At 65.1% G+C, this 112903-nt stretch carries 109 protein-coding genes, 7 tRNA genes, 3 pseudogenes and 1 riboswitch (2 of these 120 cut by a window edge); of the genes and pseudogenes, 76 read left to right on the top strand and 43 right to left on the bottom strand.

Annotation, left to right across the window (positions count from 1 at the left end):
- Window positions 1–1813: the 3' portion of a DNA gyrase/topoisomerase IV subunit B gene (locus M1E01_RS11995; RefSeq protein ID WP_457971818.1), read on the top strand. It extends 293 nt beyond the left edge of the window; only the last 1813 of its 2106 coding nucleotides appear in the window; the start codon falls outside the window, past its left edge; its stop codon occupies window positions 1811–1813.
- 55 nt (window positions 1814–1868) lie between these two features.
- On the opposite strand, the gene M1E01_RS11990 is transcribed toward M1E01_RS11995, so the two are convergent.
- Both M1E01_RS11990 and M1E01_RS11985 read right to left on the bottom strand, forming a co-directional pair.
- Window positions 1869–2855, bottom strand: a complete 987-nt coding sequence (locus tag M1E01_RS11990) for a M56 family metallopeptidase (RefSeq protein WP_457971817.1) — start codon at window positions 2853–2855, stop codon at window positions 1869–1871.
- A 6-nt stretch (window positions 2856–2861) separates the two neighbouring features.
- The gene (locus tag M1E01_RS11985; protein WP_457971816.1) at window positions 2862–3248 is read right to left on the bottom strand and encodes a BlaI/MecI/CopY family transcriptional regulator; all 387 of its coding nucleotides are present in this window, start codon (window positions 3246–3248) and stop codon (window positions 2862–2864) included.
- A 274-nt stretch (window positions 3249–3522) separates the two neighbouring features.
- Between M1E01_RS11985 and M1E01_RS11980 the strand changes: the two genes are divergently transcribed.
- Genes M1E01_RS11980 through M1E01_RS11965 form a run of 4 tightly spaced genes read left to right on the top strand, consistent with a single transcriptional unit; the run spans window position 3523 to window position 10777 of the window.
- A complete protein-coding gene (locus M1E01_RS11980; RefSeq protein ID WP_457974950.1) occupies window positions 3523–5124 on the top strand; it encodes a cytochrome ubiquinol oxidase subunit I in 1602 nt (533 codons plus the stop codon).
- 18 nt (window positions 5125–5142) lie between these two features.
- Entirely contained in the window at window positions 5143–6192 is a 1050-nt protein-coding gene (gene cydB, locus M1E01_RS11975) for a cytochrome d ubiquinol oxidase subunit II (protein ID WP_457971815.1), read from the top strand.
- Between the two features lie 7 nt (window positions 6193–6199).
- Window positions 6200–9745: a thiol reductant ABC exporter subunit CydD gene (gene cydD / locus M1E01_RS11970; RefSeq protein WP_457971814.1), complete on the top strand. Its 3546-nt coding sequence runs from the start codon at window positions 6200–6202 to the stop codon at window positions 9743–9745.
- A gap of 9 nt (window positions 9746–9754) precedes the next feature.
- Window positions 9755–10777 (top strand): GNAT family N-acetyltransferase, encoded by a 1023-nt coding sequence (locus tag M1E01_RS11965; RefSeq protein ID WP_457971813.1) that lies wholly within the window; start codon window positions 9755–9757, stop codon window positions 10775–10777.
- Window positions 10778–10797: 20 nt separating this feature from the next.
- Here M1E01_RS11965 and M1E01_RS11960 read toward each other — a convergent pair whose 3' ends face one another.
- Window positions 10798–11316 (bottom strand): DinB family protein, encoded by a 519-nt coding sequence (locus M1E01_RS11960; RefSeq protein WP_457971812.1) that lies wholly within the window; start codon window positions 11314–11316, stop codon window positions 10798–10800.
- 9 nt (window positions 11317–11325) lie between these two features.
- Window positions 11326–13851, bottom strand: coding sequence for a DNA gyrase/topoisomerase IV subunit A (locus tag M1E01_RS11955; RefSeq protein WP_457971811.1), 2526 nt, complete (start codon window positions 13849–13851; stop codon window positions 11326–11328).
- Between the two features lie 57 nt (window positions 13852–13908).
- On the opposite strand from M1E01_RS11955, the gene M1E01_RS11950 reads away from it, so the two are divergent.
- Genes M1E01_RS11950 through M1E01_RS11935 form a run of 4 tightly spaced genes read left to right on the top strand, consistent with a single transcriptional unit; the run spans window position 13909 to window position 19476 of the window.
- Window positions 13909–16599, top strand: coding sequence for a bifunctional acetate--CoA ligase family protein/GNAT family N-acetyltransferase (locus tag M1E01_RS11950; RefSeq protein ID WP_457971810.1), 2691 nt, complete (start codon window positions 13909–13911; stop codon window positions 16597–16599).
- Between the two features lie 43 nt (window positions 16600–16642).
- Window positions 16643–17386: a DUF5998 family protein gene (locus tag M1E01_RS11945; RefSeq protein WP_457971809.1), complete on the top strand. Its 744-nt coding sequence runs from the start codon at window positions 16643–16645 to the stop codon at window positions 17384–17386.
- 1 nt (window position 17387) lies between these two features.
- Window positions 17388–18680, top strand: a complete 1293-nt coding sequence (locus M1E01_RS11940; RefSeq protein WP_457971808.1) for an alkaline phosphatase family protein — start codon at window positions 17388–17390, stop codon at window positions 18678–18680.
- Window positions 18673–19476 (top strand): thymidine kinase, encoded by an 804-nt coding sequence (locus tag M1E01_RS11935; RefSeq protein WP_457971807.1) that lies wholly within the window; start codon window positions 18673–18675, stop codon window positions 19474–19476. The genes M1E01_RS11940 and M1E01_RS11935 overlap by 8 nt, the downstream gene beginning before the upstream one ends.
- Here M1E01_RS11935 and sepH read toward each other — a convergent pair whose 3' ends face one another.
- Complete coding sequence (gene sepH / locus M1E01_RS11930; protein ID WP_457971806.1) at window positions 19477–20973, bottom strand: septation protein SepH; 1497 nt, start codon at window positions 20971–20973, stop codon at window positions 19477–19479.
- A gap of 321 nt (window positions 20974–21294) precedes the next feature.
- Between sepH and M1E01_RS11925 the strand changes: the two genes are divergently transcribed.
- Entirely contained in the window at window positions 21295–21594 is a 300-nt protein-coding gene (locus M1E01_RS11925; protein WP_457971805.1) for a DUF4193 domain-containing protein, read from the top strand.
- An 18-nt stretch (window positions 21595–21612) separates the two neighbouring features.
- On the opposite strand, the gene M1E01_RS11920 is transcribed toward M1E01_RS11925, so the two are convergent.
- Window positions 21613–22104 carry a DUF3093 domain-containing protein gene (locus M1E01_RS11920; RefSeq protein WP_457971804.1) on the bottom strand — a complete coding sequence of 164 codons (492 nt, stop codon included), beginning with the start codon at window positions 22102–22104 and terminating at the stop codon, window positions 21613–21615.
- A gap of 120 nt (window positions 22105–22224) precedes the next feature.
- Here M1E01_RS11920 and dut point away from each other — a divergent pair, with 120 nt between their 5' ends.
- The 4 genes from dut (at window position 22225) to M1E01_RS11900 (ending at window position 24687) form a co-directional block, all read left to right on the top strand.
- A complete protein-coding gene (gene dut, locus M1E01_RS11915) occupies window positions 22225–22725 on the top strand; it encodes a dUTP diphosphatase (RefSeq protein WP_457971803.1) in 501 nt (166 codons plus the stop codon).
- 129 nt (window positions 22726–22854) lie between these two features.
- A complete protein-coding gene (locus tag M1E01_RS11910; RefSeq protein WP_457971802.1) occupies window positions 22855–23586 on the top strand; it encodes a DUF3710 domain-containing protein in 732 nt (243 codons plus the stop codon).
- The gene (locus M1E01_RS11905) at window positions 23579–23896 is read left to right on the top strand and encodes a hypothetical protein (RefSeq protein ID WP_457971801.1); all 318 of its coding nucleotides are present in this window, start codon (window positions 23579–23581) and stop codon (window positions 23894–23896) included. Before M1E01_RS11910 ends, M1E01_RS11905 begins: the two co-directional genes overlap by 8 nt.
- Window positions 23893–24687: a DUF3159 domain-containing protein gene (locus tag M1E01_RS11900; RefSeq protein ID WP_457971800.1), complete on the top strand. Its 795-nt coding sequence runs from the start codon at window positions 23893–23895 to the stop codon at window positions 24685–24687. Before M1E01_RS11905 ends, M1E01_RS11900 begins: the two co-directional genes overlap by 4 nt.
- On the opposite strand, the gene M1E01_RS11895 is transcribed toward M1E01_RS11900, so the two are convergent.
- Window positions 24654–25499: a potassium channel family protein gene (locus tag M1E01_RS11895; protein ID WP_457971799.1), complete on the bottom strand. Its 846-nt coding sequence runs from the start codon at window positions 25497–25499 to the stop codon at window positions 24654–24656. The genes M1E01_RS11900 and M1E01_RS11895 overlap by 34 nt on opposite strands.
- Window positions 25500–26171, bottom strand: a complete 672-nt coding sequence (locus M1E01_RS11890) for a potassium channel family protein (protein ID WP_457971798.1) — start codon at window positions 26169–26171, stop codon at window positions 25500–25502.
- A 92-nt stretch (window positions 26172–26263) separates the two neighbouring features.
- Between M1E01_RS11890 and M1E01_RS11885 the strand changes: the two genes are divergently transcribed.
- From M1E01_RS11885 to M1E01_RS11835, 11 genes are all read left to right on the top strand, one after another.
- The gene (locus M1E01_RS11885; protein ID WP_457971797.1) at window positions 26264–28240 is read left to right on the top strand and encodes an APC family permease; all 1977 of its coding nucleotides are present in this window, start codon (window positions 26264–26266) and stop codon (window positions 28238–28240) included.
- A complete protein-coding gene (locus tag M1E01_RS11880; protein WP_457971796.1) occupies window positions 28237–29604 on the top strand; it encodes a class I SAM-dependent RNA methyltransferase in 1368 nt (455 codons plus the stop codon). The genes M1E01_RS11885 and M1E01_RS11880 overlap by 4 nt, the downstream gene beginning before the upstream one ends.
- A 151-nt stretch (window positions 29605–29755) precedes the next feature.
- Window positions 29756–32581: an aconitate hydratase gene (locus tag M1E01_RS11875; protein ID WP_457971795.1), complete on the top strand. Its 2826-nt coding sequence runs from the start codon at window positions 29756–29758 to the stop codon at window positions 32579–32581.
- A 156-nt stretch (window positions 32582–32737) separates the two neighbouring features.
- Complete coding sequence (gene dxs, locus M1E01_RS11870) at window positions 32738–34711, top strand: 1-deoxy-D-xylulose-5-phosphate synthase (protein ID WP_457974949.1); 1974 nt, start codon at window positions 32738–32740, stop codon at window positions 34709–34711.
- A gap of 55 nt (window positions 34712–34766) precedes the next feature.
- Window positions 34767–35327 carry a hypothetical protein gene (locus M1E01_RS11865; protein ID WP_457971794.1) on the top strand — a complete coding sequence of 187 codons (561 nt, stop codon included), beginning with the start codon at window positions 34767–34769 and terminating at the stop codon, window positions 35325–35327.
- An 81-nt stretch (window positions 35328–35408) separates the two neighbouring features.
- Window positions 35409–35627 (top strand): helix-hairpin-helix domain-containing protein, encoded by a 219-nt coding sequence (locus M1E01_RS11860; RefSeq protein ID WP_457971793.1) that lies wholly within the window; start codon window positions 35409–35411, stop codon window positions 35625–35627.
- 87 nt (window positions 35628–35714) lie between these two features.
- Window positions 35715–36692 (top strand): aldo/keto reductase, encoded by a 978-nt coding sequence (locus tag M1E01_RS11855; protein ID WP_457971792.1) that lies wholly within the window; start codon window positions 35715–35717, stop codon window positions 36690–36692.
- Window positions 36692–37813: a nucleoside hydrolase gene (locus tag M1E01_RS11850; RefSeq protein WP_457971791.1), complete on the top strand. Its 1122-nt coding sequence runs from the start codon at window positions 36692–36694 to the stop codon at window positions 37811–37813. The genes M1E01_RS11855 and M1E01_RS11850 overlap by 1 nt, the downstream gene beginning before the upstream one ends.
- Window positions 37814–37903: 90 nt before the next feature.
- Window positions 37904–38443 carry a TetR/AcrR family transcriptional regulator gene (locus M1E01_RS11845; RefSeq protein ID WP_457971790.1) on the top strand — a complete coding sequence of 180 codons (540 nt, stop codon included), beginning with the start codon at window positions 37904–37906 and terminating at the stop codon, window positions 38441–38443.
- The gene (locus M1E01_RS11840; RefSeq protein ID WP_457971789.1) at window positions 38437–38784 is read left to right on the top strand and encodes a DMT family transporter; all 348 of its coding nucleotides are present in this window, start codon (window positions 38437–38439) and stop codon (window positions 38782–38784) included. The genes M1E01_RS11845 and M1E01_RS11840 overlap by 7 nt, the downstream gene beginning before the upstream one ends.
- Complete coding sequence (locus tag M1E01_RS11835; protein ID WP_457971788.1) at window positions 38781–39113, top strand: DMT family transporter; 333 nt, start codon at window positions 38781–38783, stop codon at window positions 39111–39113. Before M1E01_RS11840 ends, M1E01_RS11835 begins: the two co-directional genes overlap by 4 nt.
- Here M1E01_RS11835 and M1E01_RS11830 read toward each other — a convergent pair.
- The gene (locus M1E01_RS11830; RefSeq protein WP_457971786.1) at window positions 39099–39371 is read right to left on the bottom strand and encodes a cupin domain-containing protein; all 273 of its coding nucleotides are present in this window, start codon (window positions 39369–39371) and stop codon (window positions 39099–39101) included. The two genes, M1E01_RS11835 and M1E01_RS11830, sit on opposite strands and share 15 nt — an antisense overlap.
- Window positions 39372–39607: 236 nt before the next feature.
- Between M1E01_RS11830 and M1E01_RS11825 the strand changes: the two genes are divergently transcribed.
- Genes M1E01_RS11825 through M1E01_RS11815 form a run of 3 tightly spaced genes read left to right on the top strand, consistent with a single transcriptional unit; the run spans window position 39608 to window position 42793 of the window.
- Window positions 39608–40444 (top strand): ECF transporter S component, encoded by an 837-nt coding sequence (locus M1E01_RS11825; RefSeq protein ID WP_457971785.1) that lies wholly within the window; start codon window positions 39608–39610, stop codon window positions 40442–40444.
- A 25-nt stretch (window positions 40445–40469) separates the two neighbouring features.
- The gene (locus tag M1E01_RS11820) at window positions 40470–41228 is read left to right on the top strand and encodes an energy-coupling factor transporter transmembrane component T family protein (protein WP_457971784.1); all 759 of its coding nucleotides are present in this window, start codon (window positions 40470–40472) and stop codon (window positions 41226–41228) included.
- Window positions 41225–42793, top strand: coding sequence for an ABC transporter ATP-binding protein (locus M1E01_RS11815; protein WP_457971783.1), 1569 nt, complete (start codon window positions 41225–41227; stop codon window positions 42791–42793). The genes M1E01_RS11820 and M1E01_RS11815 overlap by 4 nt, the downstream gene beginning before the upstream one ends.
- 12 nt (window positions 42794–42805) lie before the next feature.
- On the opposite strand, the gene M1E01_RS11810 is transcribed toward M1E01_RS11815, so the two are convergent.
- Window positions 42806–43807, bottom strand: a complete 1002-nt coding sequence (locus M1E01_RS11810; protein ID WP_457971782.1) for a LacI family DNA-binding transcriptional regulator — start codon at window positions 43805–43807, stop codon at window positions 42806–42808.
- A gap of 122 nt (window positions 43808–43929) precedes the next feature.
- On the opposite strand from M1E01_RS11810, the gene M1E01_RS11805 reads away from it, so the two are divergent.
- From M1E01_RS11805 to M1E01_RS11795, 3 genes and pseudogenes are all read left to right on the top strand, one after another.
- Entirely contained in the window at window positions 43930–45072 is a 1143-nt protein-coding gene (locus M1E01_RS11805; protein ID WP_457971781.1) for a Gfo/Idh/MocA family oxidoreductase, read from the top strand.
- A complete protein-coding gene (locus M1E01_RS11800; protein ID WP_457971780.1) occupies window positions 45069–45860 on the top strand; it encodes a TIM barrel protein in 792 nt (263 codons plus the stop codon). Before M1E01_RS11805 ends, M1E01_RS11800 begins: the two co-directional genes overlap by 4 nt.
- 72 nt (window positions 45861–45932) lie before the next feature.
- Window positions 45933–46254: pseudogene (locus M1E01_RS11795) on the top strand (HNH endonuclease); the annotation flags it as partial.
- Window positions 46255–46331: 77 nt separating this feature from the next.
- Here the strand turns inward: M1E01_RS11795 and M1E01_RS11790 are convergent.
- The 8 genes from M1E01_RS11790 to M1E01_RS11755 all read right to left on the bottom strand — a co-directional run bounded on the left by M1E01_RS11790 (window position 46332) and on the right by M1E01_RS11755 (window position 55272).
- On the bottom strand, window positions 46332–48485 hold the full coding sequence (locus M1E01_RS11790; protein ID WP_457971779.1) for a 3-hydroxyacyl-CoA dehydrogenase NAD-binding domain-containing protein: 2154 nt from the start codon (window positions 48483–48485) through the stop codon (window positions 46332–46334).
- Between the two features lie 182 nt (window positions 48486–48667).
- Complete coding sequence (locus M1E01_RS11785; protein WP_457971778.1) at window positions 48668–49990, bottom strand: HRDC domain-containing protein; 1323 nt, start codon at window positions 49988–49990, stop codon at window positions 48668–48670.
- Between the two features lie 57 nt (window positions 49991–50047).
- On the bottom strand, window positions 50048–50704 hold the full coding sequence (locus M1E01_RS11780; RefSeq protein WP_457974948.1) for a DUF3000 domain-containing protein: 657 nt from the start codon (window positions 50702–50704) through the stop codon (window positions 50048–50050).
- A gap of 67 nt (window positions 50705–50771) precedes the next feature.
- Window positions 50772–51890, bottom strand: a complete 1119-nt coding sequence (locus M1E01_RS11775) for a threonine aldolase family protein (RefSeq protein WP_457974947.1) — start codon at window positions 51888–51890, stop codon at window positions 50772–50774.
- Window positions 51891–51941: 51 nt separating this feature from the next.
- Window positions 51942–52661 (bottom strand): SDR family oxidoreductase, encoded by a 720-nt coding sequence (locus M1E01_RS11770; RefSeq protein ID WP_457971777.1) that lies wholly within the window; start codon window positions 52659–52661, stop codon window positions 51942–51944.
- Window positions 52658–54064: a DUF6421 family protein gene (locus M1E01_RS11765; protein ID WP_457971776.1), complete on the bottom strand. Its 1407-nt coding sequence runs from the start codon at window positions 54062–54064 to the stop codon at window positions 52658–52660. Before M1E01_RS11765 ends, M1E01_RS11770 begins: the two co-directional genes overlap by 4 nt.
- Before the next feature lie 240 nt (window positions 54065–54304).
- On the bottom strand, window positions 54305–54766 hold the full coding sequence (gene msrB / locus M1E01_RS11760; protein ID WP_457971775.1) for a peptide-methionine (R)-S-oxide reductase MsrB: 462 nt from the start codon (window positions 54764–54766) through the stop codon (window positions 54305–54307).
- A gap of 14 nt (window positions 54767–54780) precedes the next feature.
- A complete protein-coding gene (locus M1E01_RS11755; RefSeq protein ID WP_457971774.1) occupies window positions 54781–55272 on the bottom strand; it encodes a hypothetical protein in 492 nt (163 codons plus the stop codon).
- Window positions 55273–55358: 86 nt separating this feature from the next.
- On the opposite strand from M1E01_RS11755, the gene M1E01_RS11750 reads away from it, so the two are divergent.
- Window positions 55359–56633, top strand: coding sequence for an alpha/beta hydrolase family protein (locus tag M1E01_RS11750; protein WP_457971773.1), 1275 nt, complete (start codon window positions 55359–55361; stop codon window positions 56631–56633).
- Here the strand turns inward: M1E01_RS11750 and ybaK are convergent.
- The 3 genes from ybaK to M1E01_RS11735 form a co-directional block, all read right to left on the bottom strand.
- Window positions 56587–57111, bottom strand: coding sequence for a Cys-tRNA(Pro) deacylase (gene ybaK / locus M1E01_RS11745; RefSeq protein WP_457971772.1), 525 nt, complete (start codon window positions 57109–57111; stop codon window positions 56587–56589). The genes M1E01_RS11750 and ybaK overlap by 47 nt on opposite strands.
- A gap of 21 nt (window positions 57112–57132) precedes the next feature.
- Complete coding sequence (locus M1E01_RS11740) at window positions 57133–57591, bottom strand: SufE family protein (protein WP_457971771.1); 459 nt, start codon at window positions 57589–57591, stop codon at window positions 57133–57135.
- A gap of 67 nt (window positions 57592–57658) precedes the next feature.
- Complete coding sequence (locus M1E01_RS11735; protein WP_457971770.1) at window positions 57659–58585, bottom strand: sulfurtransferase; 927 nt, start codon at window positions 58583–58585, stop codon at window positions 57659–57661.
- Window positions 58586–58803: 218 nt separating this feature from the next.
- Here M1E01_RS11735 and zapE point away from each other — a divergent pair, with 218 nt between their 5' ends.
- Window positions 58804–59841 (top strand): cell division protein ZapE, encoded by a 1038-nt coding sequence (gene zapE, locus M1E01_RS11730; protein ID WP_457971769.1) that lies wholly within the window; start codon window positions 58804–58806, stop codon window positions 59839–59841.
- A 147-nt stretch (window positions 59842–59988) separates the two neighbouring features.
- Here zapE and M1E01_RS11725 read toward each other — a convergent pair whose 3' ends face one another.
- The 6 genes from M1E01_RS11725 to M1E01_RS11700 form a co-directional block, all read right to left on the bottom strand.
- Entirely contained in the window at window positions 59989–60228 is a 240-nt protein-coding gene (locus M1E01_RS11725; protein WP_457971768.1) for an antitoxin, read from the bottom strand.
- Window positions 60229–60395: 167 nt separating this feature from the next.
- Window positions 60396–60470, bottom strand: a tRNA-Val gene (locus M1E01_RS11720).
- A gap of 49 nt (window positions 60471–60519) precedes the next feature.
- Window positions 60520–60592, bottom strand: a tRNA-Gly gene (locus M1E01_RS11715).
- A 55-nt stretch (window positions 60593–60647) separates the two neighbouring features.
- Window positions 60648–60722 (bottom strand) — tRNA-Val (locus M1E01_RS11710).
- A gap of 37 nt (window positions 60723–60759) precedes the next feature.
- Window positions 60760–60830: transfer RNA gene (locus tag M1E01_RS11705), tRNA-Cys, on the bottom strand.
- Between the two features lie 47 nt (window positions 60831–60877).
- Window positions 60878–60950: transfer RNA gene (locus tag M1E01_RS11700), tRNA-Gly, on the bottom strand.
- A 317-nt stretch (window positions 60951–61267) separates the two neighbouring features.
- On the opposite strand from M1E01_RS11700, the gene M1E01_RS11695 reads away from it, so the two are divergent.
- The 14 genes from M1E01_RS11695 (at window position 61268) to hisF (ending at window position 72575) form a co-directional block, all read left to right on the top strand.
- Window positions 61268–61339: transfer RNA gene (locus M1E01_RS11695), tRNA-Val, on the top strand.
- 103 nt (window positions 61340–61442) lie between these two features.
- Window positions 61443–62288 carry a cytochrome gene (locus tag M1E01_RS11690; protein ID WP_457971767.1) on the top strand — a complete coding sequence of 282 codons (846 nt, stop codon included), beginning with the start codon at window positions 61443–61445 and terminating at the stop codon, window positions 62286–62288.
- A 58-nt stretch (window positions 62289–62346) separates the two neighbouring features.
- Complete coding sequence (gene def, locus M1E01_RS11685; protein ID WP_457971766.1) at window positions 62347–62979, top strand: peptide deformylase; 633 nt, start codon at window positions 62347–62349, stop codon at window positions 62977–62979.
- On the top strand, window positions 62976–63896 hold the full coding sequence (gene fmt, locus M1E01_RS11680; protein WP_457971765.1) for a methionyl-tRNA formyltransferase: 921 nt from the start codon (window positions 62976–62978) through the stop codon (window positions 63894–63896). Before def ends, fmt begins: the two co-directional genes overlap by 4 nt.
- The gene (locus M1E01_RS11675) at window positions 63893–65464 is read left to right on the top strand and encodes an RsmB/NOP family class I SAM-dependent RNA methyltransferase (RefSeq protein ID WP_457971764.1); all 1572 of its coding nucleotides are present in this window, start codon (window positions 63893–63895) and stop codon (window positions 65462–65464) included. Before fmt ends, M1E01_RS11675 begins: the two co-directional genes overlap by 4 nt.
- 115 nt (window positions 65465–65579) lie before the next feature.
- Window positions 65580–66236 carry a ribulose-phosphate 3-epimerase gene (rpe, locus tag M1E01_RS11670; RefSeq protein WP_457971763.1) on the top strand — a complete coding sequence of 219 codons (657 nt, stop codon included), beginning with the start codon at window positions 65580–65582 and terminating at the stop codon, window positions 66234–66236.
- A 115-nt stretch (window positions 66237–66351) separates the two neighbouring features.
- Window positions 66352–66502, top strand: a riboswitch (FMN riboswitch).
- 136 nt (window positions 66503–66638) lie between these two features.
- Window positions 66639–67817, top strand: a complete 1179-nt coding sequence (gene ribD / locus M1E01_RS11665) for a bifunctional diaminohydroxyphosphoribosylaminopyrimidine deaminase/5-amino-6-(5-phosphoribosylamino)uracil reductase RibD (RefSeq protein ID WP_457971762.1) — start codon at window positions 66639–66641, stop codon at window positions 67815–67817.
- Complete coding sequence (locus M1E01_RS11660; RefSeq protein WP_457971761.1) at window positions 67817–68455, top strand: riboflavin synthase; 639 nt, start codon at window positions 67817–67819, stop codon at window positions 68453–68455. The genes ribD and M1E01_RS11660 overlap by 1 nt, the downstream gene beginning before the upstream one ends.
- Window positions 68456–68481: 26 nt before the next feature.
- The gene (gene ribB / locus M1E01_RS11655) at window positions 68482–69156 is read left to right on the top strand and encodes a 3,4-dihydroxy-2-butanone-4-phosphate synthase (RefSeq protein ID WP_457974946.1); all 675 of its coding nucleotides are present in this window, start codon (window positions 68482–68484) and stop codon (window positions 69154–69156) included.
- Window positions 69157–69158: 2 nt separating this feature from the next.
- A complete protein-coding gene (gene ribA / locus M1E01_RS11650; protein WP_457971760.1) occupies window positions 69159–69860 on the top strand; it encodes a GTP cyclohydrolase II in 702 nt (233 codons plus the stop codon).
- A 20-nt stretch (window positions 69861–69880) separates the two neighbouring features.
- Window positions 69881–70363: a 6,7-dimethyl-8-ribityllumazine synthase gene (gene ribH, locus M1E01_RS11645; protein WP_457971759.1), complete on the top strand. Its 483-nt coding sequence runs from the start codon at window positions 69881–69883 to the stop codon at window positions 70361–70363.
- A 157-nt stretch (window positions 70364–70520) separates the two neighbouring features.
- Window positions 70521–70784 (top strand): phosphoribosyl-ATP diphosphatase, encoded by a 264-nt coding sequence (locus M1E01_RS11640; protein ID WP_457971758.1) that lies wholly within the window; start codon window positions 70521–70523, stop codon window positions 70782–70784.
- Between the two features lie 61 nt (window positions 70785–70845).
- Window positions 70846–71706, top strand: coding sequence for an ATP phosphoribosyltransferase (gene hisG, locus M1E01_RS11635; protein ID WP_457971757.1), 861 nt, complete (start codon window positions 70846–70848; stop codon window positions 71704–71706).
- 92 nt (window positions 71707–71798) lie between these two features.
- The gene (gene hisF, locus M1E01_RS11630) at window positions 71799–72575 is read left to right on the top strand and encodes an imidazole glycerol phosphate synthase subunit HisF (RefSeq protein ID WP_457971756.1); all 777 of its coding nucleotides are present in this window, start codon (window positions 71799–71801) and stop codon (window positions 72573–72575) included.
- A 7-nt stretch (window positions 72576–72582) separates the two neighbouring features.
- Here the strand turns inward: hisF and M1E01_RS11625 are convergent, their stop codons facing one another.
- Window positions 72583–73227, bottom strand: a complete 645-nt coding sequence (locus M1E01_RS11625) for a TIGR03085 family metal-binding protein (protein WP_457974945.1) — start codon at window positions 73225–73227, stop codon at window positions 72583–72585.
- A 257-nt stretch (window positions 73228–73484) separates the two neighbouring features.
- Between M1E01_RS11625 and M1E01_RS11620 the strand changes: the two genes are divergently transcribed.
- From M1E01_RS11620 to pyk, 12 genes are all read left to right on the top strand, one after another.
- Window positions 73485–74222, top strand: a complete 738-nt coding sequence (locus tag M1E01_RS11620) for a hypothetical protein (protein ID WP_457971755.1) — start codon at window positions 73485–73487, stop codon at window positions 74220–74222.
- Window positions 74223–74383: 161 nt separating this feature from the next.
- A complete protein-coding gene (hisI, locus tag M1E01_RS11615; RefSeq protein ID WP_457971754.1) occupies window positions 74384–74866 on the top strand; it encodes a phosphoribosyl-AMP cyclohydrolase in 483 nt (160 codons plus the stop codon).
- A gap of 42 nt (window positions 74867–74908) precedes the next feature.
- Window positions 74909–76516 carry an anthranilate synthase component I gene (locus tag M1E01_RS11610; RefSeq protein WP_457971753.1) on the top strand — a complete coding sequence of 536 codons (1608 nt, stop codon included), beginning with the start codon at window positions 74909–74911 and terminating at the stop codon, window positions 76514–76516.
- Window positions 76516–77193: a Trp biosynthesis-associated membrane protein gene (locus tag M1E01_RS11605; protein WP_457971752.1), complete on the top strand. Its 678-nt coding sequence runs from the start codon at window positions 76516–76518 to the stop codon at window positions 77191–77193. The genes M1E01_RS11610 and M1E01_RS11605 overlap by 1 nt, the downstream gene beginning before the upstream one ends.
- 157 nt (window positions 77194–77350) lie before the next feature.
- Window positions 77351–77635 (top strand): HGxxPAAW family protein, encoded by a 285-nt coding sequence (locus M1E01_RS11600; protein WP_457971751.1) that lies wholly within the window; start codon window positions 77351–77353, stop codon window positions 77633–77635.
- A gap of 2 nt (window positions 77636–77637) precedes the next feature.
- Entirely contained in the window at window positions 77638–78456 is an 819-nt protein-coding gene (gene trpC, locus M1E01_RS11595; protein ID WP_457971750.1) for an indole-3-glycerol phosphate synthase TrpC, read from the top strand.
- Between the two features lie 113 nt (window positions 78457–78569).
- Complete coding sequence (gene trpB, locus M1E01_RS11590; RefSeq protein ID WP_457974944.1) at window positions 78570–79898, top strand: tryptophan synthase subunit beta; 1329 nt, start codon at window positions 78570–78572, stop codon at window positions 79896–79898.
- An 11-nt stretch (window positions 79899–79909) separates the two neighbouring features.
- Window positions 79910–80698: a tryptophan synthase subunit alpha gene (trpA, locus tag M1E01_RS11585; RefSeq protein ID WP_457974943.1), complete on the top strand. Its 789-nt coding sequence runs from the start codon at window positions 79910–79912 to the stop codon at window positions 80696–80698.
- Between the two features lie 9 nt (window positions 80699–80707).
- Entirely contained in the window at window positions 80708–81967 is a 1260-nt protein-coding gene (gene lgt / locus M1E01_RS11580) for a prolipoprotein diacylglyceryl transferase (RefSeq protein WP_457971749.1), read from the top strand.
- Window positions 81968–82234: 267 nt separating this feature from the next.
- Window positions 82235–86851 (top strand): glutamate synthase large subunit, encoded by a 4617-nt coding sequence (gene gltB, locus M1E01_RS11575; protein ID WP_457971748.1) that lies wholly within the window; start codon window positions 82235–82237, stop codon window positions 86849–86851.
- Window positions 86844–88301: a glutamate synthase subunit beta gene (locus M1E01_RS11570; protein ID WP_457971747.1), complete on the top strand. Its 1458-nt coding sequence runs from the start codon at window positions 86844–86846 to the stop codon at window positions 88299–88301. The genes gltB and M1E01_RS11570 overlap by 8 nt, the downstream gene beginning before the upstream one ends.
- A gap of 70 nt (window positions 88302–88371) precedes the next feature.
- Entirely contained in the window at window positions 88372–89874 is a 1503-nt protein-coding gene (gene pyk, locus M1E01_RS11565) for a pyruvate kinase (protein WP_309124580.1), read from the top strand.
- 134 nt (window positions 89875–90008) lie between these two features.
- Here the strand turns inward: pyk and M1E01_RS11560 are convergent, their stop codons facing one another.
- Window positions 90009–90614: an ANTAR domain-containing response regulator gene (locus tag M1E01_RS11560; protein WP_309124581.1), complete on the bottom strand. Its 606-nt coding sequence runs from the start codon at window positions 90612–90614 to the stop codon at window positions 90009–90011.
- 207 nt (window positions 90615–90821) lie between these two features.
- On the opposite strand from M1E01_RS11560, the gene M1E01_RS11555 reads away from it, so the two are divergent.
- The 5 genes from M1E01_RS11555 to M1E01_RS11535 all read left to right on the top strand — a co-directional run bounded on the left by M1E01_RS11555 (window position 90822) and on the right by M1E01_RS11535 (window position 93417).
- A tRNA-Leu gene (locus tag M1E01_RS11555) sits at window positions 90822–90903 on the top strand.
- Between the two features lie 135 nt (window positions 90904–91038).
- On the top strand, window positions 91039–92055 hold the full coding sequence (locus tag M1E01_RS11550; protein WP_457974942.1) for a tyrosine-type recombinase/integrase: 1017 nt from the start codon (window positions 91039–91041) through the stop codon (window positions 92053–92055).
- Between the two features lie 199 nt (window positions 92056–92254).
- Window positions 92255–92527, top strand: coding sequence for a hypothetical protein (locus tag M1E01_RS11545; RefSeq protein ID WP_457971746.1), 273 nt, complete (start codon window positions 92255–92257; stop codon window positions 92525–92527).
- A 274-nt stretch (window positions 92528–92801) separates the two neighbouring features.
- Entirely contained in the window at window positions 92802–92990 is a 189-nt protein-coding gene (locus M1E01_RS11540; protein WP_457971745.1) for a hypothetical protein, read from the top strand.
- Complete coding sequence (locus M1E01_RS11535; RefSeq protein ID WP_457971744.1) at window positions 92944–93417, top strand: HNH endonuclease family protein; 474 nt, start codon at window positions 92944–92946, stop codon at window positions 93415–93417. Before M1E01_RS11540 ends, M1E01_RS11535 begins: the two co-directional genes overlap by 47 nt.
- 145 nt (window positions 93418–93562) lie before the next feature.
- Here the strand turns inward: M1E01_RS11535 and M1E01_RS11530 are convergent, their stop codons facing one another.
- Window positions 93563–94306: an SDR family NAD(P)-dependent oxidoreductase gene (locus M1E01_RS11530; protein ID WP_457971743.1), complete on the bottom strand. Its 744-nt coding sequence runs from the start codon at window positions 94304–94306 to the stop codon at window positions 93563–93565.
- A 432-nt stretch (window positions 94307–94738) separates the two neighbouring features.
- On the opposite strand from M1E01_RS11530, the gene M1E01_RS11525 reads away from it, so the two are divergent.
- The 9 genes and pseudogenes from M1E01_RS11525 to M1E01_RS11485 all read left to right on the top strand — a co-directional run bounded on the left by M1E01_RS11525 (window position 94739) and on the right by M1E01_RS11485 (window position 98490).
- Window positions 94739–95044 carry a hypothetical protein gene (locus M1E01_RS11525; protein ID WP_457971742.1) on the top strand — a complete coding sequence of 102 codons (306 nt, stop codon included), beginning with the start codon at window positions 94739–94741 and terminating at the stop codon, window positions 95042–95044.
- 94 nt (window positions 95045–95138) lie between these two features.
- Complete coding sequence (locus M1E01_RS11520; protein ID WP_457971741.1) at window positions 95139–95495, top strand: amino acid synthesis family protein; 357 nt, start codon at window positions 95139–95141, stop codon at window positions 95493–95495.
- Between the two features lie 94 nt (window positions 95496–95589).
- Window positions 95590–95706 (top strand): annotated as a pseudogene (locus tag M1E01_RS11515) (amino acid synthesis family protein); the annotation flags it as partial.
- A 37-nt stretch (window positions 95707–95743) separates the two neighbouring features.
- Window positions 95744–96139, top strand: coding sequence for an amino acid synthesis family protein (locus M1E01_RS11510; RefSeq protein ID WP_457971740.1), 396 nt, complete (start codon window positions 95744–95746; stop codon window positions 96137–96139).
- A 56-nt stretch (window positions 96140–96195) separates the two neighbouring features.
- The gene (locus M1E01_RS11505) at window positions 96196–96474 is read left to right on the top strand and encodes an alpha/beta fold hydrolase (RefSeq protein ID WP_457971739.1); all 279 of its coding nucleotides are present in this window, start codon (window positions 96196–96198) and stop codon (window positions 96472–96474) included.
- Between the two features lie 14 nt (window positions 96475–96488).
- Window positions 96489–96965 (top strand): LLM class flavin-dependent oxidoreductase, encoded by a 477-nt coding sequence (locus tag M1E01_RS11500; protein ID WP_457971738.1) that lies wholly within the window; start codon window positions 96489–96491, stop codon window positions 96963–96965.
- Window positions 96966–97248: 283 nt separating this feature from the next.
- Window positions 97249–97701, top strand: a pseudogene (locus tag M1E01_RS11495) (hypothetical protein); the annotation flags it as partial.
- Window positions 97702–97827: 126 nt separating this feature from the next.
- The gene (locus M1E01_RS11490; protein WP_457974941.1) at window positions 97828–98040 is read left to right on the top strand and encodes a DUF4913 domain-containing protein; all 213 of its coding nucleotides are present in this window, start codon (window positions 97828–97830) and stop codon (window positions 98038–98040) included.
- Between the two features lie 201 nt (window positions 98041–98241).
- A complete protein-coding gene (locus M1E01_RS11485; RefSeq protein WP_457971737.1) occupies window positions 98242–98490 on the top strand; it encodes a hypothetical protein in 249 nt (82 codons plus the stop codon).
- Between the two features lie 109 nt (window positions 98491–98599).
- Here M1E01_RS11485 and M1E01_RS11480 read toward each other — a convergent pair whose 3' ends face one another.
- The 5 genes from M1E01_RS11480 to M1E01_RS11460 all read right to left on the bottom strand — a co-directional run bounded on the left by M1E01_RS11480 (window position 98600) and on the right by M1E01_RS11460 (window position 102476).
- Complete coding sequence (locus M1E01_RS11480; protein WP_457971736.1) at window positions 98600–98920, bottom strand: histone-like nucleoid-structuring protein Lsr2; 321 nt, start codon at window positions 98918–98920, stop codon at window positions 98600–98602.
- Between the two features lie 150 nt (window positions 98921–99070).
- Window positions 99071–99538 (bottom strand): GNAT family N-acetyltransferase, encoded by a 468-nt coding sequence (locus tag M1E01_RS11475; protein WP_457971735.1) that lies wholly within the window; start codon window positions 99536–99538, stop codon window positions 99071–99073.
- Window positions 99539–100382: 844 nt separating this feature from the next.
- On the bottom strand, window positions 100383–101309 hold the full coding sequence (locus M1E01_RS11470) for a hypothetical protein (RefSeq protein WP_457971734.1): 927 nt from the start codon (window positions 101307–101309) through the stop codon (window positions 100383–100385).
- Window positions 101310–101338: 29 nt separating this feature from the next.
- Window positions 101339–101656 (bottom strand): YegP family protein, encoded by a 318-nt coding sequence (locus tag M1E01_RS11465; RefSeq protein WP_457971733.1) that lies wholly within the window; start codon window positions 101654–101656, stop codon window positions 101339–101341.
- Window positions 101657–101918: 262 nt separating this feature from the next.
- Window positions 101919–102476 (bottom strand): universal stress protein, encoded by a 558-nt coding sequence (locus M1E01_RS11460; RefSeq protein WP_457971732.1) that lies wholly within the window; start codon window positions 102474–102476, stop codon window positions 101919–101921.
- Between the two features lie 672 nt (window positions 102477–103148).
- Here M1E01_RS11460 and M1E01_RS11455 point away from each other — a divergent pair.
- The 3 genes from M1E01_RS11455 (at window position 103149) to M1E01_RS11445 (ending at window position 104262) form a co-directional block, all read left to right on the top strand.
- Window positions 103149–103415: a type II toxin-antitoxin system Phd/YefM family antitoxin gene (locus M1E01_RS11455; RefSeq protein ID WP_457971731.1), complete on the top strand. Its 267-nt coding sequence runs from the start codon at window positions 103149–103151 to the stop codon at window positions 103413–103415.
- A complete protein-coding gene (locus M1E01_RS11450) occupies window positions 103412–103672 on the top strand; it encodes a type II toxin-antitoxin system RelE family toxin (RefSeq protein ID WP_241710900.1) in 261 nt (86 codons plus the stop codon). The genes M1E01_RS11455 and M1E01_RS11450 overlap by 4 nt, the downstream gene beginning before the upstream one ends.
- Before the next feature lie 440 nt (window positions 103673–104112).
- Complete coding sequence (locus tag M1E01_RS11445; RefSeq protein ID WP_457971730.1) at window positions 104113–104262, top strand: hypothetical protein; 150 nt, start codon at window positions 104113–104115, stop codon at window positions 104260–104262.
- 235 nt (window positions 104263–104497) lie between these two features.
- Here M1E01_RS11445 and M1E01_RS11440 read toward each other — a convergent pair whose 3' ends face one another.
- The 8 genes from M1E01_RS11440 to catA all read right to left on the bottom strand — a co-directional run.
- Entirely contained in the window at window positions 104498–104923 is a 426-nt protein-coding gene (locus M1E01_RS11440) for an Hsp20/alpha crystallin family protein (RefSeq protein ID WP_457971729.1), read from the bottom strand.
- Between the two features lie 1378 nt (window positions 104924–106301).
- A complete protein-coding gene (locus M1E01_RS11435) occupies window positions 106302–107213 on the bottom strand; it encodes a dioxygenase family protein (protein ID WP_457971728.1) in 912 nt (303 codons plus the stop codon).
- 46 nt (window positions 107214–107259) lie between these two features.
- A complete protein-coding gene (locus M1E01_RS11430; RefSeq protein WP_457971727.1) occupies window positions 107260–108336 on the bottom strand; it encodes a maleylacetate reductase in 1077 nt (358 codons plus the stop codon).
- Between the two features lie 16 nt (window positions 108337–108352).
- Window positions 108353–108574 (bottom strand): hypothetical protein, encoded by a 222-nt coding sequence (locus M1E01_RS11425; RefSeq protein WP_457971726.1) that lies wholly within the window; start codon window positions 108572–108574, stop codon window positions 108353–108355.
- Window positions 108575–108605: 31 nt separating this feature from the next.
- Complete coding sequence (locus M1E01_RS11420) at window positions 108606–109796, bottom strand: MBL fold metallo-hydrolase (RefSeq protein ID WP_457971725.1); 1191 nt, start codon at window positions 109794–109796, stop codon at window positions 108606–108608.
- Between the two features lie 434 nt (window positions 109797–110230).
- Window positions 110231–111829, bottom strand: coding sequence for a 4-hydroxyphenylacetate 3-hydroxylase family protein (locus M1E01_RS11415; protein WP_457971724.1), 1599 nt, complete (start codon window positions 111827–111829; stop codon window positions 110231–110233).
- Between the two features lie 29 nt (window positions 111830–111858).
- Entirely contained in the window at window positions 111859–112437 is a 579-nt protein-coding gene (locus tag M1E01_RS11410) for a flavin reductase family protein (protein WP_457971723.1), read from the bottom strand.
- Window positions 112434–112903: the 3' portion of a catechol 1,2-dioxygenase gene (catA, locus tag M1E01_RS11405; RefSeq protein WP_457971722.1), read on the bottom strand. 388 nt of this gene lie beyond the right edge of the window; the window shows 470 of its 858 coding nt (coding positions 389–858); its start codon lies off the right edge, out of view; its stop codon occupies window positions 112434–112436. The genes M1E01_RS11410 and catA overlap by 4 nt, the downstream gene beginning before the upstream one ends.

Below are 112903 nucleotides of genomic sequence, written 5' to 3'. Positions count from 1 at the left end.
GCTGCACGCCGGAGGCAAGTTCGGCGGGGGCTCCTACACCGCGTCCGGTGGCTTGCACGGGGTGGGCGCCTCGGTGGTCAACGCTCTCTCCGCCCGGCTCGACGTCGAAGTGGACCGCGGCGGCAAGACATACAAGATGTCCTTCCGCAGGGGCGAGCCCGGCCGCTTCAAGGACGGCACGCGCCCTGACCCTGCCGCCCCCTTTGAGCCGTTCGTGGACAACTCCGTGCTGGACATTGTCGGCAAGGCCAAGCGGGGGGTGACAGGCACGCGGATCCGTTACTGGGCGGACCGCCAGATCTTCACGCCTGACGCCAAGTTCTCCTATGAGGAACTGGCCGCCCGCGCCCGCCAGACGTCGTTCCTGGTCCCGGGCCTGAAGCTGACCGTCTGTGACGAACGGAAACATCCCGGAACGCCCGGCGAGAACGGGCCCCACGAGGAGGTTTTTCACCACGACGGCGGCATTTCCGAATTCGTGGAGTTCCTCGCCATCGATTCCGGGGTCACGGACGTCTGGCGGCTCCATGGTGCTGGGAAGTTCAAGGAAACTGTTCCGGTGCTGGACGAAAAGGGCCACAGCGCACTGGCCGAAGTCGAGCGTGACTGCGAAGTGGACGTTGCGCTTCGCTGGGGCATCGGCTACGACACCACCGTCCGCAGCTTCGTCAACATCATTTCCACACCCAAGGGCGGCACTCACCAGGCCGGCTTTGAGCAAGCTCTCGTCAAAACCTTCCGTAAAGCTGTGGAGGCCAACGCCAGGAAGCTCAAGGCCGGCAACGACAAGATCGAAAAGGATGACATCTTCGCGGGCCTGACCGCCGTGCTCACGGTCCGTCTCGCCGAGCCGCAATTCGAGGGGCAGACAAAGGAAATTCTCGGGACGTCGGCGGTGAAGGCCATCGTGGCACGGATCGTGGAGAAGGAGATCACGGCCAAGCTCAACTCCTCCAACCGCAATGACAAGGCGCAGTCCGCGCTGCTGCTGGAAAAAATCGTCAGCGAGATGAAATCCCGCATCTCCGCCCGTGTGCACAAGGAGACGCAGCGCCGAAAGTCGGCACTGGAGTCCTCCTCAATGCCGACCAAACTGGCAGACTGCCGGACGGATGACGTGGCCCGGTCCGAGCTGTTCATTGTCGAGGGCGATTCCGCCCTCGGCACCGCCAAGCTGGCCCGGTCGTCGGACTTCCAGGCGCTGCTGCCCATTCGCGGGAAGATCCTGAACGTGCAGAAGGCTTCCGTGGGCGACATGCTGTCCAATACTGAATGTGCTGCGCTGATCCAGGTGGTGGGGGCCGGGTCGGGGCGCAGCTTCGCGATCGAGGCCGCCCGCTACGGGAAGGTGATCCTCATGACGGACGCCGACGTCGATGGCGCGCACATCCGAACGCTGCTGCTCACTCTGTTCTTCCGCTACATGCGGCCCATGGTCGAGCAGGGCAGGGTTTTCGCGGCTGTGCCGCCACTGCACCGGGTGGAAGTCATCAATCCCGGCCAGAAGGCCAACGAGATGATTTACACCTACTCGGAGGCGGAGCTGCACGCGCTGCTGGCCCGCCTCGCCAAGGAAGGCAAGCGCTACAAGGAACCCATTCAGCGCTACAAGGGCCTGGGGGAGATGGACGCCGAGCAGCTGGCCGAGACCACCATGGACCCCCGGCACCGCATGCTGCGCAAAGTCAACATCGAGAACGCCCAGCACGCGGAAGCCACCTTTGACCTGCTCATGGGTTCGGACGTCGCGCCCCGCAAAGACTTCATCGTTGCGGGGGCAGCCAGCCTCGACCGCGACCGCATCGACGCCTGACAGCCGGCACCGCCTTGCCTGCAGTGCCAGGAAGCCCTAACGCTGGGCAGTACAGCTAGCCCAGCAGCCCCGGCACAATGAGCAGGGCCGTGGGCATGGCCAGTAGCAGCACACAGACGGCGAGCACGCTGGCCCGGAGGGCTGCGGGCAGCGGAGGGCGCGGTGAGAGCAGGCGGCTGACGCGGGACGCCGTCGTGCTCGCCGGGACGGCTCCTCCGGAGCCGTCCGGCAGCTGCAGCCCCTGGTCACCCCGGGCGCCCTGGCCAAAGGCAGGCGCTGCCTGCGGCACGGCGGAGCCGCTGGCCACGATGGCGATCGCTTTAATGAGCGTGGCTTTGCTCTCCGTTTTGAGGGCCACGTCGTCGGCCAGCATTTCGATGAGGGAGTTGACAGCTTCCTGCGCCAGACGGGTCGTGGGCAGCCAGGGCAGCGCCTGACGCCACGCGGCGAAGGCCCACAGCAGCAGGTGGTGGCGCTGGTTGAGATGGGCGTTCTCGTGGATCAGTACGGCTCGCAGCTCCGCCGGTTCCAGTGCCGCCATGAGCCCGTCGGAGAGTACGGTGACGGACCGCGCGCCGCCCGGCAGACAGTACGCAACCGGAGAATCGTGATTAATCACCATGGTGGCGGTGCCGTGTTCGGAGGGGGAGGCCAGCAGCGCGAGCAGTTCGCGGTGCTTCCGGCGCTGCCGCTCGATCTTGTAATACGTCAGCAGCAGGGTGAACACGAGGTGCGCGCTCAGCAGTGCGGCTGCGGACAGCGCAAAGAGGTGCCAGAACCCGAGGGCTGTCGTGGGTTCGTTCTGGAACACCATGCCTGCCAGCGCCCGCAGGCCGGCAATGAGGTTGTCACCGATCGGCTCGAGCGCGTAAACCAGCATCGCGCCGATCATGGAAAGGCCGCCGGCGAGGCCGATGGCCTGCCACAGCACCATGGCTGTGAACGGATCCCGCGCCGGCCAGCGGGCGCGGGAGAGAAGGATAGGTACCGGCCATGCCAGTACTATCGCCAGGACCGCCAGGAAATATGAGGTCCAGAACATTGTCCGCTAGCTGTGGCCAAGCAGTTTGCGCAGTGTCTCAGCTTCGCTTTCCGTCACCGAGCCGATAAACCTGGCCAGTACAGCCTCGCGGTCAGGGGCCGATCCGAGCACTTCGTGCATGAGTTCCGCGGTGTGGTCCGCGCGGCTGGAAACGGCCTGGTAGCGGTGCGGGCGGGTGCCGCGTTCGCGCTCGACCAAGCCCTTCTTTTCCAGGCGCGAAAGCACCGTGAGGACAGTGGTGACCGCAAGGTCCTTGCCAACGTGCCCTGCTGCGCCGCCCTGCGCCGCGGTGCTCTGTGCCAGCATGTCGCGCAGGGTGTTGGCAGTCGCCGCTTCCCGGCCCGCCCAGAGCAGGTCCATCACTGCCCGTTCCAGTTCACCAAGACTCGCCATCTGTACATCCTTCTGCCATCACGCCGCCGGCGGCCGGCCGGCCACTGCGTGCTGTGATTCCAATACTTCAACTACAAATCTAACGCGTTTCCGCCGTTGTTTCTACATGAGGTAGAACCAGCGGCGAGCCGCGCGTCATTGCCGCCGCGCCGAGGGCGCTGCAGGCATGTTTACAGGGCCACGGGCGCTGTTCTACACTTTGTAGAAATAGATGTTCTACGTAGCGTAGAAAACATCCCCTGAGAGCTTGGACCAGCCTAAAGTAGGGACCGCCTTGGAAGCCTTGGAAATCGCACGCTGGCAATTCGGAATCACCACCGTTTACCACTTCATGATGGTGCCGCTGACCATCGGCTTGGGCCTCGCCGTGGCCGTGATCCAGACAGTCTGGTACCGGACGGGCAACCCTGCCTACCTGCGGATGACCAAGTTCTGGGGGAAGCTCTTCCTCATCAACTTCATCATGGGCGTGGCCACCGGCATCGTGCAGGAGTTCCAGTTCGGCATGGCCTGGAGCGAGTACAGCCGCTTCGTGGGCGACGTCTTCGGGGCGCCTTTGGCCCTTGAGGCCCTGCTCGCGTTCTTCGTCGAGTCCACGTTCCTGGGGCTCTGGATCTTCGGCTGGAAGCAGCTCAAGAAGGGCGTCCACCTGGCCTGCCTCTGGATCGCCGTCGTCGGTTCATTCTTTTCCGCCTACTTCATCATTGTGGCCAACAGCTGGATGCAGCACCCTGTAGGCGTCGACATGATCGACGGCCGGCCTGTCATGACGGATGCCTGGGCGGTCTTCACCAACAACACGGCCCTCGTCGCCGTGCCGCACACTCTCTTTGGCGCCCTTGCCGTTGCAGGAGGCTTCCTGCTCGGCATCGCCTGGTACCACCTTTGGCGGCGGCGCCACGACGGCATTGACACCGTCGGCGCTGACGGAAAGGTCATCGTCGGCTCGGCCGACATTTCCGGCCGCGACGGCACCGACCACACCGTGTGGCTCCGCTCCCTCCGTATCGGGGCGGTTGTGGCCATGATTTCCTTCGCAGGCACGGCGCTTACCGGAGACCTTCAAGGCAAGCTGATGTTCGAGCAGCAGCCGATGAAAATGGCGGCAGCCGAAGCAGCCTGCCACGACGGTACGGGCTTTTCGGTCCTGAGCGTGGGAAACCTCGGATCCCAGAACTGCGACGACATTGTGGCCCTGATCGAGGTGCCGGGCGTCCTCTCCTACCTGGCCAAGGGGGATTTCACCACCGAGGTCAAGGGCGTGAACAGCCTGGTAGGCCAGTACAAAGCCGACTACGGCACCCACCTGCCTGACAACCCCATCTACGGTGAGCGTGCAGGACAGGAAATCGAGTACGTGCCGGTCATGGAGGTCACCTACTGGGGCTTCCGCATGATGATCGGATTCGGTGGAATCGCGGCCATCGCTGCACTCCTGGCGCTGTGGGTCACACGCAGCGGCACGGTTCCGCAGTCCCGCTGGCTCATGCGGCTGGCCGTGGTCGGAATCCTGGCCCCGTTCGGAGCAAACGCCGCGGGCTGGATCTTCACAGAGATGGGACGCCAGCCCTTCGTCGTGGCGCCAAACCCCGACCTCAACGGAATTGACCCGGTTTTCATGTTCACGGCCGCCGCGGTTTCCCCTGGGGTCTCGGCCGGTGAGATCCTGACCTCCCTGATCGTCCTGACCGCCATCTATGCGGTGCTGCTCGTGGTGGAGGTGAAACTCCTTGTGAAATACGTCCGCGGCGGCGTGGTCTCCGCCATGCCGGAGCTGGCCCACGCTCCCGCTGATGAGAACGAGGATGCCACTCCCGGTCCGGACGGGCCGCGCAAGCCCGGAACCGGCGACGACGTGCTGGCCTTCGCCTACTAAGACCTGAGGATACGGAACATGGAACTGTTGCCCACTGTCTGGTTCATCGCCATCGCCGTGCTGTGGACGGGATATCTCTTCCTCGAGGGATTCGACCTTGGAGTTGGCATGCTGATGAAGCTCTTCGCGCGCGACAACACGGAACGGCGCTTGCTGCTCAACACCATCGGACCCGTCTGGGACGGGAATGAAGTCTGGCTGCTTACCGCAGCCGGAGCCACGTTCGCCGCCTTTCCGTTCTGGTATGCGTCCCTCTTTTCAACCCTGTACCTGCCGCTGCTCATCGTCCTGGTGGCCTTGATCTTCCGGGCCGTAGCGTTTGAATACCGCGGGAAAGTGGACACCGTCCGCTGGCGCACCACCTGGGACTGGGCCATCGCCGTCGGTTCCTTCCTGGCCGCCTTCGGCGTGGGCGCGGCCCTTGCGCTCACCACGACGGGCCTGCCTTTGGACGCCAACGGGGACCGGGACGGGGGACCGTTCGCCTGGTTCAGCGGCTATGCGGTGCTCGGCGGCTTCGCCGTGGCGGGCTTTGCGCTGCTGCACGCACTCGCGTTCCTAGCGCTGAAGACCGACGGCGAGGTCCGGCACCGTGCCCGACGCTGGTTCGTGCGGCTGCTTCCCGTCCTGCTCCTGCCCATGGCTGCCTGGGCCGTAAGCGTGCAGCTCCTCTTCGGCAAGACCTGGACGCTGGCCCTCCTCGCCGCTGCCGTGTTCGCGGCAGCCGCCGCATGGTTCCAGGCACGGACAGGCAAAGAGGGCAAGGCCTTTCTGGCCACCGGAGTGTTCCTGGTTGGCGGTACCGCCTCAATCTTTGGCGCCGTCTTCCCGCGGGTGCTTCCCTCGACCATCGATCCTGCGTTCAGCCTGACCATCGCCAATGCGTCATCCTCGGATTACACCCTGGGGCTCATGACTGCCGTCGCGTGCGTGGGACTGCCGCTGGTCATCGCCTACCAGGCCTGGACTTACTGGGTCTTCCGCCGCAGGGTCAGCGCCGCCGACATTCCGGAGGCGCACAGCTTTGTGCCCGCCATCGCCGCCAAAGCCTTCCTTCGGAACGACTGAACGTACCGTGAAGCCACAATTTCCCAGCGGGCCCTCGACCCGTGCCGCGCTCTACGGGCTGGGCCTGCTCGCGGCGCTGAAAGCGCTCGCCCTCGTCCTCATGGGACAGGCCGTAGCATCGGTCCTCGCCAATCTCATGAGCAAAGACCCTGCCTGGGCCGACCAGCTGGTGTGGGGCATGACCGGCGTCGTCCTCAGGGCAGCCACAGTCTGGGCGCAGGGAGTGGTTTCCCGGCGGGCTGCCTTGGGCGTCAAGGAGGAGCTGCGCTCGCAGCTCCTGGAGCATGCCCTGCGCAACGGTGTCCGCACGTCGGGTCCGGCCGACGGCGGCCTGGCGGTCCTGGCTACGCGGGGCCTGGATGCACTGGACAGCTATTACACGCAGTTCCTGCCCGCCTTAGTGAATTGCGCGACGATTCCGCTGCTGCTGGGTGCGCGGATCCTGTTCGCCGACTGGGTGAGCGCCGTGGTGGTGGTGCTGACAGTGCCGCTCGTACCGCTGTTCATGGTGCTGATCGGCCGCTATACCGAGGACAAGGTCAGGGACGCGCAGGCGGCGTTGTCCCGGCTCTCGGCCCACATGCTGGAACTGGCCAAAGGGCTTCCGGTGCTGGTGGGGCTCGGCCGGGCTGCGGCCCAGCGGCGCGCGCTCGAAGACATTTCCGAGGAGTACCGTTCCCGCACCATGGGCACGCTTCGGACCGCGTTCCTCTCTGCCCTGGCGCTTGAACTGATTGCAACGATTTCGGTAGCCGTGGTTGCCGTCTTCATCGGCGTGCGGCTGGTGCACGGCGACATGGGGCTGGAGGCGGGGCTCCTCGCCCTGATCCTTGCGCCGGACTGCTACCTTCCGCTGCGTGAACTGGGAACGGCACATCACGCGAGCGACGACGGCCGCGCGGCGCTCGCTGAGACGACGGCGGTGCTGGACGCGCCGGGCCAGCAGCGGCTCGCTCCCGCTACCGTTCCGGCCGGCGGTTCCGGCAGTGTTCAGGATGTCACGGTCAGGGGACTCGCCGTCCGCTACCCCGGACGGCGCGGTGCCGCCGTCGGGCCACTCAGCTTCACCGCACCGGCCGGGTTGGTCACCGCCCTCGACGGACCCAGCGGCGCCGGGAAGAGCACCGTGCTGGGGGTCCTTGCGGGGACTGTCGGATCTACGGCCCGCACGGATACAGCCCGCACGGATACAGCTGGCACGTGCACAGCCGGAACGGAAGTTACCGGAGCCCTGCAGGGCTTCGCGTCCGGGGATGTGGCGTGGGTGCCCCAGCATCCGGTCATGGTGGCGGATAGCGTGAGGGACGAGGTGCTGCTGTACCTGACGGCCGACGCTGCCGGAACGGGCAGCCCGGCAGACGCACAGAAGGCCGCCACTGACGTTATGCAGTGCCTCGCGTCGGTTGCCGCGGCCCACCTGGCCGGAAAGCACCCGGCGGAACTGAGCCCCGGCGAACTGCGCCGGGTAGCGCTGGCCCGTGGGCTGGCGCGGGTTCGGGCCGGCGCCACGGTGCTGCTGCTCGATGAACCCACCGCCCACCTGGACCGGGAGACTGCCGACACTGTCGCGGACGCTATCCGTGGCCTCCGAGGCCGGGTGACAGTTGTCCTGGTCGCCCATGACCGACAGACACGCGAACTGGCCGACCACATGGTTGCCCTGGCCGCGGCCGGGCAGGAGGCCCAGGTATCCGATAGCTCTGCCTTTGTTACGGCTGCCTCTGTTACGGCTGACTCTGTTACGACCGATTCTGTCAGGGCTGTCTCTGCCGGGACTGCCCCCACCAGCACTGTCTTCCGGAGCGAAGTCCCGGCCGTGAGCGCCGGCGCAGAAGCGCTGGACCTGGCCTCCAAGGCTGAAGCAAGGGCAGCTGAACAACCTGCGCCGATCGCCGGACTGCTGGGCCGGCTGCTCGCCCCGGTGCGCGGCAGGTTCGCCGGTGCCGGCGCCGTGGGGATCCTGGCTTCGGTCTTCGCTGTTGCCCTTGCCGGCCTATCCGGCTGGCTCATCCTGCGGTCCAGCGAACAGCCGCCCATCCTGTACCTGCTCACGGCTATCGTGGGGGTCCGGTTCTTCGGAATCGGCAGGGCTGTGCTGCGCTACTGCGAGCGGCTGCTGCTCCACGACGCCGTCTTTGCGTCGCTGACCCTGCTTCGCGGACGCCTGTGGGAGTCGCTGAGCCGGCGGGCCCTGTCCCTGCGGCGGCTGCTCCAGGGCGGGAACGTCCTCGGTGTGGTGGTCGACGACGTCGACACCGTCCGGGACCTGCTGCCGCGGGTCGTCCTGCCGCCGGTGACGGCGTTGGCCGTGGCGGCAGCCGCCGCCGGAACGTCTGCCTGGCTGGTGCCGGCTGCACTGCCGGCGGTCCTGGCCGCGGCCGCCGCCAGCCTGGTCCTGGCGCCCGCCGCCGCGCTGCTGGCCGACCGAATGTCTGCCCGCACCGAACAGCGGCTCCGCTCAGGCGTCCTGCACCGCATCACCGCCGCCCTCGACGCGAGGGCGGAACTGCTAGCCAACGGCACGGCAGCACCAGTCCTGGGCGCCATCCGGGCGGAGGACCGCGCGGCGACGCGGGCGTCGCAGCGCTCCGCCTGGGCAGAGGGACTCGGCCAGGCGATCACTGTCGCGGCGTGCAGCGCCGCGGCACTGTCCTGCGCCGCCCTCGCAGCACCCCAGGTCCTGGCCGGTGCCGTCGCAGCGCCCACTGCCGCCGTTGTTGTCCTGATGCAGCTCGCCGTGGCAGAACCGTTCGCCGCCATGACGACCGCGGTCCGCCAGTATCCGGCACTGCGTGCCGTGCTGCGCCGCATCGGGGGCTCCGGGGTGCTGGAGGATGGCCAGGGTTCCCGCGCTACGGAACTAACAGCTCCTTCGCCACGGCAGGGCGGCCGCCCGGGGCTTGAACTCGCCGGGGTGTCGGCCGCGTGGCCCGGGGGCGCTCCTGTCTTCACCGACCTGTCGGCCGAGGCGGCACCTGGCCGCTGGCTGGCTGTCACCGGCCCCTCGGGCGCGGGTAAATCCACCCTGCTGGCGGTTCTGCTGGGTTTCCTGCCCGCCGACCAGGGCCGGATCCGCGTCAGCGGCCGGGTCGCCTGGTGCCCGCAGGAAGCACACCTCTTTGATTCCACCATCCGAGGCAACCTGCTGCTGGGGCGCACTGAGCAGTCATCGGACACCGGGCAGCCCGCTGACGCCGAACGGGACATGCAGCAGGCACTCAACGCTGTTGGTCTGGGACCCCTGCTGGAGCGGCTCGACCACGGGCTCGACACCAGGATTGGCCCGGGCGGCGCCTTTCTCAGCGGCGGGGAAAGGCAGCGGCTCGCAGTGGCCCGCACCCTGATGACGCAGGCCGACGTCATCCTGCTGGATGAGCCCACGGCCCACCTTGACGCCGAATCGGGCAGGGCGCTGATGGCCGACCTGCGGGCCGGGCTCCGCTCCCGGACCGTGGTGCTCGTGACGCATAACTCCGACGACACTAGCCATGAGGACGTGCTGCTGGCACTCAGGTCCGGCGCGTCCATGGCGCCGTCAGGGGCCTCCGGTTAGCCTGATTCCATGGTTCAATCCGGCTCCTTGAAGGGCTCCACGGAACGAATAGTCAATGTCCCCTCGCTGCGGTGGAAAAGCGCCACACGCGACGACATCGGAGTGTGGGCGGACCTCATCGCCAGGACAGCGGCTGTGGAGAAGCCTGTGTGGTTTGAACGCCGCCCCGAGCTTGAGCAGATCATGGAGTCCCGGAAGAACCCGCCGGAGGGCAACACGGTGCTGGGGTTCGACCGGGACGGTACCGCCCGGGCCTACGCGCGCATCACCAAGAACCCTGACAGCGGAAAGGCGTACGGCTTCGGCTGCGTCGATCCCGAATGGCAGCACCGCGGTGTCGGCACAGCGCTGCTGGAGTGGCTTGAGGCCCGGACGCGGCATCGCTTCCTCGAGGATGGCGGCCCCCTCGAGGATGGCGGCCCCGCCGCACGGCTCCGGATCCATAGTGAGCAGCAGCACGGGCACCAGATCGCACTCTTCACCAGGCATGGGTACAGCGTCGTGCGCTACTTCAATGAGATGCACCGGCCACTGACCGGGCCCTTGCCCGAGGTCACCATGGACCCGGACTTTGAGCTGGTGGCAATGGGGCCCGGGCTGAGTGAGGCGGTGCGGCTCGCGCACAACGATGCCTTCCGTGACCACTGGGGCAGCGAGCCAAAGGACGAAGAGTCGTGGGGATTCATTGTCAACGACCCCCAATCCCGGCCCGACCTCAGCGCGGTTGTGCTCGAGCGGGCTACCGGGAAGGTGGCCGGGTACCAGTTGGCCACCCATGATCCGGACAGCGCCGTGACCCGCGGCTTCAGCGAAGGCTACACGGACCTGCTCGGTGTGCGGCGGGAGTTCCGTGGTCGCGGCATCGCCAGTGCGCTGCTGGCCGATGCGATGCGTCGCTTCGCCGCTAATGGTTTGGACGTCGCTTCCCTGGATGTCGACTCGGAGAATCCCACCGGTGCCCTGGCGCTGTACCTGAAGATGGGCTACCAACCCGTCAACAGGAGCCTGGCGTGGGACAAGTACCTGGACTAGCTACCGCTGCGCATGGGCAGTTATCCGTCGACGTCGGCCAAGTGGTGGGTGACGTCGTGCAGGAAATACTGCGCAAGGGTGAGCACAGTGAACTTGGAGCCGTTGCTGCGCAGCCCTGTCCGGCCCCATTCCGACTCGCTGACCCGCGCGAAGGAGGCGGCCACTTGTTCGCCGTCGGCGGTCAGTTCCGCGCTCACGAGCGTGGGGTCGGCGTTGGCGTAGCCGCTCTCCACGGCCGTCCGGTCCTGGTCCCAGTCGTCGAATTTCGCGTCGTTGTCGGTGAGCATGAGGTTCAGCCGCCGGTCAAAGAGGTTGAAGACGTCGCGGACATGGCAGGCATACTCCAGTGCCGGCCACGTGCTGTCATTTGGGCGCTCTGCAGCGTCCGGCCGGCGCAGCACGGCACGCCACCGCGGGAGCATGTTCTCCACGCTGCCCGGCACCGTCGACGGCGTGACTGTTGAGGCATCAAAGCCGCATTGGCTGCACGCGCGGGAAAGGACCCAGGTCCAGTCTTTTTCATCCGGGATGATAGGCATGCCAGTAGTCTAGGTCTCCGCGGACTCAGCCCAGGTCATGCTGGGCCCGATTGCCTCCACGGCCTGGGAGAGCGGAATGCCTGAACCGTCACGGCGTCCGTGCTCCTGGGGGAGCGAACGTGCCACGCCGGCCAGCGATGACGCCTTCGCCGGGCCATGGCCGGCCCATGCCTGCAGCAGGACGTCCTCGCCCTTCAAAAAGCGGTGCGCCCTGACTCCGGCGGTGGCCCGGCCCTTGGCCGGGTACTCCGAAAACGCCGTGACCTTCGCGGCGCCCGGCGCGGTTCCCGGCAGCGCGCCGTCGGTCCCGGCGATAGTGACGACGACGGCGGCCTCGTCGCCGGGGGCAACGGCGCCGAAGAAGATGACCTGGTCGCCCGGAGCAAGCTTGATGCCGGCCATGCCGCCGGCTGTCCGGCCCTGCGGCCGGACGTTGCCCGCGCTGAAGCGCAGCAGCTGGGCCTGGCGCGTCAGGAAGACGAGCTCGGTGTCATCGCTTCCTGCCGGTGCCACGCCTACCACGCTGTCTTTGTCCTTGAGCGCTATGACTTCCCAGTCCTCCCGGTTGAGCGGGTAGTCCGGCTGCACCCTTTTGACCACGCCCTGGGCCGTCCCGATTGCGAGCACTTCGTCCAGCGGTGCGAACGCCACCAGCGATTCGCCCTTCAGCAGCGTAATGAAGTCCTTGGCAGGAACCCCGCCGGCCAGGTTGGGCACGCCGGACATCGGGGGCAGGACCGGCATGTCCATCACCTGGATGCGCAGCATCCGCCCCTGTGAGGTGACAGCCGCAATCTCGCCCCGGGCGGACGTCTTGACGACGGAGCGGAACACGTCGTGCTTGGAACGCGGCCCGGACTCAGCGAGGCTGTCCTGGTTGGATGTCCTGGCGATCTGTCCGGACGCGGTGAGGATGGCCCAGCAGGGATCGTCCGGGATTTCCAGTGCCAGCGGCGCGGCCTTGCCCTTGACCCCGTTCTTACCCTGCAGGCCGTCTGCTGCCGCCGGGACGGTGGGGGAGACAGCCTCAGATTCCAGGAGCACAGTACGCCGGGGAGTGCCGTATTTCTCCGCGATCTCCGCCAGTTCTCCGGAGACCAGATCACGCAGCAGCTCCTCCGAGGCGAGGATCGCTTCGAGCTCGGCGATTTCACGGCGCAGCTCGTCCTGCTCCTTTTCCAGCTCGATCCGGGAATACTTGGTGAGCTGGCGCAACCGCAGTTCCAGGATGTAGTTCGCCTGGATCTCCGAGAGGTCATAGATGGACATCAGCCGTTCGCGGGCAGCTGACGCCTCATCCGAGGACCGGATGATCTGGATGACTTCGTCGATGTCCACGATGGCGATCAGCAGACCCTCCACCAGGTGCAGGCGGTCCTTCTTCCTTCCCAGCCGGAACGCCGTCCGGCGCCGCACCACGTTCAGGCGGTGGTCCACGTAGACAGTGAGCAGCTGGAGCAGGCCGAGGGTCTGCGGCTGGCCGTCAACGAGGGTAACGTTGTTGATGCCGAAGGAGTCTTCCATGGGCGAGTAGCGGTAGAGCTGCTGAAGCACCGCGTTGGGATTGAAACCGTTCTTCAGCTCAATGACGAGGCGCAGGCCATGCTTGCGGTCGGTCAGGTCAACGATGTCGCTGATGCCCGTCAGCTTCTTGCCGTTGACGGCGTCCTTGATCTTTTCGATCACCTTTTCCGGGCCCACCATGTACGGCAGCTCGGTGACAACGAGGCCCGTCCGGCGGGCCGACAGCTGCTCCACCTCCACCTTGGCGCGGGTTTTGAAGGAGCCCCGGCCGGTGGCGTACGCGTCCCGGATGCCGTCCAGGCCCACAATCCGGCCCCCGGTGGGAAGGTCGGGGCCGGGCACGAAGCGCATGATGTCATCCAGCGTGGCGTCCGGGTTGGCAATCAGATGCCGCGCGGCGGAGATGACCTCCACGAGGTTGTGCGGCGCCATGTTGGTGGCCATACCTACGGCGATGCCCGTGGCGCCGTTGACCAGCAGGTTGGGGAACGCTGCCGGCAGGACGTCCGGCTGGGTGAGCTGGTTGTCGTAGTTTGGAACGAAATCAACAACGTCTTCGTCGAGGTGGTCGGTCAGGGTGAGGGCTGCCGCCGCGAGGCGGGCCTCCGTGTATCGCGGTGCCGCAGGACCGTCGTCGAGCGATCCGAAGTTGCCGTGTCCGTCAATCAACGGAAGCCGCAGCGAAAAGTCCTGGGCCATGCGGACCATGGCGTCGTAGATGGCAGTATCGCCGTGCGGGTGGAGCTTCCCCATGACCTCGCCCACCACACGGGCGCTCTTGACATGGCCGCGGTCCGGCCGGAGCCCCATGTCGCTCATCATGTACAGGATGCGCCGCTGCACGGGCTTGAGCCCGTCCCTGGCATCGGGAAGTGCCCGGGAGTAGATGACTGAATAGGCGTACTCCAGGAACGAGCCTTCCATTTCGGAAGTGACGTCGATGTCTACGATGTTTTCGGTGTAGTCCTGGACGATTTCCCCTGCGGGGGTGGAACTCTGGCGGCGGGCCATGGGGCTAGGTAGATCCTTTTGGGGTGCACTTCGGAAAGTCTTGGCTAGGCTAAGCCTATGGTGGAACAGCCCGCAGACGGCGAATATCCGGAATATTGGGAAGCCGATGTCGTGCTGAGGGACGGCGGAACTGCCCACCTGCGGCCCATCCATCCTACCGATGCTGACGCCGTGCAGGTTTTCCATACCGGACAGTCGCAGAACTCGATCTACATGCGGTTCTTCGCTTTCAAAGCCCGCCTCTCAGCCAAGGAGCTCAAACGGTTCACCGAGGTGGATTATCGCAACCGGGTAGCCTTCGTGATCACCATCGGCGGGGAAATCATCGGCATCGGACGCTACGACCGGCTGGATGACCCCTCGGAAGCCGAGGTGGCCTTTAACATCGCCGACAGGCACCAGGGCCGAGGCATCGGCTCCATCCTGCTGGAACACCTGGCCGCTGCTGCCCGTGAAAACGGCATACGCCGCTTCACCGCTGAAGTCCTGCCGGAAAACCGGAAGATGCTGACGGTCTTTTCCGAGGCGGGTTACGACGTCAAAAGGCATTTCGACGACGGCGTGGTCAGCCTGGAGTTCAACATTGACCCCACCGACAAGTCCCGAGCCGTGATGGAAGCCCGCGAACACCGCGCCGAGGCCAGGAGCGTACAGGACCTGCTCGCGCCGTCGTCGGTGGCGGTGATCGGCGCGAGCCGCAGGTGGGGCACGGTGGGATACCAGCTCCTTGAGCACATCATCGGCGGCGGATTCACGGGCCCCGTTTACGCGATTAACCCTGAGGCGTTTGAACTGGCCGGGATGTTGTCCTTCGGCAAGCTCTCGGAGGTTCCCGGGCCGGTGCAGCTGGCCATCATCGCGGTGCCGTACGAGGAAGTGCCCAAGGTGGTGGACGAGTGCGCGGCAGCCGGGGTGAAGGGAATCCTCGTGGCGTCGGCGGGGTTCGCCGAAGACGGCGAGCGCGGCCTGGTGCGTCAGCGGGCGCTGGTCCGCCAGGCGAGGGCGAACGGCATGCGGGTGATCGGGCCGGCGTCGCTGGGCATCGTGAACACGCATCCGGCGGTCTCCCTCAACGCGTCCATGGCACCCAGCCTCGCCATCCGCGGGGGCCTGGGGCTGTTCAGCCAGTCAGCGGCAATCGGCGTCGCCCTGTATGCGGCCTCCAGCCGCCGCCGCGTCGGCATCTCCACCTTCCTGTCGGCAGGCAACCGCGCGGACGTCTCGGGCAACGACATGATGCAGTTCTGGGAAGACGACGCCGACACCTCTGCCGTGGGGCTGTACCTGGAGTCAATCGGCAACCCGCGCAAATTCTCCCGCCTGGCCCGCCGCCTTGCCCTCACCAAACCCGTCATCGTTGCCAAATCCAGCTCCATGGGCCTGCAGCTGCCTCCGGGGCATGCGGTGCGCACTACCCAGGCACCGCCCGGGGCGCTCGACGCGATGATGCGCCAGGCCGGGGTGATCCGTGTGGAAACCATCGAGCAGCTCATGGATGTGGCACAGATCGTTTCCTCCCAGCCGCTGCCCAAGGGCGCGGACGTCGCAGTGTTTAGCAATTCAGGGGCGCTGGGGAAGGTGGTGGCGGACAGCGCGGCATCGCACGGGCTCGGTATCCAGGACCTCGTGGCAGACCTGGATCTGGACAGCGGCATGTCCCGCGCACTGCCGGAACTGCAGCGCCGGCTGCGCGCTTCCCTGGCACGTGACGAGGTGCACGCGGCCGTGGTGGCGTTCCTGCCGGCCCGGGGTCTAACGGTCGAGAAGATCGCCGATGCGCTCGCGGACTGTTCGGCGGCGGCCGGCAAGCCCGTGGTGGCGGCCTTCACCGGCATCCTTGACCCCTCCGTCTACGTTGAGGGCATGGTGGGGGACGGCACCCCCGCCCCGCCCGTACCGTGCTACTCAAATCCGGGAGCCGCCGTCGCAGCCCTGTCAGCTGTGGTGCGCTACGCGGAATGGGCGGACCGCGACCAGGGGCTGTTCGCGGAACCCGAAGGCTGCGACACCGAAGCCGCGCACGCCGATCTTGAGGGACTGCTTCACGACGTGCGGGGCGAGCAACTCAAGGAGCTCGCCCCGGCCGACGCCGCCCGCTTGCTCGGACACTACGGGATCAGGGTGCTTCCCTCTGAAGGTTTCAATACGGCAGACGAGGCGGTCGCCGCGGCGGACCGGCTGGGTTGGCCGGTGGCGCTCAAGACGACCGACCCGACCCTGCGGCACCGGCTCGATCTGGGCGGGGTGCGGCTCGACATCCAGGACCCCGAGTCCCTCCGGCTGAACATCGCGCAAATGCGGCGGGCACTGGAGCCCTACGGCCCGGCCTCCCTGGAGGTGCAGGCCATGGCGCCGGTGGGGCAGGCCTGCACGTTCCGGGCCATCGAGGACCCGCTGCTGGGGCCGGTGGTCTCCTTCGGGCTGGCCGGTGACGCCGTGAACCTGCTGGATGACTGGGCGCACCGCGTGCCGCCGCTGTCAGGGGCCGATCTCCGCGACTTCATCCGCAGTCCCCGCGCTTCCCGCAAGCTCTTCGGCTATCAGGGACTTCCCGCCGTCAACGTCGCCGCGCTGGAAGACCTGGCCGCCCGCCTGACCCTGCTCAAGGACACCCACCCGGAGATTTCCCTGGTGGAGTTCAACCCCGTCCTCGCGACGCCGCAGGGGGTGTTCATCCTCGGCGCGGACGTGCGGATCGGCAACGCGGCACAGCGCACTGACAGTGCCCGCCGGGCCCTGCGCAACTGAACACCGGTTAGCATGTGCCAAGCCGATCTGTGAAAATGGGGAAATGAGCTCCCAGCCTCCCACCTCGAAGCCTCAAGCCCCCGACCACAGCCCGCAGGCTTCCATCCACCACAGCTCACACAACCACACCGCCCAGGGACAGAGCTTGGACGGGGCATTGCAGCAGGCCGGTTTCTACCCCCGCCTGGTGGCCGACGTCGTGGATGACGCGCTCGACGGCCGGGACTGCCTTGCGCACCTCGTGCACCTCGAAACTCACTTCGACCGCGCCGAAGTCCGGCGCCACATCACCGTGCTGGTGCTGACCGAGGACATGCTCGTGATCACGCACGTGGATGACCAGCAGCTTGACGACGCCGGCGAGCAGATCGTGGCGCAGATTTCCACGGAGTCCGTCCCTGTGGCCCAGATCCGGTCCGTGGTGCTGAGCTACATGTACTCCCAGCCGCAGAACTACAAGCCCTCGGATCCGGTCCGGGAAGTCACGCTGTCCATCGCATGGTCCGGCGGCCAGCGGCTCGAGATGGGCCCGGCCAGCTGCGGAGACCCGCAATGCGAGGCGGACCACGGCTACAGCGGCACCATTGCCCAGGAGGACATTGTCCTGCGCATCTCCGCAGAGGCTGACGGGCTGCAGGCGGTACAGGACGCCAAGCTTTTCGCCCGCGCGCTCCGCGCGGTGAACACCGGTTCCCCGGCTCCTGTCCCGCACGCAGTCCGCTCGTCCCAGCCGCGCCCCCGGATGGGCGTCTTCTCCAACCGTCTCAGCCGCGGACACCAGCGCTGAGATGGGGCCGGACCACGACCTTTCCGCTCCCGCCATCCCCGTATTGCCATCGTCCCCATCCGCGCTTCCTCCTGCCCCCGCCTACGGGCGGCGGTCGGTCGCCGAGGTGCTTGGCAGCGCCGCTGCCAGCATCGGCGTTGACGGCTTCGAGAACCGGCTCGGACTGCCGCCAGCCAGGCGGATCTGTGTTGTCCTCGCTGACGGCCTGGGCCGCGGCCTGCTGAAACAGAAGTCCGCGCACACCCCGTTCCTCCGGGGTGTGCTGCAGCAGGGCCAGGGCGAGGTTCCGGTATGGCTCGATTCCGCGTTTCCCTCCACCACGGCGGCCTCCCTCGCCAGCCTCGGCACCGGCCTGGCTCCCGGGCAGCACGGCTTAGTCGGGTATGACGTCCTTGATCCGTCCCAGGACAAGGTGGTCAACATGCTGGGCAACTGGGATGCCGGCGTGGACCCGCAGGACTGGCAGCCGTTCCCCACCATTTTCGAACGGGCCGCGGAACATGTTGACGTCACCACCGTCAGCCTGCCGCAATTCGGCGACTCACCCATGACCCGCGCAGCCCTCCGTGGCGGCAGCTTCGTTTCCGGGATCACGTCACATGCCCGCACGGCCGCCGCTGCCGAGGCGATGGCGGGCACCGATGCGTCCCTCATGTACTTCTATGTGAACGACCTCGACAAGGCCGGCCACCGCCATGGATGCCAGTCGCCCGAGTGGGAGCACCAGCTCGAAGAACTGGACGCTACGGTCAAACGCCTGGACTCCTCCCTGCCCGCGGGGACTACCGTGCTCCTCACTGCCGATCACGGCATGCTCGATGTGGCCGAAGCGCAGCGGATCGACTACTCCGCGGACCCGGCACTGATAGCCGGCGTACGGCACACAGCGGGGGAGCCGCGGATGCTGCATCTGTACCTGGACGACGGGTTGTCGCGCAGCGGCGCAGACAGCGGCGGTGGCACCGGACGACAGCGCCTGCTCGATGCCTGGCGCGGCCGGTTCGGGGAGCGGATTTGGGCCTTCACCCGGGAACAAGCCATCGCCGCCGGCCTCTTCGGTCCCGTCCGGTCCGGCGTGGAACAGCGCATCGGCGACGTCATGATTGCGGCCCGTGATGCCTTGGCCTTCTACGACACCGGCCGCCAGCGCCCCACTGCCATGGAGGTGGTGGGCCAGCACGGTTCCCTGACCAAGGCGGAGAGGGAAGTTCCGCTGCTCTGCTTCCAGGCTTCCGGCAAGACAGCAGGCCCGGCCTCCGCCCGGACCACCCGCCGCAGGGGAGCCCGTGGCTGAGCTCGTCTTCTTCTCAGGGACCATGGACTGCGGCAAGTCCACCCTCGCCCTGCAAATGGACTACAACCACCGCGCCCGCGGCCGCGGCGGAGTCCGCTTCAGCCGCAACGACCGGGCCGGAGGATCCCGTATTTCAAGCCGGCTCGGACTGAAGACGGATGCAGTGGAAGTCCTGGACACCACTGACTTCTGGGAAGAGGTGGTGCAGCGCCGCACCAAGGGTGTGCGCGTGGACTACCTCATCTGCGACGAAGCCCAGTTCTATTCCGCCGCCCAGGTGGAGCAGCTCGCACGGGTTGTGGATGAGATTGACATCGACGTCTTTGCCTTTGGCATCACCTCCGATTTCCGCACCCGGCTCTTCCCCGGGTCCCAGCGCCTCATCGAGCTTGCCGACCGCGTGCAGGTGCTGCAGGTGGAGGCACTCTGCTGGTGCGGGCGGCGCGCCACGCACAACGCCAGAACGGTCGACGGCGTCATGGTCACCGAAGGGGCACAGGTGGTGGTCGGCGATGTCGTGGCTGCCGGAGAGTCAACCGCAACGGGCGCCGGGACAGACGGCGCCGGGTTGAACGACGGCGGGACGGGACCGGTAGTGGGTTACGAGACGCTGTGCCGGCGGCACTTCATGCGCCGCGTGACCGCCCACGGCGCCAACATCATGGCCCAGAAGGATCAGCTGCTGCCGTTTGAGGTCGACGCGTGCCTGTGGCGCGGGGCGGGCGGTGTTGCGGGCAGCGCATCCGCTGACTGCCAGCCCGGACCGCAGAGCAGCCCAAGGAACCGTCCAGCTTAGCTAGTCGCCCCGGGTTCCGAAGACGATTTCGTCCCAGCTGGGGACGCTTGAGCGTTTTGGTCTTGCCGGCTGACGTTCGGGTTCGTCCCTGTCCTGGTGCTGGCGGCCGGCCGTTCCCTGATCGGCTGCTGCGCGGCCTGCGTCGAGCCGGCGGCGTGGTGTTCCCCGTCCGAGCAGTTCATCGAGTCCTGCGTTACTCGCGGCGGACGCGCCGGCTGGACGTTCAAGAGGGCGATCCGCCGGCCGCGCCCCGGGCGTGTCCTGGATGCCGGTACTGTCAGTATCTGCGCCACCCACGGGTCCCGCAAGACCGGCACTGCCAGCAGGTCCCTCGTTTCCGACAGGACGCAGAGGTGCCGGGACGATGGTGATTTCGCGGGTGTCGGTGCTGACGCCGTTGTGAAGCTGGAGCGAGTCGTCCTCGGGCCCGCCGGAGAAACTCTGGTGTTGCGGTGCCAGGCTGAGGCGGGAGACCATGGAAGGCCGGGCATCGCGGCGTCGTGTGGCAGGACCATGGGTTGCAGGGCCGGCAGGTGCAGGGCCGCGTGGTGCAGCGGTGTGCTCAGCCGCCGGGGAGTCCGTTTTATCGCCTGCAGCTTCATCGTCAGCAGGTTCGTCTTCATCCGGTGCAAGGACCGGGGCGGCTTCCTCGGGCCTGGGGTGGGCTGCGGGAACCCCATTGGCCAGCAGGAGCGCCAGGGCGTCATCGCTGTCTTCGTCAAGGCCCAGCCGCTGGCCCCTTCGGGAACGCAGCATGTCCAATAGACCGTCCGCGTCCTTCTGCTGATCGGCACTGTTCCGCGCCGCCGTCTCGGCGTCAGTTTCAAAGTCGAAAGGCCGGTCAGAAACCGCGGAGAGGCGGCGGGCAGGAACAGGACCATCCAGAGGCTCCAGCTCACTGAGCTGCTGTGCCCAACGGTTGGCGTTCTGCAAGGATTTGCGGGACGGGTTGAACGTCCACATGGCCGGCGGCTCTTCGCCGATGGTTACAGGATTTCCCGGCTGGGTCTCAAACCTTGCCACCACCGTCCATGTGCCGTCCGGCCGTCGCCAGGAATCCCATTCCAGGGTGGACGAGGAAATTCCGTGTGCCGCAAGACGGTGCCCCACCATGTCACCGAGGGTGGCCGGGTTGTCGCCAAAGGCCGACCGGTAGATGTCGTGGCCGGGGGCAGGTGAGGCAACCTCTACCTTGCGGGCCTGCTGGGCAATGTACTCGCGCTCGGCCAGTACCGGGCCTTCGTAGCGCTCGACCTTTTCCAGCGGCAGCCCGGAAGCCTCGGCAACCTCGGCAGCGGTCGCCCCGCTTCGGATTCTGGCCTGGATATCGCGCGGGGACAAGGCCGTCACTGCGGAGGCCTGCTTTCGCAGCGAGGGCCGGCTCGCCGCCAGCCGCAACGCTTCATTGATCGGCAGCTGGAACATCTCGCCGCCGGCGCCGCTCAACAGGAGATGCTCCCCGTCGTCGTGGACGCCTACAAGCCGTAGATCCTGCATACAATCCTCCACCCTGGCTTCACTATCATTCGAAACTCTGCCACTGAAGCCCGGCTTTTCCGGTTAGGACGGCGGGCGCGCCGCGAAATTCCGGGAGTTTGCTCCCTAGGCAGTGTTTCCTCTGACAGAACGCTGACAGAACGCTGACAGGACGCGGGCAGGATGCGGGGCCGGAACAGGCGGGCCAGCCTCATTGGCGCCACTATGGCTTTTCCCTCCGTCTTACGGAAAAATGGCCCCGAACCGGGCACAAACCGACCGTGTTCGGCGTTGTGCACGTTGCATCATCCATGTGAGTCGACGGAGTGTGAGCAGCAGACCATGGCCACAGACTATGACGCGCCGAGGAAGTCGGAAGAGGACCTCAACGAGGATTCAATCGAAGAGCTGAAGACCCGGCGCGCCGAGAAACCCACCGCAGTGGTGGAAGAGGACGAGGCCGACCTCGCGGAGGGATATGAGCTGCCCGGCGCCGACCTCTCCGGAGAGGAACTGCTGGTCCGGGTCATGCCGGCGCAGGCAGATGAGTTCACCTGTTCGTCGTGCTTCCTGGTCCGGCACCGCTCCCAGATCGCCCGCGAAAAGGACGGCCGCCTGTATTGCCGGGACTGCGAAGGCTGAGAACAATTGCGGCCGGAACTACCTGGCGGATAGCGCGGCCACCAGTTCCTCCGGGCGGCGGGTGGATGTCAGCCAGTACGGCGTGGGATCGGACGGGTCGTTGATGCCGATCCGCACCACAGGATCGATCCAACCGCGGATGCACAGGTATGCCAGGCCATTCAGGCGTGTGCCCCGCTCAGCCGTGGCCTCCTCCTTGCGGAATGCCTCCGCCTGACCGATCAGCCCGCGGTCGATAACTGCCCTGCCCACTTGCAGCGTGCGCGCCGTGACGGTGACCGTGGGCGTGGAGAGAATGAGCAGGGCGGCCTGGATGGAGAAGAGGACCGCGGCGGCCGTGAATCCGGCGGCCGGGCTGATGGGCGCAAACACCAGGATGCCTGCCCCGGCCAGGCCGGCCGCAACCAGCCAGATCCAGGCACTGGGCCACAGCTTCTCAGTAAAAAGGACAGTGTCGTCCGGCGGCGGCGGCTGGTGGTGGGCAGGCACTGCTGCGCTCGATTCGGGCATGCACCCAGCTTTCCATCTTTGCCGGGGCATTTCATCCCGGCCGCTCGCTGCGGCAGGCCCGCCCGGTAGGAGCAAACGCGTAGTAGGAGCCGCGGCGCCCGGGCGATAGAGTGAGGGACTGTGACTGACGAACAAACAGCCCTTAAGCCAGCGCTGCGGCATACTGTGCAGATCCAGCTGAAGATGCTCGACGACGGCCTGGAGGCTCCCTCCTACGCCCACCCCGGCGACGCAGGTGCCGACCTGCGCGCCCGCGAGGACGTCGTCCTGGAACCGGGGGAGCGGCGCCTCGTGCCTACCGGCGTCTCGATCGCTCTTCCGGACGGTTTCGTCGCGCTGATCCACCCCCGCTCGGGACTTGCCACGAAGCACGGACTCACCGTTGTCAATGCCCCGGGAACAGTTGATGCAGGATACCGCGGCGAGATCGCTGTGACGCTCCTGAACACCGACCGGGACAAGGCGATAGAACTGCGCCGCGGCGATAGAATTGCACAGATGGTCATTCAGCGCGTGGAATACGCGCAGTTCGTCGCCGTCGGTGAACTGAGCGACTCAGTCCGTGGCACCGGAGGTTTCGGCTCCACGGGCGGCTTTGCTTTGCCAGAGGTCCAAGCATGAGCGTGCACAGCATAAAAGCGCACAGCGGAAGAGCCCGCGGGTAACAGCGCCGAGGGTCAACGCCCCAGGTAAACAGCGCGGCTGATCCCAACGCGTAGGGGACAGATCACAATTGAAGGAGACACACCCATGGTTTTTGGGCGGCGCAGGAAAGCCAAGATGGAAGAGGCCGTACAGCCGGACGAAGTGCGGGATGAGGACGCAGGCGATGATGCAGGCGACGGTCCAGTAGCATCCGGCCGCAGCGTCACTGGTCCATTCGATGTCTCCGAAGTCAGCAGCAAGGACGGCTACGTCGATCTGGGCGCCCTGCTCATTGCGCCCCGCGAAGGGCTGCAGCTTCGTCTTGAGGTCGAGGAGGCGACCCAGCGGGTTGTGGCAGTAACCATGGACCTGGACGGGTCGAGCCTGCAGCTGCAGGCGTTCGCGGCGCCCCGGTCCGAGGGCCTGTGGGACGAAATCCGCGAACAGATCGGCCAGTCAGTCGGCAGCCAGGGCGGGCAGGTCGAGGAGATCCCCGGCGAGTTCGGCGCCGAGCTCGTGGCCAAGCTGCCTTCCGGAATCAACGACGGGACCCAGGGCTACCGCGTTGCCCGTTTCATCGGCGTTGACGGTCCACGGTGGTTCCTCCGTGGTGTGTTCGGGGGCGAAGCAGCGCTGAACCGCGAAGCCGCTGCCGGCCTTGAGGAACTCTTCCGCAAGATCGTCGTGGTCCGCGGCGACAATCCCATGCCGCCAAGGGACCTGCTGCAGTTGCGCCTCCCCAAGGAAGCCGCCGGACCTGCACCGCAGGGTGCAGCGGACGGTGCGCCGGAATTCGAACAGCCTGAGCGCGGACCGGAGATCACCCAGATTGGTTGATGCCCGCCCCCATCCGCAGGACGGACCGGTCCCCATCAGCGGGCTGCCGGAGCGGGGGCGCGTGCTGTGCCAGGGCTTCATCGAATCGGTGACCTACGTCCCTGCCAGCCAGGTGGCCGCCTTTACCGCCACAGTGACGGACCATGAAGGCCGCGGCAGGCTGCGCGTCATTTGGCTCGGGCGCAGGCGCGTCCCGGGTATCGACGCCGGCACTGAAGTCCGTCTGCAAGGCATGCTGACCCTGCGCGAGGGTATCCGCACTATGTTCAACCCCCGCTACGAAATACTGTCCCGCCAGGAGAACGAATGACTCTGCCAGACAATCCGGAGCAGGAGAGGGCAAGGCCCGAACAGGAAAGGGCAAGGCTTGGGCACGAGAGCGAAAGGCCGGAACCGGCGCCGGACAATCCCGGGTTCGCCGGCCTAGCTGAGGGCTATGCCTCCAAATCAGGCTTGCACCGCACGGAGGACGGCCGCATCGACGTCCTCAAGAGCGCCGGCGGCTACCAGGGCATTGCGGAAAGCATCCTCCCCGGCCTGGTGTTCCTGGTCTCCTTCACCATCTCAGCTGCCCTGACGCCGTCGCTGATTGCTGCACTGGCAACGGCCGCTGTATTTACCATCGTGCGCCTCGCCCAGCGCCGCCCGCTGACCCAGGCCTTGGCAGGGGTGGTGGGCGTCGGGATTTCCGCCTGGTTTGCCAACAGCACCGGCAAGGCGGAGGACTTTTACCTTCCGGGTTTCCTGACGAATGCCGCCTACATCGTCGCGATGGTCATCTCAATCGCCGTCCGGTGGCCCCTGGCGGGATTGCTGTTCGGCTTCATCCGCAATGAGGGCCTGGATTGGCGGCAGCATCCGGCCCGGGTACGCGCCTACCAGCTGGGCACATGGATTATCGTCGGGGTGCTGGCTCTTCGGCTTGTGGTGCAGGTGCCGTTGTACCTCATGGGCCCTGAGGGACTGGCCGCCCTGGCCACCACTCGGCTCATCATGGGCGCGCCGCTGTATATTCTGGGCGTGTGGCTGGCCTGGCTGGTTACCCGACCTGCACCCGTGCCGGGGATTCAGCCGTCGAAGCCGTCGTCCTCCGCCGACTGATCGAGCCGTGTCTGCGGGACAGACGCGGGGACGGCCTCATCAGATGGCCGGGTTCCATCAGATGGCTGGGTTCCAGCAGAGGGCAGGCTTTCGCCGAACGGCCCGTCCTCACCGGAAGGGGCGGATCCGGCGGACACATCCGCACCTTGGGCGGATCCGGGGGACAGCAGCTCACGCAGCTGATCCTCCGCGGCAATCGTCGTCACGAAGAAGAGCTCGTCGCCGCCGTCAATGACGTCGTCCCGGCTCGGCGTGATTGGTGCCTGATCGCGGAGGATCGCTACAAGCGTCGAATCCTCCGGCCAGTCGATGCTTCCCACTGTGAGCCCGATGGCGTGCGAATCGTGCGGCACCGTGAATTCCACCAGGGATGACACGCCCGTCTGGAGCGTAAGCAGCCGGACGAGGTCGCCGATCTCCACCGCTTCCTCCACCAGTGCCGTCATAAGCTGCGGCGTGTTGACGGCGACGTCCACGCCCCAGGAGTCGTTGAACATCCAGTCATTCTTGGGGTTGTTGACACGACCCACTGTGCGTCCCACACCGAATTCGGTCTTGGCCAGCAGGGAAACGACCAGGTTGACCTTGTCGTCACCGGTCGCCGAGACCACCACGTCCGCGTCTTCAAGCTTTGCGTCCTGCAGCGTGCTAAGTTCGCACGCGTCGCCCACCAGCCAGTGCGCTCCGCGCAGTCCGCTGCGGCCGATGACCTCGGGTTTGAGGTCGATGAGCAGGATCTCGTGCTTGTGGGCCAGCAACTCCCGGGCGATCGAGGAACCCACGCTTCCAGCTCCGACGATGACGACTTTCACTTACGACTCCTTGGCCGGTGCTTTGGCGAGAATTTGGGACACTTCCACGCTGCGGTCAAGGCGCATCATGGCATGCACTGTGTCACCGTCCTGGTAAGAGGTGCCTGAGGTGGGAAGCATCCCTTCGCCGAAGCGGGTCAGGTACGCGACGCGGACGTCAGCGGCCTTTTCGATCGAGTCCACAGTGTGGCCGATCCAGGCAGGATCGATGTCGAGTTCGGCGAGGACAAGCCGGCCCGAAGGCTCGCGGAAGTCCCCTGCCATGTGCTGTTCGGGGAGGATGCGGCGCAGGACCTGGTCGGCGCTCCACCGTACAGCGGCCACCGTGGGAATGCCGAGCCGCTGGTAGATCTCCGCCCGGCCGGGATCGTAGATCCTGGCGACCACGTGCTGGACGTGGAAGGTCTCGCGCGCCACGCGGGTGGCCAGGATGTTGGAGTTGTCACCACTGGAAACTGCAGCGAAAGCGTAGGCCTCGGCTACTCCTGCCTGCTTCAGCGTGTCCCGGTCAAAGCCGACGCCGGTGACCTTGCGCCCGGTGAAGCCGGAACGCAGCCGGCGGAAGGCACGGTCGTCCTGGTCAATGATGGCCACCGAATGTCCTGCGTCCTCGAGCGTGTGCGCGAGCGTGGCTCCGACGCGTCCACAACCCATGATCACGAAGTGCGCCACCCGTGTCTCCTCCAGTTTCCTTGCTGCCCGGTATGACTCTACCGCCGGATCACCGCCATGACATCGCGCCTGAATCAGACTAACTTTGTCTGGTGCTGACAATACTGAATGCCGTGAAGCGGGTGCTGGTGGGCAGGCCCTTCCGGAGCGACCGGATGGCTCACACGCTGCTGCCAAAGAGGATCGCGCTTCCCGTCTACGCTTCAGACGCGTTGTCATCCGTCGCCTACGCCCCCGATGAGATCCTCCTGACGCTGGCATTGGCCGGCGTCAGCGCGGTGGCATTCTCCCCGCTTGTGGGACTCGCTGTCATGGTGGTGCTGCTGACGGTGGTCGCCTCCTACCGCCAGAATGTCCACGCCTACCCGTCCGGCGGCGGCGATTACGAGATCGCCAACGTGAATCTGGGCAAGCGAGCAGGCTTGACCGTGGCATCAGCCCTGCTCGTCGACTACGTGCTGACCGTGGCCGTCTCGATCTCCTCCGCGGCCACCTACCTCACCACGGCCGTTCCCTCCCTTCATGGCCAGCAGGTGATGCTCGCCACGCTCGGGGTGGTGATTCTTGCCCTTGTGAACCTGCGCGGCATCAAGGAAGCGGGAAGGGTCTTTGCCGCGCCTGCGTATATATTCATGGCGTCGATCCTGGGCATGACGGCGGTCGGTCTTTTCCAGGGGCTGACAGGTCAGCTGGGCCAGGCTCCGTCGGCCGCGTTCACCATCGTTCCGGCCCCCGGCTTCGATGAAGGGCTGGTGGGTCTCGCGGGAGCCTTCCTGCTGCTGCGGGCATTTTCCTCGGGGGCGGCCGCGCTCACCGGCGTGGAGGCCATCAGCAACGGCGTACCCAATTTCCAGAAGCCGAAGAGCAAGAACGCCGCGACGACGCTGCTGCTGCTCGGAATCATCGGGTCGTCCATGCTGGCCGGCGTCATCTACCTTGCCAATGCGACCAAGGTCCACATCGTGCTGGATCCGGCCACCGAATTCCTGCTGAACGGACAGCCGCTGCCCGAGGGATACATTCAAAGCCCCGCCATCAGCCAGATCGCCCAGACCGTTTTCGGGCCCGGATCCATCCCGTTTTATGTCATCGTCGCAGCGACGGGCCTGATCCTGGTATTCGCCGCCAATACGGCATTCAACGGTTTCCCTGTGCTGGGATCCATCCTCGCCCAGGACGGTTACCTGCCCCGCCAGCTCCGCACCCGCGGCGACCGGCTGGCTTTCAGCAACGGCGTTCTTGCCTTGGCCGCCGGCGCGCTGGTGCTCATTCTGGCGTTCAACGCAGACGTGACCAAGCTCATTCAGCTGTACATCGTGGGTGTCTTCATCTCGTTCACCGCCAGCCAGCTGGGTATGGTCAGGCACTGGGGCCGCGAGCTGAAACTGGCCAAGGACAAGACGGTCCGCCTCCGGATCATCAAGTCCCGGACCATCAACATGATCGGCTTCGGCATGACGGCGCTGGTTCTGGTGATCGTGCTCGTGACCAAGTTTGAGCAGGGCGCCTGGATCGCGCTGCTGGCAATGTTTGTCCTGTACCTCATCATGTGGAGCATCCACGCGCACTACGACAACGTAGCCCGGGAACTCGCTGTGGACGAGGACTCCTCGCCACGCGCCCTGCCCACCCGGGTCCATGCCGTGCTGCTGGTTTCGCATGTACGCAAGCCCGTGCTCCGCGCCCTGGCCTACGCGCGCGCCTCCCGTCCCTCCAGACTGGATGCGATCACCGTGGACATCAATGCGGAGGAAACAGCCCACACCCTTGCCGACTGGGAAAAGCTGGACATCCCCGTGCCCCTCACGGTCCTGGCCAGCCCCTACCGTGAGACCGTCACTCCCATCATGGACTACATCAAGAACATGCGCAGGGACTCACCGCGGGACCTGATCGTCGTGTACATACCGGAATACGTGGTGGGCAAGTGGTGGGAACAGCTCGTCCACAACCAGACGGCGCTGCGCATCAAGACCCGGCTCCACTTCGAACCCGGCGTCATGGTGGCAAGCGTTCCCTGGCAGCTCAAATCATCCGAAGAAGCAAAGAAACTGCAGGACATCCAATGAACCCCGAACCCCAGACCTCCTCCGCCGGCGAAGAACTGGTGGTCGCCGTCGGCCCCGTAGCCCACGGCGGGCACTGCGTGGCACGGCACGAGGGCCGCGTGGTCTTCGTGCGCCATGGCATTCCCGGTGAGAAGGTGCGGGTGCGCCTGACCGACGCGGAGGAGTCGGCCAAGTTCTGGCGTGCCGACGTCGTGGAGGTCCTGGAACCCTCACCCGACCGTGTGCAGCACTTCTGGAGGGTCGCAGATTCGCTCACCTCCTGGCGCCACGGGCGGCCGCCTGTCGGCGGCGCCGAGCTGGGGCACATTTCCCTGCCACGGCAACGGAGCCTCAAGTCCGAGGTGCTGGCCGAACAGCTCAAACGGCTCGCCGACGTCGAACTGCCCACCGCAGTGGAGGCGGTGGGCGGCGCCAGCGCCGGAAACGGAGGAACGTCCGACGGCGCCGACGGCCTTGGGTGGCGCACCAGGGCCAGCTTTGCGGTGACCACCGGAGGCAAGCTGGCCATGCATGCCCACCGTTCAGACCACATCGTGCCGGTCCGGGAAATGCCGCTAGCTGTGGCGGGCATCAACGATCTCCGTCTGTGGGACGTCGACCTGCAGGGCATTGAGAGGGTGGAGGTCGCGGCGCCCGCCAACGGTTCCCGCCCCCTCGTGCTGCTCGCGCCTGCTCCGGGCACCAGTGTCAAACGTCTCACGTCGATCCTCGGGCAGCTTCCCGCCGATGTCTCGGTGGCCAGCCACGACCCCCTGAAGGACGAGACACTGCAGCTGCGGGGCCGGACGTGGGTGCAGGAAACCGCCGTCGGACATGACTACCGCGTGACCGGCGCCGGGTTCTGGCAGATCCACCGGGCCGCCCCGGAAACTCTCGTGGGTGCCGTGAGGGAATTCCTGCACGACGGCGGTTTCCTCGAGCCGGGCGCCGCCGTGGCTGACCTGTACGCCGGCGCCGGGCTGTTCACCGCCCCGCTGGCGGACGCGGTCGGTGTTACCGGATCCGTACTTTCGGTGGAAGGTGCGCCGGGCGCCAGCAGGGACGCGCGGAAAAACCTGCACGGAGCGGCGCAGGTGGAAATCGTGCAGGGACGCGTTGAGCGGATTCTGCGCCAGCGGCCGCGAAACTTCGATGCCCTCGTGCTGGACCCGCCGCGAGCCGGTGCCGGCAAGGCAGTGGTGAACCAGCTGATGGCGGCAAGCCCGCGCGCCATCGCCTATGTCTCCTGCGACCCGGCGTCGTTCGCCCGTGATATCGGCTACTTCCGGCAGGGCGGCTGGGGGATCGCGCAGCTCAGGGCCTTCGACCTGTACCCGCATACGCATCATTTGGAAACGGTAGCTCTGCTGACGCCCCGCGGTTGATGCCACTACTATGGGGCTCGTAGTCCCGCGTCGCGCCCCGGCTTTCCGGTTGACCATGCAATTTGACCAGTCCAGCACTAATTAGGCTGCCCTAACTAGCAAGCGGTCTACCGCGCGACAAAGATGAAACTGTTGCGAGAGGAGTCCTGCGATGAGCACTGTGGACAGCTTCGGTTCAAAAGGCAAACTTAATGTAGCCGGAACCGAATACGAAATTTTCCGGTTGAACTCCGTTGAAGGGTCAGAATCCCTTCCGTTCAGCCTCAAGGTATTGCTTGAAAACCTGTTGAGGACCGAGGACGGCGCGAACATCACTGCCGATCACGTTCGCGCCTTGGCAGGGTGGGATCCGAATGCCCAGCCCGACACTGAAATCCAGTTCACGCCTGCACGCGTAATCATGCAGGACTTCACGGGTGTGCCCTGTGTGGTAGACCTCGCCACCATGCGCGAGGCCGTCAAGGAGCTGGGGGGCGATCCGAAGAGGGTGAACCCGCTGGCCCCCGCCGAGATGGTCATTGACCACTCCGTGCAGATCGACGTCTTCGGAAACTCCGGCGCGCTGGAGCGCAACATGGAGATCGAATACCAGCGCAATGGTGAGCGCTACCAGTTCCTGCGCTGGGGCCAGACGGCGTTCGACGACTTCAAGGTTGTTCCGCCCGGAACCGGCATCGTGCACCAGGTCAACATCGAGTACCTGGCCCGCACGGTCATGACCCGCGAAATCAATGGCGCCCTGCGCGCCTACCCCGACACCTGTGTCGGTACCGACTCGCACACCACGATGGTCAATGGCATGGGCGTGCTCGGCTGGGGCGTCGGCGGCATCGAAGCCGAAGCGGCCATGCTGGGCCAGCCGGTCTCCATGCTGATCCCGCGCGTTGTCGGCTTCAAGCTCAGCGGCAGCATCCCTGCCGGAGCCACGGCCACCGACGTGGTGCTGACCATCACCGAGATGCTGCGCAAGCACGGCGTGGTGGGCAAGTTCGTGGAATTCTACGGTGAAGGCGTTGCCGCAGTGCCGCTGGCCAACCGTGCGACCATCGGCAACATGAGCCCGGAGTTCGGCTCGACGGCCGCCATGTTCCCGATCGACGACGTCACCCTCGACTACCTGCGCCTCACCGGCCGCCCGGACGAGAACGTAGCCCTGGTCGAGGCCTACGCCAAGGAGCAGGGCCTCTGGCACGACCCCTCCCGGGAATTGCGCTTCTCGGAGTACCTCGAGCTGGACCTGTCCACCGTGGTTCCGTCCATCGCCGGCCCGAAGCGTCCGCAAGACCGCATCGAGCTCACCGAGGCCAAGGACGAGTTCCGCCACGACCTCAAGAACTACGTCGCGCACGACGCCGATGCCGGCACGCTGGACGAGTCGCTGGAGGAATCCTTCCCCGCCTCCGATCCGCCCTCGTTCAACACCGGCGGCACCCACGTGACGGACACGGACCGCGTTCCGCCGAAGTACTCCGCCGCGCACGGCGCCGAGGGCCGGATTTCCAGCCCCGTCGCTGTGAAAATGGAAGACGGCCGCGAGTTTGACCTGGACCACGGTGCTGTCACGATCGCCTCGATCACGTCATGCACCAACACGTCCAACCCCTCTGTCATGCTTGCTGCCGCCGTGCTGGCCCGCAATGCCGTCAACAAGGGGCTCACTGCGAAGCCGTGGGTGAAGACTTCTGTCGCCCCCGGGTCCAAGGTCGTGACCGACTACTACGAGAAGTCGGGCCTCACCCCGTACCTGGAGAAGCTGGGCTTCTACATCGTGGGCTACGGCTGCGCCACCTGCATCGGCAACTCCGGTCCGCTGGAAGCCGAAATCTCCGAGGCCATCCAGGCCAACGACCTCGCTGTCAGCGCCGTCCTTTCGGGCAACCGCAACTTCGAAGGCCGCATCAACCCGGACGTCAAGATGAACTACCTGGCTTCCCCGCCGCTGGTCATCGCCTACGCCCTGGCCGGTTCCATGGACTTTGACTTCGAGACCGACCCGCTGGGCAAGGACGAGGCGGGCAACGACGTCTTCCTGAAGGACATCTGGCCGAACCCGGTCGAGGTGCAGGAAGTCATCGACTCCTCCATCGACAAGGAAATGTTCACCAGGGGCTACGAAGGCGTCTTTGAAGGTGACGACCGCTGGAAGGCGCTCGACACCCCGGCCGGCGACACCTTCGCCTGGGATGAGAAGTCCACGTACGTCCGGAAGCCCCCGTACTTCGAGGGCATGAAGGCCCAGCCGGAGCCGGTCCAGGACATCACAGGCGCCCGCGTGCTGCTCAAGCTCGGCGATTCCGTCACCACCGACCACATCTCCCCGGCCGGTTCCTTCAAGTCGGACACCCCGGCGGGGCAGTACCTGCTGGCCAACGGCGTGGAGCGGAAAGACTTCAACTCCTACGGTTCGCGCCGTGGCAACCACGAAGTCATGATCCGCGGCACGTTCGCGAATATCCGCATCAAGAACCAGCTCCTGGACGGCGTGGAGGGCGGCTTCACCCGCGACTTCACCCAGGCCGACGGCCCGCAGGCCTACGTCTACGACGCCGCCCAGAACTACCAGGCTGCCGGCACCCCGCTGGTGGTCCTGGCAGGCAAGGAGTACGGCTCCGGCTCATCCCGTGACTGGGCTGCCAAGGGCACCGCCCTGCTGGGAGTCAAGGCCGTCATCGCCGAGAGCTACGAGCGCATCCACCGCTCCAACCTCATCGGCATGGGCGTCCTGCCGCTGCAGTTCCCGGCCGGCGAATCCGCTGCGACGCTGGGTCTGACGGGCACGGAAACCTTCGCTGTTGAGGGCGTCACCGCCCTGAACGAAGGCACCACCCCAAAGACCCTCAAGGTCACGGCAACCGCAGAGGACGGCTCCACCACGTCGTTCGACGCAGTGCTCCGTATCGACACCCCGGGTGAAGCGGACTACTACCGCAACGGCGGCATCCTGCAGTACGTACTCCGCCAGATCTCCGCGAACTAGCGGGGTCCTGCCGGGCCTGACCCGGTGCGCAGTACGCTGAGAGGCCCCGGCCGGTCGTTTGACCGGCCGGGGCCTCGTGCATTGGTGCGGGGCTAGTGGAGGGGTTCGAAGGCGTTAGAGTTAAAAGGCATGTCTACCACCCTGAAGGAGAGGCCGTTGGGAATCTTGGAGACCATTCGGAATCCGCAGGACCTGAGCAAGCTGTCCCAGGTGCAGCTGACGCAACTGGCCGCCGACATCAGGGAATTCCTCATCGACAACGTCTCCCAGACGGGCGGACACCTCGGTCCCAACCTCGGCGTCGTTGAGCTGACCATGGCGGTGCACCGGATCTTCGATTCCCCCCGCGACAGCATCGTCTTTGATACCGGCCACCAGTCATATGTGCACAAGCTCCTTACCGGGCGCAAGGATTTCAGCACCCTCCGCCAGCAGGGCGGGCTCTCTGGCTACCCCGACCGTGCCGAGTCCGAGCACGACATCGTCGAAAGCTCCCACGCCTCGTCCTCCCTCTCATGGGCCGACGGCATTTCCCGCGCCCGCCAGCTGACCGGTGAAGGCGACCGCTACGTCGTCGCGATTGTCGGAGACGGCGCGCTGACCGGCGGCATGGCGTGGGAAGCCATCAACAACATCGCGGCGGACAAGAAGCGCCGCGTCGTTATTGTGGTTAACGACAACGGGCGCTCCTACGCTCCGACGGTGGGCGGTTTCGCCGACTACCTCGCGTCCCTGCGCCCCACCATTGACTCCCTCCGCACCGCGCCCGCCTATGAGGTAGCCCTCGACTGGTGGAAGAAAAAGCTCCAGAGCGGCGGCCCCCTTGGCCAGTTCACCTACAAGAGCCTGCACGCCACGAAAAAGGGCATCAAGGACTGGTGGGCTCCCCAGGGCATGTTTGAAGACCTTGGCATGAAGTACATCGGCCCCGTGGACGGTCACAACCTCCACGCGATGGAACACGCCTTGTCCACCGCGAAGAACTACGCCGGCCCCGTCATTGTGCACGCCATAACGGAGAAGGGCCACGGTTATGCGCCGGCGCGGGCCCACGAAGCGGACCAGTTCCACGCCGTGGGCATCATCGACCCTGAAACCGGCGAGCCCACCGAGGCCGGCGGAGCCAAATCCTGGACGTCGGTCTTCGGAGACGAGATTGCAGACATCGCGGATGAGCGCAACGACATTGTCGGAATCACCGGAGCGATGCTCATCCCTGTGGGGCTGCACAAATTCGCCGCCAGGCACCCGGAGCGCGTCTTCGACGTCGGCATCGCCGAGCAGCACGCCCTCACCTCAGCTGCCGGGATGGCCTTCGGCGGGCTCCACCCCGTCGTCGCCGTCTATGCCACCTTCCTCAACCGCGCTTTTGACCAGCTGCTCATGGACGTGGCCCTGCACAAGGCCGGCGTCACCATCGTGCTTGACCGTGCCGGTGTCACGGGTCCCGACGGCGCCAGCCACCACGGCATGTGGGACATGGCGATGGTCCAGATCGTGCCCGGGCTGCACCTGGCTGCACCGCGAGACGCCACACGGCTGCGCGAGGAACTGCGCGAAGCAGTGGCCATCAAGGATGCCCCCAGCGTGCTCCGCTACTCCAAAGGCACAGTCGGGGCAGAAATCGAGGCAGTCGAGAGGCTGGGCGACGGTGTCGACGTGCTCGCCCGGCGCCCGTCCGGTTCCACCGAAAACGACGTCCTCATCGTCAGCGTCGGCGCCATGTCCGAGCTCGCCCTCAACGTCTCGAACCGGCTTGGAGCACAGGGCATCAGCTCCACCGTGGTGGATCCGCGATGGGTGCTTCCGGTCCGGAAGTCCATCATCGCTCTCGCCGCAAGGCACCGACTGGTGATCTGCATCGAGGACGGGGTCCGCGCAGGAGGGGTGGGATCCAGGATCCGCCAGGAGATGCGCGCTGCCGGCGTTGATACCGCCTTGAATGAAGTGGGCCTGCCAGTGGAGTTCCTGGACCACGGAACCCGTAGCCAAGTGCTCGAACGTGTTGGTCTCACGGCACAGCAGATCACCCACGACGTCGTCGCCCAGGTTTTGGGCACCAAGGTGCCGTTTGCGCGTCCCCTTCCCGGACAGGAACACCCCACCACGGGCAGCCTGCCGAAACTGTAGGCACATTTTCCACTGTTAGGCGGCTCAGACCGCGGCGATCCACCTAAGGACTGGCATGAGCGGCATTATTCGGGTTTACAGGCGCGATGAAGAAGGGACTCTTCACTTTCGGGAGGCCTGGTTCGACGAGGACTACAACCAGTTCGTCATGAACCATGGGGCAGTGGGCCACCAGAGCAAGACCGAGGAAACAGACGTTGCCGACGCCGAAGCCGCCGACCGTTTGCTCGATGCGTTCTCTGCGCAGTGCGAGGAGGATGGATATGCGGAGATTCCGGAGGAGGAACAGTTCTGGGTGGTCGCCCAGTACGCCCTGAAAACCCGGGAAGGCACCAGCCGGGACAGGTACCTGGAGGAAAAAGCAAAGGATGCGCTGATCAGCCACTTGGCATGGCGCGGCCTCGGCACGGTGGAGCGCTCGGAATTCAGCGACTCCAAGCTCAACATTTTCTGCCTGTGCCCGGATGTCAACAAAGCCGTGAACGCCATTAAGGTCTGCATCCGCGGCGAGGACCTGGACTTCACCAAGCTGAGTATCGGCGCTGCTCCCTACACAGATCCCATGGCACTCAAGCTCAAGCACTCACCGAAGCCGGGGACTGTCTTCACCCTCTAACGGTGCCTTTCCCTTGTCATGGCTCCCTAACGGTTCATCCTGTAATGCCAGTCCTACGCTCCCCAGAGGAAGGCAGACCGCATGCCGCAGAAACCAGCACAACCTGGCAGGACACCACTGCCGCGGGGCATAGCCTCGCCCACCCGTAGAATGCTGGCCCACGCCGGCGTGGAGACCCTCGAACAGCTCGCGCAGCTGGGGCATCGGCAGGTAACGCAACTTCCGGGCATGAGTCCGAAAACGCTGGCACAACTGCAGGATGCCCTCGATGAGCACGGCCTATCGTTTTCCGGCAGCTGAACCGAACCTTGCTTCGGGCTTCTCGCCTGACAACGGCCGGACCCAGCCACGACCGGGCCTCCATCCCTGCCGTTGTAGGGTGTTTTCATGACTGAATACCGCAGGCTGGGAAAATCCGGACTGACCGTCTCCGTTGTGGGACTTGGCTGCAACAATCTCGGCCGGGCGAGCACGGTGACCGAGTCGCAAGAGGGGACAGACGCCGTCGTCCATGCCGCCCTCGACGCCGGGGTCACTCTCTTTGACGTGGCGGACTCGTACGGCCGGGAACCCGGCCTGAGCGAAACGATGCTCGGAAAGGCGCTCGGCAGCAGGCGGGCCGATGCCGTGGTCGCCACGAAATTTGGGTTGGACATGCGCGGCACCAACGGCAAAGATTACGGTGCCCGGGGATCCCGTAGCTACATCATCCGTGCTGCGGAGGCATCACTCCGGCGGTTGGGGACTGACTGGATCGACCTGTACCAGTTCCACACGCCGGATCCGCTGACGCCGATCGAAGAGACACTGGACGCTCTGGATAATCTGGTGACCAGCGGCAAGGTCCGGTATATCGGCCACTCCAACCGGGCCGGCTGGCAGATTGCTGAAGCCGAATACGTAGCCCGGGCCAGGGGCGGGGCGCGGTTCATTTCTGCCCAAAACCACTACAACCTCCTGGACCGCCGCGCCGAGCTGGAGGTCACTCCTGCCGCTGAAGCCTACGGAATCGGGGTGCTGCCCTATTTCCCCCTGGCGAACGGCCTCCTAACGGGAAAATACGCCCCGCACCAGGCGCCCGAAGGCACGCGGCTGAGCCATACCCGGACGCACCTGGTGGACGAGGCCGACTGGCAGCAGCTGAAGCAGTTCAGCGCCTTTGCCGCAGAGCGGGGGCTCACTGAGGTTCAGGTTGCCTTCTCCTGGCTGGCGGCGCAGCCCTCTGTCAGCAGCGTTATCGCCGGAGCCACCCGGCCAGAACAGGTCCGGCAGAACGCGGAAGCGGTGGCCTGGGTCCCGGACAAGGCCGAGCTGGAAGAGCTGGACCGGATCTTCCCGCGGACACCCAAGGTTGCCCTTTTTTAATGGACACACGTTTGGTGGGCGCTGGTCTGCCTCATTCTGCCCCGACGCAGTCTGACCAGACTTCCTCTGTCCCGTCGCACTCCGTCCTCGTGGATGTTGATACCGGGATCGACGACGCGCTGGCGCTGGTCTACCTGCTGTCCCGGCCGGAGGTCCGGCTCGAGGCCATCACCTGCACAGCCGGAAATGTGGGAGCCCGGCAGGTGGCGCTGAACAATCTGGCACTGCTGGAACTCTGCGGCAAAACCGGAGTGGAAGTAGCCGTTGGCGCCGAAGCGCCGCTCGAGATTCCACTTGTCACCACGGAGGAGACCCACGGGCCGCAGGGGATCGGCTACGCAGTGCTTCCGCCTCCAGTGCAGCAAATTTCACCGCGGCATGCCGTTGATGTCTGGGTGGACACTGTCCGCGCCCATCCCGGTCAGATCACTGGCCTCATCACCGGCCCACTGACCAACTTTGCCCTGGCCCTGCGACGCGAGCCTGAGCTGCCAACGCTGCTCAAGGGCCTGGTGATCATGGGCGGCTGTTTCAACTACCAGGGCAACACCACACCCACGGCGGAGTGGAACGTGTCCGTTGATCCGCATGCCGCCCAGGAAGTCTTCACGGCCTACAACGGCTTGCCCGAGGACCGGCTGCCGGTTGTCTGCGCCCTTGAAACCACCGAGCGGATCGAGCTGCGGCCCGAACACCTGCAGAAGCTGGGGGAGGCCGCCGGGGCACGTGAGCCGGAACTCGTGCTGCCTGAGCAGCGTGAAGGACAGCGCAGTGTTTCAGACAACCGGCTGGTGGCCTGCCTGTCAGACGCCATCCGCTTCTACCTGGAATTCCACCGGCTCTACGACCAGGGCTACATCGCGCACATGCACGACGCCTTCGCGGCCGCTGCCGCCATCGGTCGCACTCCGTTCCGGACGCGCGCAGCGACCGTCCACGTCGAAACCGCTTCTCCTCGCCTGATCGGCACCACGGTGGCTGACTTCCGCGGTATCTGGAACGAGCCGCCCAACGCCCGGATCGTAACCTGGAATGACCCGGAGCAGTGCCTTGATGAGCTGATCTCCTCTGTGGGTGCCCTGGCCAGAACGGTCGCCCCACGCTCCGCCGCCACCAGCTAGTCCGCTTCACAAGGGATTGGAACAGGGTGCCCGGCGGGCGTCTGTTGCGCCGTGTCCACCAACCTTCCGGTTGGTTGGTACTCTGGTCTTATGGCGACGGACACGAGAGACGTGATACTCAGCGGCGCACTGGAACTCATCGGCTCCGGCGGCACGGTTTCCTTGGAGTCAGCCGCCCGGCATGTGGGGCTGAGCAAGCCCGGAGTGATGCATCATTTCCGCAGCAAGGAAGCGCTTATGCTGGCGCTGGTGGACCGGGTTGCGGGGGACTGGCATGCGGAGCTGTCCCGTCGTCTCGGCAGACCGGTCGCGGACGCGCCTGCAGGGCTGCGCTTGCGTACCTATGTGGAATGGTGCCTGACAGGGGATTTCGGCGAAGCGGATCTGGTGATGCTTTCCGACCCCCGGCTGCGTCAGCCCTTGCTGGCCCGATGGATGGAACGCATGGCTGTGTGGGTTGAGGTTCCGCCCGACCTGCCGCTGGACCAGCGTTCGTCCCTGACCGCGGCCCGGCTGCTTGCGGAGGGTGCCTGGTTCGCGGCCGCCACTGACGTCTTCCCTCCCGCTCCTGAACTGAAAGCCGGCATCCGTGCCATCATCGAGCAACTACTGGAGGACCGACCATGGTGAAATGGCTACTGCTGGCCGGTGCTATCGCCAGCGAGGTGATTGCTTCCCTGACCCTAAAGGCCGCGCTGGAGAATCCCGCTCTTTTCGCCGTTGTGGGTGCCGGCTATGTGACTGCCTTTGGTCTCCTGGGCAGGGTGCTGCGCCGGGGTCTGGCCTTGGGCGTGGCCTACGGCATCTGGGCCGCCATGGGTGTCGCCCTGACCGCGCTGCTCGCCGCCGTGCTTTTCGGTGAGCCACTGACCCTGCTGATGCTCGTGGGAATCGCATTGGTCATCGGCGGAGTACTGTGCGTTGAGGTCGGATCCCACAGGGCGCCAGTGAAAGAGCAGACCGCCGGATGATGTGGCTGTTCTTGACCGGGGCGATCCTTACCGAAGTCGCCGGCACCTTATCCCTTCGCCTCGCATCTGAGGGAAAGAAGAGCTGGTACGTGGCGGTGGGAGCCGGCTACCTGCTGGCGTTCACCTTTCTCACCCTGACCCTGGCCCAGGGAATGAGCCTCGGAGTCGCCTACGGCATCTGGGCTGCCGTGGGTGTAGCCCTGACAGCCGTCGGAAGCAGGATTGTCTTTAAGGAACCCCTCACTCCCGTCATGATCCTTGGCCTGGGCCTCATCATGGTCGGCGTGCTGCTCATCGAACTCGGCGCAGCCCACTCAACGCAACTCTGAGCGTCCGGGCCTGGCGCGTACGTGCATCCACTCGCCCTGCTGTCCAAACAGGCTAAGAAACTCGACGGGTTTGCCATCAGCGCTGGCGAACCAGTGCGGCGTGTGGGTGTCGAATTCCACGGCTTCGCCCGGGCGAAGGTCAAAGTCCTTGTAGCCCAGCACCAGACGCAGTCGTCCATTGAGGATGTAAAGCCATTCATAGCGCTCATGAACGCGCGGGTCGGGCTCTTCCCCGCGGGCATCGCCGGTGAGCACCATCTTGAAGGCCTGCTACCGGAGCGACTCGCCGGCGATTTGGAGCTGGTACCCAGCGCCACCCGGACGGTCTGGGTGGCCACCCCGGCCATGGCCTAAGCGAAGTTCCCGCAGTAGCAGGGCGCGCCCGCAGCTCGGTAGGATGGTAGCCGCGTCGAGGTGACATAGGCGCCCTGTTTTGCGTACGCGGATGATCACGCCACAGGGCGGAACCGCCGTCATCAGCCAAAGGACCCATCATGTCTCAGCCTTCCCTCACCCTCCCGACCCCTGGACAGCAGTCGGCCCGCAAGCGCCGGCTGCTCGAAATTCTGGGCGCCGCCGCGATCGCGGCCACCTTTATCTACCTGGTAATTACCCAGCCCACCGACATCACCGGCGGGCTCAGCAGCGTCTCCGCACTGGTGGCCCTGGGCGGCTTCCTGCTCGGGGCAGCCTTGCTGATCGCCGGGGTGCTGCCGACGCTTCCGACGTCCACCGTGGTCCTCATGCCGGTCGCCCTGGTACTGAACATCGTGCTCGGACAGCTCATGGGTACCAGCGGCCTGCCTTTCTACTTCGACGCCATCGGCACAGTCCTGATCGCAGTACTCGCCGGCCCCGCGGCCGGAGCGGCCACCGGAGCCCTCAGCAGCATTGTTTGGTCCTTAATCAACCCCACGGTCCTTCCCTTCGCAGCCGGTTCCGCGCTGATCGGCTTCCTCGCGGGAACCGCCGCCCGCTACGGCCTGTTCCGCCGTTTCTACCTCGCGCCCGTGGCCGGTTTTGTCACCGGAATCCTGGCCGGCGTGGTCTCGGCCCCCATAGCTGCATTTGTTTTTGGCGGGACCTCCGGCGCCGGCACCGGTGCCATTGTCAGCGCCTTCCGCGCCATGGGTGACACCCTGCTGGCCGCCATCACCAAACAGGCCCTGATCTCCGACCCGATGGACAAGGCGATCGTGTTCGCCATCGCCGCCATGCTCGTCTACGCGCTGCCGCGCCGCACCTCGTTCCAGTTCCCGTTTGTGCGGCGCTTCAACGTTCTGGCCGGCAAGAGCCCCGCCGGGAAAAATGTTGTCGGGAAAAACGCCTAAAGCTCCAGAAACACCGCCAACAAACGTGGCGCCGCGATTCAACCCCCTCACCCTGCTGGCCGCGGCAGCCGCAGTCCTGGTTATGACGACGGCGGCCTCGTGGTGGCCCGTGTCCCTCACCGTCGCTGCCGGCGCCATAGTGCTGGCGGCTCTGACCGGCACCGCCCGCCGCGTCATCCTGGCCGGCGGGGCTATTTTGGTGCCCTTCTGGCTTTCGCTGTTGCTGATGCACGGCCTGTTTTTCCCGGAGGGGCACACCGTTCTTGCCGCCTTTGGGCCGGCCAGGGTGACAATCGAAGGGCTGGGGTTTGCTCTCGATATGGGGCTGCGCACCTCCTCCTTCGTGTTAGTGCTGATGCTGTTCTCGTTCAGCGTCCGGGTTCCGGACCTGGTGGCGGCGCTGACAACACTCCGTGTGCCGCCGCAGTTCGGCTACGTGCTGGCCTCCACCCTCATGGTGGCCCCTATCATTGCGGTGCGGCTCCAGACTGTGCGCCAGGCGCAGGAGTCCCGCGGGCTGGTGATCGACAAAAGTTTCCGGAGCCGCCTGCACGCACTCCGGCTGCAAATGTTCCCGCTGGTGCTGGGTCTTGTCCACGAGGCCGGCACCCGGGCGCAAGCGCTTGATGCCCGGGGCTTCCGGCGGCCCGGGCCGCGGAGCAGCTATCGGGAAGTCCAGGATTCGGCAGCTCAGCGCATCTTCCGCTGGAGTGTCCTCCTGCTTGCGGTCGCTGCGGTTGTCCTGCGGCTTGTGGCCTCATACCCGGCAGGGGAGTCGGCATGAACGGGCAGCTTGCAGCCGGGGCAACGACACTGCGGGCATGCATTGAATCCTTCACATTCCATGGCGATTCCTTCCCGGCGGTGCAAGGTGTTGAACTCGTTGCTGCCCCGGGGTCACTGACGGCCGTCCTTGGTGGTTCTGGAAGCGGTAAATCAACGTTGGGACGGTTGCTGGCAGCTTGGCTGGCTTCCGGACGTGACGGCAAGCTGACGGGTACCCTGCATCTGGATGGCGGCAGCAGTATTCATGACGACGGCGGGCCACTGACCTTTGCCGGTGACGACAGTGACCCGCGGATCGATCCAGCCGCCTGGGCCGAACACGTGGGCTACGTCCCGCAGGACCCCGCAGCCATGCTTTCAGGGGTGCGGAGCACAGTTGCTGAAGAGCTGGCTTTCGGCCTGGAAAACCTGGGAGTGCCCAGGGCGCACATGATGCAGCTCGTGGCTGACACCGCCATGCGAACAGGTCTCACCGCACTGCTCGAACGGGACCCGGCGACGCTATCCGGCGGAGAACTGCGGCGTCTGGCCGTCGGGTGTGCCGTCGTCACAAATCCCGCAGTCCTGGTCCTCGACGAACCCCTGGCCTCCCTTGATTCCACGGGCTCCCTAGCCGTCACGGAACTGGTAGCCGATGTGCTGGCAAGGGGGACCGCCGTCGTCGTCTTGAGCCAGCAGGCCGACCCGCTGATCCGGCAGGCGGCGCAGTGGCTGGTCCTGGACGGAGGGAGGCTCGCCGCCGCAGGGCCTCCGGACCGGCTGCTGGCCGGTGCTTCCCTTGCCGGTTTCGGGATTGTTCTCCCCGGCCCTGCCGGACGGGTGTGCTCCAAGGCGGAACCCCGGATGGTGGCTACCTCCGGGGATGCCCCCGCTCCTGCGGCTCTTGCCGCGGCCTTGGAACTGGACGGCGTGTCCTTTGGCTTCGACGGCACAAATTCGGCTGGCAGGCTGTTGCTCCAGAAGGTTGATCTCAGCGTCCGTCCAGGCGAAATCCTCGCGGTGACTGGCCGGAACGGTGCAGGGAAATCCACACTGCTCCGGCTCTGCAACGGCTTGCTGAGGCCGGCGCAGGGGGAAGTACGCGTGGGCGGTGAACCGATCACAGGTGTTCCAACGGGTATCGTCGCCGCACGGCTCGGTCTCATGTTCCAGCATCCCCAGCACCAGCTGTTCGAGCGGACAGTGCAGCGGGAGGTGCTGTTTGGGCTTGACCGGCTGTACGGCAAGCAGGCGCAGGCGAAGGCAGCTGAAGCCCTGACGGCGGTAGGGCTTGAGCGTTCGCCCGGGGCCCATCCCTACGAGCTGTCCAGCTCAGCTCAGCGCCTGCTGGCGTTGGCCACCGTTCTCGCACGGGAACCGGCGGTGCTGGCACTCGACGAGCCCACCGTGGCGCTTGATGCTCATGGCCTGGACAGGCTCGCTGCCGTGATTGCCCAAGCAGTGGACAGGGGTGCCGCCGTGGTGATGGTGACCCACGACCTGGCATTCGCCCATGCCCACGCGGACAGGACCGTCGAGCTCAGAAATGGCAGGCTTTATGGAGCCAGGCATAGGGACAGCTAAGTATCTGGACGGTTAGGTGCCGACCCAGCGGGGAGCTGCAGTGGACGCCCGCACCACCAAGTGGGGTGTTCTGACGATGTGCGCGGGTCCCTGTGGTTTCTCGATCCGCTCGACTGCCTGGTTCACGGCGGTCGCTGCGAGTAATGGCGCATCCTGGCTGACGGAAGACAGCTGCACGTAGCTCAGCCGGGCGAACTGGCTGTCGTCGTAGCCGAGCACTGAGATGTCATCGGGTACCTTTAGCCCCTCGGCACGAAGGCCCTCAATCACGCCGAGTGCGGAGCGGTCGTTAAAGGCAAGAACTGCGGAGGGAAGATTGCCGCGCAGGGACCGGAAGGCGTTCAGTCCGTCCTCTTCCGTGGGTCCCCCGGGGACAATCCTGGCCTCCAGGCCGTGCCGCTCCATTTCAGCCCGGAAAGCATCGCGGCGTTGGCTGGCGGAAACGGCCGCACCGCCGTCGACATGGACGATGTTGCGGTGCCCGAGGCCGGCCAGGTGCTCCACCCCCAACCTGATCCCGGCACTGTCGTCGCTGCTGATTGAGTCCACGCGGTCGCCCACGTCATTCCGCAGGAGGCTGACCACCGGAACGTTGCTGGCATACCCGGCCAGCTCCCTTTCGCTGAGTGTGGGGGAAACCATGATCAGCGCCTCCGAACCGAAATCCAGGAGCGATTCGATGGCCCGCGCCTCCGGGCGGCCGCTGCCCACCGCACTCAAGGCGATCTCGTATCCGCACGCGGCTGCCTCCGCATAGGCGGCGTCCACGATTTCGGCATGGAAGGCCTCGGCGCTGAAGAAGCTCACCCCCAGGAGCCTGGTGCGGCTGCTGCGCAGCAGGCGGGCCCGGCTGTCGGGCCGGTAGCCGAGCGTGCGTGCTGCCTCCAGGACTTTTTGCCTGGTGGGCTCCGACGCACCCGGGGCTCCCCGCATGACGATGGAGACCAGGGCGCGGGAAACGCCGGCCGCTTGGGCCACGTCCACCATGGTGGGCCGGCGTTGCTGTTCGGGCATGTTCCTCCTTTATCCGGATCAGTCTATAGAACGATCTAGACAGACGGCGGATTAACTGCCACCATGAAGGGACTAGAACGATCTAGCTACTTTTCCGACACCACTGCCAACCCGGGAGAACCATGACTTACCTTCAGCATCCGGTCAGCGCTGACCGGCCAGCCCGCATTGCTTTGATCGGCGCGGGCTGGATCGGCGGCTTCCATGCGGAGTCCGTCGCCCGCCGTATCCCCAATGCGCGCCTGGAAGCCATTGCCGATCCCGCGCTGCCTGCCGTAGAAGCCCTGGCCGGGCGGCTGGGAGTCGCCAAAATCAGCACTGACCCCGCCGACGTACTCTCAGATCCCGACGTCGATGCCGTGCTGATCGCTGCGCCCGCACGTTTTCACTCGGAACTGATCGCGGCGGCTGCACGCGCTGGAAAGGACGTCTTCTGTGAAAAGCCCGGAGGACGAACCGTCGAGGAGCTGGACGGGGCGATGGAGGCAGCCGAGAACGCCGGGGTCATCGTGCAGTTCGGCTTCAACCGGCGCTTTGCGACGGACTTTGCCGCTGCACGGAAACTGATCGACGACGGCGTGGTGGGGGTTCCCCAGCTGCTTCGGTCGCTGACCCGCGACCCCGGAACAGCAGCCGGCATTGCCAACCCTGAACGCATCCCGCCGCGCACCATCTTCCTGGAAACGCTGATTCATGACTTTGACACGCTCAACTGGCTCAATCCCGGTGCTGTTCCGGTCCGCGTGCATGCTGTCGCTGACGCCCTTGTGGCGCCGGCAGCGAAGGCTGGCGGACTTCTCGATACAGCTGTTGTGACCGTGACCTACAGCAACGGCGCCATCGCCGTTGCCGAGGCAAACTTCAACGCGCTGTACGGCTATGACGTGCGCGGGGAAGTATTCGGCTCGGCGGGCATGGTGACCGCGGGCGGCCCCCAAACCTCGGGAGCGGTGAGCTACACCGAAGCCGGGATCAGCTCAGCCACTGTACGGCTGAACGTGGATCTCTTCCACGACGCCTACACAGCGGAAGTGGCCCAGTTCGCAGACACCGTCATTGCACGCCGTGACGGTGCCGGCGCTTCCGTAACATCGGGCCCGGGTTGGACGGATGCCCGCAACGCCCTCGCTGTTGCGTTGGCAGCGGCAGAGTCAGCCGAAACAGGTCTGGCCGTAGACGTAGCCACAATCGCCCAACTGCGGGCTGCCGAGCCTGAACTGGGGGCGGCGCAATCTGAACGGCAGCTGGCAGGAGACATGGCATGAGTTTCCGTCTGGCGGTCTGCGCTGAAATGGTCTACGGCGCGCTGCCGCTGATCGACCGTGTCCGCAGAATCCATGACCAGGGCTTCGAAGTGGAACTCTGGGACACCCGGGGCCGCGATACTGCTGCACTTGCCGCCACCGGGGCACGCTTCTCGTCGATGAGCGGCTACTTCGGCGGCAGCCTCATCGATCCCGGGAGCGCCGATGAAGTGGTCGCGTCCGCCGAGAAGCTCATTCCGACTGCTCTGGAGCTTGGAGTCGAGCGCATGGTGGTCCACCCGGCCGAGCTCGGTGAGGGCGGAGTAGCAGTCCGGCCGGTACACCGTGCCACTGGCCAAATGTGGCTGACCGGCCTGCGCACCCTCGAGCGCCTTGCGGTTTTGGGCGAAAAGCACGGCGTGACCTTCGCCCTCGAAAATCTGAACACCATCAGGGATCATCCGGGGATACCGCTGGCACGGGCCAAGGACACGTTGGCCCTTGTCGCGGCAGTCAACCACCCGAACGTGAAGATGATGCTGGATCTCTACCACGCGCAGATTGGGGAGGGGAACCTGATTGAGCTGGTCCGGGCAGCCCTTCCCAGCATCGGCGAGGTGCAGGTGGCTGACGTTCCAGGCCGGTTCGAACCCGGAACAGGTGAGGTTAATTACCGAGCCGTTGCTTCGGCCCTCGCGCAGACAGGGTACGAAGGTGTTGTGGGTCTGGAGGCCGGGGCCCTCGGCGGGCCAGGGATGGAAGCAGGGGACGCCGCCCTCGCTGCATTCCGTTCGGCCTTTGAGGTCTGACCGGCTGACGGATCCGGAGCCCGCGGCTCTCAACTGAAGTTTGCAGTGGACTTGACCGCGCGTCTCGCGGGGATGGGTCCGTGCGCTGACAGTGCCGCTTTGATTGATCAGTTTGCGGGATTTGGAGGACTTGAAGTCGGCGCCGGCTGCGCTGCAGGCACGGGTTCCGGTGGCGTTTGATGTGCAGCAGCGCGACGCTCAGGCTGAATCCGGGATACTGAAGGATGAGCTGGGCAAGGGCCTGGGGGTGCAGGTGGCGTTGGCGCGGCGGGAGTCGCCGAACCGCGGCGGCCGGCTGCCGGGCCTGGCTAAAGCCCTGGTGACGGAGATGCCGCACACCCTCGCTGCCCTGCAGAGCGGTGAGCTCAATGAGTGGCGGGCCACGCTGCTGGTGGCCGGGCGGTGGGTGAGCCTGCGTCCGGGGCAGGAGTCCATGACGTAACTCCCGGGGTCATATCGTGGGGACCTGCCTCAGGCCCGGGAGGCCACTCCCGGTGGAAGGAACCGCTTGCCGTTGACCCGCTCAGACGCTCCCACTCGGTCCAGGTACGGGGTAATGCCGCCGAGGAACAGCGGCCAGCCCGCGCCCAGGATCATGCACAGATCGATGTCCTCGGGCCCGGCCACCACACCTTCGTCGAGCATCAGGCCGATCTCCTCGGCGAGTGCGTCCTGAATCCGCCGGAGAACCTCCTCGCCAGTGGACGGCGAGGAACCGAAGGACAGCAGGGCCAGTGTTGACTGCGGAATCTCCTGGCCGCCGCCGGCAGCCGGGGCCCAGAAAGACTTCACCCCGTTCTCAATCAGCTTCTGCAGGTTCCGCGACACCCGGAACCGTTCACCGAAGGCCTCGTGCAGCGACTCCTGCACGTGCTGCGCCACAGGCAGTCCCACCATGGCCGCCAGTGTAAACGGGGTCATCGGCAGACCCATCGGGCGCAGGGCGTTGTCCGCGACCTCAGCGGGCGTGCCCTCGTCGAAGGCAGCAATCACTTCGCCCATCAGCCGCAGAAGGACGCGGTTGACTACGAACGCCGGGGCGTCCTTTATTAGGACTGCGGATTTCTTTAGAGCCTTGGCCAGCTCAAAGGCGGTCGCCAGCACAGCGTCGTCGGTTCTGCGTGCCCTCACAATCTCCACGAGCGGCATAACCGCCACCGGGTTAAAGAAGTGGAAGCCGACCAACCGCTCCGGGTGCTGGAGGCCGGCCGCCATGGCCGTAACCGACAGCGACGACGTGTTCGTGGCCAGGATGCAGTCGGGGGAGACCACGGCCTCCAGGTCCGCGAACACCTGCTTCTTGACGTTCAATTCCTCAAAGACCGCCTCGATGACGAAGTCGGCATCGCCGAACCCGTCCTTGGACACAGAACCGGTCACAAGGGCCTTTGTGCGGTCCGCCGCTTCCTGGCTGATCTTCTTCTTGCCCAGCAGCTTCTCCACTTCCGCATGGACGTAGCCCACGCCCTTGTCAACGCGGCTCTGATCAATATCGGTCATGACGACCGGTACCTTGAGCTGGCGTGCGAACAGGAGGGCGAGCTGGCTGGCCATTAGGCCGGCACCCACCACGCCGACCTTGGTCACAGGGCGGGCAAGCGCGCGATCCGGCGCTCCGGCAGGTCGCTTGGAGCGTTTCTGCACGAGGTCCAGGAACGCATAGACCGTGGCGCGGAACTCATTAGTCTGCATGAGCCCGGCCAGCGTTTCACACTCGAGGGCTGCGGATTCGGTCCGGGACATCGTCCGGTTTGCCTCCATAATGTCCAGCACCCGGGCAGGGGCCGGCGCTGCGTTGGAGGTCTTGGTTTCCACGAAGGCGCGTCCGCCGGACACCGCACGGGCCCAGCGCGCTGCCACGTCCGGGTCAGAAGGGTCGACCGCGTTCTGCCGGCCCGGTGTGACTTCGCCGGCGATGACCTTGGCGGCCCACGACAGCGACTCCTCGAGGAAGCCGGCCGGCTCAAACAGCGCATCGGCAATGCCGACCTCGTACGCTTCCGGGCCTGAGAGCGTCCGGTTGTTGCTGAGCGGGTTCTCGACCATCACCCGCACCGCGTTCTCCGGCCCGATGAGCCTCGGCAGCAGGTAGACCCCGCCCCATCCGGGGACCAGACCGAGAAGGGCTTCCGGAAGTGCCAGCGCGCCGGCAGCTGAGGAGACGGTGCGGTAGGTGGACTGCAAGGCTATTTCCAGCCCGCCGCCCAGCGCCACGCCGTTGATGAATGCGAAGCTGGGAACACCGAGGTTCCCGAGCGTGCCGTAAACCTCGTGTCCCAGCTGCGCCATCCACAAGCCGTGCTCGCGGCGGTTGAGCCTTTTGACGGCCGACAGGTCGGCTCCCGCCACCAGGAAGTTGGGCTTGCCCGTGACGCCGACCCCAACGATTTCTCCGTCAGCCGCGCGTTGCCGGAGTCCTTCCAGCACCGCACCGAGTTCCATCAGGGTATTGGGTCCCAGGGTGGTGGGTTTGGACGGGTCGAGGCCGTTATCGAGCGTGAGGAGCGCAAACGTGCCTCCGACTGATCCGCCCACCGTGGGCAGTTGCACATCCTGCACGTAGGAGTGCGTAACGGTCTCGTCGGGGAACAGCTCGGCAAGCTTGCTGAATTCGGCGGCGCTCATGCTGGTACTCCTGCAGGGGTTGCGGCTGGCTGGCTCACGTGCTGCTCCTCATTGAGACACTTAGTGCCGGCCCTGTCCAGATGATCAGGGTCCGGTCGTCAGTGAGCCCCACGTTACCCGTGAGTAACTTGCCCTGCAACCAGCGCCGGTGTGGCCGCTGGCTGGAGGTGCATCGAGAGCGATCAGGCGTTCGGTTCCCTGGATTCCTTCGGCGGCAGGGGCTGGGGATTGAGGAAGGCTTCAGTGATCAGCGGCGCCACGATGTCCACCTGCCAGGGTCTGGCACCGAGCCCGCGAAGCTCCTCGGCCACGGACCCTGCATCAATTTCGGCAGGCGGACGCCATGCGATCCGGCGCAGGTAGTCGGGCGTCAGCAGGTTCTCGAGGGGCAGGTTCAGCTCCTCGGCCTTCGCCTGCAGCAGGGGGCGTGCAGTGGAAAGCCTCTCCGCGGCGGGCAGGTCCCGGTCCGCCCACACGCGGGGCGGCGGAGGCGCGTTCGTGGGAAGGTGCAGCGGCGGGAGGTCTTCGAGTGCCCTTGCAGCAGCAATGCACCGGAGCCAGCGGGGAGCCTCGCGCTGGGCCGCCCGTCCATGGAATCCTTTGGTGCCCAGGAGCTGCGGGACCGTCGTTGGCATCGCCTTCGCGGCTGCTACCAGGGCGGAATCAGGAATGAGCCGGCCGGGCGCTACGTCGCGTTTCTGGGCCAGGGCGTCGCGTTCCAGCCACATCTCCCGGACTGCGGCCAGCTGGCGCCGGTCCCGGATCTGATGTAACCCCGAAGTCTTACGCCAGGGATCGACGCGCGGCGGCGCCAGGCCGGCCGCGAGGATGGCCGCAAATTCCTGCTCCGCGAATTCGAGTTTGCCGTCCGCTTCGAGCAGCTCAATGAGTTCCTCACGCAGCTCGGTGAGGACTTCCACATCGAGGGCGGCGTAGCGGAGCCAGGGTTCGGGCAGCGGCCGCGTGGACCAGTCGGCGGCTGAATGCTCCTTCGCCAGGCCAAAACCGAGGAGTTGCTCGATGACCGCCGCGAGCCCCACGCGAGGCAATCCTGCCAGACGCGCGGCCAGTTCCGTGTCGAAGAGTTTGTCCGGCCACATGCCAATTTCGGAGAGGCAGGGGAGGTCCTGGCTCGCAGCGTGCAGAATCCATTCGACGCCCCGCAGCGCGTCGTTGATGATCTTCAGGTCCTCAAAAGGTTCCGGATCGATGAGCCACGTGCCCGAGCCCTCGCGGCGGATCTGCACCAGGAAAGCCCGCTGGCCGTACCGGAAACCAGACGCGCGTTCCGCGTCCACTCCCGCTGGACCCGTTCCGGCGGCGATGGCTGCCGCGCAGCGCTCCAGCCCGGACTGGGTTTCAATGACCAGGGGCACGCCGTCGCGGGGGGCATCGAGGTCAATGACCACGGGGACGTGGCTGTCAAAGCCCTCTACGGAGATGTGGGGTGCGGTTTCAGCAGCCGGAGCGCCGGCTGTGGTGTTTTCCGGATTTTGCGGGGTCATGATGCCCCTAGTTTACCGGCAGCACGCTGCACACCGGAGTCGCCGCACCCGGAAGGGCTAGTTCCTGCGCCTGCGGGGCAGTGCGGAGACGCCGTCAGGCAGCGGCGGCAGTCCTGCGAACGTGCACACCATATCGGACCAGGCCTCCAGATGCGCCTGCACGTCCGGGCTTGCCGGGGTCCATGAAGCGCGGAGTTCAATGTCGATCGAGCCCGGCCGGTCAGACAGTGTGCCGAAGCTTTCCGAGAGCACACGGGTGGCTGTTCCTCCGGCGGCCCGGTAGGGCGCATGGTGCGTCTCGAGGGCTTCCACGAGCCAGGTCCAGGCGACGGAACCGAGCATTTCGTCGTTGCCCATCTCGGCATCAAGCTGTGCCCGGATATACGTCACAATCCGGAATTCACCGTCCCAGACGGCCGAGCCATCGGGGTCGTGCAGCAGGATGAACCTGCCGGTGGCGAGTTCATCGCCGTCGTCGTCGCTGGCAGCGGAGGAGCGTGCCAGGGCCATCGCCGCAGGTCCATGGACAGCAAAAGATTCGCTGTTCCGGGTTGCGGAGGCGATGACCTCCGCGCCGAGGGCAACGGCGAACGGCGCGAGCCGGGAGGGTGCCGGGATCTCATCCAGGCGCAGTTCGCCGCGGCATCGTGCTTTCCGGAGTGTTCCCAAAGCGTAGAGAAAATCCGCGGGAACCTGGGCAAGTGCGTTCACAATCGCAGGCTACGCAACAGGGGCCGCGCCGTCCGGCAGGCACGCCGGGCGGAAGCGCGATCGTGAACAGTCATTCCCTGCCCGTCTCATCGGGCTCGGGGGAAGCAGTGTGCGCGGACATCTCCCGCCGGATGGCTTCCGCGAAGGCATCCACGTCTTCCTCGCTGGTGTCGAAGGAGCACATCCAGCGGACCTCACCGAGGGCTTCGTTCCAGTCATAAAACCGGAAGGACGTGCGGAGCCTGTCAGCCACACCCGCCGGCAGGATGGCAAAAACGCCATTCGACTCGGTTTTCTGCGTAGGAACCACGCCGTCGATCCCGTCCACCGCCTGCCTCAGCCTGGCAGCCATGGCGTTGGCGTGCGCGGCCGAGCGCAGCCACAGGTCGCCCTCGAGCAGCGCAATGAACTGGGCGGACATGAAGCGCATCTTCGACGCCAGCTGCATGTTCATCTTGCGCAGGAACAGGAGGCCGTGGGCGGCCTCCGGGTTCAGCGCCACCACCACTTCACCGAACAGCAGCCCGTTCTTGGTGCCGCCGAAGGACAGAATGTCCACGCCGGCGTCGCGCGTGAATGCCCGCAATGGAACGCCAAGGTGCGCGGCAGCGTTCGCCAGCCGGGCGCCGTCCATGTGCAGCTTCATGCCCTTGGCATGGACATGCCGGGCAATCGCGCGCACTTCTTCCGGCGTATAGCAGGTTCCGAGTTCCGTGGTCTGGGTAATGGAAACGGCAAGCGGCTGGGCGCGGTGCTCGTCCCCCCAGCCCCAGGCCTCGCGGTCAATCAGTTCGGGAGTCAGCTTGCCGTCCGGGGTGGGCACCTGCAGCAGCTTGATGCCGCCAATGCGCTCCGGCGCGCCGTTCTCATCCATATTGATGTGCGCTGTCGACGCGCAGACCACCGCACCCCAGCGCGGCAGCAGGGACTGCAGCGACAGCACGTTGGCGCCGGTCCCGTTGAAGACGGGGAAACACTGGATGCCCTCGCCGAAGTGCTGCTCCATCAAATCCTGCAGCCGGGCGGTGTAGTCGTCCTCGCCGTAGGACACCTGGTGGCCTTCATTGGCGGCCGCCAGAGCGGCCAGCACTTCGGGATGCACGCCGGAGTAGTTGTCCGAGGCGAAGCCCCGGACGGACGGGTCGTGGAGCCGGGACATGGCGCCGGACGCCTCAATAGTGGTTGTCATCGCTTTGGTCACGCTTTCAGTCTAGGGATTTCCGGCCGGGCACGCCCACGATCACTGGGTGAGCAGGATCCGCTGTCCGTTCAGTTCAGCGGCGGGTTTGCCGAACAGCCCGACGACGGCGGCCGCCAGGTCTTCGACGTCCGTGTAGCCGGGGAAACTTCGTTCGGGGTGACGGCTTCGCATGGCGGCATCCACGAGTGCTTTGACCACGAGGACAACGGCGGCGCTGTGTTCTTCCGCCGCTTCGCCCGCTTCCCGCCGGAAGCCGTCCGCCACGGCCATGGTCCAGGTTTCTGCAGCGGCCTTGGCCGCCACGTAGCTGGCAATGGCAGCGGAGGGTGCCGTTACCGCCGTCGATGACACCATGGCGAAGCGGCCGCTAGGGGATGCCGCTAGGTCTCCGTAGAAAACGCGGGTGACATTGCGAAGCGTCGTGACGGAACTGCTCTCGAGGAAATTCCAGTCTTCGTCGCGCTGGTCGGCGATACCCTGCGCCCCCCGCCAGCCGCCCACGAGGTGGATCACGCCGTCGATCCGGCCCGCCGTGGGGGAGAGCTCCCCGTAGAGCTGCCGCACAGCGGGCAGGCTGGCCAGGTCGCAGGTGAGTGGCGTCACCCCCGGGCCGGCCTGCGCTGCCGCGGCCGCGATCCTGTCGGGGTCCGATCCCACTGTATAAACAGTGCAGCCGGCCTGGGCCAGGGCGCGCGCGACGGCAATGCCCGACGCGCTGCTGCCCCCGGCAACCAGTACCTTGATGGTGCCCTCACTCATTGGGCAGTCATCGCCGTTGTTACGGGAGCGGGGTTGGACGGGTCGGTCGCTCCCGTAATGCCGGCTGTCGACTCGATCACGGGCCGCATCTTCTTCTCCAGCGCCTCGTAGAACATGGAGAGCGGGAACTCGTCGTCCAGTACCTGGTCCGTGAGCCCCCGCGGTGGTCCGTCGAGGGGCAGGGCATCGGGACCCTTGGCCCACACGGACGCGGGATTCGGTGTGAGCGTTCCGGAGATGAGCTCATAGGCGGCCAGCCAGTGGGCCGTCTTGGGCCGGTCGATAGAGCGCCAGTAGAGCTCTTCAATGTGTGCGCCGAGTTCGATGACGACGCCGGCGACCTCGTCCCAGTCAATGCTGAGCCGGCTGTCGGTCCAGTGCAGCACCCTGTGCTGGTGCAGCCAGGCAAAGAGCAGTTGGCCGCCCAGGCCGTCGTAGTTGCGCACGCGGTTCCCGGTGATGGCGAAGCGGAAGATGCGGTCGAAAATTACGGCGTACTGGACGAGCTTTGCGTGCCGGCGCGCCTCGGGGGAGGCGTTTTCGTCCTTTTCGATCCGCACGGATTCCCTGAAGGCCGTGAGATCGCAGCGGAGTTCTTCGAGGGAATACAGGAAGAACGGCATGCGCTGCTTGATCATGAAGGGGTCGAAGGGCAAGTCACCGCGCATGTGTGTCCGGTCGTGGATCAGGTCCCACATCACAAAAGTTTCTTCGGTGAGTTTCTGATCCTCAAGGAACTGGGCTGCCGCCGCGGGCAATTCGAGGGAAGTGATGTCGGCGGCGGCGGCAAGGACCCGCCGGAACCGGGCCGCTTCACGGTCGGCGAAGATGGCGCCCCAGGTGAATTTGGGGGTCTCGCGCACGGCGACCGTTTCCGGGAAAAGCACGGCCGAGTTCGTGTCGTACCCCGGAGTGAAGTCAAGGAAGCGAATGGGCACGAAGAGCCTGTTGGAGTAGTCCCCCTCTTCCAGTCCGGCGATGAATTCGGGCCAGACCACGTCAATCAGCACGGCCTCAACCAGGCGGCTGGTGCTTCCGTTCTGCGTGTACATGGGGAAGACCACAAGATGCTGGAGTCCGTGTTCGCGGTGCTGCTGGGGCTGGAACGCGAGGAGGGAGTCCAGGAAGTCCGGGACTCCGAAGCCGGACGTGATCCATCGTGCGAAGTCGCTGCCGAGGAGTTCAAGGTAACGGGCGTCGTGCGGGAAGGACGGAGCCAGGGCTGCCACGGCGTGGATGATCGCGAGAACATGCTCGCGTGCAGCCGGGTGGTCTGCGGGATCAGGCACTGAGCCGTCCTGGATCTGCAGGCCGCGGAGGCCCGTCGCGGCTGTCTTGAGCCGTTGCCACTCCGGGTGATTTGCGGTGACCCTCACGGGGGTTGCGGTAGCTGTGATCGTCATCGTTGGCGTCGCCTTTCTGGTTGCCTGAGCTTCTACGGCGAGCGTAACAAGCGGCCAGAGTTCCTAATGCAAAATCAGGTCGAGCATAAGAAACAGTTTTGCTCGGAGGTTGCCCAAGGTTGCCCAGATATAGCGTCCGGCAGCCTCAGAATGCAACACGGCTTCCGGAACCCCTGCCCGGGGAACTCGGTGCTTTCAGGGACCGGGCCTCAGCGGGCCGGAGCCCCAAAATCCGGAGCCTCAGGAGCCACTTTGGGGCGCGCTGCTCTCTGCGTCCGTTGCGGGCACCAGCTTCAGCGAAATCGAGTTAATGCAGTAGCGCTGGTCCGTGGGCGTTCCATAGCCTTCCCCTTCGAAGACGTGGCCCAGGTGGGAATCGCAGGCGGAGCACCGCACCTCGATGCGGTCCATGCCGAGGGTGCGGTCGTGGATATAGCGGACCCGCCCCTCGGCGAGAGGGGCCCAGAAAGATGGCCAGCCGCAATGGGAATCGAACTTCTCACTGCTCGTAAATAGTTCGGCGCCGCACGCCCTGCACTGGTATACGCCCGCCGTATGTGTATCCCAGTACTCGCCCGTATAGGGACGTTCCGTGCCTGCCTTGCGCAGCACATGGAATTCCTCGGGGGTGAGTTCGCGGCGCCATTCGTCTTCGGTCCGGACAACCTGCACGGCGTCTTCTGCATTTTCTGGAGTGCTCATAGCTTCATCAACGCTTACGAGTCGCCGATAAATCCCGACCCGGCATACAGGTGCAGCACGGGGAGGCCCAGCCGGTCCTGGGCCTTGTTGGCCCAGTCGGTATGGAGGGTGTCTGCCACCGCGTGCGGACGGGTGATGACGACGGCCTGTGCAGCGCCGAGCTCCTTCACCTTCGCCACGAGGCCGTTCACGGCATCGCCGTCCACCACTTCACCTGTAACGCCGCCGCCGAGCCCCTCGAGGGCACGGAGCGATACGGACAGGGTTTCCGCGGCCGCGGCACGCTGTGTTTCCGGGTCCGGGGCATGTGAGGTCAGTTCGCGGAAGGCCTTGGCGATGTCCAGCATCGAGAGGTTCTCGAGGAAGTCCACCAGCAGATGGCGCTCAGTGTTGGCAGGGACCACTACGACCAAAGGCGTATCACCCCCGTTCACCAGGCGTTCGATGTTGACACGGTCGTCCGCACCAAGCGGCTCTTCTGTGAGAATGACGATGGGATCGCTCATGCCATCAGCCTAGCCCGGTGGCACCGCGCCTGTATGCATGTTGAGCCTGATGTGCCTTGGACGCCGACTCCGGTAAGAATGGAGGAATGGATTCTTCCCGCCAGCAGGCCCCCGCAGCTCAGCCGAGCGGTGCGATGAGCCTGCGGGCCAAGTGGACGCTCGGCGGAATTGTCGCAGGAGGCGCCGCTGCGGCACTGCTGGGGGCAGGGTCGTCAGCGCTGGCGCTGTATTTTGCCCGTCGGGTCCTCACCCCCGCGCGTGCGCGGGTGGCAGATCAGGAAGTGCTGGCCGTCATCAGGCAAAGCAGCGGCCTGCAGGTCATCCTGGCAGCAACGCCGGAAACGACGCAGGACGGTGTTTACAGTCTTTTTTTTGACGGCGGCAAGGGCCATGCCCGCATCGGCAGGATCATTTCCTACTCACCGGCAGAGCGCACCGTGCAGCGTAGCGTCGACGCTGTCTATCAGGGAAACCTGGAAACTGCCCGGCGCGGCTGGTGGGGCGGCGCTGTCTATCCGGATCCTTCCGCCGTCGGACTCGCCTCGGAAGAGATCGCCGTTGAGGTCGAGGGCGGAACCGCTCCTGCCTGGCTGGTACCCGCAGAGCCTGACGCCGAAACCTGGGCCGTCTTGGTCCACGGGCGTGGCGCCACCCGGCAGGAAAGCCTCCGTGCCGCCAGGCCTGTGCACGAACTTGGATTGCCTGCACTTCTTATTTCCTACCGCAACGATGGTCTTGCGCCGTCCGCGCCCGATGGCAGGTACGGCCTGGGTTCAACGGAGTGGCGCGACGTTGAGGCTGCGATCGCGTATGCCCTCGCCCAAGGCGCGAAGGAGGTCGTGCTGTTCGGCTGGTCCATGGGCGGGGCCATCTGCCTGCAGACCGCGGATCTCTCGAGATACCGGAACATCATCCGTGCCATGGTGCTCGATGCGCCGGTCATCGACTGGGTCAATGTCCTGGCGCACCACGCGGAGCTGAACCGCATCCCTTCCGCCGTGGGGCGCTATGGCCAGCTGATGATGGGCCACCGTCTCGGGCGTCGGTTGACGGGGCTCGCCGCGCCGGTGGACCTGAAATCCATGGACTGGGTGTCGCGCGCTGTCGAGCTGCGGACGCCCACGTTGATCATTCACAGCGTGGATGATGAGTACGTGCCCTACCGGCCTTCGGCGCTTCTTGCGGAGAAGAATCCGGAAATGGTCACTTTCGAGGCATTCGAGAAGGCGCGGCACACCAAGGAGTGGAATGCTGATCCCGAGCGCTGGGAGAGCCTGGTCAAGGCGTGGCTGCAAAGGCAGCTGGCGCCGCGCGTCAATCCGGGGCAGAGGACAGGACCGAGCGGGGACGAACTGTACTGATCGGGGCGGTGATGGCCTTTGTCAGGCGGACAAGGTCCCCCGGCGCCAGCTCGATGTCGAGGCCCCGGCGGCCTCCGGAGACCAGGACGCTGTCCAGTGCCAGGGCGCTGTCATCGATAACGGTGGGGGAGGGAAGCCGCTGACCCAGCGGCGAGATGCCGCCGAGCACGTATCCCGTTCGCCGTTCGGCGGTGGCGGGGCTCGCCATGGCTGCCTTTTTGCTCCCGAGGGCCGCCGCCATCGCCTTCAGGTCGAGGCTTCCGCTGACAGGGACGACGCCGGCCGCGAGCCGGCCGTCGAACTCCACCATGAGCGTCTTGAAAACCCTGGCGGGATCGATGCCCAGGACCTCGGCGGCCTCCAGTCCGTAGCTGGCTGCAGAGGGGTCGTGGTTATACGGGTGCAGGGTAAAGGAAACGCCTGCCGCAGCCAGTGCGGCTGTGGCAGGCGTTCCCTGGGACGTGTTTTTGCGTGCCATTCAATGTCCGGTCCGGGTGCCTTAGTCCTGGAAGCGTGCTGAAGCCGCCACCTTGCGCTTGATGCGCCCCAGCATTGCCGTCATGCCGCGCATCCGCAGCGGCGTGATGGCCCGGGTCAGGCCGAGCAGCTCGGGCATGTCGTCGGGCACAGCGAGAATTTCCTCGGCCGTGAGGCCGTCCAGCCCTTCGTGCAGTACTCCCGCGAACCCGCGCGTTGTGGGGGCCTCAGGAGGTGCCTTGAAGAACAGGCGGACGGCGGGCGAGCCGCCGTCGTTCTTCTCCGTTTCAATGGTGAGGAACAACGGCGACTGGCACTCCACAACCTGTTCCAGCAGTTCCGGATGGTTCTGGAGCCGTTCCGGCAGGTCCGGCAGGCCGCGCGAGAACTCCAGCAACAGCTGGAGCCTCTCCGGCTCGCTTAATGCCTGGAAGTCATCGACAATCTCCGCCAGCGCGGTGGGAAGTGCTTGAGTACTCATCACTCCAAGCTTACGCAGTCCGCCGCGCCTTCGGCCGCTTTCTTACGGATGCTTACCGTGCTGCTGCTTACCGTGCTGCGAGTGCGGCCGGCACGGAACCGCGTTCGGCGCCCTTGACGATCGGCACACGAACGGCGTTGCCCCATTCCGTCCAGGAGCCGTCGTAGTTGCGGACACTCTCGAACCCGAGAAGGTACTTAAGGGCGAACCAGGTGTGGCTGGAACGTTCGCCGATGCGGCAGTAGGCTACCACGTCATCGCCTTCCTTCAGGCCGGCTTCCCCCAGGTACAGCGCCTCAAGCTCAGGGCGGCTGCGGTAAGTGCCGTCCTCTGCTGCAGCGCGCGCCCACGGAATCGAGGCGGCGGTGGGAATGTGGCCGCCGCGGAGAGCGCCTTCCTCCGGATAAGCAGGCATGTGGGTCCGCTGTCCCGTGTACTCCTCGGGAGACCGGACATCGATCAACGGCTTGCCAAGGTGGGCCAGGACATCTTCCTTGAAAGCACGGATGGGTTCGTCATTGCGTTCGACGACGGGATAGTTGCCGGGGGCGGGGGAGGGAATGTCCGTCGTGAGCTCGCGTCCTTCGGCAATCCACTTGTCGCGGCCGCCGTCGAGCAGCCGGACGTCTTCGTGGCCAAAGAGGGTGAAGACCCACAGTGCGTAGGCTGCCCACCAGTTGGACTTGTCACCGTAGATCACCACGGTGCTGTCGCGTGAAATGCCCTTTGCAGCGGCCAGGGCAGCGAAGGCTTCGCCCTGCACGTAGTCGCGTGTGACCTCGTCGTTCAGGTCTGTGTGCCAGTCGATCTTCACGGCGCCGGGGATGTGTCCGGTTTCGTACAGCAGGACGTCTTCATCGGACTCCACGACCACGAGCTTTCCGTTCTCGAGGGAGCCGTCATTGATGGCCGCGGCGAGCCACTCCGTGGATACCAGCCGCTCGGGGTGGGCGTAGGCGGCGAACTTTTCGTTCTGTTCAACTGGGTAGGACATGCGTATGGCCTTTCACTGAAACGGTCACGTCAGACGGCCGGGGAGCGGCCCGTCACTGCTCCAACACTAGCCACGGGCCGATGCGAAAGCTTCCCTGCGTTAACAGGAGGAAATGTGGCCTTGGTCACGGCATGGGGCCGATGCCTGCGCGCACGCCGGGGTCCCGCGCCATTGCCGGTATTCTTGCTGGGGACAAACCACCAGCAGAACGGACCCCCTTGGTGCAGATTGAAAAGCTTGCCACCCGCACGCCGGCCGTGTCGGTGGATGAGCTCCTCAAAGGTTTCTACCCCTCGCCCAGGTTCGGGGGGGTGTCCTTCGCCAGCTATCGCCCCGACCCTGCCCAGCCCAGCCAGGCGGCCGCAGTGCATGCCCTTGAATCATTCGCCGGCGGCGTCGGCTCCAGCGACGGTGGCGGACTCTTCAAAAAGCTTTTCGGCAAGAAGGTCGAATCCAGGGCCGGCATCTATCTCGATGGTGGTTTCGGCGTCGGCAAGACGCATCTGCTGGCATCGCTCTGGCACGCTTCCCCCGGCCCAAAGGCCTTCGGCACGTTCGTGGAGTACACGAACCTGGTCGGCGCGCTTTCCTTCCGAAAGACCGTGGACGCGCTGAGCTCCTACAAGCTCGTGTGCATCGATGAGTTCGAGCTGGACGATCCGGGCGACACCGTGCTGATGTCCCGCCTCATGCGTGAACTGGCCGACGCAGGGGTCAAGCTGGCCGCCACGTCCAATACGCTGCCGGGTTCCCTCGGTGACGGCCGGTTTGCCGCCGTCGACTTCCAGCGTGAGATCCAGGTCCTGGCCGACCAGTTCGACGTTATCAGGATCGATGGCGAGGACTTCCGGCACCGGGGCCTGCCCGCTGCGCCGGCTCCACTGCGGAACAGCGAACTCCATAGCCACATGAAGGCGGAGTTCGACGGCCGGACGGTGGCCGAAGACGACTTCAGTACGCTCATCGCGCACCTGGCCGGGGTCCACCCCAGCCGCTACCGCAAGCTCATCGACGGCGTGGACGGTGTGGTGTGGCGCGATGTGGAAACCATCACCGAACAGGCCGTTGCCCTGCGGTTTGTGGTGCTGGCCGACCGGCTGTATGACAAGGACGTGCCGATCCTCGCGAGCGGCGTTCCGTTCGACAAGCTGTTCACTGAAGAGATGATGACCGGCGGCTACATGAAGAAGTACTTCCGGGCGGTCTCGCGACTGACCGCCCTGGCCCGGGAGGGCCAAAAGCACGAGCCGTCCTGACGGCCGGTTGCCCGGTTACCGGTCCTGACAACCGGCTGCCGGTCCTGAGCCGGTTAAGCGCCGAGGGCGCCGGTGCCGCCTCTCGGCGGGACCGGCGCCCTGGTTGACGTCGGGGCAATACCCCGGGCAAACCCTGGTTGCGGAGCCTTACGGAGCCTTGTCGGCCGGCGGCGCGGTGTCGCCTTCCGCGGCCGTACCGGGCTTTCCGTTGGTTTTGTCAACGAAGGTGGAAGCGCCGTTCTGGACTTTATCTATGTGGCCGGTGTACTTGCCGCCCGTCTTCGAGTCGACAAAGTCGCCAGCCTTGTGGATGCCGTCCTTGATGGCCTGCTCGTTGCCGCGGATCAGACCCTGAGCTTTGCCCTTTAGATCGTCAATTAGTCCCACGAGCACCTCCCTTCAATCGCGGAGCCAGTTCGCTCCTCCGCATTCGATCCTAGCCCTCGCGGGCCGGTGATGCCAAGGCGCTGTTTACAGAAGTTGTCAAGCCGGATCTGGGCATGAAAAAAGCAGCCCCGTGAGGAGCTGCTAGGTATAAAAGCGGAGCCGCGATCTGGTGGGCGATACTGGGATCGAACCAGTGACCTCTTCCGTGTCAGGGAAGCGCGCTACCGCTGCGCCAATCGCCCGGAACCGGTAATCCGGCTGAACCTGGGTTCGTATCCGTGAAGACAAGAGAGCGGACGACGAGATTCGAACTCGCGACATCCACCTTGGCAAGGTGGTGCTCTACCAGCTGAGCTACGTCCGCGCATGAAGTACGCCGGCAAGGCCGAACGTTCAACAACAAGCAAGTTTCCTTGCCCTGGTGGGCGATACTGGGATCGAACCAGTGACCTCTTCCGTGTCAGGGAAGCGCGCTACCGCTGCGCCAATCGCCCATGCATCCGGTAACACCGGAAACCATGGTTTTCACCGAGGTGGGTACGGGATTCGAACCCGTGTATACGGCTTTGCAGGCCGCTGCCTCGCCTCTCGGCCAACCCACCGTGTAAGCGTCGGTTCCGGGGGAACCTTGCCGTGACAGTGTCCTGCGAGCGGACGACGAGATTCGAACTCGCGACATCCACCTTGGCAAGGTGGTGCTCTACCAGCTGAGCTACGTCCGCATTTTGGAGCGGTGATTCCTTGCCCTGATCGGCATTTCCTCGCGTTCCAACGAGTAAAAACTCTATAGGAGGTTCCGGGATTCTCCAAATCGGCCCCTGCTGCCACGTCCGCAACCCCTCCGCATCCTTGAATTCTAGGGGAATTTGAGAATTACAGTGGTGTAGTTCCCGTGCCGCTGGGATTGGCGTTGCGCCTTCACCTCTCTCTAGATGGCGCCGCCAGAAGGCGCCGCCCGCCCTGCTGCTTCGGCTTGGATTCCTTGTGGGTTTCCCGATTTCCTAAAGTCCGCCGAGTGGGCTAGCATTCAAATGCGTCGGGGCGATTGGCGCAGTGGTAGCGCGCTTCGTTCACACCGAAGAGGTCACTGGTTCGAACCCAGTATCGCCCACCGATGAGAGTCCGTTTCGCGCAGGGAATTCCCTGCGTGGGACGGGCTTTTCTGTTTCCCGGTTTATCCTCAAACTGTCAGACCCCTGTGAAAGAGTCCTGCCATGACTGCTCCACTCCTTGCCCACGCGACGGAACACGGCCGGATGTATGCCCGGTCCACCACAGCGGAATTCTCGGTTCCCTCCATCACTACAGTGATCGGCCAGCAGCCTCACGGCATGGACGGATGGTTTGGCTACATGGGGGCAAGTACCCTTGCCAAGGATCCGTCCCTTCCTGAGATACTCGGCAGTCCGGCCAAAGTCCGGCAGGCCGTGAACCGTGCCGCCAAGGCAGCGGAGGCTTACCGCGACGAAGCTGCCCAGCGCGGAGACCGGGTCCATACTTACTGTGAACAGGTAGCGCTGCGCGCCTTGGGCAGGCCGCACAAGATGCAGGAGACCCGTGAGGCCTTGGCAGCCAACGGTGAGGAAGCCTTCGCGGCCCGCTTCGATGAATGGTGGGAACTGTTTCGGGTGGAGCCCGTCGCTGCGGAAATCACCGTCTGGAACCAAACCGTGGGGTATGCAGGAACCCTGGATCTGGTGGCCAAAATCAACGGGCGGACCTGCCTGATCGACTACAAGACCAAGGGCACCACCCGCGACGGCCAGGTGAAGCCCCTGGACGACAAGGTGGTCATGCAGCTAGTTGCCGGCATGAAGGCCGAGGAGAGCCTGGTGGATCCCGTGGCCGGGGAATGGGAGCCGTGGCAGCACGGCGATTCCCCGGTGCTGCTGGCAGTCGCCATCGGAGAAACGGAAGTCCGGCCTGTACGGGCCAACCCGGAGGTGCTCCGCCACCACTGGTGGAAGTTCTGCGCCCTCCGCCGTGTCTGGGAGATGTCGGCGGACACCGTCAGCGCCGGACCGGCGCTGATCCCGGTGGCTCCGCCCGCGTACGCCTGAGATCACCAACTAAACTGGACTGGATCCGTTAACGCCCACCGTGAGGAAATGACTGCAGATGGCAATTCTGAATATCCGTATCATCGGCGATCCCGTGCTGCGCACGGTGGCCGAGTCTGTCACGGATTTCGGGCCAGAGCTGGCCAGGCTCGTTGCCGACATGACCGAAACGATGGAGGACGTGGAAGGCGCCGGCCTGGCCGCGCCGCAGGTTGGCGTCAGTCTGCGGGTCTTCACGTACCGGATCGGCGGCGTTGAGGGGCACGTTATTAATCCTGTGCTGGAAAACAGCGAGGACTACCAGCCGGACGAAGTCGAAGGCTGCCTCTCCATCCCCGGACTTGGATTTCCGGTCCGCCGCTTCCGGGCCACCCGTGTTACCGGAGTGGACGTCCACGGCAACCCTGTTTCCGTGGACGGGGAAGGCATGTTGGCCCGGTGTTTCCAGCACGAGACAGACCACCTTGATGGCATTCTCTTCACTGACCGCCTGGAAGGGGAGGACCGTAAGGCTGCGCTCCGCTCCATCCGCAATGCCAACTATGACGCCATCACCGAGAGTACGACGGCGAAGCGCGCCAAGACTGTCGGCTCCAGTTTCGGAGGCGGCAGCTTCGGTTCCGGCAGTTTCAGCTCCGGCAACCCTGGGGCCGGCGCCTCGGGCGCGGGCAGCTTCGGCGCCGCCGGATGAGGGTTCTGTTCGCGGGAACGCCAGCGGTGGCTGTACCGTCACTCGACGCGCTGATCGAGGCCGGTTTCGACGTCGTCGCCGTCCTCACCAGGCCAGACGCGCCGACAGGCCGTAGGCGGGTTCTCACGCCGTCGCCCGTTGCCCTCCGTGCAGGCGAGCTTGGACTCGAAATCATCCACGCAACAAAGGTGGATGCCCAGGTTACGGCCCGGATCGCAGCTGCGCGCCCCGACGTTGCCGCCATCGTCGCTTACGGCGGCTTGGTGCCCCGGGAGGCATTGGACATTCCCCGCCACGGCTGGATCAACCTGCACTTCTCGCTGCTGCCTGCCTGGCGCGGCGCGGCCCCTGTGCAGCGCGCCGTCATGGCCGGGGACGACATTACCGGCGCGGTGACCTTCCAGTTGGAGGAAGGGCTCGATACCGGCCCCGTCATCGGCACCCTCACGGAGCAGGTCCGTCCCGACGATACCGCCGGAACGCTGTTGGAACGGCTGTCCCACAGCGGGTCCGTGCTGCTCGCGCAGACGCTGTCCGCCATCGACTCCGGGGCCGCGTCCCCGCAGCCCCAGCAAGGCGATATTTCCCTGGCGCCGAAGCTGACCCTCGAGGACGGGCGGATCGACTGGTCTGAACCCGCCCTCGCGATTGGCCGGCGGGCCCGCGGCGTTACCCCGGAGCCGGGTGCCTGGACCACCCTGGACGGGCAGCGGGTGAAACTCGAGCCCGTCCTGCTTCGCCCCGAGCAGTCAGCGCTGGCGCCGGGCCACGTGGCAATGGACGGAAAGCGTGTCCTGGTGGGAACGGGATCGCACCCCGTCGAGCTGGTACGGGTCCAGCCTGCCGGCAAGAAAATGATGTCCGCGGCCGACTGGGCCCGTGGACAAGCCTCCCTTGAAAGCGTGGTATTCCAATGAGCGAGTCCGGCAGAAGCGGCTCAGGCCGGGGCGGCCAGCGCGGTTCCGGCGCAGGCGGCGCGGATCAGCGCCGCGGCGGGGGAGGGCCCAGCCGCCGCAACGCGCAGGGCCGGGAACGCAACCGCGGCCCGCAGCGCAGCTTCACTGAGAATGCGCCGTCACAGCGCACCCGCCGCGCCGATCCCGCCCGGCTGGTTGCTTTCGAAGTGCTGCGCGCTGTCGCAGCCGAGGACGCTTACGCCAACCTCGTGCTGCCGGCAAGAATCCGGCACCATGGGCTCGACAAGCGCGACGCCGGCTTCGCCACCGAATTGAGCTACGGCGCCCTGCGCGGCCAGGGCACTTACGACGCCGTGCTGTCCCGATGCGTAGACCGGCCCCTCGAGCAGGTGGATCCGGCCATCCTTGACGCCCTGCGCATCGGCGCCCACCAGTTGCTCGCGATGCGGGTTCCCGCTCATGCGGCGCTGGACCAGACCGTGGGACTGGCGCGCGCCGTTATCGGCGCCGGTCCATCCACCCTGATCAACGCCGTGCTGCGGAAAGTCTCTGCCCACACCTTGGAGGAGTGGCTGGGAATGCTCCTCAGCGGTGAGCAGGACGGGATCAAGGTCGCCTCCGTGCGGTACGCACATCCGGAGTGGATCGTTCGGGCGTTCCGGCAGTCCCTGGTGGCCCATGGGCGGCCGGTCTCGGAGATCGACGATCTTCTCGAAGCGGACAACGCCGCCCCGGTGGTCAACCTGGTGGCCCTGCCCGGACTGGGCAGCCTGGACGAGGCCCTCGAGAACGGCGCGGCGCCAGGCCAGCTGGTCGAAGGTTCGGCGCTGTCCAGCGGAGGTGACCTGGGCCGGCTGTCCTCGGTCCGCCAAGGTACCACCCGCGTGCAGGACGTCGGTTCCCAGCTGGTCGCCCGCGCCCTTGCCGCCGTCGAGCTGGGCGATTCAGAGTCTGGCGGCGCAGGGTCCGGCGAAACCTGGCTTGATCTGTGTGCCGGACCCGGCGGCAAGGCAGCCCTCCTCGGGGCGCTTGCCCACCAGCGGGGTGCCACCCTGCTGGCCAACGAACCCGCACCGCACCGCGCGCAACTCGTCCGCCAGGCCCTGGCCGCGGTTCCCCGGGACATGTGGAAAGTCCGCACGGGAGACGGCAGGGACGTCGGCGCGGAGTACACCGAAAGCTTCGACCGGGTCCTGGTGGATGTTCCCTGCACCGGACTGGGTGCCCTGCGCCGGCGGCCGGAGTCCCGGTGGCGCCGCACCCCGAAGGACCTGGTGGATCTCGGACCGCTGCAGCGGGACCTGCTGCGGTCGGCACTGGATGCCGTAAAACCCGGCGGCGTCGTTGCGTATGTAACGTGTTCGCCGCACCCTGCGGAAACCACGGCCGTCGTCAGTGATGCCTTGAAAAAACGCGACGACCTTGAACTGCTGGACGCCGGCGAGGCGCTTGACGCTGTCAGCCTGACAGGAAATCTCCAGGCAGGCTACGAGCTCACGGCCCAGCTGTGGCCCCACCTCCACCAGACCGACGCTATGTTTTTGGCCCTGATCCGCAAAAAGGCCTGATCCTCAGAAAGTTTTACCCGCAGGAAATCTGAGCCTACATGCTGGACCAGGAGCTCCTGATACTGGGAAATCCGCCCAGCAAGAAGTACCGAATCCCTTTCGTGAAAGGACCCGCATGCCGCAGTGCTGCATCAACCCGAGCATCCTCTCTGCAGATTTCGTTAATCTTGAGGCCGAGCTGCAGCGCATCAGCAATGCCGATTCGGTCCACGTGGACGTAATGGATAACCACTTTGTTCCGAACCTGACCCTCGGGCTGCCGGTCGTCCAGCGGATCCAGGCCGTCAGCCCCGTTCCCCTCGACGCGCATTTGATGATTTCCGACGCCGACCGTTGGGCACCAGGATATGCGGACGCCGGAGTCGCGTCGGTGACATTCCATGCCGAAGCGTCCATAGCGCCGGTGAAGCTGGCGCGTGAACTTCGCGCGCGCGGGTCGAAGGCGGGCATGGCGCTGAGGCCGGCAACGGCGGTGGAACCGTATCTGGATATGCTCAGCGAACTGGACATGCTGCTGATCATGACAGTGGAACCTGGGTTCGGCGGTCAGGCCTTCCTCGATCTCACGCTTCCCAAGATCCGGCGCGCACGCGAGGCCATCGACGGCTCCGGCATCGGCGTCGCACTACAGGTGGATGGCGGTATCACCGAAGAGACCATCCTGCGTGCCGCCGAGGCCGGTGCAAACGTGTTTGTCGCAGGCTCTGCCGTCTACTGCGCTCCCGACCCTGCCGCGGCCATCGACCGGCTGCGTAAGGCCGGCTCGCTGTAGCGGGGATGGTCGCGAGCGGGGATGGTCGCGGCGGAGAACGTTACGCGTTCCGTGACACATCGGGGCGGGGAATACCCGGAGCACCCCTGGGGTTGTGTCAGAATAGCAACACACATTACGTGCTCCGGGGTCGGTGTAAGTCCGAACCGGCGGTGACAGTCCGCGACCCGCGAGCCGGTGTCCTCCAACCAGGAGACCCCGGCAGACGGTTGAACCGGTGAAATTCCGGTACCGACAGTTAAAGTCTGGATGAGAGAAGCACGTACGGCTGTACCTGCGGCGTTGGCAAACGCCGCAGCATTGCACTGTCGTATACCCCCGGAGCCTTGGCGGTTCTAGAGGGAAGGAACGACACACACGCATGGACACCCGTACCGTGTGGCCGGATGCGGCGGTTACTACATGAGCACCCAGCCCGTCCACGCCTTCAGTGCCGCTGAAATTGGCGCTATGAACGCAGCCCTCGAAGCTGCATTGCACGGCCCCCGGGGCGCGAATCCCTTGGTGGGGGCCGTCGTCCTAAGTCCTGACGGAGTGCAACTGGCGACCGGCTATCACCGTGGCGCCGGAACGGCGCATGCCGAAGCTGATGCAATAGCTGAAGCGGCCAGGGCGGGGGTGGACCTCACCGGCTCCACCATGATTGTGACACTTGAACCGTGCAACCATGTGGGACGCACGGGACCCTGTGCGCAGGCCATCATTGAGGCCGGAATCACTAACGTCGTGTACGCCGTCGATGACCCCCACGATCCCGCTGCCGGCGGGGCTGCAACCCTGCGTGAGGCAGGGGTCAGCGTGCGCAGCGGACTGGCAGCGGAGCAGGCGTTGGAACTGAACCGGCGCTGGTTTGAGGCAATTGACGCCGAGCGCCCCTTCGTGACCCTGCACATCGCGCAGACGCTGGACAGCCGGATCGCCGCTGAAGACGGCACCAGCCAGTGGATTTCGTCCCCAGAGTCGCTGGCAGACAACCACGCGATCCGTCGCCGCATCGACGCCATCCTCGTCGGCACGCAAACGGTCCTGGTGGACAACCCCCGGCTCACGGCAAGGGACTCCAACGGTGATGCCACCGGCGAACAGCCGCTCAGGGCCGTCATGGGCCTCCGCGCCGTTCCGGAGGACGCCGCCGTGCATGGTGAGGACGGCAAGGTTATCCACCTGCCCACCCGTGACCCGCACGAGGCGCTGTCCCAGCTGTTTGCGGCAGGGGTCCGGCACGTCATGGTGGAGGGCGGATCCAGGATCCTGAACGCTTTCCTGTCGGAGGGCCTGGTGGATGAGCTGATTATGTATCTGGCCCCCACCCTGTTGGGATCCGGAACCTCAGCGCTCACCGGGCTCGGCATCGGCACACTCGCCGACGCCCAGCGCTGGGACTGGGACGCTGCCTCCGGCGGCGCTGTCCAGACCCTGGGCCGGGACCTGCGGCTGCATCTGCTTCCGGAAAAACCCTCCTCGCCACGGGACATTGCAGACCGACAGACAAAAAACTCCGCGCCCGCAGCGGCACAGGAACCGTCAACCGATCCACTACCAGCCCGCACCGTTGCGGGCACAGCCACGGGAGGCTACTGATGTTCACCGGAATTATTGCCGAGCAGGGGAAGGTCCTCTCCGTGGACCGGAACGGGGACACGAGCGCGACGGTGCGCCTGCACGCCCCCGGCACTGCCGAGGGCCTGCCGCTGGGTGGTTCCATCGCCGTCAACGGCGTCTGCCTCACGGCGACGGCGATTGACGGGAAGGACTTTAGTGTCGACGTCATGGGGGAGACCCTCGTCCGCAGCACCATCGGCGACCTCGCCGCGGGAGACGCCGTCAACCTGGAACGCTGTGTTCCGGCCGGCGGCCGGCTGGACGGCCATGTGGTCCAGGGGCACGTCGACGGCGTCGGCGAACTTTTGGAGCGCGAGGCCCAGGGAAACTGGGAGCGGCTACGGTTTGCCGTGCCGCCGCGGCTGGCGCGCTACATTGCCGAAAAGGGTTCCATCGCCATTGACGGCGTCTCCCTCACGGTCACCGCTGTCAGCCCGCCCCCGGAAAGCGCTCCATGGTTCGAAGTAGGACTGATCCCGACGACCCTTGCCGAAACCGGACTGGGCGCCAAGCCAGCCGGCGGCAAAGTAAACCTGGAAGTCGACGTGCTCGCCAAATACACGGAACGCCTGCTGTCCTTCAGCGGCACCGGAGCCGCATCGGAGGATCAGCTGTGAGCACGGCGAACCTTGACCCGTCCGCGATGGGCATGCTGACGCTCGATCCGATCGAGGAAGCAGTCCGGGCCATGGCGGCGGGACGGCCGGTCCTGGTGGTCGACAACGAGGACCGTGAGAACGAAGGCGACATCATTTTCGCCGCCCAGCACGCCACGCCTGCCCTGATGGGATGGACCATCCGCCACAGTTCCGGCGTCATTTGCGTACCGCTGGACGGCGCCCGCGCGGAAGCCCTGGACCTGCCGCCGATGGTGGAGGTCAACCAGGATTCCAAGGGAACGGCCTATACCGTCTCCTGCGATGCCGCCACCGGAGTGAGCACCGGAATCTCGGCGACGGACAGAGCACTGACGGCACGCGTCCTTGCGGATCCAGCCAGCGGTCCGGCCGTGCTGACCCGGCCCGGGCATATTTTCCCGCTCCGCGCCGTTGACGGGGGAGTGCGTGAACGGCCCGGTCACACCGAAGCGGCCGTGGACCTGTGCCGGCTCGCCGGGCTGGAGCCGGTGGGAGTGATCGCCGAGGTCGTGTACGACGACGGCGAAATGATGCGGCTTGACGGCCTGCGGGCGTTCGCTGCGGAACACGGTTGCCCTCTGGTTTCGATCGAGGATCTCGTGGCCTACCTCGACTCGATTGACCATGTATCTTCACAGGAGCTAAGTGCGGAAGCGAGCCCGGACGGAGAAAGGGAATGACGATGAGTGGATCAGCAGCAGCCGGAACCAGCACCAACGGCAGGGCGCCGCATCCGGTGAGCGGCGGGCCCGTGGTCGAGCTCCCAGGCGCTTTCGGGAACTTCGTGACCCAGGCGTGGACAGATCTCGTCACGGGTGCTGAGCACCTCGCGGTCAGCTCGCCCAACCCTCCTGCGGACGGCAAAGCCCCTCTGGTCCGGCTCCACTCCGAATGCCTCACCGGCGACGTCTTCGGCTCCTACCGCTGCGACTGCGGCGAGCAGCTCGCCTACGCCCTGGCGATGATCGAGGCCAACGGCGGAACCCTCCTGTACCTGCGGGGCCAGGAAGGCCGCGGCATCGGTTTGGCCAACAAGATCAAGGCCTACGCCCTGCAGGAAGCCGGTTTCGACACCATCGAGGCCAATGAGCAGCTGGGGCTGCCGGTCGATGCCCGGTGCTACAAGGCAGCGGCGCAGATCCTGGCGGAGATGGGGCTGCACGAGATCAGGTTGCTGAGCAACAACCCGGACAAGCAGAACAGGCTCGCCAGCGCCGGCGTCAGGGTTGTGGAAATGGTGCCCACCGAGGTGCCCTCGCGGGAACAGAACATCCGCTACCTGCAGACCAAGAAGGACCGCATGGACCACCTGCTGACCCTGGATGCCCAGGGAGCGGGTGTGCCCGGAAGCGGCGCAGACGCATTTGACCACGAACAAGACTGAACAGATCAGGAAATTATCTAATGAGCGGACACGGCGCACCCCAGATCGACCTCACCACCCTTAACCCAGCCGGGACCTCCGGGCTGCGGCTGGCCATTGTGGCGGCGAGCTGGCACACCCAGATCATGGACGGACTGCTGGACGGAGCACTGCGCGCCGCCAAGGACGCAGGCATCAGCGAACCCACAGTTCTGCGCGTCCCGGGCAGCTTCGAGCTCCCCGTGGCCGCGGCGCGGCTCGCGCCGCACTTTGACGCCGTCGTCGCGCTCGGCGTCGTCATCCGCGGCGGAACGCCGCACTTCGACTACGTCTGCCAGGCGGCCACCTCCGGACTGACCGACGTCACCGTCAATACTGGCGTTCCTGTCGGATTCGGAGTGCTCACCTGCGACACCGAGCAGCAGGGCCTGGACCGGGCTGGCCTGCCCGGATCCTCCGAAGACAAGGGACACGAAGCCGTTACGGCCGCTCTGGCAACCGCCGTCGTCCTCAAGCAGTACTGACGCAAGCGGCACCGAACTAAACACGGCCAGGCAGCAGCTATTGGCGCCGACGGCGGGGACGGCGGGATGCGCACCTTGTGTGTGTTTCCTCACATCCCCGCCGTCACGCAGCGGCCCGACAGGCGGGCTCCGGCCCCGAGCAAGTAGTCTGGAAGGCGTGAAGAATTTCGAGACGCTGTTCGCCGAACTGAGCGAGAAGGCAGCGGCCCGCCCGGAGGGCTCCCGCACAGTCGCCGAACTGGAGTCCGGAATCCACGGCATCGGCAAGAAGATCGTCGAGGAAGCCGCGGAAGTCTGGATGGCGGCGGAGTACGAATCCGACGAGGCCGCTGCTGAGGAAATATCGCAGCTGCTGTACCACCTGCAGGTTTTGATGCTGGCCAAGGGACTCAGCCTGGAAGACGTTTACAAGCATCTGTAGCCGCGTCCGCGTGGCCTGCTTGTAATGAAACTCAAGACTTCCAACCCCAGAAAGACCCCAAATGCTGCGAGTAGCCGTACCCAACAAGGGATCCCTGTCCGAAGCCGCGTCCGCCATGCTCTCCGAAGCCGGCTACCGCCAGCGCCGCGACAACCGTGAACTCGTCATGGTGGATCCGGACAATGACATCGAATTCTTCTTCCTCCGCCCCCGGGACATCGCGGTTTATGTGGGACAGGGAACGCTCGACGTCGGCATCACCGGCCGCGACCTGCTGCTGGACGCTGATGTTGAGGCGGAAGAACTGCTGCCGCTCGGTTTTGCCGCCTCCACCTTCCGCTTCGCAGGTCCCGTTGGCGACTTCGCCAAGGTCGAAGAGCTCGAGGGCAAGCGCCTCGCCACCAGCTACGACGTGCTGCTCCGCGACTACCTCGCCGAACGGGGCATCAGCGCCAAAGTGGTCCGGCTTGACGGTGCCGTCGAATCCTCGGTGCGGCTCGGCGTCGCGGACGCCATCGCCGACGTCGTGGAAACCGGCAACACCCTCAAGGCCGCCGGCATGGAAATCTTCGGCGAGCCGATTCTCAAGTCTGAAGCAGTTCTGATCCGACGCACCGGAAATGGTGGTGCCGCCAACGGCACCGCGAAAGAGATCGACGTCCTCATCCGCCGCCTGCAGGGCGTCCTTGTGGCCCGCCAGTACGTGCTGATGGACTACGACATCCGCAAGGAACTCGTGGAACAGGCCGCGGCCCTCACTCCTGGCTTGGAATCGCCCACCGTTTCCCCGCTGCGCGACTCCGAATGGGTTGCCGTCCGCTCGATGGTGCCCAAGAAGGAAACCAACCGAATCATGGACGAGCTCTACGACCTCGGCGCGCGGGCCATCCTGGTCAGCAGCATCCACGCCTGCCGCATCTAGCGGTTTCTTTGCGCCGGTTCTTGACGGCGGCGCCTTTCATGCCGGCCGCCCGGCCGGCACCCTTCCAAGCTCTGCAGTAAACAGGAGAAGTCATGGCTGTAGCCGTACGCGTCATCCCGTGCCTGGATGTTGATGCCGGCCGCGTGGTCAAAGGCATCAACTTTGAAGGACTCCGCGACGCCGGAGATCCGGTGGAACTTGCGCACCGCTACGACAACGGCGGCGCAGACGAGCTCACCTTCCTGGATGTCACAGCATCCTCGGGCAACAGGGAAACCACCTTCGACGTGGTCCGACGCACGGCCGAGGAAGTATTCATCCCACTCACCGTAGGAGGCGGCGTCCGCGGGGTCGCCGAAGTGGACAAGCTGCTTCGCTTCGGGGCTGACAAGGCGTCGATCAACACTGCCGCTGTGGCGCGGCCGGATGTCATTGACGAAATCACCCGTCACTTTGGTTCCCAGGTGCTGGTGCTGTCCGTGGACGCACGGCGCACCCGGCCCGGTTCCGCGCCCACGGCATCGGGCTTTGAGGTCACTACCCACGGCGGCCGCCAAGGCACCGGGATCGACGCAGTTGCGTGGGCCAAGGAAGCTGCCGAGCGCGGCGTCGGGGAAATCCTGCTGAACTCAATTGACGCCGACGGCACCAAGGACGGCTTCGACCTGGAGCTGATCCGGCTGGTCCGTGCCGCCGTCAAGGTACCGATCATCGCATCCGGCGGCGCCGGCGAGCCGGCTCACTTCCCGCCCGCTGTTGAGGCCGGAGCCGACGCCGTGCTGGCCGCCTCGATCTTCCACTGGGGCCCGGACGACATGCTGGCCCAGGTCAAGAAGGCAATCCGTGAAGCGGGCTTCGAAGTCCGCTAACGGGCGGTTAGAGCCCGACTTCTGCTGACTGGAGCAGGGCCACGGCGTCCGGCTGGCCTTCGAAGGTGACGAGCGCATGGCGTGTACGGCCGTGGGCGTGCATCAGCAGTTCTTGGGGCTCGCCGACGATGGCCACGGACACGGGAGCGCGCTTGGCAACATGCCGGGGGCCGGAGGGCCGGACCAGGACGATCCCGAGGTCCACTCCGCGGTACAGGATGGCGGCGCGTTTGACCAGCTCGTCCCAGAGTGCCTCCGAGTATGCCTCGTCGAGTGCGCGGGGAGCCCAGCGGTCCACCGCCCGCCGGACGTCCTCGGTGTGGACGAAGTACTCGATCAGGTTGGAGCTTTCGTCCAGCGCCTTAATCTTCATCGGCGACAGTGCCGGCGGACCCGAGCGGAACGCCTTCACAAGTTTGGTGTATTCGTCAGGGGTCGTGAGCTTCGAAGCCAGCCGGGAAGTCGCTTTGTCGGAGGCCTTGGACAGTCTCTTGATGATGAGGCCAAGGCCAACCGCGGCTTTGCGTTCGCGCAGGTAGAGGTGCGCCGCCAGGTCCCTGGTTTTCCAGCCGCGGCAGAGCGTGGGCGAGTCGGGACCGGCCGCCAGCAGGGTTTCGGCCAGGACTTCTCGGGACGGGTCGACGAAATGCATCACTTGTGAAAGTAGCACGTCGCCGCAGGAGTTGCGCAGTCCGTCTCTCCGTGAACCCCGAGGAAGTGCGTGCAGCCGGGGGGTGCCGCAAGAACCTCCCAAGTTTTTTCCAAGCTTTCGCAGCAAGTATGTGCAGGGGGGAGTGCTCACAAGCTCGCTCTAACGCATCACCAGACGTGCAAGTCTGTTTCCGGGAGTGAGCCGGAAGGCTGCAGTGGAGCGAACACATAACTCCATCTGGCGCGTGAGGAAATCTAATGTACACACTAAGGAAAATGGGCACGGTCGGCAGCGTCGGGCTGCTCATTTCGGGCAGTCTGATCTTCGGTTCGGCCAACGCGGCGGTGGCCGCAACCTGCCGCGCGGGGGTGGCCGTTCCCACCAGCACCTTCACCGGCACGCTGGTGGCGGCAACCAACTTCGAGGGAAACACGCTGTTGCCGTTCAGGACCACTACGTCGGGGACCGGAACAGCGGCAGTGACGAGCCCGAAGGCGCACACCGGAACATGCTCCGCCAGACTTCGTGCAACGGCAGATGCACGCTCGGTGGCAAACATGAATGTTGGACTGGCCGCCGGAACAAAACGGGCCAATGTTGACGCGTGGGTCAACATCACCACTGCCGGGCTCGCTGGCAACAATGTGCCCTATGTCCGGTTCTTCTCTGGCTCCATCAGGGTCGCGGACGTTTTCCGCAACAACGCCAACGGCCAGCTGTGGTTGCGTACCGCGAACCCCAACGGCAGCGTCACATTCACCAAGCTTCAGGCGGCCTCCGTTCCGCTGAATACCTGGCAGCGTGTCCGGATGCAGGTGCGCGCGGACGGCCCCCGGTCCTCCATTCAGATATGGTTCGGAAACGTCCTGGTGTTCAACAGGACAGTGAACCTGCCCTCCACCACCCTGACCAAGGTGCAGTTCGGCGCGGAGCACGGACGCCAGATGGGCGACAGCTATATTGACAACGTCGTCATCAAGCGTGCCCTTTCCTGACCGGAACGAAGCACTGACTCCGACCACACGGCCCGCAGGCGGCTTCACGCCTCCTGCGGGCGTCGTGCGCTGTCTGCCCGCCGTCGCTTGACGCCGGCGTGCAGCCAGGCAGGGCCGTATTTGTGCCAGTGTCCCCCGGCGAGGGCACTAGACTTGACGTGATGTCTGAGCAACCCGCCCCCAGTCCAGCCCCCGCATCCCCTGCCGGTGTCCCCGCCCCGTCGGCCGATACCACACTTCCTGATGCCACGGGTGCCCGTGTGCACGGCAGCGCCCTGCCCGCCGACGTTGCGGCAGTCCTGAAGCGAGACGGCGCCGGGCTGGTGGCCGCGATTGTGCAGCAGCACGATACCAACGAAGTTCTCATGCTCGGCTGGATGGATGACGAGGCCCTTAACCGCACCATGACCACGGGCCGGGTGACCTTTTACTCGCGGTCCCGCCAGGAGTACTGGCGCAAGGGGGACACGTCGGGCCACGTGCAGTGGGTCAAGTCGGTTGCCGTGGACTGCGACGGCGACGCCCTGCTGGTCCGCGTTGACCAGGTCGGCGCCGCCTGCCATACCGGAACCCGCACCTGCTTCGAGGGCCGCAGCCTCGACGTCGTAACCGGAACCGGTCCGGAAACCAGTGACCGGGTCTAATCCGCCAGGCACCACCACCGAACAGACGGAGAACCAATAACCATGCAGGACCTGGGAATCATCAGCCCGAGCCTGGAAGAATTCCGGGAACTGGCCGGCCACAGCCGCGTCATCCCCGTCCGGCTCAAGGTGCTGGCCGATGCCGAAACGCCCATCGGCCTGTACCGGAAGCTGGCCCAGGGCCAGCCGGGCACCTTCCTCATGGAATCGGCGGCTGTTGGCGGCGCCTGGTCCCGCTATTCCTTCATCGGCGCCAGGTCCCGCGCCACACTGACCACGAAGGACGGCCAGGCCCATTGGCTCGGCCAGCCTCCTGCCGGTGTGCCGATGGACGGCAGTCCCGTGGACGCGATCCGGGACACTGTTGCCGCGCTGCGGACCGACCGGTTCGACGGCCTGCCGCCCTTCACCTCGGGGCTGGTAGGTTTCCTTGGCTGGGAGACCGTCCGGCACTGGGAAAGGCTGACCAGCCCTCCCGAAGACGATCTTCAGCTGCCCGAGATGGCATTGAACCTCGTCACGGACATGGCCGTCCACGACAACATGGACGGCACGGTGCTGCTGATCGCCAACGCCATTAACTTCGACAACAGCCCTGACCGGGTGGACGAAGCCTGGCAGGACGCCGTCGCACGTGTGAAGGAGCTGCTGGCCCGCGTCAGCACTCCCGTGGCGCAGCCAGTGTCCGTCCTGGAACCGGCTGCCCTCGATTTTGCCTCCAGTGTCCAGGAACGCTGGGACGAGTCGGAGTACCTTGCCGCCCTCGACCGCGGCAAGGAGGCGATCGTGGACGGGGAAGTCTTCCAGGTTGTCATTTCACGCCGCTTCGAAATGGAATGCGGCGCGTCCCCGCTGGACGTCTACCGGGTCCTGCGGAACACCAACCCGAGCCCCTACATGTACATCTTCAGCCTCGAGGACGCAGAGGGCAGGGAATACTCCATCGTCGGGTCGTCACCTGAAGCGCTGGTTACTGTCACCGGCGAAGACGTCATCACCCACCCCATCGCCGGGTCCCGGCCGAGGGGCAAGACCGTCGACGCAGACAAGGCCCTGGCCGAAGAGCTCCTCGCGGACCAAAAAGAACGTGCCGAACACCTGATGCTGGTGGACCTTTCCCGCAACGATCTGTCCAAGGTCTGCGTTGCAGGTTCCGTGGACGTCACCCAGTTCATGGAAGTGGAGCGGTTCAGCCACATTATGCACCTCGTTTCCACGGTGGTGGGACGGCTCGCTCCCGCAGCCACGGCCTACGACGTCCTGAAGGCAACGTTTCCGGCCGGAACGCTTTCCGGCGCCCCCAAGCCCCGGGCCCTGCGCCTCCTGGATGAGCTCGAGCCGCACCGGCGCGGCATTTACGGCGGCGTCGTGGGCTACTTCGACTTCGCCGGGGACATGGACATGGCCATTGCCATCCGTTCGGCGCTGCTGCGCGAAGGCCGCGCCTACGTCCAGGCCGGGGGCGGCATCGTGGCAGACTCCGTCAACCCCACCGAGGCGCTGGAAACCGTGAACAAGGCCGCTGCTCCGCTGCGTGCGGTCCATACTGCGGGCTCGCTCCACAACATCAGTGCCGAAACAGTCGCCGTTGATGCAGCCCCCACAGATTCCGGGGCGGGCGCCGCCCCGGACGCCGGGACAGGATCCTGATGGCTGCTCCGGCAGGTTCCGCCGCGACGGACAGGGCCCGCAACGGCACTCCGGGCTGGGCGCGGAAGTCCACGGTTGTGTTGCTGATAGCTGTGCTGGCACTGACCGTGTTCGGCACCACCACACAGACCTGGCTGACGGTCCACTTGGACCCTCAGCAACTGGGACAGGGCTCCGCCGTTCAGGACGGGCTGCAGGTCCAGGGCAGCAAGGCCGCCACGACGGTGACGGCATTGGCTCTGGTGGCGCTGGCGGGAGGCCTCGCCGCGTCCATTGCAGGGAAGCTTGCCCGGTGGGTCATCACGGGCATCATCGTGCTGGCAGCCGCCGGCATCATCGCTGCTGCAGCCACCGTCCTGGCCGACCCCCTGGCCGCTGCGCAAGGCTCGATAGCCGCCGCCACCGGCGTTTCCGGGAGTACGGCAGACGTGAGCGTGACAGCGTTCCCAGTCCTCGCTGTGGTCGCCGGTGCCCTCCTGGCCGTGGGCGGACTTCTGGTGGTCCCGGCGGGACGGTACTGGAAAACCCGCACCAAATATGACGCCGCCGTGCAGGACACCACAGGTGGCCCAGGCACTGCAGTCACTACAGAGCAGGGGCGCCCCGGCGCTCCGGCCGGCCCGGTGGACGAGATTGACAGCTGGGACCGTCTCTCACGCGGCGACGACCCCACCTGAGCAGGACGTGCCCTCGAACCACTGGCCCTTGAACGGCATGCCCTTGAACCGCGGCTCCCCGCACCAGCGCCATTGACCCGCTGCCTAATGCCCGGATGCCAAATGCACCGTCAAAAAATGGCAGAATGTAAACAGTATTGATCCTGAGGAGATTCACATGAGCAAAGCCACTGTACCCGGTACCAAGCCCAACGCCCCCAAGACGCATGACGGCGTTGACCACAGCATTGACCTGGGCCACGGCAACAGCCCGGCAGCCTGGACCTGCGTGATCGTCATGCTTATCGGCGCGCTCATCGCCTCCATCGCCTTCGTGATTGCCAACTCGCCGATCTTCTGGTCGGGCATTGCCGTTATGTTCGTCGGCCTGCTGGTTGGTTTCATCATGCGCAAGGCCGGATATGGCGTGGGCGGAAGCAAGCTGAAGAACTCCGGCCACTGACCGTGACCGTTCTCGATGACATCAACGCCGGTGTCAGGGAGGACATGGAGGCGCGCAGGCGTCTGGTGTCCCTCGCGGAACTGAAAGACCGCACGCTGGCAGCTGCGCCGGCGCGTGATGCCTGGGCAGCACTTGGCGGTCCTTCTGCCCGCCGGGACCAGCTCAAGGTCATCGCGGAAATCAAGCGCCGCAGCCCCTCCAAGGGCGATCTCGCGAGCATCGCCGATCCCGCGTCGCTGGCGGGGCAATACGCCGCCGGCGGCGCGGCCGTGATCAGTGTGCTCACCGAACAGCGGCGGTTCAACGGCTCGCTGGCTGACCTGGACGCGGTCCGGGCCAGCGTGGACGTCCCGCTGCTCCGGAAGGACTTCACACTCGACGAGTACCAGATCTGGGAAGCCCGTGCCCACGGTGCGGACCTGATCCTGCTGATCGTGGCCGCCCTGTCCGACGCGCAGCTTCGGGAGTTCAGCGTCCTGAGCCGCGAACTCGGCATGAACGTCCTGGTGGAAACCCACACGCCCGAGGAAGTAGAGCGGGCCGTCGCCGCGGACGCGCGCATCATCGGCGTCAACGTACGCAACCTCAAGACGCTCGACGTCGACCGTTCCCTCTTCGCATCCCTCGCCGGAAGCGTTCCGGCCGGCGCAGTGGTGGTCGCCGAGTCGGGCGTGCGCAACGCCGACGACGTAACCCATTACGCGGCGCACGGCGCCAACGCAATCCTCGTAGGAGAAGCGCTCGTCAGTGACGCGACCCCGCGTGAACGTATCGCGGAGTTCACGGCAGCCGGGGCAGCGGCAATCGCCGCCCGCGTCTGACCCCCGCCTTTACCGCGGCGCCATCCCGTCCGGACCCAGTTGCCCAGTGTGCACATCCGGACGGGATGCTGCCTGACATCAATCAGTGAAAAGTGAACAGGATGGTGAAACTGATGGCCGAAGCGCCAACAGCCGGCTCTGACGAAAGCTCGGTGGACGCGTTCCTGCAGGGAGGCACATCGCTGCGCCACGCCCCGGGACCATACTTCGGCTCGTACGGCGGCCGGTGGATGCCTGAATCACTGATCGCGGCCCTCGACGAGCTTGAAGACACCTTCGAAAAGGCCAAGGCCGACCCGGAATTCACCGCCCAGATCGACGATCTGAACAAGAACTACTCGGGACGGCCGTCGCTTCTCACCGAGGCCAAGCGGTTCTCCGAGCATGCCGGGGGAGTGCGGATCTTCCTTAAGCGCGAAGACCTGAACCACACGGGCTCGCACAAGATCAACAACGTGCTGGGCCAGGCGCTGCTGGCCAAGCGCATGGGCAAAACCCGCGTTATTGCCGAGACCGGAGCCGGCCAGCACGGCGTTGCCAGCGCAACCGCCGCCGCCCTGCTTGGCCTTGAATGCGTTGTCTACATGGGCGCCGAAGACTGCCGCCGCCAGGCACTGAACGTCGCCCGGATGGAGCTCCTCGGCGCCACCGTGGTGCCGGTGACCAACGGCTCGCAGACCCTCAAGGACGCGATTAACGAGGCGCTGCGCGACTGGGTCGCAAACGTCGGGACCACGCACTACCTGCTCGGCACCGCTGCGGGCGCGCACCCGTTCCCCGCGATGGTCCGCTACTTCCACGAAGTCATCGGCGAGGAGGCCCGCGAGCAGATCCTGGCGCAGACCGGCCGCCTGCCCGACGCCGTCTGTGCCTGCATCGGTGGCGGATCCAACGCCATTGGCATCTTCCACGGCTTCCTCGATGACCCGTCCGTCAAGATCTATGGTTTCGAAGCCGGCGGAGAGGGCGTCGACACCGGCCGGCACGCCGCGACCATTACGCTTGGCCGTCCCGGCGTGCTGCACGGTGCCCGCTCGTACCTTATGCAGGACGACGACGGCCAGACCATCGAATCACACTCCATTTCGGCGGGACTGGACTACCCCGGCGTCGGCCCGGAGCACTCCTACCTCGCCGACATCGGACGCGTCAGCTACGAGCCCATCACTGACAGCGAAGCCATGGAGGCCTTCCGGCTCCTGTGCCGCACCGAGGGCATCATCCCGGCCATCGAGTCCTCGCATGCCCTTGCCGGCGCCATCAAGGTGGGCCAGCGCCTGGCGGCAGAGGAGGGGGCCGAGGGCAAGGCATCAGACAAGATCGTGATCGTTAACCTGTCCGGCCGTGGTGACAAGGACGTGGCTACAGCAGCCGAGTGGTTCGACCTCCTGGACAAGAATTCCGCAGAGGCGGCCATCGGCAAGGAAGGGGAGCAGCTGTGAGTACCGCACAGATGACCAGCAAGTCGGCAATAGCCATTGACAAGGCCCGTGCAGAAGGACGGGCGGCCCTCATCGGCTACCTGCCCGCGGGCTACCCGAGTGTCGAGGAAACCATCGCCGCCGGGATCGCCCTGGCGCGGAACGGCGCCGACCTGATCGAAATCGGCATTCCCTATTCGGATCCCGTGATGGACGGCCCGGTCATCCAGGCCGCCACCACCGAAGCCCTGGCCAAGGGTTTTTCCGTCCGCCAGGTCTTTGACGTGGTCGCCGGCATCACCGCCGAAACCGACGCCGCCGTTCTGGTCATGACCTACTGGAATCCCGTGGTTCGGATGGGCGTGGACGAGTTTTCCCGCCGCCTGGCGGAAGCCGGGGGAGCGGGCCTGATAACTCCGGACCTCATTCCCGACGAGGCCGCCGAATGGATGGAAGCCTCCGACAAGTACGGGCTGGACCGCGTGTTCCTTGTGGCGCCGTCCTCCACCACCCAGCGCATGCGGCGCACCGTCGAGGCCAGCCGCGGCTTCGTGTACGCCGTCTCCATCATGGGCGTCACCGGGGCACGCTCCTCCGTGAGTGCGGCCGCCGAAGGTGTGGTGACGGCGGCCAAGGCAGCCGGGGCGGAGCGGGTCTGCGTAGGCCTCGGCGTCTCCAACGCCGGACAGGTCGCGGAAATCGCAGCCTACGCCGACGGCGTGATCGTGGGAACGGCCCTCGTGTCCGCCATTCGGGGGGGCGGCGTGGACGCCGTTGCAAGCCTGACCAAAGACCTCAGCACCGGACTCACCAGGAAGTAGCCCTTCATTATGCAGATGCTCCACTCCGCGGCGGCCCTGCTCCCGGTCAACATGATCCCGGTGAACATGGTTCCGGCCAGCATTCCGAGCCCGGACTGGTCCGGCTTCGACATTCCGCTGCCGTGGGGTTCTCTGCGTATCCACGCCTACGCCCTGTGCATCCTTGCCGGTATCGTCGTCGGCCTCTGGCTGACCTCGGTCCGATGGGCCAGGCGCGGCGCGCCGGAGGGGAGCGTCTGGGACATCGCCATCTGGGCCATCCCGTTCGGCATTATCGGCGGCCGGCTGTACCACGTCTTCTCCTCTCCGGATGCCTACTTCGGCCCCGGGTTCGACGGCACCGGCGACCTCTCCCTGATCCCGCAGATCCAGCGCGGCGGCCTCGGGATCTGGGGTGCCGTGGTGCTTGGTGCCTTCGGCGCCTGGATCGGGTGCCGCCGTGCCGGCGTCAAGCTGACAGGCTTCATGGATGCAGCGGCACCGGGACTGCTGCTGGCCCAGGCCATTGGACGGTGGGGAAACTACTTCAACCAGGAGCTCTTCGGCGGGCCCACCACGCTGCCCTGGGGACTGCAGGTGGATGCGGACAACGCCAACTTCCCCAGCGGGTATCCGGCGGACACCCTGTTCCACCCCACGTTCCTGTACGAGTCCCTCTGGAACATAGCCGGTGTGTTGCTCCTGCTGGCGCTGGACAGGCGGTTCCACTTCCGCCGGGGCCGGCTCTTCTGGCTGTACGCGATGTACTACACGCTTGGCCGGGTATGGATCGAGGCCATGCGCATCGACGACGCCGAGCAGATCGGCCTCTTCGGCGTCACGGCCCGGCTGAACGTGTGGACAAGCATTATCGTCTTTGTCGCCGCGCTGGCCGTGTTTATCGTCCTGGGGCGCCGACAGACAGCAGACGCGGACAGCGTTTACCTTCCCGGCCGGAAGCCGGCCGCCCCGGCGGCAGACCGTGCCGCAACGGCCGGACAAACGGACGACGGCGGCCCGGCGGAGCGGGATAAAGACCCGGAAGGGGAGCGGGAAGGCGGCTCCGCCGCCGTCCGGAGTCTGGTCCGTGGTACGGACCCCGTTGTCTCAGATAGTGAATCGCGTGATAATCTGCCAGATAACGAAAACGGTCCAGGCTACTCTTCTGCCCCAACGGAAGCAGTGCCGGCGTCCACCGGCGGCACTTCGCCCGCCAAGGTCTCGCCGGATGCCGGAAAGTCCGGTGCAACAGCCAATGGAACCGAGTCGGAGACTGACGGCACCCGCTAGTTCAGGAGCCGGCAAGCAGGGCCGCCAGAGCTACCGCTCGGAGCGCCCGACACCACAGCGTCGTGGCATGGGACCATATCGGGCAGCATAGAGCTGCTGGCCGGTCAAGCCCGGGCTGGAGACCTGCGTAACTGTTAGTTGAGCAGGTGTCCCTGCCCTACAATTTCCAGTAAGCAGTAACACTTTGTTGTGCCCATCACAGTGGCGCTCTGAGTGGGGCCAACGTTGTCCCTTCCATACGCACGATCAGGAGGAAGGACGTCTCCCATGACCCAAACTCTTTCAAGCCCCAGCTGGTCCGAACCGGTCCAGCCGGACGCTGCCATGTCACCGTTCAAGCGGTTCGCGGCGCTCCCTGAGGCATCCGGGCTCTACAACCCTGAGCAGGAGAAGGACGCCTGCGGTCTTGCGATCATCGCCACCCTGCGCGGCGAGCCCGGCTACGACATCGTTGACGCTGCACTGACGGCCCTGCGCAACCTGGAGCACCGCGGCGCTGTCGGCGCCGACGAGGGAACAGGTGACGGCGCAGGCCTCCTGATGCAGGTCCCGGACGAGTTCTTCCGCGCCGTGACCGAATTCGAGCTGCCCGCGCCGGGGCAATACGTCGTGGGCACCGCCTTCCTCCCGGCAGAGGAACGTGAAGCCAACGCGGCCAAGGCCGGCATTGAAGGCCTGGCCGCAGATGAGGGCCTCAAGGTGCTCGGCTGGCGCGAAGTGCCTGTCGTGGCCGACCTTGTCGGTGCCATGGCCCGCGCCTGCATGCCGTACTTCTCCCAGCCGTTCCTTGCCTCCGCTACCGGCGAGGAGCTCGAGCGCAACGAACTCGATGCCCGCGCCTGGCGGATCCGCAAGCGCGCCCAGAACAAGTTCGGTGTCTACTTCCCCTCGCTGTCGTCGCGCACCATTGTCTACAAGGGCATGCTGACCACCGCGCAGCTGGAGCCGTTCTACCCCGACCTTTCGGACAAGCGCTTCAAGACCAAGCTGGCGATCGTTCACTCGCGCTTTTCCACGAACACGTTCCCGTCATGGCCGCTGGCCCAGCCGTTCCGCACCATCGCCCACAACGGTGAGATCAACACCGTCAAGGGCAACCGGAACTGGATGCGCGCCCGCCAGTCGCAGCTGGCCAATCCGCTGTTGGGCGATGTCCCCGAAGAGCTGTTCCCGATCTGCACCCCCGGTGCCTCGGACTCCGCCTCGTTCGATGAAGTGGCCGAGCTGCTCTGGCTTTCCGGCCGCCCCATCACACACGCGATCATGATGATGATCCCGGAGGCGTGGGAAAACCACGCCACCATGGACCCCGCACGGCGCGCGTTCTACGAGTACCACTCCCTCCTGATGGAACCGTGGGACGGCCCTGCCGCCGTGTCCTTCACCGACGGCAACCTCGTCGGTGCCACGCTGGACCGCAACGGGCTCCGCCCGGGCCGCTTCTGGATCACCGAGGACGGCCTGGTCGTCTTCGCCTCCGAGGTGGGCGTCATCGACGTCGAGCCCTCCAAGGTGGTGCGCAAGGGCCGTGTTTCCCCGGGCAAGATGTTCCTGGTGGACACCGAAGCGGGGCGCATCATCGACGACGAAGAGGTCAAGGCCGAGGTAGCTGCGGCGAACCCCTGGTCCGAGTGGGTCAAGGACAACCTGATCGACCTGAACGACCTCCCGGAACGCGAGCATGTGGTGCACACGGCTACGTCCGTGAACATCCGCCAGCGGACCTTCGGCTACACCACGGAAGAGCTTAAGATCCTGCTCGGCCCCATGGCCCGCACCGGCGCCGAGCCGCTGGGCGCCATGGGCTCCGATACGCCGGTAGCGGTGCTGTCCAAGCGCCCCCGCCTGCTGTTCGACTATTTTGTGCAGTCCTTCGCCCAGGTCACCAACCCGCCGCTGGACGCCATCCGCGAAGAGCTGGTCACGTCCCTGATGTGCGCCATCGGACCCACCGGCAACCTGCTGGACACCAAGCAGGTCCGCCAGCCCCAGGTCCAGCTGCCGTTCCCGGTTATCAACAACGACCAGCTGGCCAAGATCGCCAACATCGAGGACGCCGACGGAAACCGCGTGGCCATGAAGGTCCGCGGCTTGTACCGTCCCGAAGGCGGCGAAGCCGCCCTCCGCGCCCGCCTCACGGAGATCTGCGAGCAGGTCTCCGGCGCCATCAACCGCGGCGTGCAGTACATCGTGCTGTCCGACCGTGACTCCAACGCCCAGTGGGCGCCGATTCCGTCGCTGCTGCTGGTCAGTGCCGTGCACCACCACCTGCTGCGCAGCGCCAACCGCACCAAGACCGCGCTCGTGGTCGAAGCCGGCGATGTCCGCGAAACGCACCACGTGGCCGTGCTCATCGGCTACGGCGCGTCGGCCGTCAACCCGTACCTGGCTATGGAATCCGTAGAGCAGCTGATCGCTGCCGGCGACGTCGTGGGCGTCACCCCGCAGGACGGGGTGTACAACCTGATCAAGGGCCTCGGCAAGGGCGTCCTGAAGATCATGTCCAAGATGGGCATCTCCACCGTGGCTTCGTACACTGGCGCGCAGACGTTCGAAGCGCTGGGCCTCGGCCAGGAGCTGGTGGACGAATTCTTTGCCGGCACGCACTCCCAGCTGGGCGGCGTGGGCCTGGATGTCATCGCGGCCGAGGTCTCCGCACGCCATCAGATGGCCTACCCCGAGGGCGGCATCGAGCAGCCGCACCGGCCCCTGCTGGGCGGCGGCGAATACCAGTGGCGCCGCGACGGCGAGCCGCACCTGTTCAACCCGGAGACGGTCTTCCGGCTGCAGCACGCCACGCGTGAGCGCCGCTACGACATCTTCAAGGCGTACACCAAGGGCGTGGACGACCAGTCCGAGAACCTGATGACCCTGCGCGGGCTCCTCAAGTTCAAGGACGGCCTGCGCCCGCCGGTGCCGCTCGAGGAAGTGGAGCCGGTCTCCAGCATCGTCAAGCGCTTCTCCACCGGTGCCATGAGTTACGGCTCCATCTCCAAGGAAGCCCACGAGACGCTCGCGATCGCCATGAACCGGCTGGGCGGCAAGTCCAACACCGGTGAAGGCGGCGAGGACGTGGACCGCCTGATGGATCCGGAGCGCCGTTCCGCCGTCAAGCAGATCGCCTCCGGCCGGTTCGGCGTCACCAGCCTGTACCTGACCAACGCTGATGACATCCAGATCAAGATGGCGCAGGGCGCCAAGCCCGGCGAGGGCGGCCAGCTGATGGCCCAGAAGGTGTACCCCTGGGTCGCCCGCACACGCCACTCGACCCCCGGCGTCGGGCTCATTTCCCCGCCCCCGCACCACGACATCTACTCGATCGAGGACCTCGCGCAGCTCATCTACGATGCCAAGCGCGCGAACCCCTCGGCACGTGTGCACGTCAAGCTCGTCTCCGAGGTGGGAATCGGCACAGTTGCCGCCGGGGTCACCAAGGCGAAGGCCGACGTCGTGCTCGTTTCCGGGCACGACGGCGGAACCGGCGCCTCGCCGCTGAACTCGCTCAAGCACGCCGGTGTCCCGTGGGAGCTGGGTCTCGCAGAGACGCAGCAGACGCTCATGCTCAACGGCCTGCGCGACCGCGTAGTCGTGCAGGTGGACGGCCAGCTCAAGACCGGACGCGACGTCGTCATTGCCGCCCTGCTGGGCGGCGAGGAATTCGGCTTCGCCACGGCACCGCTGGTGGTTGAAGGCTGCATCATGATGCGTGTCTGCCACCTGGACACCTGCCCGGTGGGCGTGGCCACGCAGAACCCCGAGCTGCGTGCCCGCTTCAGCGGCAAGCCCGAGTTCGTGGTCAACTTCTTCGAATTCCTGGCCGAGGAAGTCCGCGAAATCCTCGCGGAACTTGGCTTCCGGAGCATTGAGGAAGCGATCGGCCACGCGGAAATGCTGGACACCCAGGACGCCATCAGCCACTGGAAGGCCGAAGGGCTGGACCTCGACCCCATCCTGCACGGACTGGAGTTCGACGACGACGCGCCGCTGCGCAACCTGACCGGCCAGAACCACGAGCTGGACAAGCACTTCGACCAGCGTCTCATCACGATGTCTGCCGAAGCGCTGACCGACCGCGCCCCGGTGAAGATCGCCGTCGACGTCATCAACACGGACCGCTCGGTGGGCACCATGCTCGGCCACGAGGTCACCAAGAAGTTCGGCACGGACGTCCTGGCGACGGACACGATCGACATCACCCTGACCGGCACCGCCGGGCAGTCGCTGGGCGCCTTCCTGCCTGCCGGCATCACGCTGCGCATGTACGGCGACTCCAACGACTACGTGGGCAAGGGCCTCTCCGGCGGCCGCATCATCGTCCGTCCTGACCGCACCAACGTGTTCAAGGCGGAGAGCAACGTCATCGCCGGCAACGTGATCGGCTACGGTGCCACGAGCGGTGAACTGTTCCTGCGCGGCCAGGTGGGCGAACGCTTCCTGGTCCGGAACTCAGGAGCCACGGCGGTTGTCGAAGGCATCGGTGACCACGGCTGCGAGTACATGACCGGCGGCCAGACGCTGATCCTCGGACGGACCGGCCGCAACTTCGGTGCAGGCATGTCCGGCGGTACCGCCTACGTGCTGGACCTGGACAACGCCCGCGTGAACAAGCAGGCGCTGGAAGCCGGCGAACTGCAGCTCCTCGAGCTGGACGCCGAGGACCGTGACATCGTTCACGGGCTTTTGGTCAGGCACGTCGAGGAGACTGAATCCCAGCTGGCCGCGCGCCTGCTCGAGAACTTCGACGACACCGCTGCCCGCATTACCAAGGTGCTGCCGCGCGACTACGCGGCCGTGCTGCAAACCCGCCTTACCGCCATCGAAGAGGGCCTGGACCCCGACGGCGAAGAAGTATGGTCTCGAATCCTGGAGGTGACCGGTGGCTGACCCACGCGGATTTCTGAAAGTACGCCAGCGTGAAACCCAGCCACGCCGCCCCGTTCCCGTCCGCATCATGGACTGGAAGGAAGTTTACGAAGCCCAGGAAAAGGGCGTCCTGAAAAGCCAGGCCGGCCGCTGCATGGACTGCGGCGTGCCGTTCTGCCACCAGGGCTGCCCGCTGGGGAACCTGATTCCCGAGTGGAACGACCTCATGTGGCGGGACAAGGGCGAGGAAGCGATTGAGCGGCTGCACGCCACCAACAACTTCCCCGAATTCACCGGCCGCCTGTGCCCGGCCCCCTGCGAGGCGTCCTGCGTGCTGGGCATCAACCAGCCCGCCGTGACCATCAAGCAGGTCGAGGTCTCCATCATTGATGAAGCCTTCGACAACGGCTGGGTCACCCCGCTCCCGCCGCACCGCCTGACCGGCAAGACCGTGGCCGTGGTCGGCTCCGGCCCCGCCGGCCTGGCCGTCGCCCAGCAGCTGACCCGTGTGGGCCACACCGTCGCCGTGTACGAACGCGACGACAAGATCGGCGGCCTGCTGCGCTATGGCATCCCCGACTTCAAGATGGAAAAGGAGCAGGTGGACCGCCGGCTCGAGCAGATGAAGGCCGAGGGCACCCGCTTCCGCACCGGCGTCAACGTCGGCACCGACGTGACCTGGGAGCAGCTGCGCCGCCGTTACGACGCTGTTGTCATTGCCACTGGTGCCACTGTGCCCCGGGACCTGAAGATCCCGGGCCGTGAGCTCGAGGGTGTCCACTTCGCGATGGACTACCTGGTTCCGGCCAACCGTGCCGTGGCAGGGGAGACGCCGGCGAACCACATCGACGCCCGCGGCAAGCACGTGGTTATCCTAGGCGGCGGCGACACCGGTGCTGACTGCATCGGCACGGCGCACCGCCACCAGGCGGCTTCGGTGACCACCCTGGCCATCGGCAAGCAGCCCCCGGCGGAGCGCGCCAGCCACCAGCCGTGGCCGACGTTCCCCACCCTCTTCGAGGTCGCCAGCGCCCACGAAGAAGGCGGTGAGCGCACCTACCTCGCCTCCACCGTGGAGTTCGTCGGTGAGGACGGCAAGCTGACCGGCGTGAAGGTGGCTGAAACCGAATTCGTCGACGGTAAGCGCGTCCCCAAGGCCGGCACCGAGCGGATCATTCCCGCGGACCTGGTGTTCCTGTCCCTGGGCTTCACCGGACCGGAGCCTGCAGGCATCACCGAGCAGGTCCACGCCGAATTCGACGGACGCGGCAACGTGGCTCGCGACGGCTACTACATGACCAACACCGAGGGCGTCTTCGTTGCCGGTGACGCCGGCCGCGGACAGTCGCTGATCGTGTGGGCCATCGCTGAAGGGCGCGCCGCCGCCGCAGCTGTGGACAAGTACCTGATGGGGAGCACGATTCTTCCCGCTCCCGTCGCCCCGACGGACCGCGCCATCGCCGTCCTCTAGTTATGCATCGGGGGGAGATATTCACCTCCACGACAACTCAACCAATGCAAGTGACCAATAGGGTAGGTATATGAGACGCGCAAAGATTGTGGCCACGTTTGGACCGGCAATTGCCAGCTACGAAAACACCCTCGCGGTGCTGGAAGCCGGCGTTGACGTCGCCCGAATGAACATGAGCCACGGCGATTACTCCGTGCATGACAACACCTACGAGAACGTCCGTAAGGCCGCGGCCGACCTTGGCAAGGCCGTAGCGATCATGGCCGACCTGCAGGGCCCGAAGATCCGCCTCGGCCGTTTCGTCGACGGCCCGCACGAACTCGCGGTCGGTGACATCTTCACGATCACCACCGAAGACGTTCCCGGCACCAAGGAAATCTGCTCGACCACGCTGAAGAGCCTTACCGAGGACGTCAATGTGGGCGACGCCCTCCTGATCGACGACGGCAAGGTCGCCCTGCGCGCCGTGGAGGTGGACGACGTCAAGGTCGTCGCCGAAGTGACCGTCGGCGGCATGGTGTCCAACAACAAGGGCATCAACCTGCCCGGCGTCGCCGTGAACGTCCCTGCCCTGAGCGAGAAGGATGAGGACGACCTCCGCTGGGCCATCCGCCGCGGCGTCGACCTCGTTGCGCTTTCCTTCGTCCGCGACGCGACCGACATCGCCCGCGTCCACGAGATCATGGACGAGGAAGGCCGCCGCGTTCCCGTCATCGCCAAGATCGAGAAGCCGCAGGCCGTGGAGCAGCTGCACGAGATCATCGACGCGTTCGACGCCATCATGGTGGCCCGTGGCGACCTGGGCGTGGAGCTCCCGCTCGAGGAAGTGCCGATCGTGCAGAAGCGTGCCATCGAACTGGCACGCCGCTGGGCGAAGCCGGTCATCGTGGCCACCCAGGTCCTCGAATCCATGATCGACAACCCGCGCCCCACCCGGGCCGAGGCCTCAGACTGCGCCAACGCGGTGCTCGACGGCGCGGACGCCGTGATGCTCTCCGGCGAGACGAGCGTCGGCAAGTACCCGATCGAGACCGTCAAGACCATGGCGCGGATCATCGAGTCCACCGAAGAGCACGGTCTGGAGCGCGTCCCCCCGCTGGGAACGAAGCCCAAGACCCGCGGCGGCGCCATCACCCGTGCCGCCGTCGAAATCGCCGACCAGCTGGACGCGAAGTACATCTGTACCTTCACCCAGTCCGGTGACTCCGCCCGCCGCCTCTCCCGCCTGCGCCCGATCAAGCCGGTCTTCGCCTTCACCCCGGTGGAGCAGGTGTGGAACCAGTTGGCACTGACCTGGGGCATCCAGCCGCAGCTCGTTGCCATGGTGGGCCACACGGACGAAATGACTGCCCAGGTTGACCAAAGCCTGCTGGACATGGAACTGGTGGAAGACGGCGACCTCGTGGTCATCGCTGCCGGTTCCCCTCCCGGAAAAGCCGGCTCCACCAACTCGCTCAAGGTCCACAAGGTGGGCGACCTCGCAGACACCTCACGCACAGGCGAGGGTACGACCAGGGAAAAGCTCGGCCCGTGGCCGGAAAAGAAGAAGAAGAACCAAGCCGCTGAAAAGTAGCTGACAAAAAAAGGAGGATCCCCGCCGGCTGGCGGGGATCCTCCCTTTTTGGCTTTTCTGGGTCTGCTTCTCGGGATTAATCCCGAAGGAGGACCCGCGCCGTTGGGCGTGGATCCTCCTGCTGGTTTTCGGGGTCAGTTGACCTGGTTGATGATGGTCTCGGCGACCTCGCGCATGCTGAGGCGGCGGTCCATGGAGGTCTTCTGGATCCAGCGGAAGGCCTCCGGCTCGGTGAGTCCCATCTTGGTGGTCAGCAGGCTCTTCGCGCGCTCCACGAGCTTGCGAGTGGCGAACTGTTCCTGCAGGTCCGTCACTTCGTTCTCGAGGGCCTTGATTTCCTCGTGCCGGGACAGGGCGATCTCCAGGGCGGGGATGAGGTCCGCGGGGGTGAAAGGCTTCACCACGTAGGCCATGGCGCCGGCGTCGCGCGCACGCTCCACCAGTTCCTTCTGGCTGAACGCTGTCAGGAGGACCACCGGGGCAATGCGGGCCTTAACGATCTTTTCGGCGGCGGAGATACCGTCCATGACGGGCATCTTGACGTCCATCAGGACCAGGTCAGGCTTGAGTTCCTCAGCCAGCTGCACGGCCTTCTCGCCGTTGTCAGCCTCGCCGATAACGTCGTAGCCTTCACCGCGCAGGATCTCGATGATGTCCAGGCGGATAAGGGTTTCATCCTCAGCGACAACTACGCGGCGCGCCGGCTGGGACGTGGTGTTTGACTCCGTCGGTTCTGACACGGGATCTCCTTGAAAAGGTACGGCGGGACTATGACTATCTTAGTTGGGACCCGCGGCTGTACTTGGATCTGCATGGCTTGTTGCGGCGGCGCTGGCGCGATTCTGGACTTTAGCCTATCTGCATGTAGAGTAATTCCGCGCACTGGAAGTGGCTGCGTTGCTCACAATCATGATGTGAGTCTACGATTGTTACTCCGTGTACTCCGCGCCCGAGTGGCGGAATTGGCAGACGCGCCGCACTCAAAATGCGGTATCGAAAGGTGTGTGGGTTCGAGTCCCACCTCGGGCACAGTGTTTCCGCAGGTAGGAGGCCTGTTAGCTCTTTGGGTGTTGACAAAACCGCCCAAAGTGTTGACAGCGGCGTACCGTTTTCTGTGTGGCAAGCATTCGAAAACGCACCAAGAAGGACGGCTCATCGTCCTACATGGTGTTGTGGCGGGATCCGAAGAGCCGCGAGCAGCAGGGCATCACTGTTCCGACCCTCATCGAAGCCGAGACGCTGAAGAGGCTCTTGGACGCCAACGGCCAGTCCTTCGAAATCGCGCAGCATGCCATCCTGTCGAACGAGAAACGCACGCCCACTGTGGCCGAAGTCATCCAGGAACACATCGACCTGCTGATCCGTCCATCGAGCGGAACCACGAAGACGTACCAGACCATGCTGGACCTGCATATCCGGAACGTTATCGGCCATGTGCCGGTGGACAAGCTGGACTATCGACTGATCGCGCACTGGGTGAAGTCGATGATGGCAAAGGGCAAGGCGCCGAAAACCATCCACAACGTGCACGGCCTGATCTCAGCCGCCATGAATACCGCTGAGATGCTTGGCTATATTTCGCGGAACCCTTGCCGCGGCGTTCAGCTTCCCGGCATAGAGAAGGCCGAGGATGAGGCGATGTTCCTTACCCATGCGGAGTTCAGCCTGATCATGGAGGGGATGGGGGAGCGTTACAAGGCCTTCACGAACTTCCTGGTCATGACCGGCACCCGCTTCGGCGAGGCCACCGCCCTTACCGTGGCCGACGTCGACCTGCTCTCCAAACCGCCCACCGCCCGGATCAATAAAGCATGGAAGCGGGACGGCCAGTCCAAGTTTTACGTCGGGGCCACCAAGACCGGTGCCGGTAAGCGGACAATAGGCCTGAACCCGGCGCTTGTTGAGCTGCTGATCCCGTTGGTCGCAAGCAGGCCGGGAAAAGAACTTGTGTTTACGACGCCCAAGGGTGGCCGAATCATCCACAAACTCTACTGGCACCACTACTGGGTCCCTGCCGTTCGCACAGCCCAAGCTATCGGCCTCACTAAAGATCCAAGGATCCACGACCTCCGCCACACGCATGCGTCCTGGCTGATCCAGGACGGGGTGCCCTTGTTCACCATCTCGCGCCGGCTGGGACACGCCTCTACGAGGACTAGGAGCAGGTCTACGGGCACTTGATGCCGGAGGCGCTGCAGGCCGGTGCGGATGCCACGGAGCGCTCGATAACGGCCTTTCTGCACTAACGGTGCTGTTGCTCAGAATGGCATGGCCGGTGTCCGGCGCTTGGGAGCGTTGCCTGACTCGCGCTTCCGGTCATGTCGATTGGTCTCCACGGGGCCATGTAAGTGGAAAGTAACGGCTTCCTTTTGGAGATCCCGTGGAGATCGAATTTTTTGAGCCCGCCGAAGCAGCCGCCCTGATGCGCTGCACAGAGTCATGGCTCCGCGACGGCGCCACAAGCGGACGCTTCCCCCATGCATGCTGGGGAAAGGGAAAGATCATTTTCACTTCCGAGCACATTCTGGAAATCGCAAAGTTGAGCGAGATTCTCCCTGACAGCACTGGTTCCTCGCTCTCCGGCAGTGGGCCCGTGATGAAGGAAAGGCTCATCGGTACCCGCTCGAAGGTCAGACTGGCAAGCGCGAACTGAGCAAGGGCGTCGCTTGCCGTCCGGGCCATGGTTTGAACGGTTGAGCCAGCGAGTGGTACTCGAAGCGGATTTCCCCAGAGGACCGAGGGGCGCTACGTGTGGCCGGCATAACGGACACGGTTACCCTCGGCAGGCGGTGGTAAAAGCTAGCGTGGAACAACCGCCTATAAAAGGATCATGCAGACCACCTGTTCTCCCGCCAGAATTCTGTCTGCTGTCTCCGCATTGATGCTGGCTGGGGCATTAGTAGGTTGTGATGCTGCGGCCAACGCCCTTGAGGTCATCAAAGGGCGTTGCAGGCATCGGTGCGCCAGCCACGGTGGACCCGGCCTTTGCCGGTGACGCCGCCAACGCCCTCGTCCAACTGAAGAGCATCCCGGTGAAGGGGCGCGCTCCAAAGACCGGCTACACGCGCGATGAGTTCGGACCAGACTGGACCGACGTCGACCGGCACCCGCAATGACATCCTCGCTCGGGATCTGACCAACGAAACGTTCAAGCCCGGCACCCACAACTGTGTGATCGCAACGGGAACCCTGGCTGACAAGTACACCGGTACGACCATTATCTTCACGCGCGGCAAGGACACCAGCTCCGATGTCCAGATCGACCACATCGTCCCCCTCAGCGATGCCTGGCAGAAGGGCGCGCAGCAGATCAGCGCCGAGCAGCGCAAGCAACTTGCCAACGACCCGCTGAATCTCATGGCCGCCGACGGACTAATTGACAGCGCTAAGGGCGACAAGGACGCCGCCACCTGGCTGCCGCCGAACAAGGCCTTCCGATGCGAGTACGCGGCACGCCAAACTGTCGTCAAGGCCAAATACAGCCTCTGGGTTACCCAGGCCGAGCACGACGCGGTCGTCAGCACTCTGGAGGGCTGCAGGTAGACCCGGCCGGCACTGAAACTCCTGGAAGAGTGGGGCAGGCGCGGGTGCACAGGCAACAGCACCCGCAGTGCAACGATTCCAAGGATCCAGCCAACCCGACTGCATGAGGGAAGAGTATGGGCGCCGCTTCACGTTCGGTGAACCGTCAGTGGAAGGATTGATCCTCCTTGTTCATGAAGTAGTCGACGCTGGTGTATCCGCCGTCAGCCACGATCGATGCCCCGGTGATGAAGGCAGCCTCGGAGCTCAGAAGGAAGGCGACGACTTTCGCAATGTCGTCGGGGCTCCCGTTGCGGCCCAAGGGAGTGAGAGTTGCCGCCTCGTACGGCTCGGTCAGTATCCCGGAGTCGACCCAGCCTGGTGTTACCGCGTTGACCCGGACGCCGCGGGGCCCAAGCACGTTGGCGAGGCTCAGGGTGACTGAGAGAAGTGCGGCCTTGCTGGCTGAGTAGGCTATGCCCCGGAACGAGCCGACATATGCGTCCGTGCTGGCAATGTTGACTATGCTGCCACCAGGGGAAAGGCGGGGACCTATCGCTTGGGCGAGGATCAGCGGGGCAGTGACGTTGACCGCCAGCGTCCTGTCCCAGACATCCAGCGTCATCTCTTCGAATGGCTGCTTCTCGAGGATCCCGGCGTTGTTAACGAGGGCAGTCAGTGGAAATTCCTCGCAGATCTGCTGCGCGAAATTCTGTGTTTCTGCTCTGTCAGCCAGGTCAACATGGCGTATCTGGACGTCATGAGTGCGGGCCAACTCTTTCGCTTCGTCGAGCCCGGTTTTGTAGGTGGCTACCACGTGCCAGCCGCCCTCTGCCAGCGTCTTGGCAATGGCCCGGCCGATGCCGCGGGCGCCTCCGGTGACTAATACGGTCGTCCGTTCGCCGGGCATTGATGTCTCCTTGAATTCATGAGGAACGGGTAGGAATACTGTGGGCCTGACCGGCCTAGAACACCAGACCCACCTGAGAATCAGTGAGCGCACGAGCCCGCCGCTTCCTGACCAGTGCCCAGGACGTGAGCTCAGCATCTATACCGGCGGGCCGGGGTGTGTATGGCGCATCGCGGCGAGCGACTTCGAGGACTTTATTGTGGAGTCCCATCTGCGCACTGCAGAGCGGCTTGCCCGGACAAGCTCAAGGATGAGGGCAAGTGGGTAGACGGGACACCGCCGGCATGTGACCTCCAAAGAGCTCATCCGAAAGACGCCCCGGTGGAGCGGCGATTTTCGTTGACGGATGGATGATCGCCCTGCCTGCTGCAGTCACTAGGACACGCCCTCGGGCTCCACGAGACTGATAGTGCCCAGGAGCCCCATGGAGATATGACGGCTCCAACGGTGGAAGCGGCAATCCATGAACTGATGGATCTCGCCTGGAATGTTGTCTACGACCTACTCGAGCAGCGGGGTCTGCTCGAGGACGGGCTGATCGTGGAAGAGTACACCGGGATCCATTCCTGGGTAGAAAACCTGACACGCTACACAGTGGTTCACTCCCGGACGGTCGCGGTCCTGTTCGTGGATACGCGGCCCGTGGACGCCATCGTCTTCCAACACGATCTTTTGGGAGGTCCGGGAATGCCGCCCGGACATCGAGGATTTCCTGCTGGAGTTCCTTCAGGCCTGTGATCTTTCCCGTGGCGGCGCTCTCGCGGCGGTAGTCGGCGGTGACGATTGCGTCGAAAGCGCTGACGTCACCCTCGTCCCAAGCTGCGGTCAAAGTGTGGTTTCCGAGACCGAACGCATCGCTCCGGTGCTCGCGAAGGTCCTGACGGACCGCCTCACCGCAGCGTTGGGCGGGGCTGATGAAATTGAGGCGTTCGGCAAGTCGGCTGTTGTCGGGTTGAACGGGGAGGTTGAGCACGCCGCGGCGCTGATCCATACACCGTACTGCGGCAATCTCGTTCGCGAGTTCCTCGAAGGCACATCGATCCTCTCCTTCTCAGACGACCGCGCAGAACCAGGGACTTCCATCGCCGTGCCCATGTGGCACAAAGAAGCCGCCTCCACGCGCAGCCACTACCAAACCCTGACGCTGAGCCTGAGCGAGCGCCCCATCCGAACGAAATCGTCGTCATAGCCGCCGCGTCCACAGGGTCACGTCCGCACCCGCGCATCGGCGACCGAACAACTGACCAACCCGTAACCGCTAAAATCCTGGAGGGAATCCTGCCGTGAACATCCGCAAGATCGTTACTTTGTCCGAAGAAATCCTGACCGAAGGCGGCCGCCCCGTCACCCCCGGAGCCCGCATCGCCGTCGCAGTCGCCGTAGTGGACAACCCATGGGCCGGCCAGGGCTTCGTCGAAGACCTTACCGAGGGCATCGATGCCACAGCCTCTGATCTCGGCGCTCCTCGCCCCGAAAGTCATCGAGGCACTCGGCGCCCCTGTCGAGGCCTACGGCAAGGCAGCCATTGTGGGCATCGATGGGGAGATCGAGCACGGCTCGGCGCTTATCCACACACTGAAATTCGGCGACCACTACCGCAAGGCCGCATCCGCGACCACCCTGCCGCCCGCGGTCGAGAAACGTGCCCCGGCCGGCACCGTGTTCGACATCCCGATGAAGCACATCACGGATGCGACCATCCGCTCCCACCACCAGACCGTCGAGGTCAAAGTCGCCGATGCTCCCCACCCCGGTGAAATCCTCATTGCCCTCGCGGCCTCCGCCCAGGGCCGGCCCCAGGAGCGCCTGGCGCCCCTCTCCACCGAACAATGACAAGAACGCCGGAAAGCCCCGTTGCCCTCCTGCATGGGGCCGGTCTCGATTCAACCATGTGGGGGCCCGTCCAGGATGCCCTCGGGTGTGAGTCAATTGCCATCGACCTTCCCGGGCACGGGCGGCAGCCGCCCCTGACGGAACCGGTCACGCTCGAGGAACTGGCCGCCGATGTGCTCAAACGCCTCCCCGAACGAAGCCACCTCGTGGGTTTCTCGCTGGGTGCCTTGATCGCGCGCATCGCCAGATTCCATCCCGAGCGGGTCGAGACGCTCACCTGCGTGAGCTCTGTGTCTCCTCGCACGAGTTCGCCGTCGCCAACGGCTGCAACGTGATGGTGACGCCGCTCATGAAGGGCGACGAGGAGGTCGAAGACCTCGCGCGCAAGTTCGACACCGCTGTGGAGAACAACCCCGGAGTTCCCCGCCCGGACCTCATGGTGCTCCGCCACACCCACGTCCACTCCGCAGACGAGCCCGAGGGATGGCGGCGCCCAGCCGAAGGCATCAACAAGTTCTACAGGACGTTTGATGCCTGGTTCGGAAACAAGACCACCCCCAAGAACGGTTTCCTCGAGCCCAGCCCTGAAGAGAAGTTCGCCGACCGCCCGGAGTTCACGCCAGAATCCCTCCACCAGACGGCGATGATCGGGATGCCGGACGAAGTGATCGAGCGGCTCCGCCGCTACGAGGCACTGGGCGTAACCGAGTTCAGCGTCTGGTCTGACAACAGCGTGACCCATGAGGAGAAAAAGCGCTCACTCGAACTCTTCATCGAGCACGTCGTGCCGGCATTCCAGGAGCAGCCCGCTACCGCGGCACGCTGATCTCCCGTGGTGGCTGAGCCACGACAACGGCTCAACTGCACTGCAGGCTGGGCGTCGGTTCCGGGATGACCGGACCGGCGCCCGCCTGCCGTGCAGTGCTAAAACGCGGTGCCCCAGGATGCTGACGAAACCGCCAGTACGAGTACTTGAAAGTGTGAACGAGCGGCGGGGAACGAACAGCCAGGATGTATTGGCGCCTGAAGCCGGCGTCGAGAGCGACCGCTCTGGCGCGGGGATCCACGCCCCTTGAGCGCCTAAGCTGCGCAAAGAAAAGGTAAAAGCAATGAAGTTCGGTAAGCAGCCCGCCCCCGTTGCGGATATCAACGAAGACTCCCTCGCCGTCGGTAAACCGAAAACGGAACCTGCCGGTGTGCAAGCCGTAATGGTGGCACTGGAGCGGGCTGTGGCCCAAGCCGGCGTGACCCGGACGGCACAGTCGCTGCTGCGGCTGAACCAGCGCGGCGGCTTCGACTGCCCGGGTTGCGCCTGGCCGGAATCGGACAAGAAACGCAAGGCTGCCGAATTCTGCGAAAACGGCGCCCAGGCCGTGGCCGAGGAGAACACCCTCCGAACCGTCGGTGCGGAGTTCTTGGCCAGGCATTCCATCGCCGAGCTCTCAACCAAGAGTGAGTACTGGCTGGGTAACCAGGGCCGGCTCAGCGAACCGGTGGTGATCCGGGAAGGGGAGACCCACTATTCGCCGATCTCCTGGGCCGAGGCCTTCGAGCTCATCGGGTCTATTCAAGTGCCGTTGAGTTCTTCGTCGGGCTCTTCGCCCAGTCCTACGTCCGGGAAGTCAACGAAGGAGCAGCGTTCGCCTGGTGCCCGGAATGGTACAAACAACCCCGAAGCCCTGATCCGAATGGAAGCCGTCTGGCGGGCTTGGGAACACCTCCGCCTCGAGCCGGCCCTCGGGATCAGCACCTGGTGGCTGAACCATGCCGACCCGCACATGCGTGTCCTCATGGACAAAGAAGGCCCCTTCAAGAAATGCGCTTACGACGGACATAAGACTCCCACTCCGGAGAAGGCGGCACTGCCACACGTCATACCCGAGGCAGGAATCTTCGACTGATGGGGCAGGGCAGCGTTACCTGGGCATTTTCACTGTCGGTAGTGCCATTTCCCAGACCCTTTTCCGAGCCGCTCGCGCTGACGTTACAGGGAGCCGGACGCGATGTGGCACGTCGAAACCCTGCTCTTGTGGCATTAACCTCGGTGCTCTAGGGTATGGGCTCAGGCCACAACGGGGCCTGTACAACTGGGGAGGTGTGTCATGGCTGAAATCAACGCCTTACTGGCAGGGCTGACGCCTGAGGAACTGGAAGAAATCAAGGGGCTTGGCCCAAGGGGGCATCTGGGACGGCATCTGATCGAAGCCCTGGACCGCGCCGCCGGCGGGCCGGATGCAGGGAGGGGCTTCTACGTCCTCGACGGTTCGGTCAACGGAAACGGGGGACAGTTCCACATTCTCCGCGATGACGTCAGCGATCGGATCTTCCAACCCCAGACTGCCCAAGGCTAGGCCGGCAGCGGGGAAACCCCAGATCTGCTGGGATCGACAGCAACGACCTGTGCACTTCTGCGGATGAACCGCCGATCAGGCATAGGGCGACCGGCAGGCGTGAACGTCGCTAGTTCGCGGCCAGGTACTGCTGCACGATGGACTCAGGGACGCGCCCGCGGAGGTTGACTTCCATGCCATGGGCGAGGGCCCATGCCCGGACGTCCTTGGTTGAGGGTCCGGCAGGGCCCAAATCAATGGCGCTCTGCTTGCGGCCGCCCGTACGGCGGGCCTTGGCGGTGAAGCGCTCCAGTGAGGAGCGCAGCTCCTCGGCGTTTCCGTCGTTCAGATCCACCTCGTAGGAGTTGCCGTCGAGGGCAAACTTCACAGTCTGGTTCGCTGCGGTGCCGTCCAGGTCATCGATAAGTTCCACTACACGTTTCTGAGCCACCCGAAGAGGCTACAGGCTTGAGCTGGGGCGACGCCGCAGGCCAGGGGGTGTGTCAGCGCTCCGGCATGATGGACAGCTGAGGCGGGCAAAGCCCGCTGGTGTTTGTCTTGTTCCCTGCTACACGCGGTCTTCGATTACTTAGTGCCGGGTTTAGAGCTCACGCAGGTAGCACAGCATCCGGCAGTCCGTGCCCGGCTGGATGTTGGTGAAACCGTGGCGTTCGTAGAAGCGGCGGGCATCGGTATCGACCTCATCGACGTTGATGTGCATCTCGGCTCCGCCGCGTTCACTGACCTCGTGGACCGCGGTTGCCAGCAGTGCCGTGCCGATGCCCTGGCCGCGCAGGCGGGGCTGGACGTAGAGTTCCTCGAGCTGGGCCAGGGCTCCGTCGTAGTACGGGGTGGGCCTCAGGGTCAGGAACGCGAAACCGGTCGGGTCGACCGGGGTCCCGGAGAGCAGGACAAGCACGTCAGTGCGGGCCAGGAGGAACCTGAACCGGGTGGTAAATTCCTCGGCGCTTGGCCCGGGTGTTTTAAATTCGGTGTTGAAGTCGTAGAGCAGGCGCCCGACCACGCCCGCCTGCCCGGTCGATGCAATGAAGACATCTGTGGCGTCCATGGGCCCATTCTGCGGGCCAACCGCTACTTCTGGAAGCCCAGTACGGGCTGCAGATGGACTTCGACTCGCTGCCGCAGCAGGTCTAAGCCTGGGCGGTCCGTCCGGCAGAAATGGACGGGACCGCCCAGGCTTAGACCTGCTGCGGTGCGGCTTCAAAGGTGACGCCCGGGTCTTTCCGATGCATCGCCCCACTCGAACCAGCAGCTCTTCTCTTAAGCCAGCAGTTCCTTTTCATGTCAGGGGGCCGCCGGACCCAGCGCTGGCTGGGGACTGGCCGGGTCCAGTGGCTGGCCGGAGTTACCTTATCGACCAGTTCCTTAACTGACAGGTACTCCTTGGGTTACCCGGCGGACCTTATGAAACTCATACCTGTCCTCTCAAGGCCGCCCGTGCGTTCAGTTCGATTGAAGATGTAGAGCGGGAGGCCGGTGGGTTTCGGCGTGTGCCGGGACACCGGAGGTTCCTCCGGCCGTTGATTCAATCCCAGAGCGGTCTGGGGGTCGTGGTCTGCCCGGCGTCGCCTGCCGCGGTCCACATGCGTGTATCTCACCATCGGCTCAAGCGAGAGCCAAGTCTCTTTTTGTGCCACAACCGGTGGCACAAATGCAGGCCGCGTGGACCCCGGTCCGCCGCCGGTCTCTTCGCTCCGCGGTTGGAGCTACTCCGGCGCGCTGAGAAAGGGACCATAGCGTTGGGGCCAGTGGGAGACCCGAACCTTTCGGAGCGGTGAGCGCTGGGGGCCGGTCGCTCCGGGGGAGCGGGTCTGAGCCAGCGGATGCTGCAGGCCAAGGATGCAGTGGCAGTCATGACGAGAGCCAAGATAGGCGCGGCGGAAGTCTTTTGTTTAGGCCTGGTACTCATCCTCCGCCGGCGGCATGAAACCCACGCGATCCACCCGTCGGTGGTAGCGCATGCCGGCGATGCCACCCAGGACAGCAGCTATCAGGGCTGCGGCGGCCGCGACGATGATTGCGATGAGATCGCTGCTGCTGGGCTGCCCGTCGAGCAGTGGAATGCCAGGGAAACCACCGCCGGTGCGGGAGCCATTGAGGCGCAGGCCGGCGACCATGCTCAGCAGGACTACAACACCGGCCATAATGACTGCCCACAGCCACACCATCAGACCCTGCCCGGCACCGTTGAAGCGCGCCATCCGCCCCGCCACGTAGCCGCCCGCGAAAAACGAGACGAATACGATCGACAAGGGAAGGATGATGCCCAACATTCCGTCCGGCGAGGACACCACGCCGGACACGATATTGGCCTCCGAGCCCGTCATGAGCCCTGCCCCCATGCCCGCCACGATGAGAACGACAGTCAGCAGAACGGCAATACCTGCGGCTGACAGCCATCCGAAGAAGGCCGACCCGACTTTGATGCCACCGAACCGATCCTCTTGGCGGGCGATGACGACGTCCGCGATGGCGGTGCCCCCGTCAGCGGTGAGGAGAGCGGCACCGAAGCCGGTTGCGGGATTCGCGTAGCCGGGCTCCTCGTCGTAGCCGGCTCCCTCGGTGTAACCGGTTTCCTCGACGTAGGCACCGGCGGGATCGAGATCACCCGGTTCCTCCGTGTAGCCGGAGTCCTCGCCGTAACCGGTGTCGGCCGGAGGATATCGAGGATCCTGAACTATGGCCTGCGTCGCGTCGGCGTCATCCTCGAAGCGATAAGCGACGATGTCGTCGTTAGCGAGGCCACCGGCCGGGTCTACGGAATTTTGGCCGTCTTCATGATCCTGGGGCCCGCCGTTGGGGACCGCTGCGCTGCCCATCACGCATCCTTGTTTTCAGTGCCTGCTTGTCACAAATGGGCGTGTCCACGGCGGTGGGCGGGGCCGCGTACATGGTCTGCCGCTACCGGGAAATGCGCGCTGCCGTGCTGGTTCGCTGCAGCTTGCTTAGGCTGAATGCTGGGTTGAATTGGTGCACCACTGTGCGCTCTGCTCGTGTCGCGGATCAGGCCGGTGCCGGCTATCTCCCGGACGACGGCTATCCCCGCAGCCGCTGCAGGCTTGTCAGGGAACGTCCCCGACGTGACCAGGAGATTTCCCGAGGAATCCAGTAGCCGAAAACGGTATCCCCCTTGCGGGGCGTTGAAGATTTCGAAGTGCCCGGACATGACGTCGTCGCCCCTTTTTCTCCCGCCATTGGGAGTGAGGACCAATAAAACACAGGCCGCAGTCTTCGCCGCAGAAGCTGGCCGGCCTTTGTTCGTTGGGAGGACTTTCGACGGAGTCTGCATACCGTCTGAGGGATCATTTTATCCGCTGGCGGGGGAGCTTGAAAGGCTTCCTTGTAGCTGCGGCCAGGAATCCGTCGCCGCTGTCGCCGGGCAAGGGCGGGGCGTGGCTAGGCGGTCACCGGCCTTCATAGGGCCTGCTTCAGGTGTGCGGGTTCTCTTCGGCGTCCCGGGGATTCTGACGTGGGAGCGGAATGACCAGAACGGGCCGGAGTTGGCGGCGTGTGAGCTGAACGGCAACCGAGCCGACAAGCAGCTGTTCCAGCCGGGTTCCCAGACCTGGTTCCCGGGTGCCAACAACGATGACCGACGCATCCAGAGATTCGGCGAGCTGGCCAAGCGCCTGCGTCGGATTCCCGGACAGGACCAGGAAGGACCAGCGGAGTCCGGCCCCGTCCAGAATGCTGTGAAGCCGTTCTCTGATTCCGGCGCTTACGCCCTCAACGTCGTCAACAAGCACCTCTGAACCGGACGGCCCGGTCTCGCTCTCCTCATCTGGGCCGTCGGCGAGGTAAGTGGTGATATCCACGTATGCGCAGATCAGCTTGACGCCAAGGCTGTGGGCCAATTCCGCGGCGCGATGGACGACCTCCAGCGGCTGGCCAGGCACAACACCGGCCAGGACAGGGCCAGTAATCCGCCGAGGCACGAAGGCCGCGGGCACGGCACCCGGAAGCCCCTCGCCGGCTGGTTGGGTCATGGGCCATCCGCATATAGATGCATGCCTAATCGTAGAACGCCAAGGTGCCGCGGCTGCGAGGCTCAGCGGGGGCACTTTTCTGTAGGTAACGCTTCTGAGCCCATCGTGCCCGGCGGTCCGAAAAGAAGCGGTTCAACCACTGTCGCCCCGCCCCATCATGGATTCGGTCGAGGAAACCGCGTCGTGGACCACAGGTTGGTAATCAAGGCCATTCTTGACCAAGGTCGGAGCTTAGGCTGTGCCTCACGTTCATCGACCTGTGGAGGCTCCTGTGCATGTGTTTGAAAAGCCGACCGGGCGGCTCAGCGCGTCATCTGCAAGAAAACCTCGTCGCCCGTCTTGCCAAGGGCAGGGAATGGGCGACACCTGGTGTTGAATCCGCCCCGCGGTGCGCACTGGGACGAGTGGATGCCGGCATCAACGTAGCCTCACCCCGCCTCCAGGCAACCTTGGGCCATTGCCGATGAGCTGGCTGGGGGAGTGGAAACTGTGACCCCGGGCTCCACGGCCGCATCGCGCGGATCATTCCCGAGGCAGAAGCGCCGGTTATTGAGGAAGCCGCCGCGGACGCCTGACTGGGAAACCGTAGTTGGCCGCAGTTCGCCGCCATCGCCAGAATGGCCGTTTTCGCGTTTATGTACATTTCGGACCAGAAACGCCTAAAATTGGGCCATGAGCGAGATGACTGTTACTGATGCGCGGAGCCGGCTGTCGGAGGCGGTCGATACCGCCCGGGTGAGCCATGAACCGGTGTACCTGCTGCGTCGGGGCCGCCGCGTCGCGGCGCTCATCGACGCCGAGGATCTCGCCACGCTGATTGAAGCCGCCGAAGACCTGGAGGACCTTCGGGCGGCCAACGCGGCGCGGACCGAAATGGAAGAGACCGGCCAAGGTCCGGTGCCGTGGGAGGAAGTCAAGGCGGAGCTGGGCCTGGGGTGAGTTATGCCGTGCAGGTGGCGCCGGCGGCGCTGCGGCAGTTGCGCAAGCTCCCGCCCGACGCCCGCCGACGGATCCAGGCCGCCATCGAACTCCTCGCCGAAACGCCGCGTCCCCCGGGGGCGAAGAAACTCGCCGGCAGCAGCGGCGACTGGCGCGTCCGCACCGGCGACTACCGGATCATCTACGAGATCCGGGACGCTGAGCTGATCGTCCTGGTTGTCGCCATGGGCCACCGGCGGGACATCTACCAGCATTAGGCTGGCCAAACACCGGCACTCAGGCCTCGTCACACTGACTGACGCGCGCGTCCAGGGCGCGGTTCGCCGCATCGACGTCCAAAAATCCAACAACTTCCTGTTGCCGGCCACCCTAACTACTTGGGACACGCGGCACCATGGGCAGCCTGCGGTTCCGCCGATAGGAGCACAGCGCCGAAAGCACCGGATGGGCGGGCAAACTTCCGCTTAGCCTTGGGTGAAGCCCCGCACGAGCAGAGCGATGCTCAAGCGCGGGGGCCTCGTGGCGCTCCGGATGTCGGGGGAACCCGGAGCGTTGGGAACACGCTACGTTCGCCATTCGAAGTTCCCTAATTGCTACCGACCCCCTCCGGGGCCTTGAGCAAACCTGAGCACGGCTGCTGTATATCTGGTTGTTTGGGCTAGGATCGGCAGGTTTGTTACTGAAAGGTAATCCTGCTGTGGACTTCACCCGCTACTTTCTGGGCTTTGCGATCCTGCTGGGCTCGATGCTGCTGTCACTGCTGTGCGCGCATCTGGTGTACCGCTGGTGCCTCAGGCGCCATGACCGGGCCAGGAAAGGGCTTGAGCCGGCGGCGACGGCGAAGTAACGGTTGCCCTACATCAACATGGTCTAAGGCGCTGGGTCAGCATGGTTTGCAGTAGGCGCGTTTCATGTCTGAGGTGATGCGGTCTCCGGGTCGCGGGGATCGGGGACCGGGGACCGTTTTTGGGGGAGGGACGCCTCTGCCCTGATGCTGCGTGTGCGCTAAAGGCGCAGTGGCGCTCTTGATAGAAGCCAACCGCCCTATCTGCAGCCTTGGCTTCGGCGCCCCTCCCGGCCTGTTAGGCGTTAATCTGCTGCTGCGCGCCGGCTCCGGACGTGATATCGATCTTCCGGGGCTGCGCCTTTTCCGCCACCGGGATGCGGAGCGTCAGGACGCCACCGTCGTAGGCCGCCTTGACGTTGTCCGTGTCCAGCGTTTCGCCCAGGACCAGCTGCCGGCTAAAGACCCCCCGCGGCCGCTCGGCGGCGATGTATTCCACCCCTTCACCTCCGGTGTCCTTGCGTTCGGCGCGGATGCTCAGGACGTTCTGCTCGACATCCACGTCGATCGATTCGGTTTCCACGCCGGGAAGGTCAACCGCCACCACGAAATCGTTGCCTTCACGCCAGGCATCCAGGGCCATCACGGCAGGACGCGCGGCGGTACCCAGGACCTGCTGCGTCAGCCGGTCGAACTGGCGGAACGGATCGCTCATCATCAACATGACGTACCTTCTTTGATCATCAAGTGACCGGATGATCTATATCCGCTGATATAGATCTTCTAGCACTCGAGCCAAAAGCTGGCAAGAGGCTGGCAGGGAAAAATGGCCGTACCGCCATGAAGCAGAACGGGATCATTCGCACATTTCCGGGAGCAGGGGAAAGAGAGACTTGTCGTGTTTTCTTCGGGCAAGGGCGGAGACGGCAATGGGATGTGGACGACGCGGCGGCGTGCCCCGCGGCACGGGAGCCTCTCCCGCTGGTCCCAAAACTACGGTTCCCGTTCCTGGGCATAAGACCGGCCGCCAGCTTAGGGGGATTGAGACCGGCGGCGGGCTGGGGTTTCCACAGGGATGGGGGCAAACCAATGGGTCCTCCGCCGTCGGCCTGTTCTTAGGGTACGCCCGGAAGGTCTTCACGAGCCGCCTTGTGCTGGTACCGGTTTATTGTGGATGGGCCGAGGCAACCGCCGGGGGCTTCAAAGTCCGGTTTGGGGCGGCTGCAGGGTGCGTGTGGTGCAGGGATGTGGCATCTATAGGGTCGTGCAGGCTTTCTGCAGGGCGGTGCCCTCAGGCTGTTGTCATATGGCCGGAACGGCACCGCCTGATGGCTCGGCCAGGCCGTTGGCCAGGTAAGGCACTCCCTCCAACGACATTGCAAGAGGCCCTTAACGGACTGGAACGTCTCTTTGCCCGCCAGTCCGTGACACTGCCGGGGACGGCCAAGCCATGGGGCGCCAGTCGTAATCGAGCGGTCCTGGCCCCGCTAACAGGTGCATCAGCGACCCGGATGCCGTCCGTCAGTAGTGTCAGGTTGGGATCTGAGACTCCCTTTAGCCATTGTCAGAAAAGCAGAATCGGATTCCATTCTGACAGCGTGTCGGATTAATGCTTGACGTCAGGGTGGGGTGTGCCCAAAGCGGACGGCAATCGTCGAATTCGGTAACGCTGCAGTTCAAGGGCGCTCTAACGAACAAATACCCCGTCTCGGCGGGGAAGAACTGGCACATAGGATCCGGCACTGGGTTTCGCTACAAAAATCGTGGCTGCTGGGAATTCGTTGAACCAGCCGACTTGTTTGTAGCGAATATCGGTCGTATTGAACACCTTGGAGCTTCCTGCAAGCCGGTCCGTTATCTCCGAAATTTGGTAGCGCAATGTGATGCCCGGGCAGTCTGGCTGTTTGGCGCGGTTCCCTTCTTGCCCCCTCCCGGTTGTAGCAATCTTCTTCGGGCATTCCGTGAGTCAAAGACAGGGAAACAGCCTTCAATGCGGCCTATGTCTACTTCATTTTTGGCCCGCGTGGTCTTGGTGTTGTCAGCGAGCCTCTGGTGTGTCAGGGTTACGCCCGTGGTCAGCCATGCCCGACGAAGGGAACTATTCAAACTTGGGCAGGGGCTAGGACGACGTCGAAGCGTGTGCGGGCCCAGGTTTGGTTGCCGAGGCCGCGCCCGTCGGGGGTGGGGGTCCAGTCGGGCTGGCGTTCGAAGCGTTTGATGAGGGACTCCTTGACTCCGAAGACCGAGTCGCCGATCTCGATCTGCGGGTCGCCGTCGACGAAGATGTGCGTCACCAGCGTTCGGTGGCCGTCGGCGGTGACCATGAAGTGCAGGTGTGCGGCTCTGACGGGGGAACGGCCGACAGACTCCAGCATCTTGCCCACTGGCCCGTCATGCGGAATGGGGTACGGGGTGGGCGTGAGCCCCCAGAACGCGTACTTGCCGTTGTCGTCGGCGAAAAGGTGGGCACGTCCGGCGACCCGCTGATCGCTGTATTGGACGTCGTAGAAACCGTCTTCGTCGGCCTCCCAAACTTCGATCCGCGCACCAGGGACCGGACGCCCTTCGGCGTCGGTGACGGTGCCCTCGATCCAGCAGGGCTGGCCGGCGGCGCCGCCGGCGATGTCGCCGCCGATGGGTATTTCGGGGGCGTCCTCCACAAAGAACGGCCCGAAGACGGTGGCTTCGGTGGCCCCCTTGTATGCCTGGTTGTTGATGGCAATCGTCTGCATGGACAGGCCCAGGACGTCGGAGAGCAGGATGAATTCCTGGCGTTTGTCATCGGTGATCTGGCCGGCGGCGGTGAGGAATTCGATTCCTGAGTTCCACTCGTCCTCGGTGAGGCGGACTTCGCGTACGAAGTTATGCAGGTGGCGGGTCAGTGACTGCATGACCTCCTTCAAGCGCGGATCCTGGGTTTTGTCGAAGGACGCAATGACGGTCTCCACAAGCTTCTGCTCGACGGCGGCCTGCTCTGGGCTGATGGTGTTCCCGGCCCGGGTGGTTCCGGACATGCTGTTCTCCTCTGGTTCGGGTGGGAAGGTGTTGGTTGCGGTCCGGTCAGAGGTCCAGCAGAACTGCGGGGTCTTCGCCGGTGACGGCTGCCTGGAGGAGGCGGGTGAGGTTCTCGGTGGTGACGGGGCGGGGGTTGGACGCCGGGACGGCCGGGAGGACGACGGCGACGGCCTCGGCTATCCCGTCGGCGGTGAAGCCGTAGTCCGCCAGCGCCTTCGGGGCGTCCAGTCGTTTGCGGAGGTCCTGGAGTCCGGTCAGGGCGTCGGCGGTGCTGAATGCTGCGGCGATGCGCGCCTCGGCTTGGGGCGCGGCGGGGGCGTTGAAGGCCAGGACGTAGGGCAGTACGGTGGCGTGGGTGTGGGCGTGGGGGAGGTTGAAGGTGCCGCCCAGTGCGTGGCAGATTTTGTGGTGCAGCCCGGATCCGGCGGAGGCGAACGCGACCGCGGAGAGGTAGGTGCCGTAGAGCGCCTGTTCGCGTCCTTCGGTCCCGGACGGGACACTGACGATGAGCGGCAGGCCTTGGCTGAGGGCGCGGATCCCTTCGGCGCCGAGGGCGGCGTTGATGGGGTCGGCACGGGGTGCCCACATTGAGTCGATGCAGTGCGCGATGCCGTTCAGGCCGGAGGCAACGGACATGTCCACGGGCAGGGACAGGGTCAGGGCCGCGTCGTAGATAACCGTGACGGGCAGGACGGTGTCGTCCACTCCGGTGATTTTCCGTGAGGCTTCGGTCAGGCCCCACATGTTCGTGGCTTCGGAGCCGGCGTAGGTCGTGGGCACCGCGATGATGGGCAGGCGGGACGTCATCGCGATCGCCTTGGCCAGGCCCGTCGTCGAGCCTCCGCCCACGCAGACCAGCAGGTCGATGCCGTGCCCGAGAGCGGCGGCGCGGGCTTTCTCGGCCGTCTCGACGGGGACGTGCATGACCACGTCGTGGTGCCACAGGGCGACCTCAATGTCGGCCGCGACGGTCCGGGCCAGCGGTGTCGCGGAGTCGGAGGCGATCACCATCACATGCCGGGCACCCAGCCTGGCTGCTTCCGCTGCGAGGTTCGCTGCAGCGTTGCCGGTGCCGAAGAGTACCCGCTGGCCAAGGGTGACGTGGTCAAACGTCAAACTCATAGTCATCTCTCCCGGTTCACGATTGCGGTTTCGGCGCCGCGTACGCGACGACGCCGGTGCCGGCGTCGACTTCTTCATCAACGGGTGTTTCGTAGTGCCACCCGGCCCATGCTGAATGAACGAGTACGGGGGGCTTCTGATTTCGGCCAATAGGGAGCACGCGCGAGGCGAGCGAAGCAAGTAAGTCGGAGGTGGTGTGTGCGGTCATGGCGTGTGGGTTTTTGACTGTTGTGCGCATGGGGGTCCTCCTGGAGATGGCCCGGGTCGTATCATGTGGCAGATCCGATACCGATGACGTCGAGGTCGTGACCGATGATGAGTTGCCCGTCGAAACCTTTGCCACAAGCTTCCCAAACGCTGTCCGGTCTATTGCCCGGAACCAGATGTGAGAGAACGAGTGACTTGACGCCGGCCTCCTGGGCAATGGGTCCCACATCCTCGATGAGAGTGTGTGCCTCGATCAGATGTTGGTAGAGCCCCTCCTGCGCGTCGGTACGCGGTTCTGGAAAGAGGGATTGGGGCCAGGTCTTATCTATTACCTCATGGACCAGAACGTCCGCATCCTTGGCCAGCTTAATGAGGTTCGGCGTCTTTCCTGTATCTCCGGAAAAGACCACCGATCCCTCGTCCGTGTCAAAGCGGTAAGCCAAGGCGGGGAAAACGGGGGCGTGGTTGACCAGGGTTGCTGAAACCTTGACGTGGTCATCTTCGTAGAAGGTGAAGGGACTCATTTCGGGGCAAGGATTTGTATTCGGGCTTTTCGTGAACTCGGGGGGAACCGGTACGTCGAAAGCTTCCCACAGCTGATTGGGATGTGGCTTGCGGTTATCGAAAAGCCTGTCATTGAAGTCAGTGGCGTAGGCCTGCACGATGAGATCCGTCATTTCGCGCGTGCCCGGGGTCGGGTTCCCGGGACTGGCCGGGGTGGGCGGGTTTCCTGACCCGAACAAGGGGGGCAACTCACCGCGATTACCCGGGCCCCAGATGGGTATTTTCTTGACGGACTGAAGGCCATTGAAAAGGCCCTCGCTGAGTATGTTGTTCAAGTCCACGACATGGTCGGAGTGAAGATGTGTCAAAAATATTCCAGCGAGCACATCCAGCGGCCCCTCCATATCCTTTTCGTAGTTGGGACCGAGTTTGGCCTTCCGTAACTGCCCCATCACCCCATGGCCTGCGTCAATAAGGTAATAGCGGTCCCCGACTACAAGGGCGGAGGATATTCCTTCGCGCGTACCACCCGGCCAATAGGGCGGACCCCCGGAGGTGCCGAGAAGGACCAGACGGGTGCGATGCCCTTCAGCTGGTGCAGGGCTGAATGACCGCGACGCGGATGATCCCACTGCCCTGTTGTCAGTGCACGCCGTCAGGGTGACCGCCGCCGCTCCAAGCCCGAAACTGGCGAGGATATTTCGTCTGGAGACTCCGGACGACTCAAGTCTGCCTAATACGTCACACATGATTGTTGCTCCTGGTTCGATGTCTCTTACACGGGGTAGAAGGCTGCTGCCCGATTATCAACGACGGCCTAAGGAGATAAGCGACCAACCGAGCCGGGCCCGAGGCTTTCCATACCTCGGAACGTCTTCATTGCCTTTCTGCCCTCTGCCGGCTTGCACCATTTGTCCTCGCACGCCCTGGCCCTCGAGGTCATCAAGAGACCCGACGAACGGATGTGCTCACACCGTCGGACTTGAGTCCGCGTCAGTCTCGTCAAACAGCCGGCCCACACTACACGTGTTTGTGCTTCTGCCGAGGCGTCCAGCGCGGGCAGAAGGAAGTGAGTATGCCGAGTGGATTGTCGGGTCGTGGTCGTCTGTGGCCAGCAGTGCCTCTTCAGCGGATGAACGGCGCTCCATACGTCGACTGGTGGCGCCGCTCATCCGGAACTGAGTTAGTTGCGTTTGAGGAAGAGACTGACGTCGTCGTTGTTGATTAGGTCAGGCACGGTCCAGCCGTCCAGGTCGTACTCGGACATGCACAGGTCCGCGAAACCCTTCATGGAGTCCGTGGTGCCTTGTGCCTGGGCGGCGAAGAGGATTTCAGCCTTGACGTTCTCGTGGTTGCCGGAGTAGTTCCGTTCGTAGAGTTCGTGCCGGCCGCCGAACTCGGTGCCAATCGCGTCCCAGAGCAGCTTCATCAGCTTCACCCGATCCACTGCTTCAACGCCGTCGGAGCCGCGGACGTACTTATCCAGATACGGGCGGATTTCCGGGGTCTTGAAATCCAGCGCCGAGGAGTTCAGGTAGATCAGGCCGGACGCGACATCCTGTTCGATGATTTCCTTGATCCGCGGGTAGCCGATGGCCATGAACATCCGGTACGCCAGGCCGTAGTCCAGCTTTGGCAGCACCGTCCCGTTCGGGCCTTGGTCCGGGTTCAGGGTCATGCCGTCGATCAGGGCGTAGAACATGTTGCGCCAGCCCAGGACCTCACCGACGCGGGTCTGGACGCCGCGGAAGTCCTGGGTGCCGGCAACTTCGAGGGCTTTCAGCAGCAGCCCGGCGATGAAGTCCAGCTTCGTGGCGAGCCGGATCACGCCCTGGAACGTAAAGCGGTTGATGAAGCCGGTCTGCGGGAAGAAGTTGTTGATCTTCTCCACGTCCCCGTAAGCGAAGACGTTCTCCCACGGGATCAGGACCTTGTCGAAGACGAACACCGAATCGTTCTCGTCCATCCGGCTGGAGAGCGGGTAGTCGAACGGGGTGCCCATCACAGCGGCCTGATGGCTGTAGGAAGCGCGGCTGATCAGCTTCACCCCGGGAGCGTCCATCGGCACGGTGCAGATGAGGGCGAACTCCTTGCGCTTGATCGGCAGTCCGTAGTGGGCGATGAAGTTGTAGTTGGTGATCGCCGATCCGGTAGCCACAACCTTCGCGCCGGAAACGATCAGGCCCGAGCCTGTTTCCTTCTCGACCTTCATGAACACGTCGCCCACCTGGTCCGGCGGCAGGTGCCGGTCCACCGGGGGGTTGATGATCGCGTGGTTCCAGTACAGGACCTTTTCCTGGGACTCCTTGTACCAGCGCTTGGCGTTGTCCTGGAAGGGCTCGTAGAAGTCCGGCATGCCGCCCAGGGTGCCCAGGAACGCTGCCTTGTAGTCCGGGGAGCGGCCCAGCCAGCCGTAGCTCATTCGCGCCCAGGTCTCGATCGCGACGCGGTCCTTCTTCAGGTCCTCAACGCTGTGCGGGGTACGGAAGAAGGACATGGTCTTGCCGCCGGACCCGGTATCGGTAGGCACCATCAGCTTGTCCTGCAGCTCCGGCTTGTGCATCCCGTCATACAGCCTGGCGGCCATGCGGACGGAGTTGCGGAACGCCGGGTGGGTGGTCACGTCCTTGACCCGCTCGCCGTAGATCCACACCTCCCGGTCGTCCTTGAGCGAGTTGATGTACTCGTCCCCCGTCATGGGCATCTTCCGATTGGCGGACGTGGTCCGTTCGTCCATCGTGGGAGCGGTGGTGGGTGCTGTGTCATCCAGGATTTCGGTCATGAGGGTTCCTTTCGGTAAGAATTGGGGTCTTAGATGCTGTTGAAGGCTTTGAAGGAGTCCGCGCCGGAGAACCAGCCGGATTCCAGGGAGTCACCACAGTGGTGCCAGTGGCTCGAACCGGTCATGGGCCCGATTTCGCGGAATTTCCCACCAAAGAACAGCAACGGTTCGCGGTCTGTGACCTCGAGTTTTTGGACTTCGCCGATGACGATGATGTGGTCGCCGCCGTCGTAGATCGCCCAGGGCGCGCATTCCAGGGTCGCCTTGTTTTCCAGCAGGACCGGGACGTCTCCGTCCAGCGTCCAGGCCGGCTCATAGGGCAGCGGTTTGCCGGCGAAGTGCCAGGCAACGTCCAACTGGTCCTGGGACAGGATGTTGATGGCGAAGGGGGCCCCGTCAAGGTACTGCGCCGCCCGCGAGGTGCGCGTGAGCGTCACCTGTGCCAGCGGCGGGTCCAGTGACACAGCGGTGAAGGCGTTGACCGTGGCACCGTGCGGGACGCCGACCTCGGACCGGCAGGTTACAACGGTGACGCCGGTAGCGAACTGGCCGAAGGTGTTCCGCAGCTCGCGCGGGTCGACAGGGGTAGTGACTGCTTCCTGAGTCATTTTTCTCCCTCCTCTGGGTCCAGGACGAAGTTGTAGGTGACTTCGCGTCCGGCGGCGTCAGCGCGGTTGGTCGGGGCAAGCACCAGTTCGGGCTTCACGGCCGAAGCGATATCGTCCGCCACGTGTTCGTCACCCTCGAAGTACAGCTGGGTGGTGATGGGCTGATGCCCCGGCGCCGACACTTTGAGGTGCAGGTGCGCCGGGCGCCACGCGTGCCACCCGGCGGCGGCGATGAGCTGCCCGCAGGCACCGTCCGTGGGGATCTGGTACGGCGCGGGCTGCATGGTGTTGATCTGGAAGTTGCCGTCCTGTTCCGCGACCACAGTGCCGCGGAGGTTCCATTCGGGCAGGCCGGGCGCGAACTGCGAGTAGAAGCCGAGATCGTCTGCATGCCAGATCTCGATCTTGGCGCCCGGCAGGGCCTGGCCGGCAACGTTGCTGACTTGTCCCTGGAATAGGAGCGGAA

The sequence above is a fragment of the Arthrobacter sp. D1-17 genome (genome assembly GCF_054130535.1).
Note: the sequence above shows the minus strand (reverse complement) of the source record. Positions and strands in the feature narration are given on the sequence as shown.

Coding starts and splice junctions, on each gene's coding strand:
- M1E01_RS11990 (WP_457971817.1), bottom strand. CDS start 2,855: ATGTTCTGGACCTCATATTTCCTGGCGGTCCTGGCGATAGTACTGGCA.
- M1E01_RS11985 (WP_457971816.1), bottom strand. CDS start 3,248: ATGGCGAGTCTTGGTGAACTGGAACGGGCAGTGATGGACCTGCTCTGG.
- cydB (WP_457971815.1), top strand. CDS start 5,143: ATGGAACTGTTGCCCACTGTCTGGTTCATCGCCATCGCCGTGCTGTGG.
- M1E01_RS11965 (WP_457971813.1), top strand. CDS start 9,755: ATGGTTCAATCCGGCTCCTTGAAGGGCTCCACGGAACGAATAGTCAAT.
- M1E01_RS11960 (WP_457971812.1), bottom strand. CDS start 11,316: ATGCCTATCATCCCGGATGAAAAAGACTGGACCTGGGTCCTTTCCCGC.
- M1E01_RS11955 (WP_457971811.1), bottom strand. CDS start 13,851: ATGGCCCGCCGCCAGAGTTCCACCCCCGCAGGGGAAATCGTCCAGGAC.
- M1E01_RS11950 (WP_457971810.1), top strand. CDS start 13,909: ATGGTGGAACAGCCCGCAGACGGCGAATATCCGGAATATTGGGAAGCC.
- M1E01_RS11945 (WP_457971809.1), top strand. CDS start 16,643: ATGAGCTCCCAGCCTCCCACCTCGAAGCCTCAAGCCCCCGACCACAGC.
- M1E01_RS11940 (WP_457971808.1), top strand. CDS start 17,388: ATGGGGCCGGACCACGACCTTTCCGCTCCCGCCATCCCCGTATTGCCA.
- sepH (WP_457971806.1), bottom strand. CDS start 20,973: ATGCAGGATCTACGGCTTGTAGGCGTCCACGACGACGGGGAGCATCTC.
- M1E01_RS11925 (WP_457971805.1), top strand. CDS start 21,295: ATGGCCACAGACTATGACGCGCCGAGGAAGTCGGAAGAGGACCTCAAC.
- M1E01_RS11920 (WP_457971804.1), bottom strand. CDS start 22,104: ATGCCCGAATCGAGCGCAGCAGTGCCTGCCCACCACCAGCCGCCGCCG.
- M1E01_RS11910 (WP_457971802.1), top strand. CDS start 22,855: ATGGTTTTTGGGCGGCGCAGGAAAGCCAAGATGGAAGAGGCCGTACAG.
- M1E01_RS11900 (WP_457971800.1), top strand. CDS start 23,893: ATGACTCTGCCAGACAATCCGGAGCAGGAGAGGGCAAGGCCCGAACAG.
- M1E01_RS11880 (WP_457971796.1), top strand. CDS start 28,237: ATGAACCCCGAACCCCAGACCTCCTCCGCCGGCGAAGAACTGGTGGTC.
- M1E01_RS11875 (WP_457971795.1), top strand. CDS start 29,756: ATGAGCACTGTGGACAGCTTCGGTTCAAAAGGCAAACTTAATGTAGCC.
- M1E01_RS11865 (WP_457971794.1), top strand. CDS start 34,767: ATGAGCGGCATTATTCGGGTTTACAGGCGCGATGAAGAAGGGACTCTT.
- M1E01_RS11860 (WP_457971793.1), top strand. CDS start 35,409: ATGCCGCAGAAACCAGCACAACCTGGCAGGACACCACTGCCGCGGGGC.
- M1E01_RS11855 (WP_457971792.1), top strand. CDS start 35,715: ATGACTGAATACCGCAGGCTGGGAAAATCCGGACTGACCGTCTCCGTT.
- M1E01_RS11850 (WP_457971791.1), top strand. CDS start 36,692: ATGGACACACGTTTGGTGGGCGCTGGTCTGCCTCATTCTGCCCCGACG.
- M1E01_RS11845 (WP_457971790.1), top strand. CDS start 37,904: ATGGCGACGGACACGAGAGACGTGATACTCAGCGGCGCACTGGAACTC.
- M1E01_RS11840 (WP_457971789.1), top strand. CDS start 38,437: ATGGTGAAATGGCTACTGCTGGCCGGTGCTATCGCCAGCGAGGTGATT.
- M1E01_RS11835 (WP_457971788.1), top strand. CDS start 38,781: ATGATGTGGCTGTTCTTGACCGGGGCGATCCTTACCGAAGTCGCCGGC.
- M1E01_RS11830 (WP_457971786.1), bottom strand. CDS start 39,371: ATGGTGCTCACCGGCGATGCCCGCGGGGAAGAGCCCGACCCGCGCGTT.
- M1E01_RS11825 (WP_457971785.1), top strand. CDS start 39,608: ATGTCTCAGCCTTCCCTCACCCTCCCGACCCCTGGACAGCAGTCGGCC.
- M1E01_RS11815 (WP_457971783.1), top strand. CDS start 41,225: ATGAACGGGCAGCTTGCAGCCGGGGCAACGACACTGCGGGCATGCATT.
- M1E01_RS11810 (WP_457971782.1), bottom strand. CDS start 43,807: ATGCCCGAACAGCAACGCCGGCCCACCATGGTGGACGTGGCCCAAGCG.
- M1E01_RS11805 (WP_457971781.1), top strand. CDS start 43,930: ATGACTTACCTTCAGCATCCGGTCAGCGCTGACCGGCCAGCCCGCATT.
- M1E01_RS11800 (WP_457971780.1), top strand. CDS start 45,069: ATGAGTTTCCGTCTGGCGGTCTGCGCTGAAATGGTCTACGGCGCGCTG.
- M1E01_RS11790 (WP_457971779.1), bottom strand. CDS start 48,485: ATGAGCGCCGCCGAATTCAGCAAGCTTGCCGAGCTGTTCCCCGACGAG.
- M1E01_RS11785 (WP_457971778.1), bottom strand. CDS start 49,990: ATGACCCCGCAAAATCCGGAAAACACCACAGCCGGCGCTCCGGCTGCT.
- M1E01_RS11775 (WP_457974947.1), bottom strand. CDS start 51,890: ATGACAACCACTATTGAGGCGTCCGGCGCCATGTCCCGGCTCCACGAC.
- M1E01_RS11770 (WP_457971777.1), bottom strand. CDS start 52,661: ATGAGTGAGGGCACCATCAAGGTACTGGTTGCCGGGGGCAGCAGCGCG.
- M1E01_RS11765 (WP_457971776.1), bottom strand. CDS start 54,064: ATGACGATCACAGCTACCGCAACCCCCGTGAGGGTCACCGCAAATCAC.
- msrB (WP_457971775.1), bottom strand. CDS start 54,766: ATGAGCACTCCAGAAAATGCAGAAGACGCCGTGCAGGTTGTCCGGACC.
- M1E01_RS11755 (WP_457971774.1), bottom strand. CDS start 55,272: ATGAGCGATCCCATCGTCATTCTCACAGAAGAGCCGCTTGGTGCGGAC.
- M1E01_RS11750 (WP_457971773.1), top strand. CDS start 55,359: ATGGATTCTTCCCGCCAGCAGGCCCCCGCAGCTCAGCCGAGCGGTGCG.
- ybaK (WP_457971772.1), bottom strand. CDS start 57,111: ATGGCACGCAAAAACACGTCCCAGGGAACGCCTGCCACAGCCGCACTG.
- M1E01_RS11740 (WP_457971771.1), bottom strand. CDS start 57,591: ATGAGTACTCAAGCACTTCCCACCGCGCTGGCGGAGATTGTCGATGAC.
- M1E01_RS11735 (WP_457971770.1), bottom strand. CDS start 58,585: ATGTCCTACCCAGTTGAACAGAACGAAAAGTTCGCCGCCTACGCCCAC.
- M1E01_RS11690 (WP_457971767.1), top strand. CDS start 61,443: ATGACTGCTCCACTCCTTGCCCACGCGACGGAACACGGCCGGATGTAT.
- def (WP_457971766.1), top strand. CDS start 62,347: ATGGCAATTCTGAATATCCGTATCATCGGCGATCCCGTGCTGCGCACG.
- fmt (WP_457971765.1), top strand. CDS start 62,976: ATGAGGGTTCTGTTCGCGGGAACGCCAGCGGTGGCTGTACCGTCACTC.
- M1E01_RS11675 (WP_457971764.1), top strand. CDS start 63,893: ATGAGCGAGTCCGGCAGAAGCGGCTCAGGCCGGGGCGGCCAGCGCGGT.
- rpe (WP_457971763.1), top strand. CDS start 65,580: ATGCCGCAGTGCTGCATCAACCCGAGCATCCTCTCTGCAGATTTCGTT.
- ribD (WP_457971762.1), top strand. CDS start 66,639: ATGAGCACCCAGCCCGTCCACGCCTTCAGTGCCGCTGAAATTGGCGCT.
- M1E01_RS11660 (WP_457971761.1), top strand. CDS start 67,817: ATGTTCACCGGAATTATTGCCGAGCAGGGGAAGGTCCTCTCCGTGGAC.
- ribB (WP_457974946.1), top strand. CDS start 68,482: ATGGGCATGCTGACGCTCGATCCGATCGAGGAAGCAGTCCGGGCCATG.
- ribA (WP_457971760.1), top strand. CDS start 69,159: ATGAGTGGATCAGCAGCAGCCGGAACCAGCACCAACGGCAGGGCGCCG.
- ribH (WP_457971759.1), top strand. CDS start 69,881: ATGAGCGGACACGGCGCACCCCAGATCGACCTCACCACCCTTAACCCA.
- hisG (WP_457971757.1), top strand. CDS start 70,846: ATGCTGCGAGTAGCCGTACCCAACAAGGGATCCCTGTCCGAAGCCGCG.
- hisF (WP_457971756.1), top strand. CDS start 71,799: ATGGCTGTAGCCGTACGCGTCATCCCGTGCCTGGATGTTGATGCCGGC.
- M1E01_RS11625 (WP_457974945.1), bottom strand. CDS start 73,227: ATGCATTTCGTCGACCCGTCCCGAGAAGTCCTGGCCGAAACCCTGCTG.
- M1E01_RS11620 (WP_457971755.1), top strand. CDS start 73,485: ATGTACACACTAAGGAAAATGGGCACGGTCGGCAGCGTCGGGCTGCTC.
- hisI (WP_457971754.1), top strand. CDS start 74,384: ATGTCTGAGCAACCCGCCCCCAGTCCAGCCCCCGCATCCCCTGCCGGT.
- M1E01_RS11610 (WP_457971753.1), top strand. CDS start 74,909: ATGCAGGACCTGGGAATCATCAGCCCGAGCCTGGAAGAATTCCGGGAA.
- M1E01_RS11605 (WP_457971752.1), top strand. CDS start 76,516: ATGGCTGCTCCGGCAGGTTCCGCCGCGACGGACAGGGCCCGCAACGGC.
- M1E01_RS11600 (WP_457971751.1), top strand. CDS start 77,351: ATGAGCAAAGCCACTGTACCCGGTACCAAGCCCAACGCCCCCAAGACG.
- trpB (WP_457974944.1), top strand. CDS start 78,570: ATGGCCGAAGCGCCAACAGCCGGCTCTGACGAAAGCTCGGTGGACGCG.
- trpA (WP_457974943.1), top strand. CDS start 79,910: ATGACCAGCAAGTCGGCAATAGCCATTGACAAGGCCCGTGCAGAAGGA.
- lgt (WP_457971749.1), top strand. CDS start 80,708: ATGCAGATGCTCCACTCCGCGGCGGCCCTGCTCCCGGTCAACATGATC.
- gltB (WP_457971748.1), top strand. CDS start 82,235: ATGACCCAAACTCTTTCAAGCCCCAGCTGGTCCGAACCGGTCCAGCCG.
- pyk (WP_309124580.1), top strand. CDS start 88,372: ATGAGACGCGCAAAGATTGTGGCCACGTTTGGACCGGCAATTGCCAGC.
- M1E01_RS11550 (WP_457974942.1), top strand. CDS start 91,039: ATGGTGTTGTGGCGGGATCCGAAGAGCCGCGAGCAGCAGGGCATCACT.
- M1E01_RS11535 (WP_457971744.1), top strand. CDS start 92,944: ATGAGTTCGGACCAGACTGGACCGACGTCGACCGGCACCCGCAATGAC.
- M1E01_RS11530 (WP_457971743.1), bottom strand. CDS start 94,306: ATGCCCGGCGAACGGACGACCGTATTAGTCACCGGAGGCGCCCGCGGC.
- M1E01_RS11525 (WP_457971742.1), top strand. CDS start 94,739: ATGACGGCTCCAACGGTGGAAGCGGCAATCCATGAACTGATGGATCTC.
- M1E01_RS11510 (WP_457971740.1), top strand. CDS start 95,744: ATGCCACAGCCTCTGATCTCGGCGCTCCTCGCCCCGAAAGTCATCGAG.
- M1E01_RS11505 (WP_457971739.1), top strand. CDS start 96,196: ATGTGGGGGCCCGTCCAGGATGCCCTCGGGTGTGAGTCAATTGCCATC.
- M1E01_RS11500 (WP_457971738.1), top strand. CDS start 96,489: ATGAAGGGCGACGAGGAGGTCGAAGACCTCGCGCGCAAGTTCGACACC.
- M1E01_RS11490 (WP_457974941.1), top strand. CDS start 97,828: ATGGAAGCCGTCTGGCGGGCTTGGGAACACCTCCGCCTCGAGCCGGCC.
- M1E01_RS11485 (WP_457971737.1), top strand. CDS start 98,242: ATGGCTGAAATCAACGCCTTACTGGCAGGGCTGACGCCTGAGGAACTG.
- M1E01_RS11475 (WP_457971735.1), bottom strand. CDS start 99,538: ATGGACGCCACAGATGTCTTCATTGCATCGACCGGGCAGGCGGGCGTG.
- M1E01_RS11470 (WP_457971734.1), bottom strand. CDS start 101,309: ATGGGCAGCGCAGCGGTCCCCAACGGCGGGCCCCAGGATCATGAAGAC.
- M1E01_RS11465 (WP_457971733.1), bottom strand. CDS start 101,656: ATGTCCGGGCACTTCGAAATCTTCAACGCCCCGCAAGGGGGATACCGT.
- M1E01_RS11460 (WP_457971732.1), bottom strand. CDS start 102,476: ATGACCCAACCAGCCGGCGAGGGGCTTCCGGGTGCCGTGCCCGCGGCC.
- M1E01_RS11455 (WP_457971731.1), top strand. CDS start 103,149: ATGAGCGAGATGACTGTTACTGATGCGCGGAGCCGGCTGTCGGAGGCG.
- M1E01_RS11440 (WP_457971729.1), bottom strand. CDS start 104,923: ATGTTGATGATGAGCGATCCGTTCCGCCAGTTCGACCGGCTGACGCAG.
- M1E01_RS11435 (WP_457971728.1), bottom strand. CDS start 107,213: ATGTCCGGAACCACCCGGGCCGGGAACACCATCAGCCCAGAGCAGGCC.
- M1E01_RS11430 (WP_457971727.1), bottom strand. CDS start 108,336: ATGAGTTTGACGTTTGACCACGTCACCCTTGGCCAGCGGGTACTCTTC.
- M1E01_RS11425 (WP_457971726.1), bottom strand. CDS start 108,574: ATGCGCACAACAGTCAAAAACCCACACGCCATGACCGCACACACCACC.
- M1E01_RS11420 (WP_457971725.1), bottom strand. CDS start 109,796: ATGTGTGACGTATTAGGCAGACTTGAGTCGTCCGGAGTCTCCAGACGA.
- M1E01_RS11415 (WP_457971724.1), bottom strand. CDS start 111,829: ATGACCGAAATCCTGGATGACACAGCACCCACCACCGCTCCCACGATG.
- M1E01_RS11410 (WP_457971723.1), bottom strand. CDS start 112,437: ATGACTCAGGAAGCAGTCACTACCCCTGTCGACCCGCGCGAGCTGCGG.